Consider the following 107829-nt stretch of genomic DNA (forward strand, 5'->3'; position numbering starts at 1 on the left):
GCCCGCGCCGTGCCGACCACCACCGGGGTGCTGATCCAGTTCCCGCTGTACGGCTCGATCGCCGCCATTCTCACCCAGGTCAAGGGCGCGGACGCCCAGACCCTGGCCCACCATATCTCGCTGTTCTTCACCCAGATCGCCACCCATGACACCTACGCCTTGCTGATGGGTGTGTACTCGGCGGTACTCGGCTTCTTCATCCCGTCTGGCGGTGGCAAGTGGATCATCGAGGCGCCGTACGTGATGCTGGTGGCCAACGACCTGCAATACCACCTGGGCTGGGCGGTGCAGATCTACAACGCCGCCGAGGCGCTGCCGAACCTGATCAACCCGTTCTACATGCTGCCGCTGCTGGGGGTGTTGGGGCTCAAGGCGCGTGACCTGATCGGCTTCTCGTTCGTGCAGTTGCTGGTGCATGTGCCGCTGGTGCTGGTGTTGCTGTGGGCGCTGGGCACCACGTTGCACTATGTCCCGCCTGTAATGCCCTGATCAGGCAGATCCATCAGACGCCTGCCTGGAAGGGAGTCTGATGAGCGCACAAGCGCCATGGATCGGCGCTTGTGCAGCCTCCTACCGGGATATCCGAAAAAGCTGAATGATGGCAAATTGACGTCAATATGCTGGCCACTTACTATGCGCGCCACTTTGCGTTGATCACCAGGGACAGGTATGCCGGTACGTCTTCACTCAGCGCGCAATTATGCGCGCTTCGCATTTGTTGCAACATTGTGCAGCCCGTTGGCCTGGGCCGTTTCACCGGGTGACCAGGACCTGATCCGCGAACGCCAGAACCGCCTGCTGGAAGAGCAGCAACGGCGCCTCGAGGAGCTGCGCAACCTGCCTGGCGAAAGCGTACAACCTACCCAGCAGCAACGGCCCGAAGACACCCGCTGCTTCGATATCCACACCATCGAGCTCAAGGGCGCCGACAGCCTGTCCGCCGCTGACCGCGACAGCCTGCTCAAACCCTTCATCGACCAGTGCCTGGGCGTCACCCAGCTCAATGCCTTGCTCAAGGCCATCACCGACCATTATTTGGGCCGTGGCCTGGTCACCAGCCGCGCCTACCTGCCGCAGCAGGACCTGTCCTCGGGCCACCTGCAGGTGCTGGTGGTGGAAGGGCGCCTGGAAGGGCTGCGCCCGGACCCGGCCAGCGGCCTGAGCGAGCGCGAACTGGCCATGGTGTTCCCCGGCGAAGTCGAGCAGCGCCTGAACCTGCGCGAAGTCGAGCAGATGGTCGACCAGCTCAACCGCCTGCCGTCGAACAAGGCGCAGATGGAGCTGACCCCTGGCAAGGCCGTCGGCGGCAGCGAAGTGCTGGTGCGCAACACCCAGCAGAAACCCTGGCGCGCCTCGCTGTCGCGCAACAACGAAGGCCAGCGCAGCACCGGCGAGCAGATGCTCAACCTCGGCCTGGAATGGGACAGCCCGCTGGGGCTGGCCGACCAGCTGATGCTGCGTGGTGGCCACGATGTGGTCAGTGATCACACCCAGGGCTCGAAGAACGGCGTGCTGTTCTACAACCTGCCGTGGGGCTGGTGGAACTTCACCTACAGCTACAGCGAGAGCGAATACCGCTCCCTGGCCCAGGCCAACGGCTTTGCCTTCAAGCAGACCGGCGACAGCCAGAGCCACCAGCTGCGCGCCGAGCGCGTGGTACATCGCGATGCCACCAGCAAGACCTCGCTGAATGCCGGTGTGGCCCACCTGCGCACCAACAACTACATCGAGGACAGCCGCCTGGAGGGCAGCAGTAACCGCCTGAGCGAGGCGCAGTTCGGCATCAACCACGGCCGCCGCCTGGGCAATGCCTTCGTCAACATCGACCTGGGCACTCAGGAAGGCATCGGTGCCTTCGATGCCCAGGACAATGCCCACCCGCGTCCGGGCCAACCGGTGGCGCGCTACCGCAAGTACAGCGCCACGGTCAGCTATGTGCAGGGCTTCGAACTGTTCGGCGAGCGCCTGAGCTTCACCAGCCTGGCCACCGGCCAGCGCAGCGAAGACGTGCTGTTCAGCCCTCAGCGCATCAGCCTTGGCGGGCTGTCGTCGGTACGCGGCCTGAAGGACCAGTCGCTGTCCGGCGACAGCGGCGGCTACTGGCGCAACGACCTGCGCTGGACCCGCCCGGTGAGCTGGCCGCTGCTGCAGCCGCTGGTGGCCGAGTACGGCCTGGGCCTGGGCTACGACCTGGGCGTGATCCGCAACGACCGCTACAACGGCCAGTACCACGGCCGTGCCAGCAGCCACTCGCTGGAGCTGTTCGCCCGCGGCCAGCATATGGCTGCCAGCGTGACCTTCGCTCACAGCCTGGAACGCCCCGACGTGCTGACCGAAAAGGAACGCCCGGTGTATTTCCGCCTCGACTTCTTCCTCTGACTCACCCGACTCATCCCCGCCTTACCCACGAGATTTCACATGGACGTCCGTCTATTCGCCTTCCTGGCCCGCCAACGCTCGGCCCTAATTCAGCCACGTGAACGCTTTTGCGGCCTGCCCAAGCGCGGCCTGGCGTTCCTGCTGGCCAACGTCATGTTCTGGCAGCCGCTGTGGGCCCAGGCCGCCGAAGGCGTGGTGGTCAGCGCACCAGGCACCAGCCTCGGCCAGGCAGGCAACGGCGTGCCCATCGTCAACATCGCCGCGCCCAACGGCAGCGGCCTGTCGCACAACCAGTTCAGCGACTACAACGTCGGCCAGCAGGGGCTGATCCTCAACAACGCCACCGGGCGCACCCAGGGCACTGAGCTGGGCGGGATCATCCTTGGCAACCCGAACCTGCAGGGCACGGCGGCCCAGGCAGCGGTGGACATATGTGGCCAGGACAGGAAGGGAAGACAGTTTTCCCTGAAAGTTGGTCAGGAGATAAAATAATCGACGCGGTCGGTGATATCACGACATCTCCGAACACTAAGTGGTACGCGCAAACTGGAACCGGGGGTGTTTATACCGCCAAAGGAGATGCTGCTAAATGGGTTGCTTATGAAACTCGTGATGGCGTGCGAGTGCGAGTTGTATATCAGCCGGCTACGGGAAAGGTTGTTACTGCATTTCCTGATGAGGCGCCAATTCCACCTTACAAAGCAATTAAGTAGGATTTATGTTTGCGGATCGCATTATTAAGTTTGGGAAAAAATTTGAAGGTAGATTGAACTCCGATCTTCTTCAAGGGGCCTTGGACTATGTCGCGTACAGTGAAGAGGGTCTAGCCTTTGAGATATTGTGTGATCATATCTGTGAATATGATGTTTCCATAAGCGATGAAGAGTATAGAGAGGCTGTTCTGCTGGTTTTAGATATGGGGCTTGACTTGGGTAAGGGGCCGTTTAAGCATTTGCTGGGGTTGAAGAGATAAAAGAATAGTAAACATAAGCGAAAGAGTAGGGGTAAGTATATTTTTCTACTCTATTTTCCGCAGTTATCACTGGTGAGAGCATGAAGTGGCGTAGGCGGAGCGCGTTGAAGTTAAAGTATGGAAGTTAAATCTGTCAGCTTTCGGTCGATGCCCTGCAGAAAAAGGGGGCAACAGAAAAAGGCAGAAAAAGAGGACAGATTTATTTTCCTACTCTAATTTCTGTCTTTGCATGGCCAAGACGACGTTGAAGCCCGTTGCTTAAGGTGTCTGTGAGGAAAACACGTGCTGGGAACCGGGGCGTCAAAATTAGAGTATGGAAAATAAATCTGTCCCCTTTGATCTTTGACCACACGAACGGTACGCGTTTTTCCCATTTTGTTGTTGTGGACGGTGTTACCACGAGAAACGGTGTTGCGGTGGTAGCCATACGTGACCCGCATGGTGTTCAATAGTTCAGTCCAGTGAGAACGTTCGAGAAGAATTTCTCTGGTGAAGTTGTCGTGCCAAGGAGCGCGTTGAAAAAATGATTTTGACGATTTGTTTTGAGCAAGACCTTATAAGTCAAAGGTTGCTGGAGCTGCGATATCTCCCCTGCCTTTGTAGAGTTTCGGAGACTTTTGAGATCGAGTTTTTCGATCCTTTGCCAGTCGTCAGCGGAACGGTAACGGAGTGGGACAGGACGGCTCTTGAACAGCGGGTTATCCCAGGGACAGGTGGAGAGTACTCTCACTATGCGCTCTCAGAAATCAGCCTGGCGCCGCTGGAGGGAGATCGTTATCTGATAGTCGATCTGAAAATGTTTCATCGGTATTTTGGTTGGTGTGAGGTCCTAAAGGACGGCGCTTATGTAACGCCGGGAAATTTTTGGGATGAAGAATGAGTTGGGTACGGTGCAAATGTACATCAAGTGACATTTAATCGAGGGGGTAAGTCTTGGCCTAAAATATGCACTTGAGGACCTTGGCAGAGGGAGTGAGTATGAGTGAGGTGGCGCTGCCTTATGTTAGTCTGATGGAAGAGTATTTATCGGACAAATGTACCTTGGGCTAGTTTGTTGAGGTGTTTTTGGGCGGTTCAAGAATGAGTCGCGGGTGTTGCCCGAGGATGTCTATCTTGTGCTGGACGAATTGTTCGGCAATCTTGACGCTTTTACAGAAAATGAGGATTTATTGCGCGGCGATCCCGATTATTATCTCAGCACGGAGCAGGTGGATCATTGCATTCGGTGCGCTTGCGAATCTCTTAAGAAGTGAATGTTTTGCAAATACTCCTCGTAGGCCGAAAGAGGGACTGTCGTGTACGAAGTCATGTTGGAACACGTGCCGGATGTGGCGTTGCAAGCTGTCCTCAAGGTGATCGTGGCTTCGGCGAAAACGCATTCTGATCTTTCGCTGTCGGCAGACTCCGAGGTTCAAGGAGGGGAGAGCCTGGAGGCAGTGACGCAGCGATTGCGCGGTAGTGGTGAGTCGGTATGTCTGAGCCTGCGGCTCTGGGAATTCAATGTATCCAATAAGGTGAGCCTGCCGTTGGTGCTGCTACGAGTCATCAAGTGGGAAGATCGCCTCGATATTGAACTCTCCTTCAACAGCACGTCTGCTGACGACTTGAGCGATATCATGCACTCGTTGCATGCATATGCGTCGGGCTTGGCAGGTCGTTTCTCGATACCTGTATTTTATGGCGGGATGGAGCCCGCGATGGATAAGGATACGCGGTACTTTACTAACGAAACGCTTGGCCCGCTTTAAACTGGTCGGGCGGCACAAGGCCGCTCCTTGCAGGCTTATTCTTCTGCCTGGCATGACAGATATACCGGCGGCACCTGGTCTACCAGCCAGACACCGTTGTCCGCTTGATAGAACACTGCTCCCGCTGCGCACATGGCCTGGGTATCGACCGTGAGCAGCACCGGCTGACCATAGCGCTTGCCCACCGTCAACGCAGTCTGCGGATCCTCGCTCAGGTGCACATGGTGTCGGCTGCCCGGTATCAGGCCCTGTGCTTCGATGGAGGCCAGGAAACGGCTGGCGGTGCCGTGATAGAGCAGGACGGGTGGCGCCTTGGCGACGTGTCGCACTTCGACCTGGTTGCTGCTGTGGCCTTGGGCGGCGCGGATGCGGCGGCCATCGTCGGAAAGGGTGAAACGGCGCTTGTCATTGATCTCGACCACTTCACGCAGGGCGTGCAGGTCGAAGGCATGACCTTGCCGGCCGGCGCCGTGGATCAGCGCATCGACATCGGCCCAGCCGTCGCGGTCGAGGGACAGGTCGATAGATTCGGGGGCGTGGCGCAGTACGTAGCTGAGGAACTTGCTGAGGGCGTCGCGTTGTTTCTGGTTCACTGGAAAGGTCCTTTTCCATGGCTTCTGGTCGTTTGGGTTGGGGCATTCTCCGGGTTTGGGGTTGGCTTCTCAAGCGTGTGCAATGACCTGTGGAAGCGTACTCCCACAGGTGCGTTGGTTACATCAGTCCTGACGCAAAGCGTCGAGCAGCGTCTTCAGCTGGTCGCGGCCCCGGGCATCCAGCCCGAACACCGGCCGACGCGGTTCGCCTACCGGTAGCCCGGTCATCTCAAGGCCAGCCTTGATGGTCGCCGGCAAGCCGCCCTTGAGGATGAAATCGAGCAACGGCAGCTGGCGGTAGAACAGCGCCTTGGCCTGTTCCAGCTCACCGCTCTGCACCGCCTGGTACAGCCGCAGGTTCAGTTCGGGAATCAGGTTGGCCGCCGCCGTGCACCAGCCCGTGGCACCGGCAACGAAGGCTTCCAGCGCCAGCGGGTTGCAGCCGTTGTAGAACGGCACCTGGCCCTCGCCGAGCAGTTGCAGCTTGTGCATGCGCTGGATGTCGCCGGTGCTCTCCTTGACCATGGTCACGTTGTCCACCTCGCGCACGATGCGCAGGATCAGCTCCACCGGCATGTCGGTGCCGCTGGTGGCCGGGTTGTTGTAGAGCATGATCGGGATGTCGATGGCCGCGCCGATGGCGCGGTAGTGCTGGAGGATCTCGGCTTCGCTGAGCTTCCAGTACGCGGCCGGCAGCACCATTACCGCGTCGGCGCCGTGCTGCTGGGCGAAGCGGGCGCGGCGCACGGCGCCGGCGGTGGTCAGGTCGGAGACGCTGACGATGCTCGGCACGCGCTTGGCGATGCGCTCCAGGCTGTACTGGGCGACCTGCTGCCATTCGTTGTCGCTCAGATAAGCGCCTTCGCCGGTGCTGCCCAGCGGGGCGATGGCGTGGGCGCCGCCTGCGATCAGGCGGTCGATGGACTGGCCCAGCGCGGGCAGGTTGAGCTGTTCGCCGTCGGCGCTGAACGGGGTGATGGTGTAGCCGATGATGCCGTGGAATTGATTAGTCATTGTGCAAGGCTCCGCAAGCAAGGCGTAAAGGGATCAGTTCAGGCAATCGGCGTGGCTGCGCAGGGCCTGCCGGGCGTAGTAGTTGAAGGCGGCGCCGTGGCGCTTGGGCCGGTCGATCCAGTCGTGGGCGTCGCGGCCCAGCTCCGGGGTGATCGGCTTGATGGTGCCGGCGGCCATCGCCAGCAGTTGCAGGCGTGCGGCGCGTTCGATCAGCTGGGCGTAGACGCAGGCCTGCTCGATGCTGGTGCCGGTGGACAGCTGGCCGTGGTGCGAAAGCAGGATGGCGCGCTTGTCGCCCAGGGCGGCGCTGATGATCTCGCCTTCCTCGTTACCCACCGGCACGCCCGGCCAGGCTTCGAGGAATGCGCAGTCTTCGTACAGCGGGCACAGGTCCATGTGCGAGACCTGCAGCGGCACTTCCAGCATCGACAGCGCGGCGACGTGGGTAGGGTGGGTGTGGATGATGCAGTTGACGTCGGGGCGGGCGCGGTACACCCAGCTGTGGAAGCGGTTGGCTGGGTTGGGCATGCCTTCGCCTTCCAGCACTTCGAGGTCTTCGTTGACCAGCAGCAGGTTGCTGGCGGTGATTTCGTCGAAGCCCAGGCCCAGTTGCTGGGTGTAGAAGGTGCCCGGTTGCGCGCCACGGGCGCTGATCTGTCCGGCCAGGCCCGAGTCGTGGCCGTTATCGAAGAGAATTCGGCAGGTCAGGGCCAGCTTTTCGCGCACAGTCCACGTATTATCGGCAAGCGAGCCTTGCATCTGTGTCAGTGCCTTTTGCACCAGCTGGTCTTTGCTGAGGGTAAGGGTATTGGCCATGGGGAGCTTTCCTCTGTGGCGTGATGACGGATGTCAGGGCTGGCTCGCCCCCGAGCTTTGGACGGTGAGGGGGCGAACCATCAGATGACACAAATAATCCTATATGACACAAAGTGTCATGCGCAAGTGCGTTTGTTCGGGAAACCTGCTTCACATGTCTATCCGACTGAAACTGCTGAGAAAGAAACTGGGCATCACCCTTGAGCAGCTGGCCGAGAAGTCCGGCATGACCAAGAGCTATCTGTCCAAGGTCGAGCGTGGCCTCAACACGCCGTCGATCGCTGCGGCGCTGAAGCTGGCGCGGGCGTTGAACGTCAATGTCGAGGAACTGTTCGACGGCGAGCATGACGGCCAGGCGCGCTACAGCCTGGTGCGCCGCGGCGAGCGCCAGGCGCTGGTGGGCGGTGGCGAGGGGCCGGGCTATGCGGTGCTGACCTCGCAGGTCGGCCAGCGCAGCCTGTTGCCGTTTCTGATCCAGCCGCCGACCGAGTTCAGCGACCCGACCTTCAAGGAACATGAGGGCGAGGAGTTCCTGTTCGTCCACGAGGGGCAGGTGGAGGTCGACTTCATGAGCGAGCGGGTGCTGCTGGAGGCCGGCGACGCCTTGCATTTCAATGCCCAGACCCCGCACCGCCTGCGTTCGGTCGGCGAGCGCCAGGCGCAGTTGCTGGTGGTGGTGCAGGGCGGCGAAGGGTGAGGGCGGGGCGATGATCGAGGTCTCGCGGTTCTGGCGTGATCCGGCATTGCCCTTCGTCGAGGCCCGTCTGGTCGGGGATGGCCGCCAGGTGTGCTACACCGCGCATTCCCACGCGAGCTTTTCCATCGGCGTGATCACCGGCGGGCGCAGCACTTACTTGACCGGTGATGCACGGCATGAGGTGGCCGTGGGGACCACGGTGCTCATGAACCCAGGAGTGGTGCACACCTGCAACCCCATCCTGGGCGAACCTTGGTCCTACCTGATGCTGTTCGTTGATTTGCCGTGGTTGCAGGCCCGAGGGTTCGAACTGCCGGCAGCGACATTGAGCACGTCACCTGCGCTGTACGGGCGGTTGCTCGACCTGTTCGCCGGGCTGCTCGACACCGAGGCGCTGGACAAGGCCGAGCGGCTGGCGACGTTCTTCGCAGAGCTGCCAGGTTATCTCGAGGGCGGCGCGGCGCGTCACCCACAGGCGCATCCACGCCTGGAAATGGCTGCCGCGTTCATTCGCACCCACCGTCTGGATCCGCTGACCCTGGAGGACATCTGTGCTGCGGCAGGTTTGTCACGGGCCTACCTGACCCGCGTATTCGGCAAGCGCTTCGGGCTATCGCCGCACGCCTACCTGCTCGACCAGCGGGTGCAGCATGCCCGGGCGCAGTTGCGCGCAGGCAGGGCCATCGCCGAGGTGGCGCTGGAAGCCGGCTTTGCCGACCAGGCGCATCTGCAGCGGGCTTTCAAGCGGCACCTGGCGACCACGCCGGGGCACTATCGTAATGGCTGAATAGCACGTGGGAGCGGGCTTGCCCCGCGATAGGGCACGAACCGTCAACCTCATACCATCAGGTACACCGCGCTCGCCACCAGCAACCCCGCCAGCACGCGATTGAGCAGACGCATCCGCCACGGCTCGGCCAGGTACTGGCGGATCACGCTGCCGGCCCAGGCCCAACTGGCCACGGAGACGAAACAGATCGGCCCGTAGATCCAGGTGAACAGCCACAACAGCTGTTGCTCGCCGCCGGTATAGGCGCCGATGCCAGCCACGGCCGCCAGCCAGGCCTTGGGGCTCAGCCACTGCATGGCCGCGCCGTGCCAGGCGCTTGGCGCCCGCTGGCCATCCTCGGCGCCCAGCGCGCCGTCGTCGCTGGCCAGCTTCCATGCCATGTACAGCAGGAACAACACCCCGCCCCAATGCAACAGCTGCCCCAGCAACGGCCAGCGCAGCAGCAGCTCATGCACGCCCAGCCCGACCAGCACCAGCAGCAGGCAGAAACCCAGGGTGGCACCGGCCGCATGCCCGATGCTGGCCCGCAGGCCATGGCGCGCGCCGCTGCCGAGGGCGACGATGTTGACCGGGCCGGGGGAGATGGAGGCGGCGAGGGCGAAGGCCGCCATGGACAGTGTCAGGCTCATCGGGCGTTTCCTTGTGGCGAGGATAGTGCGGCTATCCTGCCCGAGGCCGCGGCGCGGGTATTGAACAAAAATGCCCAAGGGGCCTATCAGCTGGAGGGTGTGTTGGCGTTGTCCTGGGTCTGCCGGGCTTGCTGCTGGGCGGGTGACTGGGCGTCACCCTTGGCGATCTGCTCGGCCTGCTGGCGTTGCAGCGCCCATTGGTCGCTGCGTTCCTTGAGGCGGTCGGCGCCGCCTTCGGCAAAGGCCGAGGTGGCCGAGATCGTTGCCAGCAGGGCGAGTGCACAGGTTAGGGTTTTCATCACTGGGGTCTCCATCGATTGACCTAAAAACGGCCGCCAGGCGGCCGGGTTGAGGCAAGGATGGCGTGCGCGGATTTCCCCAGGATTAACACCGCGATCAGTTGGCCAGCAGTTGCTCGTGGACCCAACCTTGTTCCGTGAGCACCATGGCGCGGGTTTCCTCCAGCGGCTTGGCGGCACTGGCGGCTGCCTGGCCGAGGCCTGCGATGCCGGCCTGGACCGCCGCGTCGCTGGCCCAGCTCGGCAGTTCCTTCACCTGGTAGCTGTAGCTCACCTGCGACTGCTTGCGCCCATCATGTTCGGTAGGCTTGCCGACGCTGTTGATGGCGGTGACCTGGGCCTTGCCGAAGCACAGCCCGCCGGTGCTGGCGCCGTTTGCCTTGCGCCCTGCATCGGCCTTGTAGTAGCGGCGGCCCTCGTCGGTGAGGTCGTAGGCGTAGTAGATGTCGGTGCGCGCCGGCTGCCACAGGCGCTCAGGGACTTCGGTACGGGCAACTTCCCGTTCGCTGACCACGCCGACCTGGGCCAGGGCGTGCAGGGCCTGGTTGATTCCTTCGACGTCGAAGTCACGGGTGCGGGTGGGGAAGGCACTGATCACGAAACAGTGCGGGTACTGGCTGTCGAGGTAGGCTTGGGCAGCCTGGCGCAGGTCGGCTTCACGGGGCTGCTGGTTGTCCGAGCAGCCGACCAGGGTCGCCAGCAACGCCAGCGGTATGATCTTCCTGTCCATCGTAAGGCTTCCTTGTATTGCCAATTGCTGGGTGGAGCGCAGGGCAGGATTAGAACCCGCGCGCCAGAGCGGCCGCAATCGTGGCACGACGACATATCGCCCGTGCTGTGCGCTGTTTGGCAAAGCCTGTTCCTGGCAACGACCGGCGGCCAACCGGCAAATGGTGGGTGTTCAGCCATACTCTGCTGGTTCCGCCCCGGCGCCGTCGGGGCGACCTGAAGCGGGCAGAGAGGAGCAGGCAATGGCCAAGGGCAAGCGCAAGGGTGAGGTCGACGAGAAGCTTGGACGCAAGACCTACGAGGCGGAACTCAAGCGCCTGCATGTGGAGCTGGTCAAACTCCAGCAGTGGGTGGTGGAGAAGGGCCTGAAGGTGTGCATCGTCTTCGAAGGCCGCGACGGCGCGGGCAAGGGCGGCACCATCAAGGCCATCACCGAGCGCGTCAGCCCGCGGGTGTTCCGCGTGGTGGCGTTGCCGGCGCCCACCGAGCGCGAGAAGACCCAGATGTACGCCCAGCGCTACCTGACCCACCTGCCGGCGGCCGGCGAGGTGGTGATCTTCGACCGCAGCTGGTACAACCGCGCCGGGGTGGAGCGGGTGATGGGCTTCTGCACCGAAGAGCAGGCGCACAAGTTCCTCACCGTGGTGCCGATGTTCGAGCGGATGATGGTCGAGTCGGGGATCATCCTCATCAAGTACTGGCTCGAGGTCAGTGCCGAGGAACAAACCCGCCGGCTACAGGACCGCATCAGCGACGGGCGCAAGTTGTGGAAGCTGTCGCCGATGGACGTCAAGTCCTACAACCGCTGGGACGCCTACACCCGCGCCCGCGACGACATGTTTGCCGCCTCCGATACTTCCTGGTCGCCGTGGTACATGGCGCGCTCCGAGGACAAGCGCAAGGCGCGGCTGAATATCATCAGCCACCTGTTGCAGCAGATCCCTTACAAGGACCTCAGCCGGGAGCACAAGGTGACGCTGCCCAAGCGCGGCAAGATCGGCAAGTACAAGGCGCAGCCGTATCCGTTCAAGATGGTGGTGGAGCGGTTCTGATGCCAATGCGAAGTCAAATCGGCAGCGTCTAGGGGCCGCAGGTAATGGCCAAGCGCATGGCACAGCGATCGGTCAGGCCGTGGGCCAGCTCGCTGGAGATGATCGTCTGCAGGCGATGATCCAGCTGTCGCACCGCCAGACGTTCGAAGCCGTAGCGCTGATAGAACGGGGCATTCCAGGGGACATCGTCGAAGGTGGTCAGGGTCAGCCAGGCCAGGCCCTTGTGGCGGGCGGCATCAAAGGCCTGGTCCAGCAGACGCCGGCCCAGGCCTTGGCCCTGGGCCTCTTGCCGCACGGACAGCTCATGGATGTGCAAGGCGTCATCGGCAACGCTGGCGCAGAGAAAGCCCAGTGCCTGGTCCTGATCATCCACGGCGACCCAGCTGCAACCTTCGCTCACGAATGCCAGGTGCTGGGTTTCATCCATCACGTCGCTGTCGGCCAGCCAGGCGAGGTGCGGCAATTGCCGGAATGCCTGGGCGGCGGAGCGTTCCAGGGCCGGGAGCAAGGGAACATCCTCGATGCGGGTGAGGCGGACAAGCATGGTGGAGACAAGACCTATGGGCGTGGCGTCGCTGCGCAAGAAGACGCAGTTTGCCAGATCGACGCGGGAAGGTGTTGCAATGTAATTGTTATAACGTAACATTTGCAGTCTTCCTCCAGGCAGGACCTCATCGTGATCCGCAGAAACCCCTCCGGCCATCTCCCGCAAATCGCCGAATCGGCCTATATCGACCACACCGCCATCATCTGCGGCAAGGTGATCATCCACGACAACGTGTTCGTCGGCCCCTACGCGGTGATCCGCGCCGACGAGGTGGACGCCGACGGCGACATGCAGCCGATCGTCATCGGCGCCAATTCCAATATCCAGGATGGCGTGGTGATCCATTCCAAGTCCGGCGCGGCGGTACGCATCGGCCAGTACAGCTCGATCGCCCATCGCTCCATCGTCCACGGCCCGTGCGAAGTCGGCGACCGGGTGTTCATCGGCTTCAACAGCGTGCTGTTCAACTGCAAGGTCGGTGATGGCAGCGTGGTGCGGCACAATTCTGTGGTCGACGGCCGCGACTTGCCGCCACGCTTTTACGTGCCGCCCACCGAGCACATCGGTCCGCATACCGACCTGGAGCGCTACCCGCCGGTCAGCGTGTCGGCCTCGGAGTTTTCCGAGGACGTGGCGCGCACCAATATCGACCTGGTCCAGGGCTACAAGGCCTTGCAGAACGAGTTCTGAGCATGGGCACGCTATTGGTGCGCAATGCGCGGCTGGTCAACGAGGGGCGTGAATTCGAAGCCGATCTGCTGGTGCGCCATGGGCGCATAGAACGGATCGCCGGCAGCCTCGACAACGCCCGGGCGGCACTGGAGATTGATGCCAAGGGCGCCTGGCTGCTGCCGGGGATGATCGACGACCAGGTGCACTTTCGCGAGCCGGGGGCGCCGCACAAGGGCAGCATCGCCAGCGAGTCGCGGGCAGCGGTGGCCGGGGGTATCACCAGTTTCATGGACATGCCCAACACCAACCCGCCCACGTTGACCCTGGAGGCGCTGGCCGACAAGAAGCGCCGGGCGGCGGCGGGCTCACGGGCCAACTATGGCTTTCATTTCGGCGTTAGCCGCGACAACCTCGACACCATTGCCGCCCTCGACCCGCGCGATGTTGCCGGGATCAAGGTGTTCATGGGCGCGTCCACTGGCGACATGCTGGTGGACGATCCGCAGGTGCTGGAAAAACTCTTCGTCTATGCGCCGACCATCGTCCTGGCCCATTGCGAACACACGCCGAGCATTCTGCAGAACGAGGCTTGGTGGCGGGCGCGCCACGGCGAGTTCATCCCCCCGGCCGCGCACCCGCTGATCCGCGATGCCGATGCCTGCTACCGTTCCTCGAGCCTGGCCGTGCAACTGGCCCGGCGTTTTGGCACGCGCCTGCATGTGCTGCATCTGACCACGGTACGCGAGCTGGCGTTGTTCACGCCCGGCCCGGTGAGCGGCAAGCGCATCACTGCTGAGGTGTGCTTGCACCACTTGCTGTTCGACGACAGCGACTACGCCAGCCTCGGCCATCTGATCAAGTGCAACCCGGCGATCAAGACTGGCACCGACCGTGACGCCTTGCGCAAGGCCCTGGCCCGTGACCGTATCGATGTGATCGGTACCGACCACGCGCCGCATACGCTGGAGGAGAAACGGCGGGTGTATGCACGCGCACCGTCAGGCCTGCCGCTGGTGCAGCATGCCCTCCCGGCGGCGCTGGAACTGGTCAGCGAAGGAGTGCTGAGCATGGCCCAGGTGGTGACCAAGACCAGCCACGCGGTGGCCGAGCTGTTCGCCATTCGCGAACGCGGTTTTCTGCGCGAGGGGTACTGGGCAGACTTCGCCATCGTCGAGCGCCTGGCCAGGCCACGGGCCGTGGCGGACGACCCGATCCTGGCGCACTGCGGCTGGACGCCGTTCCAGCAGCGCGCTTTTCACCATGTGGTACGTACCACGGTGGTGTCGGGGCAACTGGCCTGGCACCAGGGCCAGGTGCGCGACCCGTGCCAGGGATTGCCCTTGATGTTCGACCGTTGATTGAGCCAGGGGCCGCTGCGCAGCCCCTGTGGGAGCTGGCTTGCCAGCGAAAGGGGCGCGACGCGCCCCCAGCATTTCGGAACCTTGCCATGACTGAAGAGCAATTGTTGCAACAACCTGCCGCCGCCTACATGAACGAACCGCAGCGGCAATTCTTCCGTAACCTGCTGCTGGCCCAGCGCGGCGAGCTGCAGGGCCGTATCGAACAGGAGTTCCGCGCCCTGCGCGAGCAGGAAGTGCACAGCGACCCCGCCGACATCGGCAGCGCCGAAGAAGAGCGCCACTGGCAACTGCGCTCGCTGGAGCGGGAAAAGAAGCTGCTGGACAAGATCGACCAGGCGCTGGAGCGCCTGGCCCGGGGCGACTACGGCTGGTGCGAGGAAACCGGCGAGCCGATCGGCCTGCGCCGCCTGCTGCTGCGGCCCACCGCGACCTTGTGCGTCGAGGCCAAGGAGCGCCAGGAGCTGCGCGAGCGGCATGTGCGCGACAGCGTCTAGGCCCTGTACGACATGTATCTGCACTCGCCCTACTGCGTTGAAACGGGGCTCGGAATGCTCATGTACTCCAGTACACTGCGCTTCCTCCCCCGTTTCGCCTTGTCTGGCCTTCGCGCAGACACATTTCGTACAGACCCTAATCGATGTTCAGGCCCTGAGCCTGCAACTGCCAGCGCACCGAGCTGACGCCTTTCTCCAGGCTCACCCGGCCGACCAGGCGCTCCAGCTGGGTCGGCGCCTGGGGCGTGCCGAGCAGTTCGGCGCGTACTTCCAGGCGTGCCGGGTCGGCCAGGTCCTCGCTGTGCAGCGACTGCAGGCGCAGGCCCGGGTCGCTGAGGCTGTGCAGCATCAGGCTGCGTACCTGGATTTCGTCCTCGGCGCGGCAGACGATGCGCACCTCGTAGCGCTGCTCGACCTCGCTGGCCGGCAGCACGTCCTGGCGGTCGAGGCGCTGGGCGAGGTCGCGCAGCAGGATGTTGGCGCACAGCACCACCAGGCTCCCCAGCGACGCCTCCAGCAACAACCCGAGGCTGCACAGCACGCCGACCGCGGCGGTGCACCAGAGGGTGGCGGCGGTGTTCAGGCCACGCACGTTGAAGCCGTCGCGCATGATCACGCCGCCGCCGAGAAAGCCGATGCCCGACACCACATAGGCGGCGATGCGCGAGGCATCGGTGGGCGCCATGCCCGGCACTGCCTGGGTCATCAACACGAACAGGCAGGCGCCGGTGCTGACCAGGGCGTTGGTGCGCAGGCCCGTCAGGCGCTGGCGCAGTTGACGCTCGGCGCCGATCAGGGCACCGAGCAGCAGGGCCACGCTGACGCGCAGCAGGAAGATTTTCCAATCCATAGCGAACTCCGTTCTGCGGGCGATGGCCCGCATGGGCGCCGACTTGAGACGGCGCGATTGCAAACGAGGAATGCGCAGGACCACGCGCCATGCCGGGTGGCAGGGCTGGGAAGCAAGGAGGAATGTTCAGCCAGGGAGGGCCGAAGGAAACCACCGTCTACCGAGTACGGCGAGACAGTGGCAGGAACGCTGCCGGACTAGCTCGCCGTGTGGGCCTGTCGCAATCGACTGGGGCTACTGTCCAATGCAGGGGTCTCCTGGGTGAGGGATGCTTGAATGCGCGGCGGACCATACGCCTCGACCCGCGCGGGGTCAAGGCATGAATCATGACAATCCTGTTACGGCAGGCGCTGGCAGACGTAGGCCTGGGTGCGGTAAGGGAAGGCGATGCGCTCACGGCCCCTGAGGTCCGGATGGTTGTCGATCAGGCTTTGCAACTGGCCCATGACCTCGTCTTGTTCGGCCTGGGGCAGGGCGGCGATGAAGCTCACCGAGCGCAGGCGTTCGAGGATCACGGTCTGTGGGTCACCCTCATGGACATGGGGCAGGGTGGTCAGTTGCGGAGTGCTGAAGCGGCTCCCTGCGAGGGCTTCGCGCCAGCGCCCGGTGTGAAAACGTGGCGTGTCGCCCTCGTAGGGGGTGATGATTTCGGTGATCCGCGCCACCCAGTCCACTGTTTCGTCGCGCACGTTCCAGATCAGACCCAGACGGCCGCCGGGGGCCAGCACCCGGTGCATCTCCTCCAGGGCGGCGGCATCGGCGAACCAGTGGAAGGCCTGGGCGCAGACCAGCACCTGCTGGCTGGCCTCGGCCAGCGGGATGTGCTGTGCGGTGCCCTCGAGCACGGGGATGTCGGGCAGCCGTTCGTGCAAGCGTGCGCGCATGGCGGCGACCGGTTCCACTGCCGTCAGGCGCGGTGCCAGCATGCTGAGCAGGCGGGTGAACTTGCCGGTGCCTGCGCCCAGGTCGAGCACCGGGGTGCCGGCGCCGATACCCAGGGTGTCGCGTAACCAGTCCTGCAAGGCGACGGGGTAGTCCGGACGACCTTGCTCGTAGTTGCCCGACTGGCGTGTGTAGCCGGTGCTGGCCGAGGCGTGCACATCCTTCATGGAAAATCCCTCTGAATGACCTGGCGGCAATGGTACGCTTGCGCCTTTCGCTGCCAACCCCCTTCGGACCGATACATGTTGTTCAATCTCGCCGTGCTGTTCGGCACCCTGGTGGCCATGGAGGGCGTCGGCACGCTGGCCCACAAGTACGTCATGCACGGCTGGGGCTGGTGGCTGCACCGCTCGCACCACGAGCCGCAACTGGGCATGCTGGAAACCAACGACCTCTACCTGCTGGCGCTTGGGCTGATCGCCGCTGCTTTGGTGGTGCTGGGCAAGGCCGGGCATGCGCCGCTGCAATGGGTTGGTGGCGGCGTGGCGGGCTATGGGCTGGCCTACGTGCTGGCCCATGACGGATTCTTCCACCGCCATTGGCCACGGGCACCGAAACCGGTCAACCGCTACCTCAAGCGTCTGTACCGGGCCCATCGCCTGCACCATGCGGTGAAGGGCCGCCAGGGCAGCGTGTCGTTCGGGTTCTTCTATGCGCCGCCGTTGCGGGTGTTGAAGCAGCAGCTGAAACGGCGACGGGGTTGATTGCTTGGCGCCTCATTTGCTTGTTGGGCTGGATACGGCTCAACCGTGCCGCTTGAGGGGCTGCGATGGCAACCCTCGGCTGCCGATACTAGCGGACGCGGCTCATTGCACCGGCAGGAAATTCATCAACAGCAGGCTTTGCGCGTAATTCAGGCCGATCCGTCGATAGCGCTCGTCAAGCATCTGCGCCAACAGGTCGAGGCGGGCGACGACCTTGCCGAACTCCACGGCGAAGCTGAGGTTGCTGCCTTGCTCGGAAATTTCGTTGGAAAACAGCAGGAGCACGCCATTGGCATCCTGGCGCTGGCCGAGCATCCAGGTGGCCTTCTCGATGTTGCGCGCGGCATTGTGGATGAACAACGGGTCGAGGGTGTCGGTCATGTAGAACTCGGTGCGCCCGCCGTGGGCGGTGACCAGCATGCTGCCGATGGCGTAGATGAAGGCACCCACCCGGTCGCCGCGAAACTCCGGGCTCAGTGCGTAGCTCAAGGCCGCCAGGTCGCGGCGCTCCCCCAACTGCGCCAGCGGCTGGCGCTGTTCGATGGCGATGCGGATCTGCCGCGCCGCGGTGGTAGCGTCGAGGTAGCCCGATTGCCGCCACTGGTTGGGGTTGCGCAGGTACAGCTTGTTCATCAGCAGGTACAGGCTTTGCAGGTTGTCACGCATGGCCAGGGTGGCCATGCGGTCGACACTGGTCTGGAACAGCTCGTCGGGCTTGCCGTTGCCGAACTGGGTGAGCATGTCGCGCCCCTGCTGCTGGGTACAGGCGACCAGGCACGCGAGGCTGCCGGCCATCAGCAGTAGGAGAGGAAACGGAAAGCGTCTTCGTGCGGCCATCGGCACCGGTTGGAAAAGGCGGTCCCACCGGGGATCGGTGGGACCTGGCCATGCATAGAGCGCACAAACGCGAAAAAGTGCGATAGCGGCCTGCGCCGGCAAGCCGGCCAAGGACGATCAGGCCACATCGACCAGCACGATTTCGCTGTCTTCCAGCGCCGTCACCTTCAGCAGCGTTTCCTGCTCGATCGCCACACCGTCACGGGCCTTGGCTGGCACGCCGTTCACCTCGATCCGTCCCTTGGCCGGTACGAGGTAGCCGCGACGCCCCTCATCGAGGCGGTACTCGGCGCTTTCACCGGCGCGCAGGGTCGCGGCCACCAAGCGGGCGTCGGTGCGGATGCGCAGGCTGTCGTCATCGCCTTCGCGGCCGCTGGCCAGGGTCACGAAGCCTTCGCCACGTTCACCCTTGGGGAACGGGCGGGTACCCCAGGAGGGCGCGTCACCGACCTTTTCCGGGATGATCCAGATCTGGAAGATCCGCGTGTCGACCTTCTCCAGGTTGTACTCGCTGTGGACTATGCCGCTGCCAGCGCTCATGACCTGCACGTCGCCGGCCTCGGTACGGCCCTTGTTGCCCAGGCTGTCCTGATGGGTAATGGCGCCTTCGCGAACGTAGGTGATGATCTCCATGTCACGGTGCGGGTGCGGTGGGAAGCCTGCACCGGCGGCGATCAGGTCATCGTTCCATACGCGCAGGTTGCCCCAGTGCATGCGTGCCGGGTCATGGTACTCGGCGAAGGAGAAGTGATGATGGGCGTCGAGCCAGCCATGGTTGGCGTGACCAAGGCTTTCGAAGGGTCGCAGTTGCAGCATGGTGGTGCTCCTCTGATTCGCTGGAATGGCGCCATGATGCGCGTCGTAAGTATCGATAAAAAGCGTAAATATCGGCTCTTTAATATCTATAAATACGATATTCAATTGTGCTAATCCGCATGCGGTTCATCGCCTAATCCCATGATCCTTAAGCATTCGCTGGCACTTTTACGCGGATGAGGCGAACATGCCGGCTGTTCCGATTTTCAATGGAGTGACCGTGCCGCACGAGCATCCCCGGGCCCCGGCCGACTTGACCCCTCCCGCCCAGTTGCCCTGGCTGCGCCGCCTGGCCGCCCGCCTGTTGGGGCGAGGCTTGTCGCGCCTGCAGGCGCAGCACCGCGACTCCTGGTTCCTCGGCCACGCCACGGGGCAGCGCAACGGCCATGCCGATGGCTTGCGTGAGGGCTACGAGCAGGGCCGGGCCGCTGGTTTCGAGGCCGGGCGCCAGGTCCTGGTAATTCGCGATACACGCCCGGAGAATGCCGGTGTACCAGGCCAGGACGACAACCTGTTCGACGACTGGCGCCTGCCGTTGACCGCCGAGCTGAAAAAGCGCTTCAAGGCTGATGTCGCCAGGCGTCTGCCTGCCGAGGCGCAACCGAGCGCAGCACAATGGAAGCTGATCTTCAGCGACACGCCCTCGACCTGCGTCGTGGCCGGCGCCGGGGCCGGCAAGTCGACCTCGCTGGTGCTGCGCATCCTGCTGCTGCGCCATTACCTGGGCTTCGAACTCGATGCCCTGACCGTGGTGACCTTCACCCGCGAGTCGCGCCGTGACTTCATCCAGCGCATGCTGCAGGTGTTTGCCCTGTGGCAGCTCGAGCTGTCGCCTGCCCAGGGGCGGGAGCTGGTGCGTACATTCCACTCGCGCATCCTGCCGCTGGTGCGCAGCCTGCCGGGTTTTGCCCAGGTGCGGGCGTTCGAGACCCTGGGCAACGAGATGCCCGCAGGCGGCGAAGCGAACGCTGACAGCAACCCGTTCGACCTGCGCCTGAACGATGCCCAGCGTCAGCAGCTCAACCAGTGCTATAGCGACCTGATGGGCCAGAACCCGCGTTTCGCCCAGTTGGTTGGCGCATTGCGTCAGGAGGCGCTGCTGCTCAAGCCGCTGGACCCGGACCACCCGGATGTGCAGAAGCGTGTGCAGGTAACCCAACTGGCCGCCCAGCGCGACGAGGAACTGTGCGATGTGATCGAGGACCTGTGGTTCGCCGCCGGTGCCTGGCCGATCAAGGGTATCGAGCCGTGCCGGGACACGGTGCAGATCCGCGGCAGCCGCTTTCATGTCCATGGCCGCCTGGAAGGGCTGGACGCCTGGGTGGTGCTGGGTTTCGACCCGTCCGAAAGCGCCCAGTACCAGCGCCCGGGAGCCAAGCTGGCGGTGCGCGCGGAATGGGCGGTAAAGCGCACCCTGTTTCAAGCTTTCTGTGATAAGCAATTGATATGGCTTGATAATTACTCTTCGGCAAAACGGCTTGCAACGTCCTTGGCGGGGGATGCCGTGGCCGGCCCGGGCTTCGAGTACAAGGTCAAGGGCGAGCTGGCCCCGGCGCCGTTGCTCGACGCCTTCGTCACTGCTGCGAGCTTCATCGAGAACCTCGGGCTGGACGTCAACAACGCCGTGGCCGCCATGAGCTTCCCTTCTGGCGATAGCGACGCGGCATTCTTCGAGGCCCTGGCGCTGTTCTGGAAGGCACTGGAAGCACACCTGCTGGCGCAGTCGCCGCCGGTGATGACCTACAACCGCATGTTCGCCCTGTTCGGCGAGAACAACCCGGAGAACCTCGGGTTGCTGCCCGACCCCTTGCTGCGCCCATTGGCGCACCTGATGATCGACGAGTTCCAGGATGTCTCGCCGCAGATCGTCAGCTGGCTGCGTGCTTGCCTCGCCGAAATCCGCCGCCGTGGGCCGGCCATGCACAGCGGGCGGGTGGCGCAACATTCATCGCTGATGTGCGTGGGCGACGACTGGCAGTCGATCTACGGTTGGCGCGGCAGTTCGCCGAAATACTTCATGGAGTTCGCCAAGGCCTTCCCGTCGCCGGCCAACACGCGGGTGATGCTGGTGGAGAACTACCGCAGCCAGCAGTACATCATCGAGGCCGCCGAGCATCTGGTCAAAGGCGCGCCGGCCATCACCGGCAAGAAGGCCAGGGCCAGCGGGCTGGCGGCCGAGCTGCCGTTGTCGCCGGTGAAGGTCTTCGACCGGGACGAGGCGGCACTGGCCGAAACCGTGATCGAGCATTATCAACGGGGTGAAACAGTCATGATGCTGTTTCGAAAATCCAGTGATAAGTTATTGATTGAAAAGTATTTACTACCAATAGTTAAAGTTGATTCTAGCTTGCCGCCCGGCCAGCGCCGCCTGCGTCAGCTGACCTATCACAGCGCCAAGGGACTGCAAGCAGATGCGGTGTTCATGCTCGGCGATTGCCACTACCTGACCAGCTCGCCCTACAAGAACCAGGCGTATCGCTTGGCCGGCTTGGGCAAGCCAGGGGACGCCCAGGCGTTCGATACGGCGCAGAAGGAAGAGGTGCAGCGCCTTGCCTACGTGGCGGTGACGCGTGCGGTTCGGCACTGTTACTGGCACGTGGAACGAGCCAGCGGCGAGGCTGCCGCGCAGCCGCGTGCGTCAAGCCAGGTACAGGGGCGGCAGGCCTTCTTCGAAGACCTGCGCGGCCAGTAGGCTCAGTTGTTGGGGTCGCGGCGGCGGGTCAGGCGCAGATAGAGGGCGTCTTCGTCCTGTTCCAGGCCCAGCGCCATGCGGTTCATGCCCGCGACGTAGCGGTCGCTGGAAATGGGCTCGCGCAGGGGCTGGCCATCCTCGGCCAGCGGGCTGCGACCCAGGGCCTGGGTCAGCGCTTCGATCACCGGCGGTTCCAGCGGGCCGTTGAGGTCGCTGCCGTCGAGGTAGTCCATGCCGGTGTCCCAGCGTGTTCTGAGCGTCGCGAAGCGGGCACTGTTCTGCCGGCGCAGCAGGCGTCGCCAGCCCGGTTGCCGGGCGATCCACTGGCGGCGCGCCTCGGCGTCCTGGTCCCGGGCATCGACCTCTTCGAGCACCGCTTCCTCGGTCCTTGGCGAGATTTCAGCCGTGTGCCGGTACAGCATGGCCTGCTGGGGTTCGGGGAAGTCCAGGCGGCTGGCCAGGCCGCTGCGCAGGGCGAGGCGGATCTCGATCAGGTCCAGGCCTTCACCGAGGCCATTGTGCAGCACGTCGTCCGACAATGTGTCGAAGCGATGCAGGGCAGGCAGCACGGGCCTGGCGCCGCGCTCGGCCAGCGGCCGGGCGGCCCAGGCATCCAGTGCGCGCAGGGCATCGCGCCGGGCCACGCGGGCGTTGAACAGGTCCTGGGCCAGCGTATTCACCTGGTCCCGGCGGAACAGGCGCCGAAAGAACTGGAACAGCGGCGGCGTGGCTACCTCTGCGCCTGCGGCCTCATCGTAGGCCATCACTTCGATCTGCAAGGTGCCGAAACCATCGGCGCCAGCATCGCCACAGCTCACCGGGAACTCGCCGGCCACTTCGTCCAGACGCGCGCGCAGGCGGGTGCTGGTGCTCGCACGCTCGAGCAGCGTCCATACTTGACGAGCAAATGCTCGGGGCTGGCGACGGGCACTGGCCGACATACCCGCCTGTTCGACGACCTGGCGCAGGCTGGCATTGCCGTCTGCGTCGAACAGCGCTTCCCAGGTTGCCCGCTGTTGCCGGCTGGCGTTTTGCAACCAGTCGATTCGCGCTGGTGGCGCGCTGGCGTCGATGCCCTCGACACGTTGTTCGACCGACGCGCCGACAATCTGCAGGCTTTCGCGGGTGGCCTCGTCCAACGGGTTGTAGTTGAACCGCCAGCGGTACTGCGCACGCCTGGCCAACAGTTCGCCCAGGTAGGGGGATGACAAGAGCGCGGGCAACCCCGGTACCTGGTCGATGTTGTTCATGCTCAGGTCCACCACCCGCAACATGCAGGGATTGCGTTGCATCAGGCCGCTCAAACCAGTGGGCCACTGGCGCAGTTGGCTGTTGTCCAGGCGCAAGGTGGCGAGGTTGTCCAGGTCAGCCAGGTTGGGGCTGACGGCGAGGGGATTGTTGCTCAGGAGCAGGTTGCGCAGTGTTCGCATCGAACTGAACGTATTCGCCGTGTCGGCGTCCAGCGCAATGCGATTGGCGCGCAGGTCCAGGGTTTCCAACGGCAGGCCGGTGAGCATTCGCAGGTCATGCAAGGTGAGCGTCATCCGATGATGTGGCATTTCCAGGCTACGCAGGTCTCGCAGCGTGGGGAGCACTTCATGGGCCACGGCGGGCAGCTCGCCCAGGTGCGTGCCGCTCAGGCGAAGCTCCTGTAACCGTGGGGCGTTGCGCAGTGCTTGCAGGACCGAGCTGACGCTTAATTGGGGGCTGGTTCGTACATCGAGGCGCCTGAGCGCCGGGAAGGCCTGCAGGAAGTCGGCGGGCATCTCGATCACATTGAGATTCTCCAGCGACAGCGTGGTGATGTGGTCGAAGCGTGCCGTGAGTGTCGGCAGGGCGTCGAGGGCGACATTCGAAAGGCTCAGCATGTCGCCGTCCAGGCGTTGCCACGCCCGGACGAGTTGGTCGGCGGTCCTGGTGTAATAAGCACCGACTTCCTCACCCCAGTCGTGGGCGCCTCTGGTAGCCCAGGCGTGAAGCTGGTCGCGCAGCGAGGACAGTTGGGTGCGCAGTGCCTGTATCTGTTCGGTCACATTTCCCCGGACACGCAGAGTGACCAGCAACTGGCGGACCTCGCGACCGTTCATCCCCGGATACAGGGCATGCAGCTCGCGCTCTGCCCGTGAGGCGAATATACCGGGGCTAAGGGGATATCCGTATCGCCCTTCGCTCAGGCGCAAGGGTGAGCGCCAGCCCGGCCGTACGGGTCGCTGGCCGAGCAGGCGTGCGGTCGCCGTGCGGTTGGCCAGTGCGGCGTGATAGCGCTGTTCGGGCGTCCATTGTGGGTGTGCGGCCAACAGGCTATCGCTGATGAGCCGGCTGTCGTCATTGGCCAGGCTGGGGCGGTACAAGCCCAGAATCGCCCGGTCCAGTCGGAACCGGGCTTGCATCAGTCGCGCCTCTTCGGCCAGTCGCAGAGGAACCCGTCCGCTGTTCAGGGCTTGCCGTTCAGCGCTGTTGGCCGCGCCCACCAGCTCTTCGAGTGCTTGACTGGGCAGGCCGGGGAACGCGCGCCCGATCATCAGCGCCGGAGCGGAAGCTGGCGTGGCTGGATCGAGATGGATGCGGTCGGCCTTGATGCGCCGAATGGCGTCCTCAAGCAGTGCGGGAGGGCGCCTGCCATCGACGTGGACCTGCTCGAGCACACCGCGTTCCAGGTCGGTACTGTCGAGTACTGCAATCAGCTCCTCATCGGTCAAGCCGTTGGCAAGCGGGCCTAGCCGGCGCATCAGCTTGACCCGCCCCCAGGCCTGTGGCCGCTCGTGCGCCATGCGCCAGGCCCCGCTGCCATTGCCGTGCAGCCGTGGCTGATGCGCCCGTGGGTCGGCCGGGTGAACAACCCGCCAGTGTCCCTCGGTGTCTTGACGGATCTCGTGGAGCGTATTGTCCAGGTCGACGAAATGCCGGTTGTCATGGCGAAAGATACCTTGCTCGTCCGGCTGCAGGTCCGCCGGCAACTCGACCGGGCTGCGGTATTGGTCAAGCTGGGGGTGCCATAGCCGCTCTTCGCCATCCAGCCAGAAGCTTTGCATCCCGTCAACGAAGCCGGAGGCCTTGGCCAGCTTGGCGGCACCGGCAATGGTGGCCATGCTGCCCAGGTTGAGCAGCAGTGACTCGACCTGGTTCACCGCTTCGGCGTTGTCACCTTCGGACCAGGCTTCGAAGCCGTGGAAAATGCTGGCCATGACCTGGCCCGCGCCCACGGCCAGCATGGCGACGTCCAGGCCGGGGACGAACATGGCCGCCACCCCGAGCAGGGTCAGGCCACGCTCGCCCCACAACGCCAGGCGCTCACGCCTGGCCTTGGCATCGATGTCCGCCGTTGGCACCGCAATGCAGCGCGCGTCCTCCTGCAGGCGCTGGACATGGTCATTGAACAGCTTGGGCCACATCGGAAAGTCGACAGCCACCTCATGGATCGCCAATGCCGGGAAGCGCGTGGGGCGGGGCGAATCCTGTTCCGGTCGCGAGGTGGTGGTCGGCAACCCTTGCCAGGGGTGTGTGCCAGGTTCGGTTTCGGCGAACGCGGGGGACGGTGTTTCCAGTGGGCGCACGCCGCCCGTGGTGACTTCGAACAGTCTGGCCTTGAGCTTGCTCGCCATTCCAGGGCGGTCCTTAAGGGCGACATGCTCCAGCAAGCGTTCGCGGTAGGCGGGCTCCAGCAAGCGACGGCGCAGGTACCTGCCGAAAGCCAGGCGGTTGTTGAACTCCTGCACCGGTTGCGCGTCGTCGAAAGGCAGGTAGGCGATGCACGATGGCGTGGACTGCCTGGTGGATGTCAGCAGCAACAGATCGTGCAACTGGATATCCAGCATGCGCAAGACCGCTACCTTGGCCGGTGCTCCTCGGTAGCAGGGCGTCGAGCCCGTGCTACAGAGCTGTTGCAGGGCCTGGAGGCCGTCGTCTGTCAGGTGTCCGCGCATTCGCGCGATCAATGCCTGCACCGTGAGTTCATCGCGTCGGGCCTGGCTCCACAGGCCGCGCAACAGCGCTTCACGCTGGCCGCCGTAGATATCCTGCAGGTGCTCCTGATAGCGCCGACCCAGGTCGAGTGCACGGCAGTGGGTGACAAACGCAGTGGTACTCAGGCCGGGTAGTGCGCTGCTGTCGTCGACACTGACTTGCAGGGTGCTGAAAGGGCCGACCTCGGTCATGCCTTCAAAATTGTGCAGGGCCGCCTCGAGCAGGCTGGAGAGACTGGCTGTGCCGGCAGGTTCCTCGATCGAGGCCGGAGTGCGGGGGGCATGATGGGACGCGTCCGGGTCGGGGAATTCGCCGCCCAGGCTCGAAGTGTACGGCTGATGCCTGAACTGGGCCTGTGTCAGCGCCAACTGAATGCCCAGCCGTGCCTGCAGCAGTGGCTCGCAGAACTCGGTGATACCACGCAAATCTTGTAGTGCCTTGGCCAGTGCCTGGTGGCTCGTCGCGCGCTGCTTGAAGGCCTGGCGCAACTCGGCCTGGCGGGCGCTTGAGGCCTGGGCGAACCAGGAGGCTGGCTGCCCGTCCTGCTGGATATGCTCGCGGTGGGCACGCCGCAGCAGTCGACTGGCGTGGTGGGGATGCAGATGCCTGGTCCAGCCTGGCAGGCTGCGCAGGATCTGTTGCTGGTGGTAGGGCGGTTCGCTGTGGTGCATGGTCGCATTCCAAAGGGGGGGGAGCGGCCATTCAAGGGCAGGGGGTGGCGCCTGGGGCGGTACATGATTGTCGCCGCCACCAGGGCAATGGCTGACACGTCAACGGCCGTTTGCCCCACAGCGGCTGCTGTGTACCGGCCGTCGGTCATTGACGCCAACGACCTAGGGTGTCTTCACAGGTCGGCTGCTATGGTCTAGGCAAAGCCTGATCGTGGAGCTTCGCCATGCCAGCTTTCGCCATACTACGCATCGACCATGTCGTCCTGCGCGTCAGCGACCTGACTCGCAGCCTGGCTTTCTATCACGAGCTGCTCGGCTGCCCGGTGCGCAAGCGCCGGGACACGCTGGGGATGATCCACCTCGGCGCCGGTGACGGTCTGATCGACCTGGTGGCAGTCGACGGCCCGCTGGGGCGCCAGGGCGGCGAGGCGCCCGGCCAGTGTGGGCATAATGTCGATCATGTGTGCCTGCGCATCGAGCCGTTCGACGAGCAGACGCTGCGCGTACTGCTGGGCGAGGCCGGGGTAAGGGTAGAGGCTGCCGAAAAACGTTATGGGGCCGAGGGAGAGGGGCTGTCGCTGTATTGCTTCGACCCGGACGGCAACCGGGTCGAGCTCAAGGGGCCGCCATTGCCGGGTTGACCCTTAGTGTGGTGTTTCACAAATAACGACCATAACTCGCGGCGTTTTTTGCGCTCATGCGGCGTTGTCGCTCCTCGCCGTAGCTGGGCTACGACTCGTCGCGACGCCTTGCCTGAGCGCAAAAAACACTCGCGATTTATTGGTCGTATTTGCAAAACACCACACTAGGCGTCGCCCGTCCCCAGCAGCAACCCAACTTGCTGGCGCCTTGGCAAGCGTCGCACCACCAGCTGGTGCGAGCGGCGCAGCAGGTCGCTCAGCTCGTCGCGGCCCATGGGGTAGGGTGGCAGCATGCTGATCCACTTCGCCCGTGCCAGATAGGGGGCCGGGCGCACCCCAGGGCGGTCGCAATAGCCCAGGAACAACTCATCGGCCACCTTGAACGACAGGCCCGCGCCGCCCAGGTCCTGCACGGCGAACATCTTGTTGCCCGCCACCGAGAACACGCGGATACCTCCCCACTTGTAGTCTTCCTGCGCGCCCGGCAGGGCCAGGCACAGCGCGGCCACTTGCTCCTCGGTCATCCTTTTCTCAGACATAACGCTCTCCACAGGCCTCGAACGAGGTCGCCAAGTGATCGATCCATGCGCGTACCGCCGGCAGCAGGCCGCGCCGGTGCGGGTAGACCGCCTGCAGGTAGCCGCCAGGCAGCGACCAGTCTGGCAGCAGGCGCACCAGTTCGCCACGGGCCAGCTCCTCTTCGCAGAACATCGACGGCAGGGCGGTAAAGCCCAGGCCGGCGCGTACCGCGGCATTGCGCACGACGAAGTCATCGATGGCCAGGCGCGGCTCCAGGGCGATTTCCTCCTGCTGGCCGTTGGGGCCATGGAGGCGAAAATGCACCAGCCGGTCGGCCTCGGCCGCGCCCAGCACCGGCAGGGTCGCCAGTTGTGCGGGGTCGCGGATATGGTCGGCAAAACCTGGCGCGGCCACCAGTTGCATCTGCGCCTGGCGCAGGCGTCGGGTGACCAGGGCCGGGTCCTCATCACCCAGGTCACGCACACGCAGGGCCACGTCGATGCCTTCGGAGATCAGGTCTACCCGGCGGTTGAGCAGCACCATGTCCAGTTGCACCAAGGGGTACTGGGCGAGGAAGCGGCTGATGATATCCGGCAGGAATGCATGGGCCAGGGCGACGGGGCACGATACGCGCAGCCGGCCGCGGGGCTCGCTGGACATGCTGGCCACCACTTCGTCGGCCATCTCCGCCTCGAGCAGCATCGCCTGGCAATGGCTCAGGTAGCGCTCGCCCACGGCGGTGAGCTTGAGTTGCCGGGTGGTGCGCTGCAAAAGGCGCGTGCCCAGGCGCTCCTCCAGCTCGGCGATGCGCCGCGACAGGCGCGACTTGGGTATGCCCAGCTGGCGCCCGGCGGCAGCGAAGCCACCGGCTTCGACCACCCGGGCGAAGTAGAAGAGATCGTTGAGGTCTTGCATTTGACAGTCTCATTGTTCCATCAGTGGAACAAACTAACGCGTTTTTGCCGACTTATCAGCTATTCGATGTGCCGATAGGATTCTCTCCATCGTGATCGCCCACCGCCGCGGTCTTCATTCACAGGAGAGACCCATGAAACTGTTGCATATCGATTCGAGCATCCTGGGCGACAATTCCGCCTCCCGTCAGCTGAGCCGCGAAGTGGTCGAGGCCTGGAAGGCCGCCGACCCGAGCATCGAAGTGGTTTACCGCGACCTGGCCAGTGACGCCATCAGTCACTTCTCCGCCGCCACCCTGGTGGCTGCCGGTACCCCCGAGGAAATGCGCGATGCCGCCCAGGCTCATGAAGCCAGCCTCAGTGCCGAGACCCTGGCAGAATTCCTCGCCGCCGACGCGGTGGTAATCGGTGCGCCGATGTACAACTTCACCGTGCCGACCCAGCTCAAGGCCTGGATCGACCGCGTGGCAGTAGCTGGCCAGACCTTCCGCTACACCGAAGCCGGCCCTGAAGGCCTGTGCGGTGACAAGAAAGTGATCCTGGTGTCCACCGCCGGTGGCCTGCACCAAGGCCAGCCGACCGGTGTCGGCCATGAGGACTTCCTCAAGGTGTTCCTCGGCTTCATCGGCATCACCGACCTGGAAATCGTCCGCGCCCACGGCCTGGCCTATGGCCCGGAGCACCGCGCCAAGGCCATCGATGCCGCCCAGGCGCAGATAGCAGGTGAGCTGTTCGCTGCCGCCTGATCTGCCATCGACTGAAAGCCGGCTGTCGCCTCGTGCGCCAGCCGGCTTTTTTCATCCAGTTTTCATGTGCCGCCAGCGCACCGGGTTCTATGCTGGCATCCATACCCGTGTACTGCGCAGTGCCTTGAACCTGGGAGCGCCCTGCGATGAAGCGAACCCGCCTTCTGATGGCGCTATTACTGCTGGGCGGCCTGTTGGCCCGCGCCGATGCAGCACCGTGGATGGCCGGATTGCACCGGCTGACCCTGGTCGACCCGGTGGACGCCAAGCCCATGCAGGCCCTGGCGTTCTACCCCTCCAGCGGCGAGGCGCGGCCGGTACGCATCGAGGGCTACCAGACCCGTGTCGCCGAAGAGGCGCCGGTAGCCATGGGCCAGTTCCCGCTGCTGGTGATCTCCCATGGAAACACTGGCAGCCCGATGGCCCTGCATGACCTGGCCAACGGCCTGGCCCGGCAGGGCTTCGTGGTGGTGGCGGTGGTCCATCCCGGGGACAACAACCGCGACCATAGCCGCCTGGGCACCCTCAGCAACCTTTATGGCCGGCCGCTGCAGATCAGCGCCGCGATCACTGCGGCGCGAAACGACAGGCTGCTCGCGCCGTACCTGAATGATGGCAAGGTCGGGGTGATTGGCTATTCCGCTGGCGGCGAAACCGCGCTGATCCTTTCTGGCGCGCGGCCCGACCTCGATCGCCTGCGCCGCTACTGCGAGCAACGCCCCGGTGACGCCGACGCCTGCAAGACCCATGGCGTGCTGATCGCCGACCACAGTGAACTGGCGCCCCGCGCCGATGCCAGGGTGGGCGCGGTGATGCTGATGGCACCGCTGAGCCTGATGTTCGGTCGCCACGCCCTGGCCGGCGTGCAGGTGCCGGCGCTGATCTACAGCGGCGACAACGACCAATTACTGGCCCTGGAGCACAACGCTGATGCCCTGGCGCGCAAGCTGCCGGTAACACCTGACTACCGCCTGCTGGCCGGTGCCGGGCACTTCGTGTTCATGGCCCCCTGCGACGACGAGCAACACCTGCGCATGCCCGTGCTGTGCAAGGACGCAGACGGCGTCGACCGCCGGCATATCCACCGTTCGCTGCGCAGCGAGACCACGGCCTTCTTCAGCCAGGCACTGGGTGCACCAGAGCCCGCCGAACGTTCAGCCGCGGCGGGCCAGCAACAGGGTCAGGCCCACCCCTGACAGGGCGAGCAGCGCGGCGACGGCGAAGATCGAGGCATACCCCAGGTGTACTGCCACCGCGCCCATCACCGGGCCGGCGATGGCCAGTGCAAGGTCGAAGAACACCGCGTAGGCGCCCAGCCCGGCGCCACGGCTGCTACTGGGCACCTGGCGGATCGCCTCGACCCCCAGGGCCGGGTATACCAGCGACAGGCCGAAGCCGGTCAGCCCGGCACCGAGCATCGCCCACAGCGGCGAGGGTGCAAGCCATAGCATAGTCAAGCCCAGGACCTCGGTGGCCATGCAGACAATGGCCACGTTGTAGCCGCCGAAGCGGTTGACCGCGTTGACGAACAGCAGCCGCGACAGGATGAAGCACAGGCCGAAGGCGCTCAGGCACCAGGCTGCGCCGACCCAGCCACGCTCCAGGTAGTACAAGGTGACGAAGGTGGTCAGGGTGCCGTAGCCGATCGACGCCAGGGTCAGCCCCAGGCCGCAGGGCGCCACCCGCCCGAACGCCGACCAGAACGGCAACCGCTCACCCCGTACCACCACCACGTCAGGTCGCGTGCGCAGCACCAGCAGGGCCAGCAGCGCCAATCCCAGCAGCGCTGGCCCGAGCACGGCGAAGCTCAGGCCATCCACCAGCAGCACGCCAGCGGGCGCGCCGATGGCGATGGCGCCATAGGAGGCGATGCCGTTCCAGGAAATGACCCGGGCGGTATGTTCCGGCCCCACCTGGCCGATCCCCCAGCTCAAGGTCGCGACGCCGATCAGCCCCTGGGCGATCCCCAGCAGCAGTCGGCCGCCCAACAGTAGCGCCAGACTCAGCCAGGGCAGAGTAAGGGCCCAGGCCGACAGCAGGGTCAGCACGCCGCAGCCGGCGATACCGTACAGGCCATAGCGGATAGCGCGCTTACCGCCCAGAGTGTCCGCCACTCGCCCGGCAAAAGGCCGGCTGAGCAGGGTGGCCAGGTACTGCAGGCCGATGGTCAGGCCAGCGATCACCGCGCCGAAGCCCAGCTGATCGTGCACATGGCCAGGCAGCACGGCGATCGGCAGGCCGATGCAGAGGAAGGCGATGAAGGTGTAGAAGACGATCGAGAGGATCTGCAGGGTGACACTGGAAGCGTGAGGGGCTGTCATGGGCTCGTTCGCGGGCGGGCGGTGGGGCTGTGCCCCATCATGGCTGCGGCGCGAGGGAAAAGGAAGCAGGCTAACTAATTAAACGCAGCGCGGGGCAAGCCTGCTCCTGCGAATGCTGCGAAGGCATTGCAGGAGCGGGCTTGCCCCGCGATGAAGATGACTCAGCGTTGGATCAGACCACCACACCCTGGCTGCGCAGGTAGTCGTCATAGGTGCCGCTGAAGTCGACCACGCCCTCGGGCGTCAGCTCGATGATGCGGGTGGCCAGCGACGACACGAACTCACGGTCGTGGCTGACGAACAGCAGGGTGCCCGGGTAGTTTTCCAGCGCCAGGTTCAGCGCCTCGATCGATTCCATGTCCAGGTGGTTGGTCGGTTCGTCCATCACCAGCACGTTGGGCTTTTGCAGGATCAGCTTGCCGAACAGCATGCGGCCCTGTTCACCACCAGAAATCACCTTCACCGACTTGAGGATCTCGTCGTTGGAGAACAGCATGCGCCCCAGGGTGCCGCGGATCACCTGCTCGCCGCTGGTCCACTGGCCCATCCAGTCGAACAGCGTCACGTCGTCCTCGAAATCGTGGGCGTGGTCCTGGGCGTAGTAGCCCACTTCGGCGCTGTCGGTCCACTTCACCGCGCCCGCGTCCGGCTTCATTTCGCCGACCAGGGTGCGCAGCAGGGTGGTCTTGCCGATACCGTTGGGGCCAATGATCGCTACGCGCTCGCCGGCTTCGATGGTGAAGCTGAAGTCCTTGAACAGCACCTTGTCGTCGAAGGCCTTGGCCATTTTCTCGACGATCACCGCCTGGCGGTGCAGCTTTTTCGTCTGCTCGAAGCGGATGAACGGGCTGACACGGCTCGATGGCTTGACCTCGGCCAGCTGGATCTTGTCGATCTGCTTGGCGCGCGAGGTGGCCTGCTTGGCCTTGGAGGCGTTGGCCGAGAAGCGGCTGACGAAGGTCTGCAGCTCGGCGATCTGGGCTTTCTTCTTGGCGTTGTCCGACAGCAGTTGCTCGCGCGATTGAGTGGCCGCGGTCATGTACTCGTCGTAGTTGCCCGGGAACAGGCGCAGCTCACCGTAGTCCAGGTCGGCCATGTGGGTGCAGACGCTGTTGAGGAAGTGACGGTCGTGGGAAATGATGATCATGGTGCTGTTGCGCGCCGTGAGGATCGTTTCCAGCCAGCGGATGGTGTTGATGTCCAGGTGGTTGGTCGGCTCGTCGAGCAGCAGCACGTCCGGGTCGGAGAACAGCGCCTGGGCCAGCAGCACACGCAGTTTCCAGCCGGGCGCCACTTCGCTCATCGGGCCGAAGTGCTGTTCCAGGGGAATGCCCAGGCCCAGCAGCAGCTCGCCGGCGCGGGATTCGGCGGTGTAGCCGTCCATCTCGGCGAACTCGGTTTCCAGCTCGGCGACGGCCATGCCGTCTTCCTCGGTCATTTCCGGCAGCGAGTAGATGCGATCGCGCTCGGCCTTGACCTTCCACAGCTGCTCGTGGCCCATGATCACGGTGTCGATCACGGCGAACTCTTCGTAGGCGAACTGGTCCTGGCGCAGCTTGCCCAGGCGAGTGTTGGGCTCGAGCATCACCTGGCCGCCGGACGGCTCCAGGTCGCCACCGAGGATCTTCATGAAGGTCGACTTGCCGCAACCGTTGGCGCCGATCAGGCCGTAGCGGTTGCCGTTGTTGAATTTGACCGAGACGTTTTCGAACAGGGGCTTGGAGCCGAACTGCATGGTGATATTAGCGGTGGAGATCAAGTGCCTTACCTATCAATAACTTACGTGGAGTCTTCGCAGCTACGGACCAATTTCGGACCAATTTGGAGCTTTTCGAGCTCCTGCCAGTCGCTGGACGAGTTGATCCAGCGTGCATACGTCGATAAGAGCATCTGCACGCTGTGCCCGAGCTGTTGGGCGATAAATGCGGGGTTGAGACCAGACATTAAGCATATTGTCGCATAGGTGTGACGGCAGTTGTATGGCGGCCGGTATCGAATCCCGAGTCGCCGGAGGATCGGTCGCCACTGGTGGTACAGATCAGACGTCTGCTTGACGTATTCCCCATTCTTGCCGGGCGGAAACACATACGGTGACTCCGTGAACCGGCCCTTTCCCTTCCTGCGGCGCTCCGCGTACTGCTTTGCGTACCAGAGCGCGTGCAAGGCCCTTTCGTTGAGCAGGACGAACCGATCCTTGTTGGTCTTGGTTCGCTCCTCAACCACTCCCAATGCAATGGTTCGTCGGACATGCACCGTCTTCTTGGTCATGTCGACCACATCCCAACGCAGTGCCAAACCCTCTGACAGTCGCAGGCCCGAGAAGAACATGAATTCGAAGAACGCTGCGTAGATCACGCTGGGCCATCCTGTCATTCCTGCGCGTGTTGAGGAGTGACTCAAAATAGCCCGGCCACTGCGCCTAATGCCTGTCAGTTAGCGTCATTGGGGCTGCTACGCAGCCCATCGCCGGCAAGCCGGCTCCCACAGGTACAGCGCAGGCCTCACTAATTGCGCGATCCCTGTGGGAGCCGGCTTGCCGGCGATGGGCCGCAGAGCGGCCCCTATTGCTTAACTGACTGGCATTAGCCACTGCGCCGGGTTTTTTGTTGCCCGCTCATCTGCTCGATTGCACCTCGTTTAGCCAGGCAGTCTCCAACCAGTACGGCCCAGAACAACTGGACCTCACTAGTGCGGTGCATATGTCTAACGATTCGAGCTTCCAAAATTAGCCGCAAGGCTCAGACCCGACAACACCCGATCCTATGATTGATGATCCAATCCTGGATCCCGATGACCCAAAAAATACGATCCCCTGAGAAAGCCGGACGCGGATCGTCCAGATGATTGGGAAGATCAAGAAAGGGAGCCACCGGAAGCGGATGAGCAAACCCCGCTGTCTGATGATCGGCGTTGAATGAGCGTGCAGGTGCAATAGTGCCCTGATTCTGGGTTCAACGGAGTAGCGGGCCTTTCTTGTACTTAGGAGGGCCTCAAAAGCCCCGGCGCTTAAGCCGGGGCTTTTGTAGGTCAAACGAGGCGAATGAAACCGGCCGAAACTCCTTGTTGTTTCTGAACGTGCTCAATTTTCCCAGTAGCGACCAGTTCGTCGATGACCTCACGGACTGCCTGCATGGTGTCGGGGTTCTTCGCGTAGCGGGTCCGCAGGAAGTGATCGAGAGATTCTTCCTTGACCTGGCTCAGTACACCAGCAACTGCCCCAACAAGCATCTTCCGGTCAGGGCGCTGCTGCAGTTCATCAATCAGACGGCCAGCGTAGAAGCCTGCTTGGCTACCTCCGTAAGGCAGATTGATCCATTCAGGATCAGCAGTTGCAATGCGGACAGGGGAATTCAATGCGTCCAAGGCCTTCTCCAATTGTTCCATTTTCGATGTGTGAGTGAAGTCAACCAGGCGGTCCCCGGTGGTCTGGGAAACGCCAAGCTGCCTGCATAACTCAGCTTTCTTCATCCCCCGGCGCATCATCTCGTTCCAGAGTGCGATCTTGGTTACGGTGACGGCCGGCAGGTGTACAGAGTGCTCACCGTCTTCTGCTGGCGTAGCTTCAGGGATGGATCGGCGCTGATCGACATACAGCGACAGCACGCTTTCGATGCCATCGATCGCTTCGCGAATTGCGCTTTCTCGGTCGTTACCGTAGCTGTTGAGTTCAGGTAGGTCTCGGCAGAATACCGCCCAGCCTAGGGTGCTTTCGTCTTGCTCGAAGCGAATTGCATAGTCGTACATAGTCACTCCTTGGGGTGATGTGTTCAGCGGTCATAGGCGGAGGGGGCTCTTAGAGCCCCAGTTGCTTGATGAGCGCCTTGCGGGTCGATTCCGGCATTTCCTTGGCTCCGTGGTCCGCGAAGACAGTCTGTTTGCCGTTTGGGGCTGTGATCTTGAAGTGGCTGCCTTTAGCTGCTTCGAAGGTCACCCCGTGGGCCTTCAGCCATCGTCTGAACTCGCTGAGCTTCATCACCTCGGCTCTGGTGTCTGGATGAGTCCAGCATACAACAGATTTGTGGTAATACAACGGTTTTGTGGTGTTTCTCGTTGGGGATTCGCCGGGAGATTCTGGATGGACCCGACCGACCTCGGCCCAGGCACGGCCACCTGGCTGGGCGGAACGGGTACCGTCCTGCTGGGCGGCTTCCTCTGGCTACGCCGCTTCCTGTCCAAGGACGCCGCAGACTGTGCGATGGACAATGCCGACATCGGCACCGTCCACCGGCTGAATGAGCTGCTTGACTCCGAGCGCGAGGCACGCAAGCTGGCCGAAGCCCGGGCTGACCAGTTCCCCAAGGAGCGCAACGACCTTGCCGCGACCGTGGGGCGGCTGGAGGGGAAGATCGAAGCCCTGACCTTCCAGATCGGCCAGCTCACAGAACGCGTTGCCGCGCAGAGCGAGGAAATCGCCCGTCTGCACGGCAAGCTGGGAGGTGTCTCATGATGGACAGATGCGTACTCGAGTACATGGCTCGACGCTGGTGGAGGAGGGCGGAGGTCTGGGTCATCGCTGCCGTACTGATCGCCGGTGGCGCTGTGTTGGGCTGGCAGTCGGCCTACTGGGCCATGGTCAGCACCCAGGCGCACCAGGTGGATGAGATCCGCAAGGCCTATGACACCGCCCTGACCGAGCGCGACAAGCGCATGGATGACCTGACCCGCAAGGCTGAGAGCGCAGCGACCAAAGCGTCAAAGGCTGCGACCACAGCCACCCAGGCTGCTGACAAGGCTGATGAGGCTCTTAATCGGGCGCTACCATAGCTGTCGCCAAAACATATGCGACCTACTGTCCTGCCCATCCTAGCTGGGGGCACTTAGGCCTTGTAAGGTATCGGGTTCCATTGATTTTCGCCTCCCTCATGGAGTACTGCTATCACACTCAATGCGGCCGCATTCAGCTTGTTAACTTTTATTCGGAGGGGATGTTTGGGGGTGATGGCCCCTCCCATCATGCGAAACAAGATGCCATGCAATGTATCTCCAGTCGGTGAGACGAATTTATCCCTGTTGAAGCCTCCGAAATGTGCCTGACCGTTGGCCATCTCGCAGGAGATGTCTTCTTCTGCGTTGCTGGTGATAATCACGAAACTGCCATTAGGCTCCATAAGGTGGGAAGCGTTGATGGTCAGGGCCATTGAGCCGTCTTTATCTTCTACAGCCGAGTAGGAAAGGTTAGAAAACCCTTGGTGCTGAGGGGTGAAAGATGAGCTGCCTTGTGTGACGCTCACAATCTGGGCAATTGCGGCCTCGATGCCCGAAGTGTACATGTCGATGTAGAGGGTCTGGGTTAGCAGTGCAGGCATAGCGCTTTCATCGACCCTGACAGGGATCATTCGAGTATTTCCCCGGGTTGCCGAATGCAACGCGTTTTGCCACTCCAGCTTGACCATCTGGCTGGCCAGGCTGTTTGCGGAAACGAAGAAAAATACGAACTCCGGAGCCTCAAGACCGTTATTCATCTGATCAATAATGCCGTCGCCGGGGCGGATGGACCACGAATCATAGAAGACAGCGGACTCGCCAAATATCTGAGCCAATCTCAACGCAACTGGCTCTACTACTGGTTTGTCGGCATGGTTGTGACTTAAGAAAATCTTATGTGTCATGGAGCGTCCCGTCGTTGAAATGGTGTAGTCGCCACGCTCATATGATGGCGCTGTGATCTCAAATCAACCCTCAAAATAAGTGCTATGACAATCAAGCAACCCGATTGGGAGGCGATCGAACGTGCCTTCCGGGCCGGCGCGCTTTCCATCCGCACCATCGCTGACCGTAACGGAGTGAGCGACACCGCTATCCGGAAGAAGGCCAAGGCCAAGGCCTTGGGCTGGGAGCGGGACCTTTCTGAGCAGGTCCGCAAAGAGGTTCGCAACAAGCTGGTTCGCGGCGAGGTTCGCGAAGACCAATGCGCGAACCCAGAGCGGGACGCCGAGATCATCGAAGAGGCGGCAGAAGAGGGCGCGACGGTTGTTCGCAGCCATCGCCGCGACATTCACAAAGCCGCGAACCTTGCGAAACTGCTGATGGATGACCTGCTCACCACCATCAAGCGCCGCGAAGACATTGAAGACGAGATTGAGCGAGAGACAGCCGACGATGAGAGCGGTTTTCGCCGTAGCTCCATGCTCGCCGCGGTTGCCCTGCCCAGCAACGCCAAGACGCTTTTCCAGCTGTCCTCGGCCATGAAGAGCGTTGGAACAAAGCGCGCGACGCCTGGGCAGAAAGGCCCAGAAGGGTGGTGCGAGCTGGGAGGAGGTCACCGCTGGTGAAATCACCCTGCAGGCCGAGCAGCTTGGCGAGATCATCACCGGCTGGGATCTGGAGGACGAGTTCAGCCAGGAGGCGATCGTCGACCTGGTACGTACCTGCACCGGCGCGCCGAAGGCAGTGACCGACGCCTACCAGGAAGCCTACAACCCGGCCCGCCTGGGAAACTGAGGGCGGCGGCGCGGGCACTGTACGAGCGCGGCCCGTCCGCCGGGCAGCTTGCGGCCATTGGCCTGACCCTGGCCGACATCCCCGAGGAAGAGGTGGAGGTTTGGCCAGATGCCTGGCCGGCCCTTCGAGTATTCGAGGCACTCGGCACGCAGTGGCGCTTGGGGCATGGCGGACCTTCGGGGTTGGACTACACAGCCATCCCCGCGGTCGCGTCGATGCTCGGAATCAAGCGCCGAGAACTCACCGAAATTTTTCCCGATCTCCGCATCATGGAGCACGAAGCCCTGGCCGTAATGGCTGAGGCGGCGGAGTAGGGCGTAGATACCAATCGGGTTAAAAAGTACTAGCCGAAAGTTATCTCGATAGAGGACTTTGCTAGTCCAAGAATATCATTTCCAAGTTCGCCAGAGATCTTCCACTCTTTTATGGTTGTCAGTTTTTGGATTGTGCTCCATACCGCTTTCCAGAGCGCCGATATCCAAGGTTTAAGAGTATTGGTAAACCAGTCTTTGGCATTGGCTAAGATTGGTCCATTTGCGCCGGCTCCTTGGGTTGTATCTAATTCGACCCTAAGGAGTTCAGTTGCAGACTCAACGCTTGCCATGGATGAATATAGTTCGGAGGCCGATTGTTTTGTGGTTGGGATGTTGCCGCTGTTTAAGGCCGAACTTGTGTTGGCCAGCTCTCTCAGCTCATGGATGATCTGATTTATGTAAATGCTCTGAATCTCGCCAGCGTTGACCAAGTCCCAGAGGTAAGGGTTAGCGTCAAGCTGGCCCCAGATCCTCGCAGCTGTGGGAGTTATTATGTCCATTATGGCTATCCCTAATGAGTAGTGGAAATCAATAGATTAGTTGAGCGCTGCGAAATGGATGCCTCAACTCACACCATTCATCGCAATTCGATACTTAAATTGACGCGGCCAAGCCGCAGGAGAGGGTATGCAGCAACACTACGTGCTGACGATCTGGGATCTGTTCACGATGAGCGGAAGTGATGTGTGCGGCGGCGAGGCGGTGATCGCCATCATGGATGGCGACCAGGAAGTTGACCGCGTCACGATAAGCGGCAAGTGCCAAAGCCCAAGTGGCTACCGTCGAAGCTACACAGGCAAGCCAGGCCTGAATTGCTTGGCGTCGACGTCTGAGCAATCCGCCTGACCGCTCGCCCGTCGAGGTGGACGTGCAAGATGGGCGCGCTGAGTACCTGCTCAGTGGCCCGTACAGCATCGGAGAAGGCGGCCGGATTGAGGTTGTCGACGGCAAGCTGCTCTTCACCGGTAGCAACTTCAAAATCAATTGAGTGTTTCCAGGAATACGCTATGAGCAAGCTGGTTGAAATCACGCACTTCCGTACGGAGCAATTCACCCTGACCAAGGATGAACTGGTGGAAGCACTACAGAAGAAATACGGCAATGAGCCTATTTTCACCGAAGGCCAGATCGACATGGTGACTCACCAGCAGCTGTTCCAGCCTGCCGATGAGACCAAGATCTATTTCAGGATCGATCTGACCGAGCAATGATCAGCGGGGTATTTCGATGCTGGCCTCGCGAAGCGCCTGCTCCAATTTCTTCACGCGCTGCTCCAGGTTGTTGAGCACGATCTTGAGGGACTGAGTGACGTCGTAAAGCTCCCGGGGGAGTTTTCCGTTTGGGGTGTTGTTGGCAATGCTCTGCAGATGGCGGCTAAGGTCTGCCCAAGCTTTATCGTCGTTCAATTCGACCTCCTAGGTCATCATGCCCCAGTCCATGGGCTTTCCGGCAACGGCCGGGGCGGCTCATTGGGCCTCTGACCCTACTACGCCCAAAAGTGGCAAGATACTGGTATTTCATCCAGGCTGGATGGATAGATAGTATGTCGAAAGCGACAACGTGTGACAGTATCAGTCGCACCAATAACTTGTGCTAGGGAAAGTAGCTTCATGTCACCGACTCCGAAAAAACAGTGGTTCAGGGCCAAATATCAGCGGAAAAAACCTGGAAGCTTGAGCACCTCAACCGGTGCTAAATCATTTTTTGTCTTTACTCAGCAAGAGGCCATCGACAACTTGCTGTTTGAGCAAAGATCTGCATATCCGGATCATGATATTCTCGTGACGGTAGGTTGATCTTAGTTTCTAGCTTCGTTAGCCCAGCACCATGCTGGGCTTTGGCATTTGGATTAGCCAGGTCCTGAAGTAAAGATCTCGTGCTGCTACTCAACGGAGGCTTGCAATGAAGGTCAAGAGTTGGGCTGGCTGGGAGCGTGACTGGCTGAAGCTAGTAGATCACTATCGTGCAGCTCCAACCGGTCCTGGTGTCTATCTGATCTGCGCTGATCACGCTATCAATCGGGCAGTAGGCGTGGATGAGAATGGCATTCTGACGATCGGGGAAAGTGGAAATCTTCGTGACCGTCTAGGTCGGTTCGTTGGCTGCGTACAAGGCCGCCATGCTAAAGGGCATATGGCTGGTTGGCGGTTTTTTAACTCCGCCCTCAGCAAACCTTTCCCCATTGAGACTTTGTGGGTCAGCTGGTGCGAGATGCCGTCCAAGGAGGACGCATACCGGAAAGAAGGCGAGATGCTAGGGCTGTACCTGAGCCAGCACTACGAATTGCCCCCGTTGAACTACAAGTTCAATTGGTCTGCCCAGGAGCAGTGATTCGTAAGCCCAGCCCCGCGCTGGGCTTTTTGCATCTGGCAGAGAAGTTGATGCTTGGCGCTCGGCAGCACTCTGGTGCTACATTTCTGGATTACCTATCAGGACGCGATGGAAATGCAACCGCAGCCGCAATCGGTTTTAGCCGAAATCTTCGAGGAGCGCCAACGGATTAAGAACAGCCTCTCCGAGAGCTACATCCTGGATGAGCTCGCGAGTGAGCGCCTTAAGAGGCGAGTGTCAAATGAGCTGCGGGATCGCAGCATCAATGACACGCATCGGGCGGCTCTACATCACGAGCTCGCCGCGATCCTCGGTACACAAGGACGTGTTGACGAGGCCTGCGATCACCTTGGGGAGGCCGAGAAATGGGGGTTCGAGCCTATTGCGGTGGCTTTCACCATGGCGTTCATCTACCTGTCTAATGGTCGCGTGCTCGATGCGCGTTCATTGATTGAGAGAGTTTATAAGGATGTACCGGAGAATATCCTTGGGCTTGTCAGGGCTCATCAGGCGCAAGCAGGGATCGTAGGAGTGTTTATGGACATGGCCGAGACTAAACCCCAGTACTTCGTTGACTCCGCAGAGGTGGCGCGCATTCTTGCGAGCCGAGGCATAGCTGACATTGAGCTGACTAAGCGGCTCGATACCGCATGCCGTGTCATTCGTAGCAGTATTAGGCTCTGTACGAAAAGCCTTGATACTTGTTCATGCTGCGTTGAAAACAGCCTCGGAATGCTCATGTACTCCAGTACACTGCGCTTCCTCGGCTGTTTTCGCCTTGCCTGACCTGCGTCTCAAGACTTTTCGTACAGAGCCTAGTCATCCCATCCTTGGCTACAAAGTCTTCGCGCAAGAGGGGGAGGGCATACTCTATCGATATCTGGTTAAAGCACCAATAGAAGAGCTGGCTGAGCTCAACGATAGGGTTCTCGATGCGCTGATGGCGAGCCATGACGGCCCTCTTGATCAAGAGCTTTCGATCTGCGTCACACCATGGGCACCAGAGGATGTAGGTGATGTGCAGGAGGCCTATCGTGTCAGTATCCGCTGATGAGTTTTTGATACAGGGGCGTCGCCTTCTGAATGGGGCGGATGAAATTGACTTTAGATCAGCTGTGAGCCGTGGCTATTACTCCATCTATCACGTTGCACAGGAGGCTGCTGACCGGCTGGGGCTTCCGAATAGCGGGAGGAGGGACGTCGGAGCCCACGAGCAGCTCATATCCAGATTCGAGACCAAAGGGCCTGGCCTGAAAAAGTTGGCCAGACGCCTCCGCAACCAAAAACGTATTCGATGTGTCGCTGACTATCAACTCGACGAAGTTGTCACGAAGGATGAAGCTAGGCTTTTCGTTGCTGAGATCGAGAAGCTTGCGAAAGAAATTGATTCAATCGGACGAAGCCGCCAAGAGCAGGTCGAATAACCGTTATAGGGCTAAGGCTGTATACACATAGACCCCATTCTATAAGTTATAGAATGGGGTCTATGTGTATGTGGAGGGGAGAAAAGCCGGCGCTTGGCCGGGCTATAAGCGCGATGCTAGTCCGATGATCCATGGCCGAGCTGGTTCGCGATGAACGCTTCGGTTCATCCCAGCCATCAGGCACAGGGTTGCGTAGGTGTGGCGGGTGTCGTACTGCCGGCGTTCACGGATGTCCAGCGCCATGAGCGCTGATTTGAATTGGCCGATTGTAACACTTGGTTCGTTGATCCACAGCCCACCTTTGCTCGGCTGGAAAACAAATGGGCTTGGCAAAACAGGTGAGCGATGATGGCGGGTAGCAGGAAGCCGGCTACACGCGAGCTTTGGACATCTGCAGGCTGGCTTCCGACGGGTTCGTAGAGACTGAGTGGCTGATGCCGCTGCGCTGCGACTTTGGGCAACAGAAAGCCCAGGCGTTCGATCCAGGCGTTGGCTACGTCTTCATCATCGTTGGCTTGAAAGGCATGGGAAATACTGGTTGCATATACAGTGTCTTATTGAGACAATCACGTCACTCCTGGAGGGTTCAAGATGCGTATCAATCTCGCGCATGCCTGGCCTGCCCACGTGAAGGCCTTTGAGTCTCGAGTAATCGCCTGTGAGCGACATGGAAGCGCAATTCTCCGCGATTAACTATCCGACTCAATAGGTGACAAAATGACTGTACGAGTACTCGGCAAGCACTTCAAAAATCTTCTCTTCAGCGGTATGGCGGCCAGCGTTGGTACGCTGTTCAAGCCAGAAGAAAATGTTAACGGGATTCTGCTATACGACCTGCGCACCTGGGCCAATAACATCGTAAGTGTTGGCGTACAAGCTCCGACGACGACCTCGTCCAGGGATTTGCCTATCATTTCTCAGGGTGAGCCTGGCTTTCAGCCCATCCTCATTCCTGCCGGACTTGGCGTCTACATGCAACTCACCCAGACCTACAACATTCCGGCTCTTGTTCGCTGGGATTTTCTAAACCCTGATGGAACTGTTGCGTAAGCTCTGCTGGAGCCTGGAATCGTTCATGCAGAATGACTCGCACTGTGCGGCATGCCAGTCATTCTGCAGTTGACAACGGCTGTTGGTGTTACATGTTATTTACTGCGTACAGCGGATTAAGCGTTTGGCCGTGGTCTTTCACAATGTTGTCTTCAACGACTATCTTGCTGGTTTGGGAGATGTAGTAGGTTTTTACCTGGGACTTCATTTTTACCGCCATCAAGTACCCTCTTGCGTCGCTGCGGTCCCAGCTATCAGATTCCCCTTGAGCTATTGAATAGTAGCTGTCATTGCCGTCGTTACGCCATGCACTCACTGCAATGTCAATTGATGTGCTTGCGCCATTGGTGATCGTGAGCTTCATAGTTTAAGTCCCTTTGGTTTTTAGATTCCATGAGTCGGCTCCCTATTAGGAATGTGCAGACTTGCCACTGCTACTTGTGATTAGTAGTTAGGTTAGCTCATGGGCCTGGAAGATAACTCATGTCGCTTTCCAACTTGGGTTGTTGTGCTACGCAGTTAAGACCATGAAATAATTAAAGCAAGTAGTTCAATGGCTTTTTCCAACCCCGGAATTTTATCGATTTGCTCGCACGGGCTGATGCTCAAGCGTGAAGAAGGCTTTCACATTGGCGTGTGCATCTGCGAATTTACAGAGGAGTGCAGGGGGCGGCACGCGGGGATGACAAGGGCTATCAAAGCCAAACTGAAACCGCAAGGCGGGCTTTTCGTCTGAAAGGCATCCATGCAGATCACCGGGCAACACCGCTGCCGGGCGGTCATCTACGCGTACGCATCCATTCATCCGCGACATCACCCATGGTGCAGGGTGCGCCGCTCTTGATCCAGGCCATGAAGGTCCGATCGAACTTGAACGCCGCGCCGCATTCACCGAGCAGGAACTGCCGGACCTTCTGCGTATTGCGGTAGTTCTTGTCGAGCAGGGTTGTGCGGGTGATAGGTCCAGCGTGCCAGTCGAAGCTCATTTCCACTACCTTGGATGGCCAGGTTCGCTTGAGCCTAGCATCACTTGTTGTTGTCTGGCGTCTCTGCGGCGGCCATGCCGCTTTCGCCGCGCGGGGGCCATCGTCATGGCTCAACGTCTCCAATTCGCTGGGCGGCAGGTGCACATGCAACTGCCGACGGCGCTGCTGGATGATTTTCTGGATGCGTCTCATCGGGGCACACCTCGATTGGCATCCTTGCGTAGAGCCGGAGTGAGTGATCAGTAAGCGCCTGTTTGCGCGATACACCCACCACGTCTGACCAATGGACATGTTCCTGAAGCGGGCAGGCTGGAACGGGAGTTGCTTGAGTCAAGCAAACCCACCACGCGGGAGTGCAGACATGTTCCAGGATGACTTCTATTTCATGAGTTTCGTCGTGGCCGTCGTGCTGGCCGTGGATGTGGTGGCGGTTTTCGTGTTCCTGCAGGCCAGCGCCTGATCCCACGCCTGGGGATATGTCCCCTGAACCGGGGCCGGGCGCAGGCGTATTGTTTGGTTCGCTGGCGGTGATAAGCTTCGCCGTTTGCCAGACAGGGAGTGTTGTATGGGCTTGCGTGAACGGCATGCAGCGTTGCTGAAGTGGCTGACGCCCCGGCGCAGATGCCAGATAGGTGGAGGCTTGGCTGCCGTCTGGGTGGCAGGTCTTTTGGTGCACCCAGGGCAGTACCTGACCTATATCGTAATCGTTGCCAGCGTCATCCTGACGGGGGCCTGGTCGCCCGCTTCGCAAGGCAAGCGTTGAGAACCTCGCCCAGCGGGTGATCGCGATTTCAAGGAGAACATCATCAAGGCTTTGTCGATTTACTGGAGCGCGCTGATGGATCGCGTAAAGGCCATCAGTGAGCGTTTCACGGCCCGGCAACGCTGCATTGTCGGTGGGGCCTTCCTGGTTGCCTGGGGCGTTGGCATTGTCGTGTTCCCTGGCGTCGATCTCGTCTTGCTGTATATCGCTTCCATGCTCATGTTCTTCAGCGCGGTGACCGTACGGATCAACACACGGCGCTGAGAGACCTTGCGTTGCATGGCAGCGGCTTTGCCGACACCCGGCCAAATCCGCTTTTGCAGATCCCTGCTCATAGCTGAATCAGTTCATATTGCCGGATGAGTTCCTGATTTTGGCTGTCGCACTCATTTGCGTGCTCCGCTTGTCCGCCAGCAGTGCCGACTTGCCTGGCGCTTGTAGACTCACCAGTGTTGTACGCAAATCCTACTCATAAGGAGCATGAGTCATGACACTGCCGGCGCGGGCACCTTCATGGTTCGCCTGGACTATTCCGGTGGCAGCGACAAGAACCTGCAGTACGTCAGCATCGATGACAGCTACTCCACCCAGGAGACCTTCAACATTCGCAGCGTTTCGATGAGCAACCTGCGCGGTTTGTTCGCCGCGGGCAAGAGCTCGGCCAACCTGAGCTTCTATGTGTTCGGCAAAGCTTGATCGCGATTGATTGACCTGTCCGGGCTCCGGTCGATTGAGGGCCGGAGTTCCGCGGTCATGCGCATGTGCTAGATTCCCATGCCTCGCAGGCATCGCAAGGCGATGCCGGTCCTGCCTGGTAGAAGGGAGCTGCGCCTTACCCATGTTCATCGAGACCCCACGTCTTGTCCTGCGCCCTTGGGCCGAGCGGGATATCGAAACCTTTGCCCTCGTCAACGCCGACCCCGAAGTCAGGCGCTATTACTACCCGGCAATACTGACGCCCGATGAAACCCGCTCGATGCTTGCCGAGTGCGATCGGCACCTGCAAACGCACGGTTTCGGCTTTGTCGCGGTCGAGCGCAAGGCGGATGGCGCGTTGGTCGGTGGGCTTGGCCTGTCCTCGACCGGGGACGAGATACCGGGCGGCCCGCATGTCGAAATCGGCTGGATCCTCGGGCGCAGCCACTGGCGGCAAGGGTATGCATTCGAAGCGGCCAGTGCGTGCCTGGCCTACGCGTGGTCGACCCTTGGGTTGCGCCAAGTCATCGGCTACACCTCCAGCATCAACACACCGTCCAGGGCATTGATGCAGAGGCTGGGGATGCGTTCGGATCCGCAGGAGGACTTCCTAGACGTGACGGTGCCTGAAGGCAATCCGTTGCGCCCGCACGTGCTCTACCGGATCGACAGGCCCACCCAGGCGATATAGCGAACCGGCATACCGCGCCCGCCACCCTGGGGCTAGGCTTGTAGATCGTAAGCAGACTATTAAAAAGGGTGGTAGCTGTGTGACTCTGTCCAGGGCATCCTGCTGGGGTGGTTGGAGTCTGTATGAATCGCTTGATGATGGCATTGGCCGCCAGCCTGCTGCTGGCCGGTTGCGCGCATGATCCCGATATCCGGGCCGGGCGCGACAACACATTCGGCGTGACCGCGAAAGCGCCGCCGGATTACCTGAACTGCGTCAAGGCCGAGCTTCCCGCAAACGCGACGACCTTTATCGTGCAGAACCAGGACGTCGTCGAGCTGTTTGTCGCCAGCCTTGATCCGAACAAGGCCGACGGTCTGGTTAAGGTCCAGGGCTCCCCAGGGCGGCAACAATACTCCGCCTATCAACGCGATGCCTGGTATGACAAGGGGCGCCTGCTCGATGCCGCGCTGATGTGTTCGAGGGTATGATCGCCGCTTCGCGGGACGCTGCCGTTGGCCTCGCCCCGCGAAACGATCTTGTCCTACTTCACCTCGGACGATTCTCATGTTGAACGGATTCAACCATCTCACCCTGGCCGTCTCCAACCTCGCCGACAGCATCGTGTTCTACCAGCAGGTATTGGGTTTCAGACTCAGTGCACGGTGGGAGCGGGGTGCCTACCTGAGCCTGGGCGAGCTGTGGCTGTGCCTGTCGGTCGATCAGGTAGAGGCGGGCGACCTGCAGCGCACGTACACGCACTACGCGTTTTCCATTTGCCAGGGCGACTTCGCGGCCTTCGCCCAGCGCTTGCGCGAGCACGACGTGCGCTTGTGGAAGCAGGACAGCAGCGAAGGAGACTCGCTGTACTTCCTCGACCCGGATGGCCACCAGCTCGAAGCCCATGTCGGCGATCTGCAATCGCGGCTGGCGGCCTGCCGGGCAAAACCTTATGCGGGCATGGTTTTCTACGACTGACGCAACCGCGCCATGCACAGCGCGTCGACAAACATCCCATCGCGCACACCGTAGTCGCGCAACCGGCCTTCGACCTCGAAGCCGAACTTGCGGTACAGCGCCAGTGCCGGTTCGTTGTCGGCGTAGACGGTGAGCTGGACCCGGCGCAGGTTCATCCAGTTATCGGCAATGTCGAGGATGGCCGTCATCAGCCGTGAGCCGACGCCCTTGCCTTGCCAGGCCTGGGCAACGCCCATCAGCAGTTCGCCCAGGTGCGCCTGGCGGATGCGCGTGCTCTGGTCGAGGCCGATATTGCCGATCACCTGGCCTTGGTGCACCGCCACCAGGCGGGTTTGTCGGTCATGGTAGGCGGCCAGGCGCTCGCGCCACACTTCGACGCCCTGGTAGGGCATCTGCAGCACCTGGCGGCACACCGCAGGTTCGTTGTAGAGCGCGGTGATACCGTGCAGGTGCTGCTCGGCAAAGCGTTCGATGATGATGTCGGGCGAGGCGTCGTTCACTGTGTTTCCGTCCTTTGAAAAACGAGTGGCGCCTCAGTGTACGAGGTAGCGCTTCGGGCTGGCCAGTGGCGATGGCTGGGCAAGAAAGCGGATGCGTGGCCGCGCCGCGATGGTTACAGTGCAGCGATCGTCATCCTGCCGGAGCCTGCCATGTCTTGTGCCTTCACCCTCATGCAATCGCCTGTCGGCACCCTGACCCTGGTGGCGCGGGGCGAGCGGCTGGCCGCCGTGCTGTGGGAGCACGAGCGGGAGAACCGGGTGCGCCTGGGCGAGCTGCACCGCGACGACCAGCACGGCGTGCTGCGCGAGACCGCCCGCCAGCTGGGCGAGTACTTCGCCGGGCAACGCCAGCGCTTCGAGCTGGACCTGGACTTTGCCGGGACCGCGTTCCAGCGTGAGGTGTGGGCGGCGCTGTTGAGCATTCCCTTTGGTGAGACCCGCAGCTATGGCGAGATCGCCCGGCAAATCGGCAAGCCCGATGCGGTTCGGGCGGTGGGCGCGGCCAACGGCCGCAACCCAATCTCGATCATCGCGCCCTGCCACCGGGTGATCGGAGCCTCGGGCAGCCTCACCGGTTTCGCCGGTGGCCTGCCGGCCAAGCAGTACCTGCTCGCGTTGGAGGGACGCCAGAGCCTGGCGCTGGATTTCTAGGCGTCAGCTGAGCCAGGCACAAAACACCGTCAACACCAGGGCCAGCACTGTGCCGGCAAACAGGCTGTAGTGGCGGTGGGCACGGCGGGCGTGGGCCTCGACTTCGCGCAGGTACTGCCCCGCAGGCGGGGCGTCCGGGCGATGGCGCAGGCCTTCGGCGATATCGGCCAGGCGTCCGCGAATCAGGGTGCCCACCAGGTACCAGACACTGGCATAGCTGGCCAGGATCACTAGCGCATACTTCATGCGCACAGCTCCAGCGGCCATGCCTGGGCAGTGCCTGTCGCCGTATCGAGCAGTAGAAGGCCTGGTGCTGCATCACCGAGGCAGGCCAGCAGGTTGCCTTCGGCATCCCAGGCTGCGGACTGCCCGGCCCCCACGTACTGGTCTGCGGGGCCGACGCAGTTGCTCATGATCACCGGCATGCGCAGCCGCCGGGCAACCTGCGGGTAGTGCGCAGCCCCTGCGCGGATGCCTTCCTCGGTCTTGACCACGCTGACCAGGTAAAGGTCGGCGCCCTGCGCCTGGGCGTGCGCGGCGTGCTCGAGGAACATCGATTCATAGCAGATGGCCGGCGCCACCTGGTGGCTGCCGGCGGCGAACACCAGCGAGGTGCTGCCGGGCACGAAGTAGTCCAGTTCGTCGTCATGCAGGCGCTGCTTGGCATACACCAGCGGCGCCAGCTTCGGGCGCAGTACCAGCATGCCGATGCGCACGCCGGCCATGGTCGGCATCGGCAGGCCGACCGCCGCCGTCACGCCGAAGCGGTCGCACGCGGCTTGCAGCGGTGCCAGTTGCGGCGAGTCGGCGGGCATGGCCAGTTGCCGGGCCAGCGTTGGTTCGTAGCCGGTCAAGGACAGTTCGGGAAACACCAGCAGTTCGGCGCCCAGGGCCACGGCCTGTTCGATGGCGCGCAGATGGAGCGCGATGTTGGCGGCCACATCGCCTTTGCTCAAAGCCAGCTGTACTGCGCAGATCTTCATGAAGCATCCGTCCTTGGCATGTCGTCGGCTGTCGAGGATACAATCGACGGCCGTTCCCTCCCAGTACCGATGTGTCGATTTCATGGACGAAAACGCAATGACCCACGCCGCCGCCATACCCGCCGACTCGCTGATCGCCACGCATGCCGCGCAGGCGGGTTTTCGCCATTGTCGGGCAATTGAAATTGCGGACGACGGGCGGCCGGCCATGGCGCACTTCCTGCGCCTGATGACAAGCATGCCCGGCTGGATCGACTCACTGATGGTGCTGCGCAACCGCCTGGTCGCGCTGCTCGGCCTCAAGGACCTGGGGCGCCTGACCGCCATCGACCCCACCCGCGCCCCAGGCAGCTACCAGCCCGGAGAGCGGGTGGGGATTTTCACCCTGGTGGCCAACACCGAGGATGAGGTGCTGCTGGTCGACCGCGACCAGCACCTGGACGTGCACATCGCCCTGATGCGACGCCCGACGGCAGCGGGCCGTTGCGAGGTGCTGGTGAGCACCGTGGTGCGCACGCACAATCGGCTGGGCCGCCTGTACATGCTGCCGGTGGCGCCGTTCCATCGGCTGATCGCGCCCATCGCCCTACGCCGCCTGGCGGTGTGACACTCAAGAGGGCGGCTGGGCGAAGCGCTGGCGGAACCAGTCGCCAAGCATGGCCTTCTCCGCATACAGCCGGTCGTTGTTGCCCAGCCGGCCGGGGCGGCTGAGGTACATCTTGTCGCTCAGGTGCTCCTGGGCCTTTAGCGCGGGCTGGCCGGGCTGTTGCAGGGTGTAGTCGAGGTCGATGCTGGGCCAGGTGACTTCGCGCATGAAGCGCACATCGTAGGGCTGGTTGTGCCAGGGCTCGAACTGGCCGGCCAGGTCGATGTCGCGGATGTCGATGACCAGTTGCTGGCCAGGCCGCAGGTAGCGCTGGCCGAGTTTCTGCAGGTGCTGGGTGAGGGCTTTCATCACCTGCGGGTCGGCGCCGCGGGTGTAGGCCCGGTTGTCGAGGCTGGCATCGCGGAATTTCTCGGGGTGGTCGAAACGCACCTCGACCTGCGCGGTCGAGGCGCCCTGTGCCATGCTGTCTAGTGCCAGCACCATCAGCAGGCAACTGGCCAGGGTGGTTCGCATGTTGCACCTCCGGGTTCGGGCGGTTTAGCCGCCTATTTTACGCCGGTGCCGGGCAGAAGCAGAGGAATGATGCAATGAGTGCGTTCAGGCGGATCGCCGCCAACAGCCGTGGCCGTGACTTGGCCGTGGGCGATATCCATGGGCATTTCGAGCGCCTGCGTGACTGTCTGGAGGCCGTTGGTTTCGATCCGGTGGTCGATCGGCTGTTCAGCGTCGGCGACCTGGTCGACCGCGGGCCGGGCAGCGCACAGGCGCTGCAATGGCTGGCCGAGCCCTGGTTCCATGCGGTGCAGGGCAACCATGAGTCGCTGGCGGTCAACCACCTGCGCGGTGGCCGGGTCGACCTGGACATGTACCGGGCTGCCGGCGGCGGATGGTTCCTCGATTTGCCAAAGGCCGAGCAGGTGCGTTTCGTCGAGGTGTTCGAACGCCTGCCGATCGCCTTGCAGGTCGACACGTCGGGCGGACCGGTCGGCTTGCTGCATGCCGACAGCCCATTCGACGACTGGCCCCAGCTGTGTGCGAGCCTGCTGGCCGGGGATGACCTGCAGGTGCGCGAGGTGTGCCAGTGGTCGCGCCGGCGCCTCAAGGAGGGCGACAGCCGCCCGGTCAAGGGCCTGCGCGCCTTGCTGGTCGGCCATACACCGGTGCTGGAGATCAAGGTGCTGGGCAACGTCTGGCACCTGGACACCGGCGGCTGGAGCCGCGGTCACTTCAGCCTGCTCGAACTGGACGGCCTTGAGCCGCTCAGCGCCAGGCCAGGTGCGTGAGAACAGCGCCGGCCAGCAGGATCAACATCAAGCCCGAGGCACGCTCGAGCCAGGGCAGTGCGCGGGCGAAGCGGCGCAGCACCCGCGGGTTGCCGATGGCCACGGCAACCGCCAGGTCCCAGGCCAGGACGATGCCGAACATCCAGATGCCATAGCCCAGCTTGGCCCAGGTACCGCTGCTGGCGATCATGCTCGCCAGGCTTGCATAGAACAGTGCGTTCTTCGGGTTGAGGATGCCCGAGGCGAAGCCCATGCCCAAACTGTTCAGCCAGCCACGGGCAGACGATGCCGCGCCAGGTTCGCCGTGCGTCAGGGTGGCTTGCCCGGCATGGCGCAGGAACAGTTGGCCGAGGTAGAGCAGGTAGCCACAGCCCGCCAGCTGCAGGGTGACGAACAGGGGGCTGCCATCGCGCAAAAAGGATACCCCGGTAAACGCCGCGCTGATGAACACGCCGTTGGCCAGGGCGATCCCGGCACAGGCGCCACTGGCGAGCCGCCAGCCGGCGTTGGCCGAGGTGCGGGCGACCAGGAAAAAGTCCGGGCCGGGGGAGAGCAGGGCGAGGAAGTGGGCGGTGGCGACGAGCATGAACAATTGCATGGGGGCGGGCTTCCTGGTGGAGGTAGCCGCAGTCTGTTGCTCGTGATGGGTGGAGTATTGAAGATTATTGCAGGGGGCCGCTGTGCGGTAATGTCAGTGCTTCAGTGCCGCCCGGTAGGCCCCGGGTGTCACCCCGACATGCGCCTTGAACACCCGCTGGAAGTGGCTCTGATCGGCAAAGCCCAGGTTATAGGCCACCTCTGCCAGCGCCTGCCCCTGGCGCAACAGACTCCGGGCCTTGTTCACCCGCGCGTTGAGCAGGCAGGCGTGAGGGGTCATGCCGGTAGCGACGCTGAACGCCCGTATTAATTGGTAGCGCCCCATGTCGGCCTGGCGCGCCAGGCGCTCCAGGCTCAGTTCGGCCAGGTCCTGCTCCTGGGCGTGGTCCAACAGTTCGCGCAGTGTCGACGGTGGCAAGGGTGGCGCCGGCAGCAAGGCTGGGTGCATGGAGAAATCATGTTCGCCGATGAAGGCTACCAACGCCGCCTCTTTCTCGAAGGTTGCCGCCGGTGAGAACAGCAACCTGTTCAGCGCGCAGAACTGCTGGTACAGCGCTTGCGAGCGAGTGACCCGGGCCACGGCACCGGGCTCGCCTGCGGCAACGCCGGATTCGAGGCGTAGCTTACGCAGCCACTCGGCATCCAGGTGCAGCATCTGGTAGCTCCAGGCCTGTCCAAGGTGCGGGTTGCAGGCATGCACCCTGTGCGCCGGCACGAACACCAAGGTACCCGGCGTCAAACGCTCCTCACCGCTGGCAGCGCCAGTGAAGCGGCTGCTGCCAGCATCCACTGCGCCGATGGAAAAGCTGGGGTGGCTGTGGGCCTTGTAGCAGGCGCGGCTATGGCAGGCGCGCCGGCTCTCGACGTACGGCAAGGCCGGGTCGTACCAGATTTCGCTGCTCGGGCGGGGCATGGCGAGGAACCTGAGGATGGGCGGAAGGCGCCAGTCTAGCGCCTGGCCGCTGTTCCGGCCATTTGCCGCGCCACTGTGCTTGACGGGCCTGCCCGTCAAGCGCGACGCTGCGCCGGTCCCTGCCGGAGAACCTTAATGGACCTGTCAAGCCTGCTGCTGTTCATCCCCGCCTGTTTCGCCCTGAACATGGCGCCGGGCCCCAACAACCTGCTGTCACTGCACAATGCCAGCCGCTACGGCCTGCGTACTGCCTGCGTGGCCGGTGCCGGGCGCCTGCTCGCCTTCAGCGGCATGATCGCCCTGGCCGCGATGGGCCTGGCCGCGGTGCTGCACACCAGCGAGTACCTGTTCCTGGCGATCAAGGTGCTGGGTGCGGGGTATCTGTTCTATATCGCCTGGCAGCTGTGGCGGGCACCGGTCGGCGAGGCGGTGGTGGCCGGCGAGCAGCCTCGCGGCACATGGAAGCTGGCGCGCCAGGAGTTCTGGGTGGCGGCGGGCAATCCCAAGGCCATCCTGATCTTCACCGCCTTCCTGCCGCAGTTCGTCACGGTTGGCAGCGCCACCCCGGTCAGCGAGCAGTTCCTGCGCTTGGGCGTGTTGTTCCTGTTGCTGGAGTGGGCGGCCATCGCCATCTATGCCGGGCTTGGCGCGTACCTGCAGCGCTGGTTCGAACGGCCCGGGCCACGGCGCATGTTCAACCGGGTCAGCGCCTCGCTGCTGGGGTGCGCGGGGCTTGGCCTGCTGGCGGCCCGTCGCTGATCCGCTGTTTTCCCTCGCAGCTGAGTATTGCCGCGCTTTGCGCTTGCTGAGACCTTTCCATGTTTCTGCCCGGAGCTTTTTCGCCGGGTGACAAGCGGTGGGTGTATCCCGGGAGCGTGGTGTGAAGTGGTGGAGCAAGGCAGGTCGGCAAGACCCGCAGATCAAGGAGCTGAACGTCGCCCTGGAGCATTCCCGTTCACAGTTGGCGGCGTTGGAGCAGCGCGCCCGCGAGGCGGAATCGAGGGCTGAGGAACTGGCGCGAGAGAACCAGGTGCTCGGGCACCTGGCCGGCAACCTCTCGGCGTTCTCGCATTCCCTGGAAATGACCCAGACCTCGTTCGCCAGCCTCGCCCACAGCATGGAGCAGGAACGGCAGTACGCCATCCGCATCCAGGGTATCGCCAGCAGCAACCAGGCCAGTATCGACGCGATCGCGACCAATCTCGAGCAACTGGCCGATGCCTCCGGCGAAGCGTCGGAGAAGGTCGGCAGGCTCGATCATCAGGCCCAGCAGGTCGGCGGTGTGCTGGAGATCATCCGCGAGGTAGCGGACCAGACCAATTTGCTCGCGCTGAACGCGGCCATCGAGGCGGCGCGGGCGGGAGATGCCGGGCGCGGCTTTGCCGTGGTGGCCGATGAGGTCAGGACCCTGGCCAGGCGCACGGCCGACGCCACCGCCGAGATCGGCACGCTGGTCTCGGCCATTCGTGCCGACAGCGCGCAAAGCCGTGGGCATATCGCCAGCCTGGCCGAGCATTCGTCGTCATACAGCGGTGTTGGCCAGTCCGCGGCCAGTACCATGCGCCAGTTGCTCGACATGTCGACGGTGGCCGAAGGATCGGCATCGGTGTCGGCGCTGCGCAGCTTCTGCGAGCTGGCCAAGCTCGATCACCTGATCTACAAGTTCCGCGTCTACAAGGTGTTGTTCGGGGTCTCGCAGGAGCGCGGCTCGGACTTTACCGACCATACCCACTGCCGCCTGGGCAAGTGGTACCGCGAGGGAGACGGGGCCCTGCACTATGCGCACCTTGCCGGGTACAAGGAGATCGACGCGCCCCATGCCGCCGTGCACCGCTGTGCATTCGACGCCATCGATGCCCATGCCAGCGGCGATACCGCAGCGATGCTCAAGGCGGTGGCCGAGATGGAGAGTGCCAGCCTTGCCGTGCAGGAGGGTTTGGAGCGCGTGGTCGCCAGTGGCGAGCAATCGCCTTCGTTGTTGCAGAGACGGCGCGAGAGCGAGGCTCAGTCGCGATAGAAAGTCTGCACAAGGTGATAGCCGAACTTGCTCTTGATCGGTCCGTGGACCACGCGCAGGGGCTTCTTGAAGATCACCTGGTCGATGGCGCCGACCATCTGGCCCGGACGGATTTCACCCAGGTCACCGCCGCGCTTGCCGGACGGGCAGGTGGAGAACTTCTTCGCCAGCACGTCGAAAGCCTCGCCGTTGGCGATGCGCTGCTTGAGCTTTTCGGCTTCGTCAGCGGTCTTGACCAGGATGTGGCGGGCTTGGGCTTTCATGGGGTTACCTGTGCTTCGGGGTAAAAGGGCGACATTATGCCTGATGTCGCCATCAGCGTAACTCCGGGCGGTCACGGAACTGCTGCAGCGCCTCGGGGTTGGCCAGGGCGTCGGTGTTCTTCACCGGCCGGCCATGCACCACGTCGCGGATCGCCAGCTCCACCAGCTTGCCGCTGAGGGTGCGCGGGATGTCGCTGACCTGGACGATCACCGCCGGCACATGACGCGGCGTGGCGTACTGGCGAATCACCTGGCGGATACGCAGGCTGAGCGCTTCGTCGAGCTGCAGACCGTCGCGCAGGCGCACGAACAGCACCACGCGCACATCGTCATGCCAGTCCTGGCCGATGGCCACGCTTTCCAGTACCTCCCCGACCTTTTCCACCTGGCGGTAGATCTCGGCGGTGCCGATACGCACGCCGCCGGGATTGAGCACGGCGTCGGAGCGGCCATGGATGATCAGCCCGCTGCCAGGCACCTGCTCGGCGTAGTCGCCCTGGCACCAGACCCCTTCGAACTGGCTGAAGTACGCGTCGTGGTAGCGCTGGCCATCAGCGTCGCCCCAGAAACCGAGCGGCATGGAGGGGAAGGGATGCACGCAGACCAGCTCACCTTTCGCGCCGCTGATCGGCTGGCGCTGTCCGTCCCAGACTTCCACCGCCATGCCCAGGGCCTTGCCAGCGATCTCGCCACGGCGCACCGGCAGTAGCGGGTTACCGGCCACGAAGCAGGCGACGATATCGGTGCCACCGGACATCGAGGCCAGGCATACGTCGGCCTTTACCTTGGCGTAGACATAGTCGTAGCTGTGGGGCGACAGCGGCGAGCCGGTGCAAAGGATCAGGCGCAGGCTGCCCAGGCCATGGGATTTCGCAGGCTCCACAGCGGCCTGCTCCAGGGCGGCGAGGTACTTGGGGCTGGTGCCGAAGGCGCGGATGCCTTCGGCGTCGATCAGGTCGAGCAGGCGCTCGGGCCCGGGGTGAAACGGCGAACCGTCATACAGCACCAGGGTGGCGCCGACCGCCAGCCCGCTGGCCAGCCAGTTCCACATCATCCAGCCACAGGTGGTGTAGTAGAACAGCACATCGTCGGCCTTGAGGTCGTTGTGCAGGCCGTGCTCCTTGAGGTGCTGCAACAGCACGCCGCCAGCGCGGTGGACGATGCACTTGGGCACGCCGGTGGTGCCGCTGGAATACAGGATATAGAGCGGGTGATCGAAGGGCAGCGCGGCGAAGGTCGGCGTACCGCCGGGCGTGAAGTAGTCGGCCCACAGGGTCGTCGGCTTGCCGGTGAACTCATCGGCGCGGGTCTGCGGCCGGGTATGCGGCACCACCAGCAATTGCTCGACGCTCGGTAGCTGGGCCACGACCTGGTTGATCTTCTCGACCTGGTCGATGACCTTGCCGGCATATTGATAACCGGCGCAAACCACCAGCAGCCGGGGGGCGATCTGGCCAAAGCGATCGATGATGCCGTGGCTGCCAAAGTCCGGCGAGCAGCTGGACCAGACCGCGCCGAGGCTGGTGGCGGCGAGCATGGCTACCAGGGTTTCCCAGGAGTTGGGCATGACTGCGGCGATACGATCGCCCGGCGCGATCCCGGCCTGGCGAAAAGCCTGTTGCAAGCCGGCGACCTGCGCAGCCAGTTGATTGTGGGTGAGGCTGTGGCGGCTGCCGTCCTCGCGCACGGCCACCATGGCCGGGCGGTCGTCGTGGCGCTGCAGCAGATGTTCGGCGAAATTCAGGGTGGCGCCGCGGAACCAGCGTGCGTCGGCCATGTGTTCGCCTTCCTCGAGGATGCTTGAAGGCGGCGTGTGCCACTGCACATGGAAGTACTCGGCGAGTGTCTGCCAGAACTGCGGGCGCTGCTCGACGCTCCAGCGGTGCAGGGCGGCGTAGTCGTCGAGCTGAAGGTTGAAGCGCCGGTTGACGCGACGACGGAAGGCATCCATCCGGCTGGCTTCGATCTGGGTGGTGGTGGGGCGCCAGAGTACGTCGTTCATGCCGGGAGTCTCGGTCAGGGATGAGCGTCTTATCGCGGTGCGAGCCCGCTCCTGTACAGGAGCGGGTTTGTCTTGTTCCACTCTAGTCTTTACTGGGCGAGCCAGCCGCCATCGACGTTCCAGGCGGCGCCACGGACCTGGCTGCCGGCCTCGCTGCACAGGAACAGTACCAGTTCGCCCAGGTGCCGGGGCGTGACGAAGGCCAGGGAGGGCTGCTTCTCAGCCAGCAGGTCGTGTTGCGCCTGCTGTGCATCGCCATCGCTGGCGGCGCGGTCATCGATCTGTTTCTGCACCAGCGGTGTCAGTACCCACCCCGGGCAGATGGCGTTGCAGGTGACGTTGCTGGTGGCGGTCTCCAGGCCGATCACCTTGGTCAGGCCGACCACGCCATGCTTGGCGGCCACGTAGGCGGCCTTGCCGGTGGAGCCCACCAGGCCGTGCACCGAGGCGATATTGACGATCCGCCCCCAGCCGCGCGCTCGCATGCCTGGCAACACCAGGCGGCTGCCATGGAACACCGCCGAGAGGTTCAGGGCGATGATCTTGTCCCAGGCCTCCACCGGAAACTGCTCGACCGGCGCCACATGCTGGATGCCGGCATTGTTGACGAGGATGTCGACCGTGCCGAACTCGCGCTCGGCCAGGGCGAACATCTGCTCGATTTGCGCCACCTCGGACAAGTCGGCGGGATGATGGGCGACCTTGACCCCGAACCGCCTGATCTCGGCGATGGCCGCGGCCGGGTCGCCGAAACCGTTGAGCAGGATGTTAGCGCCGGCCTCGGCCAGCACCTGGGCTATTCCCAAGCCGATGCCGCTGGTGGAACCGGTGACCAGTGCGGTCTTGCCTTTGAGCGTCATGCCTTTCTCCTTCATACGATGCCGGTGGCGTAGAACGTGGCGATGACCACGAACACGGCCAGGGTCTTGATCAGGGTAATACCGAAAATGTCCTTGTAGGCTTCGCGGTGGGTCAGCCCGGTGACCGCCAGCAAGGTGATCACCGCGCCATTGTGCGGCAGGGTGTCCATGCCGCCGCTGGCCATGGCGGCGACCCGGTGCAGCACCTCCAGCGGGATGTTGGCGGCGTTGGCGGCTGCGATGAAACTGTCGCTCATGGCGGCCAGGGCGATGCTCATGCCGCCGGAGGCGGAGCCGGTGATGCCGGCCAGCAGGGTGACGGTGATGGCCTCGTTGACCAGCGGGTTGGGGATGCCGCGCAGGGCGTCGGCCAGTACCAGGAAGCCAGGCAGCGAGGCGATCACGGCGCCGAAGCCGTATTCCGAGGCCGTGTTCATCGCCGCCAGCAGGGCGCCGCTGACCGCGCTCTTGGTGCCTTCGGCCAGGCGCTGGCGAATGGTGCCGAAGGCGCAGATCAGCACCATCAGGATGCCCACCAGCAATGCTGCCTGCACCGCCCAGATCGCCGTCAGCTTGGCCACGTCGCTCTGCACCGGCGCGGCCATGCCCGGCAGTTGCAGGGTGTGGCTGGTGCCGTACCACTGCGGGATCCAGTGGGTGAACAGCAGGTTCATCACGCCTACCAGAAGCAGCGGCGCCAAGGCCAGCCAGGGATTGGGCAGGGCGATGTCGTCGGCGGTCTCCGGTTCGTTGCGCAGGTTGCTGCCATAGCCTTCCCCCTTGCGCTGGGCCTTGTTGCGCTGGCGTTGCAGGTAGAGCATGCCGGTGCAGAACACGAACAATGTGCCGATCAGGCCCAGCCAGGGCGCGGCCCACGCGGTGGTGTTGAAGAAAGTGCTGGGGATGATGTTCTGGATCTGTGGAGTGCCGGGCAGGGCGTCCATGGTGAAGGAGAACGCGCCCAGGGCGATGGTCGCCGGGATCAGCCGCTTGGGGATGTCGCTCTGGCGGAACATCTCGGCGGCGAACGGGTACACCGCGAACACCACCACGAACAGCGACACGCCGCCGTAGGTGAGCAGGGCGCAGACCAACACGATCACCAGCATTGCCTGGCGGGTGCCGAGCAAGCGGATGGCGGCGGCGACGATCGAGCGCGAGAAGCCCGACAGCTCGATCAGCTTGCCGAACACCGCGCCGAGCAGGAACACCGGGAAGTAGAGCTTGATGAAGCCGACCATTTTCTCCATGAACACCCCGGTGAAGGCCGGGGCCACGGCGGCGGGGTCGGTGAGCAGCACCGCGCCGAGGGCGGCGATGGGGGCGAAGAGGATCACGCTGTAGCCGCGGTAGGCAGCGAGCATCAGCAGGGCCAGGGCGGCCAGGGCGATGAGCACGGTCATCCTAAGGGGATCTCCAACTGTTGTTTTTATGGTTGGAATGCAGTTAGCGGAAATCGTGCCAAGTTCTTAAGTCATTGAAATTATGGGCTTTTCTTGTTGCTCTGAAATTCAGTGTCTCTGATTTGAGAAAGTGGGACCGCGCCGCGGCCTTCGCCGGCAAGCCGGATCCCACAGTTGATCGCGGTATGCCCCTGTGGGACCCGCTTGCCGGCGATCCAGGGCGAAGCCATGGTGGCCATCTCATAAAAGAGATGAATGTCTCATTATTGAGACTCGATTTCCAGCGCCGCCATCTTCTTGTACAGCGTCGACCGTCCCAGGCCCAATGCCTGCGCCGCCTCCGGCACATTTCCGGCGCTGCGCGCCAAGGCATCGACAATCAATCCGCGCTCGAACTGGGCGCACGCCTGGCGGTAATCCAGCGCTGGTGCGGCCAATGCCACCGGGCTCAACGGCCCCAGCGCGTTCGCCAGGTCATGCACGCCCAGTCGCGGCTGGTCCGCCAGCAGGGTCGCCCGCTCCAGTACGTTGCGCAGCTCACGGATATTCCCCGGCCAGGCATGGCGCCCCAACAACGCCTGGGCCTCGGCCTCCAGCTCGTACTGGCTGCCCAGTTCGACGAGGATCGCCTCGCACAGCGCCGGCAGGTCCTCCAGGCGTTCGCGCAGCGGTGGCACCTGCACCGGCAGCACGTTCAGCCGGTAGTACAGGTCGGCGCGGAACGCACCCCGGGCCATGGCCGCCTGCAGGTCGATGGAGGTGGCGGCGATTATCCGCACGTCGCTGCGCAGCATCTGGTTGCTGCCCACCGGCTCGTATTCCTTCTCCTGCAATACGCGCAGCAGTTTGCTTTGCAGGGTCAGCGGCATGTCGCCGATCTCGTCGAGAAACAGCGTGCCGCCCTCGGCCAGTTGCAGCTTGCCGTTGCGGCCCTTGCGGTCGGCGCCGGTGAAGGCGCCTGGGGCGGTGCCGAAGAACTCGGCCTCGAGCAGTGCCTCGGGGATCGCCGCGCTGTTGATGCTGACGAAGGCTTTGTGCGCGCGGGCCGAGGCGGCATGAATGGCGTGGGCCAGCAGTTCCTTGCCGGTGCCGGTCTCGCCCAGCAATAGCACCGGCGAGTCGCTGCCGGCCCCACGCCGGGCGCGGCGCTTGGCCTCGAGGCAGGCGGGGCTACTGCCGACGAACTGGGCGAAGCTGTAGCGGGCTTGGCGCGCGCGCAGCTGCGAGCGGGTCGAGGCCAGTTCCTGCTGCATGCTGGCGAAGCGCTTGAGCAGCGGCGACAGGCTGCGCAGCTCGTCGAACAGGGCGAAGCCAATGGCGCCGATCAGCGCGCCCTGGTCGTCGTGGATCGGCAGGCGCATCACCACCAGCGGTTCGTTCGGTGTGTCGAGCATGTCCAGCAGGATCGGCTTGCCGTTGCTCACCACCTCACGCATGAGGCTGCCGGGGATCACCGCCTCGCACGGTTTGCCGATGGCGCTGGCGGCGTCCTCCAGGCCGAAGCGGCGGGCATAGCGCTCGTTCATCCAGACGATGCGCGCCTGGCGGTCGACGATCACCGTGCCTTCGCTGGATTGCTCGATGATCTCGAACAGCGAGCGGATGGCCAGTTGGCGGACCTGGGGGTAGTCCTTGAGGTTGTCGTGCATGCATTGGTCCAGCGGTTGGATGTGAGGGCGCTACAGGCGATCACCTGCGAGGATCAAATGCCTCGCGCAGCGCATCGCCGATGAATACCAGCAACGACAGGATCAGCGCCAGGGCAAAGAACGCGGTGAAGCCCAACCATGGCGCCTCGAGGTGCTGCTTGCCCTGGGTCACCAGCTCGCCCAGCGAGGCGCTGCCGGCGGGCATGCCGAAGCCGAGGAAGTCCAGCGCGGTCAGGGTGGTGATCGCCCCGGTAAGCATGAACGGCACGTAGGTCAGGGTCGCGTTGAGGGCGTTGGGCAAGATATGCCGCAGCATCACCTGGGTGTCGGAAAGCCCCAGTGCCCGGGCGGCCTTGACGTATTCCAGGTTGCGCCCACGAAGGAACTCGGCGCGCACCACATCCACCAGGGTCAGCCAGGAGAACAGCGCCATGATCCCCAGCAACCACCAGAAATCCGGCTCGACGAACCCCGACAGGATGATCAGCAGGTACAGCACCGGCAACCCCGACCACACCTCCAGCAGGCGCTGGCCGAGCAGGTCGACCCAGCCGCCGTGGTAACCCTGCAAGGCGCCGGCCGTGACGCCGATCAGCACGCTGAGCAAGGTCAGGGCGAAGGCGAACAGCAGCGAGACCCGCGTGCCGTACAGCACCCGCGCCAGCACGTCGCGGCCCTGGTCGTCGGTGCCCAGCCAATTGCTCGTGCTGGGCGGGCTGGGGGTGGGCACCTGCAGGTCGTAGTTGGGGGTGTCGGCGCTGAACGGGATCGGCGCAAAGAGCATCCAGCCGCCCTGGCCCTCGATCAGCTGGCGCACGTACTGGCTGCGGTAGTCGGGTTGGAACGGCAGTTGCCCGCCGAACTGCTGCTCGGTGTAACGCTTGAGCGCCGGGGTGTACAGCTCGCCCTGGTAGCCGAGCAGCAAGGGCTTGTCATTGGCCACCAGCTCCGCGCCCAGGCTCAGCAGCAACAGCCCGGCGAACAGCCACAGCGAAATCCAGCCGCGGCGGTTGTCACGAAAGCGTCGCAGCCGGCGCCGGGCGATGGGCGAGAACATCAGTGGCCCCTCGCGTCGAAGTCGATGCGCGGGTCGAGCACCGTGTAGCACAGGTCGCCCAGCAGGCGGATCAGCAGCCCGGCCAGGGTAAAGATGAACAGGGTGCCGAACACCACCGGGTAGTCCCGCGACACCGCCGCCTCGTAGCTCATGCGCCCCAGGCCATCGAGGGAGAAGATCACCTCGATCAGCAGGGAACCTGCGAAGAACACCGTGATCAGCGCCTGGGGCAGGCCGGCCACCACCAGCAACATGGCGTTGCGCAGCACATGGCCGTACAACACGCGCCGTTCGCTCAGGCCCTTGGCCCGGGCGGTGACCACGTACTGGCGGGCGATCTCGTCGAGGAAGGCGTTCTTGGTCAGCAGCGTCAGGGTGGCGAAGCCGCCGATCACCAGGGCGCCGACCGGCAGCACCAGGTGCCAGAAGTAGTCGGCGACCTTGCCCAGCAGACTGAGCTGGTCGAAATCGTCGGAGACCAGGCCGCGCACCGGGAACCAGTTAAGCGAGGTGCCGCCGGCGAACAGCACGATCAGCAGCAGGGCGAACAGGAACGAGGGCAGGGCGTAGCCGATCACGATCAGCGCGCTACTCCAGGCATCGAAGCGGCTGCCATGACGCACCGCCTTGCGGATGCCCAGCGGGATCGACACCAGGTAGGTGATCAGCGTGGCCCAAAAACCCAGCGACAGGGTCACCGGCAGTTTCTGCACGATCAGCTCGGTGACCTTGGCACCGCGGAAGAAGCTCTGGCCGAAGTCCAGCCGCGCATATTGGCCGAGCATCAGCCACAGCCGTTCGGGCGCGGACTTGTCGAAGCCGTACTGACGCTTGATTTCTTCGATCAGCTTGGGATCCAGGCCACGGGTGGCGCGGGATTCGCCCTGCACCGCCTCGACCCGTGCACCAGGCGCGCCACCGCCGATACCTTGCAGGCGCGCCACGGCCTGTTCCACTGGCCCGCCGGGCGCGGCCTGGACGATGGCGAAGTTCACCAGCAGGATCGCCAGCAGGGTGGGAATGATCAGCAGCAGGCGGCGCAGGATGTAGGTGGTCATGGCCCTTTCCCCAGTCGCTCGGCCATCTGTTGGGTGGTCAGCGCCCTTGGGCTGACTTCCCACCAGGTGTCCAGGCCTTCGTCATAGGCCGCCTGCACCTTGGGCAGGCCGAAGCGGTTCCACCACACCGTCGAGCTGCCAGGCGGGTAGTAGTTGGGGATCCAGTAGTAGTTCCATTGCAGCACCCGGTCCAGGGCGCGGGCGTGGCGCAGCATGTCGGCCTGGCTGTTGGCGCGTACCAGGCCGTCGAGCAGGCGGTCCACCGCCGGGTCCTTGAGCACCATCAGGTTGTTCGAGCCGGGGTCCTTGGCCGCTGCGGAACCGAAGTAGTTGTACTGCTCGCTGCCCGGCGACAGGGTCACCGGGTAGCCGGTGACGATCATGTCGTAGTCGCGGGCCATCACGCGGTTGACGTACTGGGCGGCGTCGACGTTGCGGATGTTCAGCTCGACGCCGATCTGCGCCAGGTTGCGCTTCCACGGCAGCAGCAGGCGCTCCAGGCCCGACTGGCCATTGAGGAAGGTGAAGCTCAGCGGCTGGCCCTGGGCATTGACCAGGCGATCGCCCTGGGGATGCCAGCCGGCGTCCTGCAGCAAGGCCAGGGCCTGCAGCTGCTGCTGGCGGATGATGCCGGAGCCGTCGGTGACCGGTGCACTGAACACCTGACTGAACACTTCATCCGGCACCTGGCCGCGCAGCGGCTCGAGCAGCTTGAGCTCCCCGGTGTCGGGCAGGGCGCGGGCGGCCAGCGGCGTGTTGGCGTACAGGCTCTGCTGACGGATGTACAGGTTGCGCATCATCTGCCGGTTGCTCCACTCGAAATCCCAGAGCATGGCCAGGGCCTGGCGCACGCGGCGGTCCTTGAACTGCGGCTGGTCCAGGTTGAACACGAAGCCCTGGGCGATCTGCGGCTTGGCCGGGCCCAGGTGGGCGCGGCGCAGGCGCCCGTCATCCAGCGCCGCGCCGTTGTAGCCGAGGGTATAGGCGGTGGCGGAGTACTCGCGGTTGTAGTCGTAGCCACCGCCCTTGAGTACCTGGCGGGCCACTTCGGTATCGCCGAAGAATTCGACGCCAATGCGGGCGAAGTTGTACAGCCCGCGGGCGACCGGCAGGTCCCGCGCCCACCAGTTTGCATCGCGCTCGAAGGTGATACTGCGGCCGTTGTCGATCCGGCCGATGCGATAGGGGCCGCTGCCCACGGGCTTGTCGAAGCCGGCGCCGTTGGCAAAGTCGCGCTGGCGCCAGTCATGCTCGGGCAGCACCGGCAGGCCGGCCAGCTCCAGCGGCAGGGTGCGGCCATGGGGCTGCTTGAAGTCGAAGCGCACCTGGCGCGGGCCTTCGACGGTGACCCCGGCGACATCGGCAAACTGGGTGCGGAACTTGAGGCTGCCCTGGCTCATCAGCACGTCGTAGCTGAAGCGTACGTCTTCGGCGCGCACCGGCTTGCCGTCGGCGAAGGTGGCGCGCGGGTCGAGGTAGAAGCGCAACCAGGCGTCGTCGGGGCCGCGCTCCAGACGTTGGGCGATCAGGCCGTAGACGGTGTAGGGCTCGTCGAGCGAACGCATGGCCAGCGGCGCGTACAGCCAGCCATCGACCTGGCTGACGCCGATGCCTTTGTCGATATAGGGCAGGACATGGTCGAACTGGCCGATCTCGATGGCCGAGCGGCGCAGGCTGCCGCCCTTGGGGGCGTCAGGGTTGACGTAGTCGAAGTGGGGGAAGTTCGCGGGGTAGCGGGGGGCTTCACCGTAGACGGTGAGGGCGTGGGTGGGGGCGGCGTGAGCTGACAAGGACAACATCAGGTACAAGCAACTTGTCAGCACACCGCCAAGTCTGACATGGGAGCGGGTATCGTGGGAGCGGGCTTGCCCCGCGATAGCGTTGCCTGGGCGGACACCATCGCGGGGCAAGCCCGCTCCCACGCAGCTTGCTTCCTGCAGACCTTCTCCTACGGGGAAGACCACGGCAATGCCGGATCAGTCCTGGCGGCTGGTCACTTCCAGCAGGTGGTAGCCGAACTGGGTCTTCACCGGGCCCTGGACGACGTTCAGCGGCGCGCTGAAGACCACGGTATCGAATTCCTTGACCATCTGGCCCGGGCCGAACGAGCCCAGGTCGCCGCCCTGGCGGCTGGATGGGCAGGTGGAGTTGGCTTTGGCGACTTCGGCGAAGTCGGCGCCGCCTTCGATCTGCGCTTTGAGTTCGTTGCACTTGTCTTCGCTGGCAACCAGGATGTGGCGGGCGGTGGCTCGGGCCATGGGTACTGCTCCTTGGGTTCGAAAAGGCAAGCCTAGCGCACTTGTTCGTGCCCTGTCTCGCCAGGCTTGCCGCAGAGACTCACAGGCGCGCTGCGGCGTCGCGTAGCAGCGCCTCGGTCGCGTCCCAGCCCAGGCAGCCGTCGGTGATCGACACGCCGTACTTCAGCGCACCCTTGCCCAGGGCCTGGCAGCCGTCGAACAGGTGGCCCTCGAGCATCACCCCGACCAGCGAGCGGTCACCGCCCAGGCGCTGGGCCAGCACGTCCTCGAACACCGCCGGCTGGCGCGCCGGATCCTTGCCGCTGTTGGCGTGGCTGCAGTCGACCATGATGCGTGGCGCCAGACCTGCCTTGGCCAGGCCCTGGCGCGCCAGGGCGACGCTCTGGGCGTCGTAGTTCGGGCCCTTGTGCCCGCCGCGCAGCACCAGGTGGGTGTCGGGGTTGCCCAGGGTCTCGATGATCGCCGGATGCCCCTGCGTGTCCATGCCGAAGTGACGGTGCGGGTGGGCGGCGCTGCGCATGGCGTCGCAGGCGATGCCGATACCACCGTCGGTACCGTTCTTGAAGCCGACCGGCAGCTCCAGGCCACTGACCATCTCGCGGTGAATCTGCGACTCGGTGGTGCGCGCGCCGATGGCGGCCCAGCCCAGCAGGTCGTCGAAGTAGCCGGCGGCCATCGGCTGCAGCAGCTCGGTGGCGATCGGCAGGCCACGTTCGAGCATGCCCAGCATCAGGCCACGGGACAGAGCAATGCCGGCGTGCATGTCATCGCTGCCATCGAGGTGCGGATCGTAGGCCAGGCCTTTCCAGCCCACGGTGGTGCGCGGTTTTTCCACGTAGGCGCGCATCACCAGCAGCAGCTTGTCGTCGACCTCGCGGCTGAGCGCGGCCAGGCGGTCGGCGTACTCAAGGGCCGAGCGCGGGTCATGGATCGAACAGGGGCCGACCACCACCAGCAGGCGTTCGTCGCGGCCTTCGAGAATGGCGCGGATCGCCTGGCGCTGGGCATGGACTTGCTGGGTGAGTTCGCTGGACAGCGGCATCTGCTGCTTGAGCAGGTGCGGGCTGGGCAGGCGCTGGCTGACGGTGGTGTTGGCAGCGTGCGGCTGGGTCAGGGGCAGGGCGAGATTCGAGGCTTGCATGGCGTTTTTTCCCTGGGCGGACGGCGGGTTCTGGCCCGCGCGGTCGGCCCTATCGAGGTGTTCGACTGATCGTCAAATGGGGTGTCTGTGCGGCATTGCCACCGGAAATCGACCGAACGGAGGCGGCAGGCTGGCCCGAACGGAACTGGCTAAATCGCCATGCATAGGTGCGGTAGTAGGTGGTGTGGTTCATGACGTTGTCCTCAAGGTAATCGGTATGTTTCGTGGGCCCGGAAAAGCAAAACCCCCGGTCGGGGAGCCGACCGGGGGTTTGAGTATTCTCATGTTCGGCGGCCCCTCGAAGGTGGGCGCCGGATGGGTAATCGGCGCCTAGTGGCTAAACCAATACCCAAAATAAAAGCTGGCAACGGCGTTACGACCGGCAACGGCCAGCACGCGGTGCGCGGAGCGACCGGTGTGGTTGGCGTGGTTGCAGGTTTGTTTCGACATGTTGCTCTCCAGTGATTGGGACCGAGCTTACTGCACCTTTGCGTTGGCGTTCAATTACTAAATGCTATCGAGGCGATTGACCCGGCTTCAGCCCTTCAGTCTGCGCTCCCATGCGGCCCCCCAATTAAGGGGGAAAACGCCCAGTTCATCCTTCGCCATCTTGCAAGCATCTGATTAACAACGACTAAATTCATGGCATAAGCCTTGCTCACCTCCTCCGCAGTATCCCTGTGTCCCCGGAGGTGCCCCATGTCGACCCCTCGCAAAGGCCCGGTCCTGTCTACCTTGCTGCTGGCCCTGCTGGGCTGGCAGGTCTCCAGCGAGGCCGCCGTGCAGTGCCAGCGCACGCTAGTGGCCAACGTGGTGGCGCTGGACCAGCCCCTGATGTTCAACCGCCTCGGCGCGCAGAACGCCAACGGCATGATGTTCGCCCTGCGCCAGGACGTGGTGGACGAGCACCACGTGCCCCTGAGCAAGGGCGGCGCTGCGGTGCCGGGCAAGGTCACCCTGCGCCCGGACAAGCGCCCGCGGCCGATCGTGCTGCGGGTGGCGGCGGGTGATTGCCTGACGGTCAACCTGAGCAACCTGCTGGCCTACCAGGCCAACCCCAACAAGCACGGCATCGATCACGACGAGAACGAAGTCGAAGGCGAGGAAGAAGAGGGCGCCGAGGTCGAGAACGAGGGCAACGAGCATTTCGTCGCTGACGAACAGGTCACCGACCGCCATGTGGGCTTCCAGGTCAATGGCCTGCAGGCGGTCAACAGCATCGGCGACATCGCCGCCAACACCGGGCGCAACGGCAACTTCCTGGTCGCCCCGGGCGGCACCCGCAGCTATACCCTGTACGCGGAGCGCGAAGGCGCCTTCGCCGTTACCAGCCAGGGCGCGACCTTCGGCGGGCAGGGCGGCGGCGGCAACGTCGCCAACGGCCTGTTCGGCCAGGTGGTGGTGGTGCCCAAGGCCGGGCGCACCTACCGCAACACCCTGACCGAGGAAGAGATGCGCCTGGCCACCACCGGCCGCACGGCCACCGGTCAGCCGGTGATCGACTACCAGGTACGCTACCCCAATGTCGAGCCGTGGATCGCCGAGGGCAAGGCCGGCAAGCCGATCATTGCCATGGTCGACGGCAACGAGATCCAGAGCAGCGAGACCGACGCCATCGTCATGGGCCCCAACCCCGACGGCAGCTTCCCCGCCAGCACCTACCCGCTGGAAAGCGTCGGCAAGCGCAACCCAGCGCTGCCCAATCGCCTGGAAGCCTTCCGCGACTTCGCCTCGCAGTTCGCCGACGAGGTCGCCGCCACCCAGGCCTTCCCCGGCTACTGGGCCGACCCGGTCATGGGCCACGTGCTGGAGCCAACCCGCGACTCGTTCATGATCAACTACGGCTCCGGCGGCATGGGCGCCGAGGTGGTGGCCAACCGCCTCGGCGTTGGGCCGATGCACGACTGCCTGTCGTGCGCCTACGAGGAATTCTTCCTCAGTGCCCACACTGTCGGCGATATCGGCACCCTGGTGGATATCCCGGCCAACGTCGGGCTGGAGAACATCCGCCCGGGCGAAACGCCGCCGGCCAGCGCCACCGGGGTCAAGGCGACCATGGCCCTGTACCCGGCGGAACCGGCCAACGTGCACCACAGCTACATCGGTGACTTCACCAAGTTCCGCAACACCCACAATGGCCACGAGCAGCACATCTTCCACTTGCACGGGCACCAGTGGCTGTTCAACCCCAACGATGACAACTCCGACTATATCGACGCCCAAGGCATCGGCCCGGGCGTGGGCTACACCTACGAAATCGCCAATGGCGGCTCCGGCAACCGCAACCGGGTAGCCGGCGACGCCATCTACCATTGCCATTTCTATCCGCACTTCGCCCAGGGCATGTGGGCCATGTGGCGGGTACATGATGTGTTCGAGCCAGGCACCCGCCTGGCGGTCAGCGGCGAGGGCGAGAACGGCTTCCACACCACGCCGTTTGCCCTGCGCAATGGCAAGCCCGCCCCGGGTGCCCGGGCGCTGCCCGACGGCGAGATCATCGCCGGCACGCCGATCCCGGCCATCGTGCCGTTGCCGGGCAAGGCCATGGCGCCGATGCCGGGCAAGGTCACGGTAGTGCCCAAGCTGGCCGAGACCCTGGTCGCCGAACATGACGATGACGAAGAAGAGGAGGGCGACGATCACTCCGACGAGCCCGCCACGCCGCGTGCGGTTGGCTCCCTCGCGCTGGTCGACCGCAGCGAGACCAATCGCAACGCCGACGGCAGCCTGAAAAACCCCGGCTATCCGTTCTGGATCGGCGGCATGGAAAGCAGCGTCGGCCAGCGTCCGCCGACTCCGCCGCTGGACATGCTCGACCCGGCCCTGGCCCGGCAGCTCAAGGACAGTGGCAAGGCGCTGTGGGCCAACCTCGACCCCAATCAGGTCGACGGTTGGGACGGCGGCCTTGGCCGGCACACCCTCGACGGCGTGTCTGCCGGTGGCGACGCCGTGACCACCACCACCAAGCTGGACTTCTCCAAGGTGGTGCACAAGGCCAAGCCGATCTACCTGCCCGAAGAGGGCACCGAGGTCGAACAGGCGGCCATGCAGTTCCATGCCAAGGCCGATCATCCCAGCTTCGCCCTGATCCCCGGCAGTGCGCCGGTGGCCAAGGCCTTCCGCACCAACGGCGCCTTGCCGACGGCGGGCGCGCCGTACTATGAGCCGTGCATGGACGATCGTGGCAAGCGCCTGACCCAATCTTCGGGCGTCGGCGAGTTCTTCAGCGGCGAAAACCTCACCGGCATGAGTTTCCGCGGTTCTTCCACCTTCACCGCCGACCGACCGCGTATGTACAAGGCGGCCAACATCCAGTTCGACGCGGTGTACAACAAGGTCGGCTACCACTTCCCGCAGGCGCGCATCCTCGCCCTGTGGGAAGACGCCTGGCCGGTGATCACCAAGCAGCGCCCCCCAGAGCCCTTGGTGATGCGCATGAACACCTTCGACTGCACCCAGTACGTGCACACCAACCTGATCCCGTCGTTCTACGAGATGGACGACTACCAGGTACGCACCCCGACCGACGTGATCGGCCAGCATATCCACCTGCCCAAATGGGACCTGACCGCCGCCGACGGCTCGGCCAACGGCTGGAACTACGAGGACGGCATCCTCTCGCCCGGCAGCGTGGTCGAGCGCGTGCACGCCATTCGCAGCTTCAACAACTGCACCGAAGGCGATACCCGCGACGGCACCGCCGCCTGCCCGAAAGCCAAGCAGCATCCGTACTTCGGACGCTTCGGCCGGGCCGACTGGCTCGGCGCGCGCACTGCGATGCAACGCTGGTTCGCCGACCCCCTGGTGAACGTGCACAACGTCGACCGTGGCCTGGGCACCATCTTCACCCATGATCACCTCGGCCCATCGACCCACCAACAGCTCGGGCTGTATGCGACCGTGCTGGCCGAGCCCGCAGGCTCTACCTGGTACCACGCCGAAACCGGCGAACAGCTGTACAACCCGGCGACCCGCCAGGATGGCGGCCCGACCTCGTGGCAGGCGGTGATCCAGACCGGCGACCACGACGGCGATGGCAAGAACGACAGCTACCGCGAGTTCTTCCTCGAATACAGCGACTTCCAGCACGCCTATGAAGCCGGCGTGTATGTCGGCGCCGGCCCCAACGGCGTGCCGGACGGCCAGGCCTATCCGGCCACCGCCGACAGCTTCCGCTACGCCATCAACCCGCCTGTGCGGCAAAAGGCCTCGACGCTGCTCGAGTCGGTGGTCGAATCCCGTGGCGGGCTGAGCCCGGGCTGCCCGACCCGGCCATGCCCGCAGGCGATCTCGGTGGATGACCCCGGCATGTTCGTCGTCAACTACCGCAACGAACCGCTGGCCCTGCGCGTATTCGACCCGAACAAGGTCGGCCCGGACGGCAAGCGTGGCATGCAGGCCGACGGCCTCGGCGGCGACCTGGCCTACGCCATGCAGAGCCGCACCGACCGCGCCATCCCGGCGATGAACCTGGCGCCTTCGGCGATCACCCAGGCTACCGGCCCCACTGGCGGCACCACGCTGTTCCCGCCGCACGTCAACAAGGGCAGCGAGCCGGGTGACCCGTTCACACCGCTGCTGCGCACCTATTCCGGTGACAACGTGCGCCTGCGCATGCATGCCGGCGGCCACGAAGAGGAACACAACGTCACCCTGCACGGCGTGAAGTGGCTGCAGAACGGCTCAGGCTTCGGCAACAGCTCCAACTCGGGGTGGAAGTCGTCGCAGATGGTGGGCATCTCCGAGCAGCTCGGGTTCATGGCGCCGGTGTCGATGATTTCCAGCTCCGCCGCCACCAACGGCGACTACCTGTACTCGCTTGACGCGGCGCTGGAAGGCTATTGGAACGGCATCTGGGGCATCATGCGCAACTACACCGCGCAGCGCGCCGACCTGTTCGCCCTGCCGAACAATCCGCAGCCGGTGGCCATGCGCAATACCGTCAATTTCGACGGCATCTGTCCGAAGACCACGGCCAACGCCAACGGCATCGGTACCCGGCCGACGGTCAAGCGCAGCTACGAGATCGTCGCGGCCCTGGCCAACGATATTCTCGAGAACCGCCACGGGGTCAGCATCAATGACCCGGCCGGCATCGGCCAGCACGTCGGTGGCGCGCTCAAGGCTAATGGCGGCACCCTGGTGTTCAACAGTCGCAAGGTCGATATCCCCATGGCCACGGTCACTGACGAGGAGGATGGCGCGACCTTCACCGTCGGCGGGCACAGTTCGCCGCTGCACGACCCGACCGCAGTGCTCTACGTGCGCAAGGCCGACCTCGACGCGAGCACCGGCAAGCTCAAGGCCGGCGTGCCGGTCGAGCCGCTGGTGCTGCGCGCCAACGCCGGCGACTGCATCAGCATCACCCTGGAGAACCGCCTGCCGCTGATGATGCCCGACCTGCCCAGCAGCGCGGTGATGCAGAACGTGGTCAAGCGCGACCGCGCCGGCGGCGAGGGCTCCACGGCGTTCAACAACAACTTGATGCGCCCGTCCAGCCATGTCGGCTTGCATGCGCAGCTGCTGGCCTACGACATCACCAAGTCGGACGGCGTCAACGTCGGCCTCAACCCGGTGCAGACCGTGCCGCCACGCACCGGCAACAGCGGCGCCTACCCGAACCGGGTGTACCAGTACTACGCCGGGCACCTGGAGCGTGAAGGCAAGCCGGTGCTGCAACTGGGCCGCACCGTGGACAACATCAACACCACGGCCATCGAGTTCGGCGGCCTCAACCTGACCCCAGCGGATGTCATCAAGCAGCCGCAGAAAGGCCTGGTGGGCGCCATGAGCGTGCTGCCGCAAAGCGCGACCTGGACCGAGGACACCGCCAGCCGCGCCCAGGCCACGGTGAAGGTCAGCGGCCAGCCCGACTACCGCGACTTCGTCACCGTGTGGCAGCGCTCGCTGAACATGCGCTGGGCCGATGGCCGGCCGGTGGAGGGCATCGCCACCGAGGGTAACGGCGTGCCGGGCGATCCGAAGGACAACGGCAACATGGCGATGAACTACAAGACCGAGCCGCTGTGGCTGCGCTTCGGCCTGGCGCCGGACGCGCCGTTCGGCCATGCCGACGGCTTCGGTTTCGCCGATGTGCCCAATGCCCACATGGCCTACAGCAATGCCCTGGTCGGCGGCGATCCACAGACCCCGGTGCTCTGGGCCAAGCCCGGCCAGCCGGCGCGCAGCCATGTACTGATGCCCAGCGGTGGCAGCCGCGGCATCACCTACCAGCTCGATGGGCACCTGTGGCCGCTGCACAACTACCAGGCCGAGAAGAGCGATGTGCAGGGCTACCCCATGGGCCTGCCGGGCATCGGCTCGGTGCGCTACGGCTACAACCCGATGGCGATGTATGTGGGCGCGCAGGAAAGCGTGCTGCCGGCGGCGCACTTCAGCTTCATGCTGCCCAGTGCCGGGGGCGCCAACGCCGTGCCGGGGGACTATCTGTTCCGCGACTATGCGGCGTACGGCAATGCCTCGGGGCTGTGGGGGATCCTGCGGGTGACCAACGAGCCACCGCCGGCGGTGGCGCCTGCGCAGTGAAAGGGGCCTGGCGGCCTGACCGGGAAGTGGGGAGGCCGCCAGGTGTCTGCCGACAGGATTGGAGCGTGATAGCGTGCCGGATTGAGGTAATATCGCCCCTCGCCAACGGCAGCCCAACGCGCCAGACAACGGATTGCATGCCCGCCAACCTGTCCCTGCTGTTTTTCTGTGTCGTGCTCGCTGCGCTCGCCGGCTGCCGGCCTGAGCCCGCACCGCCCCTCGACCAGCAGCTCTATATCTGGCAACGCCAATGGCAACCCGCCCACGAGCAGGCCCTGGCGGACAGCCGCGCCGACTTTTCGACCTTGCGCGTGCTGGCCTTGCAAGCGCAGCCCAAGGCCGGGTGGAGCAGGGCGCTGGTCGACCTGCCACGGCTCAAGGCTGATGGGCGCCCGGTGATCGCGGTGGTACGCCTGGACGGCCAGCTGCCGGCGCTCGACCTGCAGGAGGCAGGCCCACAGGTGGCGCGCCTGCTGGCGGACTGGCAGGCCGGGGGTGTGCCCCTGGATGGGTTGGAGATCGACCATGACAGTGGCAGCGCTCGCCTTGCAGACTATGGCGAATTTCTCCTGCAGCTGCGCGAACAACTGCCACCGGGCCTGAAGCTGAGCATTACCGCATTGCCCGCCTGGCTCGGCAGCCCGCACCTGCCGGCGCTATTGCAGGCGGTGGATAGCAGTGTGTTGCAGGTGCACGCAGTGAGCGACCCGCGTCGCGGCCTGTTCGATCCGGCACAGGCCAGGCAATGGGCCGAACGCTGGAGTCGCGTCGGCGACAAACCGTTCCACCTGGCCTTGCCCGCCTATGGCGTCGCGTTGCTGCCTGATACCGGTGGCGCCCCCGTTGTGGAAAGCGAAACACCGTTGAATCGTGGTGGCGAACGCCGCGAACTGCTGGCCGATCCACAGCAACTGGCGGATCTGGGCAGGCGATTGCGCGACCAGCCACCTGCGCACCTGGTTCCGCCTGCCATTGCCCGGCGACCGCCGTGCCTGGAGCCTGACCACGTTGAAAGCGGTGGCGCGAGGCGATGCGCTCGCCAGCCAATGGCGGGTCGAACTGTCCGGGCAGGCGGGGCTGAGCGACATCACGCTGGTCAACGTCGGCAATCTCGACCTGCCGATACCTGCGCGGGTGGAGCTGGACGTCGCATCCTGTGACGCCGCCGACGGGCTCAACGGCTACCGCTTGCAGCAATCCCCGCGACACCTCACTTTCAACCGCCAGTCCAGCGCGCGTCTCGCCGCTGGCGGCCGGCGCGTCCTCGGCTGGGCGCGCTGCCATGGAATCGATCAAGGAGCATGGAATGTCTACCCGTAACTGGCCCCGGCACCTGCTGTACCTGTCCCTGAGCGTGCCGGCCGTTCCGGCGCTGGCCTGTGGCCCGGACTTCCCGATGCAGTTGCTCGGCGACCGAGCGCACACCCTGGCCGAGTTGCCGGAGGGCAATTTCGGCTTCGAGGTGAATCGCCTCGGCGAGCAGATCGCAGGCCTCAAGCCCGCCACCGATGCGACCCTGACGCCTTACTGGGACAGTGACGACAACGACCGACCTTACCGTGAGCAGCGCAGCCGTATCGAGGCAAGCGAGCTACCGCAATCGCTGCGCGAGAAGGTCGCGCAACTGCGTGCCCTGCCAGATCCGCAACAAGTGCTGGAGCAGGGCGCCGAACTGCCGGGTGAACTGCGCCTGTACATTGCCGGCGCAGTGGCTTTCGACACAGGCGACCACGCCCTGGCGGCGGATTATTTCGCCAAGGTGCTGGCCCTGCCAGCTGAACAACGCAAGCTGCGCAGCACCTGGGCGGCCTACTCGCTGGGGCGGGCCTTGATGGCCCGGAGCTTCGAGGCCAGTGATGATCCGCATCAGGCCCTGCAAGCCCAGGCGCGCCAGGCTTTCCAGCAAGCCCGCGCGCTCAGCGCCGAAGGCTTCAGCGACCCATTGGAACTGGGGGTTGCCAGCCTTGGCGAGGAGGCCCGCCTGGCCAAGCTCGCCGGCGACTGGAACAGCGCCATCCGCTTGTATGCCAGCCAGAGCCGTCTGGGCTCGGGCAGCGGCTACAGCTCGCTCAGGCAGCTTGCCAACGAACTGGTGAGCCTGCCGGATGAACAGCTGAAGACGCAGTTGGCACAACCGATGCCACGCAAGCTGCTCACCGCCTATCTGCTCAGCCATGTCGGTTGGGACTACGACGGCCAGCCGCCAACCCAGGCCCGGCGCCTGCCCGCGTTGCTGCAGGCCAGTGTCGGCGACCAGCTGGAAGACGCCGACCGCTTGGCTGCGTTGACCTATCAGCAAGGCAACTATGCCGCGACCAGGAGCTATCTGCAGCAGGCTGGCGATACCGGCCTTGCCTGGTGGCTGCGCGCCAAGCTGGCCTTGCGCGACGGTGACAAGGCCCAGGCCGCCGCTGCCTATGCCAAGGCCGCCGCCGCGTTCCCCCGCGAAGAGTCGTGGGGCTCGAGACAGACGCCCGACTGGGACTACGAAAGCGTGAAGCCCGGCTGCCGGGTCGAAGGCGAGGGCGCGATACTGGCACTGGAGCGCGGCGACTACCTGCAGGCCTTCGACTTGCTGTACCGCAGCCAGGACATCTACTGGCAGGATACGGCCAACGTGGCCGACCGCGTGCTGACCCTGGACGAGCTCAAGGGCTATGTCGACGCCCATGTGCCGGCGCCACCAGCGCCCAAGGTGGAAGAGGGCGGCTATGCACCGCGGCCGGCGGCGACGCAGCTGCGTGAGTTGCTGGGCCGCCGCCTACTGCGCGAAGGCCGTTACGATGAGGCGCCCGGTTACTTCGCCACGGCCCAGTTGCAGGCCGACGCCAAGGCCTACGGCCAGCACCGCCAGGAGGCCGTCTCGCGCTGGACGCCCACGGGCCGCGCCGAGGCGCTGTTTGCCGCGGCCACCTTGGCACGCGGCGCCGGCATGGAGATCCTCGGCTACGAAATGGCGCCGGACTATGCCTGGCTGGGCGGCAGCTTCAGCCTGGGCAGTGCCACCCTGCAGCCCGGGCCGTTCATCAGTGCCGGCGAGGTGCAGCGCCAGTTGGCGACCGAGGCCAAGCCAGACCAACGCTACCACTATCGTTATGTCGCCGCCGACCTGGCCAACCAGGCTGCGGACCAGTTGCCGCGCAGCAGCCAGGCCTTCGCCGCGGTGCTGTGCACGGCGGCGGGCTGGGTGCCGGGCACCGAACAGGAAAGCGCGCTGTACAAGCGTTACGTCCAGCAGGGGCCGTTTGTGCAGTGGGCAGAGGATTTCGGCAACCAGTGCGAAGCGCCCCGCTTCGACCAGGCCAACAAACGCTACGTGGCAGAGAAGCTGGATGCCGCGCGGGCGGCATTGCGGCCGTACAAGGCGCAGGTGCTACCGGTGGGGTTGGTGGTGTTGGCGGGGGTTGCCTGGATGTGGTTGCGGCGGCGCAGGGCCAAGGTGTGAAACGAAAAGGGGGCGGCCATCAGCCGCCCCTGACCTTCACTTCTGTGCAGTCTTCACCCCTGCATCCTGCTTCACCGTTTCCTCAAGCGTGAAACGGCCCAACGGGTTCTGCAGGAAATTCTGGATATTGCTGCGCGAAATATTGATGTAAGGGCTGTAGTACAGGTCGATCCAGTGCACGTCCTGCTTGGCCAGCTTCTGCAGGTCCTGGTACATCTGCTTGCGCTTGACCGGGTCGGTTTCCACCCGGGCCGCGGCCACCAGCTCCTTGACCTTGTCGTTGTGGTAGCGGGTCATGTAGTTCTGGTTGGTGTCGTGGCCAAGCACGAAGGTGGTCTTCTGGTCCGGGTCGAGCACGTCGTTGGTCCAGTACATCACCGACAGGTCGTAGTCGCCGTCGACCAGCATCTGCCAGCTCTGGGTCGGATCTACTTTCTGCAGGTTGGCGGTAATGCCGACATCGGCCAGCTGCTTTTGCACCAGCACGGCGATCTGCTCGTCGGCCTCGTTGCCGGCGTTGACCACGTAGTTGACCTTGAGCCCCTCGGCACCAGCCTTCTTCAGCAGTTCACGGGCCTTGGCCGGGTCGAACGGGCGTTGCGGGTTGTTGGCATTGTGGTACAGCGCGCCTTTTGGAATGTACGAGTAGGCCGCCTCGCCATGGCCGAAGGTCACGCTTTCCACCAGCGCCTTCTTGTCGATCGCCAGGTCGATGGCCTCGCGCACCTCGACCTTGCCCAGCAGGCCTTTCTCATGGTTGATGAGCAGGTGGTCCTCGCGGGTCGACGGGTCGATGTGGATGGTCAGGTTCTTGTCTTTCTGCAGCGCGTCGACGCGGGAGAACGGTACGAAGATCGCCGAGTCCAGCTCGCCGGCCTGGACCTTGAGCATGCGCGTGTTGTCATCGGGGATGGAGATCCATTCCACGCCGTCCAGGCTGACCTTGTCGGCTTCCCAGAAGTAGGGGTTCTTTTCCAGGATCACACGGTCGCCGCGCAGCCATTCCTTGACCTTGAACGCGCCGGAGGTCACCGGTTCCTGGGCGTAGGCCTCTTCGCCGATGGCGTCCATGGCCTTTTTCGACAGGATCGAAACGTTGGCGGTGGCCAGTTGCGCGAGGAACGGCACCGACTTGTTCTTCAGGGTCACCACCAGGGTGCGGTCATCCGGCGCCTCGGCCTTGTCGATGATCTTGTAGGAGTCGGCCCACAGCGAGCCGGGGTTGTCGCGGATGCGCAGCAGGGAGAACGCCGCATCGCTGGCAGTCAGCGGCGAGCCGTCGGAGAACTTGGCGTCGCGAACCTTGAAGGTGTAGGTCAGGCCGTCGTCGGAGACCTTCCAGCTTTCGGCCAGGCCCGGCAGCAGCTTGGTGCCGCTGTTATCGACACGCACCAGCACGTCGTAGACGTTGGCGAAGACCCAACTGTCGCGGTTCTGCGCGCTCTTGATCGGGTCGAAGGTGGTGCTCTCCTCGCGGCAGCCGATGGTCAGCACGCCGGCGGCCTGGGCCATGCCGCCGGCCAGGGTGCTGGCGGCCAGCACGGCGGCGGTGAGTAACTTCAATGCGGTGGGTTTCATGCTCAAGCTCCGTTTGATGGTCATGTGGGGTGGGTCAGCACGGCAGTCGCGGGTGGACGCAGGCATGGTAGCGGCCACCTTCTGCGTGGCTGGGGGGTATGTCTGCGCCGCACTGGGGCAACGCGTGGCGGCAACGTGGGTGAAAGGCGCAGCCGGACGGCGGCTGCAGTGGGCTCGGCGGCTCGCCGGCCAGCGGGTGCTGCGGCAGGCGCCGGGCCGGGTCGATGTCGGCGATGGACTGTACCAGCGCGGCGGTGTAGGGATGGCGCGGGTCGTCGAAGACCTCGGCCACCGGGCCTTCCTCGACGATCCGCCCCAGGTACATCACCGCCACCCGGTCGCACAGGTGGCGTACCACGCCCAGGTCGTGGGTGATGAACAGCAGGGCCAGGCCCATGCGCTGGCGCAGGTCCAGCAGCAGGTTGATGATCTGCCCCTGGATCGACACGTCGAGCGCGGCAACGCACTCGTCGGCGACGATCAGCCTGGGCTCGACGGCCAGCGCCCGGGCAATGCCGACCCGCTGGCACTGGCCGCCACTGAGCGAGCCGGGCTTGCGCTCGGCGAGTTCCGCGCGCAGGCCGACCAGGCCGAGCAGTTCGGCGAACCGGGCCGGGATCTGTGCGGTGGGCACTCTGCGCTGCACGTGCAGCACCTCGGCGAGGATCTGGCCGATGCGCTGGCGTGGATTGAGCGCGCTGTACGGGTCCTGGAAGATCATCGCGGTCTCGCGGCGCAGGCGCTCGATATCCAGGCGGTTGCCCTGGCGCATGTCGCTGCCGTCGAACAGCACCTGGCCGCTGCTGGCCGGGGTCAGCTGCAGGATGGCCCGGGCCAGGGTGCTCTTGCCGCAGCCCGACTCGCCCACCAGGCCCAGGGCCTGGCCGGCGGCGAGGCTCAGTGAAGCGCCGTTGACGGCGTTGATCTTGCGTGGACGCAGGTTCAACAGGCCGCCGCCCGGGGCGGGGAACTGCACATGCAGGTCGTTGACCTGCAACAGCGTGGTCATGACAGGCCTCCGGCCAGCAGCGGGGTATGGCAGGCCAGACGATGCCCGGGGCCGATCACGCGCAGTTCCGGCAATTGTGCCCGGCAGTCAGGCGTGGCCTGGAGGCAGCGCGGCTCGAATCGGCACCCTGCGGGCAGGGCGTCGAGCAGCGGCGGTTGCCCGGCAATGGTGTTCATCAGCCCTGTGTGCCGCCGCGCCGCGGGGTGGCAGGCCAGCAGCCCGGCGCTGTAGGGATGGCGCGGCTGGCTGAGCAGGGCCTGCTTGGCGCCATGTTCACACAGGCGCCCGGCATACATCACGGCGATGCTGTCGCAGGTCTGCGCCACCACACCCAGGTCATGGCTGATCAGGATCATCGACAGGCCGCGGCGGTCGCGCAGCTCCAGCAGCAGCCGCAGGATCTGCGCCTGCACGGTGACGTCCAGCGCCGTGGTCGGCTCGTCGGCGATCAGCACCTTCGGATTGCAGCCCAGGGCCACGGCGATCATCGCCCGTTGCCGCATGCCGCCGGAGAACTCGTGGGGATAGCTGTCGACCCGGGTTTTCGGGTCGGGGATGCCGACCTGGCGCAGCACCTCGATGGCCTCGGCCCGTGCCTCGCGACGCGAGGCGCCCTGGTGCAGGCGGATGCCTTCGGCGATCTGCGCGCCGATGCGCATGAGTGGGTCGAGGTGGCTGCTGGGGTTCTGGAAGATCATGCCCAGCTCGCGGCCGCGCATACGGCGCATGCCGGCTTCGTCCAGGCGCAGCAGGTCGTTGCTGGCCAGGCGCACGGCCTGGCCTTCGAGGCGCAGGTTCGGTGACGGCAGCAGGCGCATCAGGGCACGACAGGCCAGGGTCTTGCCCGAACCGCTTTCGCCCACCAGGCCGAGGATCTCGCCCTCGCCGAGGTCGAAGGACAGGCGATCGACCAGGGTGATATCGCGTTGGCCGGCGCGGGCGATGACGCTCAGTTCGCGAACCTGAAGCAGGGCAGGGCTCATGTGCGGTCTCCCAGAAGCTCGGCGACGCCGTCGGCCAGCAGGCTGAAGCCCATGGCCAGGGTCACCACCGCCAGGCCCGGGAAGGTGCAGATCCACCAGGCGCTGGTGATGAAACTCTGCCCCTCGGCCACCATGGTGCCCCACTCCGGGGTGGGCGGCTGTACGCCAAGGCCCAGGTAGCTGACGGCCGCGCCATTGAGCAGCACCAGCACGGCGTCCGACATGCAGAACACCACCGAGCCGAACAGGGCGTTGGGCAGCAGGTGGCCGAACAGCACACGTCGGTGGCTGAACCCCAGGCTCCTGGCCGCCAGGGCGAAATCGCCTTGCTTGAGCACCAGGATCTGCGAGCGGATCAACCGCGCATAGGACACCCAGCCGACCAGGGCCATGGCGATGTAGAAGCTGCCCAGGCCCGGGCCGAGGATGGCCATGATCGCCAGCATCAGCACCAGGAACGGGAAGGCCAGGACGATATCGACCAGGCGCATGCAGACGTTGTCCAGCAAACCGCCGACATAGCCGGAAACCGCGCCGATGCAGGTGCCGAGCAGGAACGGGAAGATCACCCCGATCAGCGCCATCTGCAGGTCGATGCGTGCGCCCCAGATCACTCGCGAGAGGATGTCGCGACCAAAGTTGTCGGTGCCGAACGGGTGGGCCAGGCTGGGCGCGGCCAGGCGCAGGTCGGCATCCTGTGCCAGCGGGTCGAAGGGTGCTATCCACGGCGCGCACAGGGCCAGCAGGCACCAGCCGAGGACGATCGCCAGGCCGCAGTACAGCGTCAGGCGGCCATTGTCCAAGTGCCAGGCCAGGCGCCAGCGCAGCGCCAGTGCAGGGCTCTGGCTCATTGGATGTTCACCCGTGGGTCGAGGGCGGTGGTCACCACGTCGGCGATGAAGTTCACCGCCACCGTGGCGCAGGCCAGTACCATGGCCACGCCCTGGACCACCATATAGTCGCGGGTGAAGATGCCGCGCACCAGCAGCTGGCCGACGCCAGGCAGCGAGAACAGGCTCTCGATCACCACGGTGCCGCTGATCAGCCAGCCGATGTTGACCGCCAGCAGGTTGATGGTGGGCAGCATGGCGTTGGGCAGAACGTGTCGGCGCAGAATCGCGCCTTCGCCCAGGCCGCGGGCGCGTGCGGCAGTGACGTGGTCGGCCTGCAGCTCAAGGAGAATGCTCGCGCGCAGGTTGCGCACCAGCACCGCCGAGAGCGCCAGGGCGATGGTCAGGCACGGCAGCACCAGGTGGTGCAGTTTGTCTGGCCAGGTGCGGCCATAGCCGGACACCGGGAACAGTCCCCAGTGCACGCTGAACAGCAGTATCAGCATCAGCCCCAGCCAGAAGGCCGGCAGGCCGAGCCCGGCGGTGGTGAACAGACGGATCAGGTTGTCGGTCCAGCCGCCCTTGTGGCGGGCGGCGAGGGTGGCCAGCGGCACGGCGATCAGCAACGCCAGCAGCACGCTGCCCAGCACCAGCAACAAGGTGGGCTCGATGCGCCCGGCGATCAGGGGCAGGGCATCGACCTTGTACAGCAATGACTTGCCCAGGTCGCCGTTGAGCAGGTTCTTCAGGAAGTACAGGTACTGCACCCAGATCGGCTCATCGAGGCCGAACTGGGCGCGAATCTTCGCGATCGCGTCCGGCGTGCTGCGCGCGCCGAGCAGCACCCGCGCCGGGTCGCCGGGGATCGAGCGCACCAGCACGAAGGTGATGATGCTGATGCCCAGCAGCACCGGCAGCAACTGCAACGGGCGAACAAGGACGAACCGGTAACGTGCCAGGTTCATCGATCAACCCCGGTTGCGCTGCAGGAAGTCCAGCAACACCGGGAAATAGGCCTGGGGTTCTTCGTAGAACGGCATGTGGCTGCTATTAGGGAACACGTGCAGCTCGGCGCGGCCGTGCAGGGCCAGGTTCATGCGCATGGCGCAGGCGGGGGTCAATTCGTCGTGCTGGCCGGTGGTGATCAGCACCGGCATGCGGAACTCGCCCATCTGCTCGAGGCGGTTCCAGTCCTTGAGGTTGCCGATATAAAGGAACTCGTTGGGGCCCTGCATGGTGCTGTACGGGCCCATGTTCCAGTCGCCCAGCGAGCGCTGGATCGGCGCCGGCCACTGCTCGAGGCGGCAGACATGGCGGTAGTTGAGCAGGGTGATGGCCGCCTGGTACTGGGGATGGTCGAGGGTGCCCAGGGCCTCGTGGCGCTGCATCATCGCCACGGTCTCGCTGCCCAGCGCGCCGCGCAGGCGTTCAAGCTCGGTGATCAGGTGCGGGATATCGCCGACGGTGTTTTCGAGAATCAGACTTTTCAGCGACTGCGGGTGATGAATGGCGTACTCGATTGCCAGCCAGCCGCCCCAGGAGTGCCCCAGCATGTGCACGCGACCCAGGTCCAGGGCCTGGCGCACGCGTTCGACCTCGGCCACGTAGCGGGTGATGTTCCACAGGCTGTCGTCATCCGGGCGGTCGGAGGCGCCGGTGCCCAGCTGGTCGAAGGCAACCACGCGGATACCCTTGTCCTTGAGCCAGGCATGGGCGTCGCGCAGGTAGTCGCAGGGCAGCCCCGGCCCGCCATTGAGGCACAGCAGCACCTCGTCCCCTTCGCCAAAGCTGTACACCACGACGTTGTGGCCATCGACCTCTACATCGAACCGCTGGTCAGGTTGCATCTCACGCCACATCGCTACTCTCCTGTTGGCCATGGCTTGGGGCTATAACTAGCGCAGGAGAATTCGTCGCCTACAAGCTAGTGTTTCCTATAGGTTTTGTATGGCAGTCCCGCGCCAAGCCGTGGCATTCTACGTGCCGGACTTCAAGTTGGAAATCCACAAGGAACACAGGGAGTGTCAGGTATGCAGGCCAAGGTGGCTGAACTTAATTCGCGTCTGGCGTCAGGCAGCAGCCTGGATGAACAGATGGACAGCGTCGCCGACCTGGCGGCGCAACTGGGCTTCGACGCCCTGGTGTATGACTACAGCCCGGTACCGCTGGACCACACCGGCGAGCTGATCACCCCGTCCGTGGTCAGGCTGCGCCAGACCCCGAAGGACTGGCAGGACCTGTGGTGCTCCGAAGGCTTTTACCAGATCGACCCGGTGCAGCAGGTGGCCGTGTCCTCCATCGCCCCCTTCGTCTGGTCGTACCTGCCCAAGGGCGAGACAGTCCTGCAGCGCTTGATCGACAGGCGCCATGCCCCGGTGGTCGGCTATTTGCACGATGCGCAACTGACCTGCGGGGTTACCGTACCCATCCACCTGCCGCGCGGCGGCCTGGCGACCCTGACCGGCCTGCGCCCACAGGCCAGCCAGCGCGACCTGGACGACGCCCGGGAACACCTTGCCGATTTCAGCCTGATCGCCCATGCCCTGCAGGAAGCCGCCTATCCCTTGCTGGCCAAGGAATCCGCCACCCGCGCCATCCGCCTGACCCGTCGCGAGGCCGAGTGCCTGCGCTGGGCCGCCGAGGGCCTGACGGCGGGGGAGATCGCCGACAAGCTCAACCGCTCGCTGGCGACGATTTCCCTGCACCTGACCTCGGCCATGCACAAGCTGGGGGCGAAGAACCGCGTCCAGGCGGTCGCCCGGGCGGTGCATTACCGCCTGCTCGACGCGTGAAAGGTGCAAAAAAAACCGAAAACCTAGTGAACTCTCTAGTTATGCCGCGTTGCGCGCAGGGTTATCGTGTGTTCCATGATTCACATGGAGCCGGATGAAATGGAACTCACCCAATCGCGTGAAGGTTTTGCCCCCTTTGGCGACTACCAGACCTGGTACCGCGTCACCGGCGACCTGGCCTGTGGCCGCACCCCGCTGGTCATCCTGCACGGCGGCCCGGGCTGCACCTACGACTATGTCGATGCCTACAAGGATGTCGCCGCCGGTGGCTACCCGGTCATCCACTACGACCAACTGGGCAACGGCCGTTCGACCCACCTGCCGCAGATGCCGCCGTCGTTCTGGACGGTGAAGCTGTTCCTGGATGAGCTCGACAACCTGCTCGAGCACCTGGGCATCAGCGAGCGCTACGCACTGCTGGGCCAGTCCTGGGGCGGCATGCTTGCCAGCGAACACGCGGTGCGTCAGCCCAGGGGCTTGCGCTGCCTGGTGATCGCCAATTCGCCCGCCGACATGCGCACCTGGGTGCGCGAGGCCAACCGCCTGCGCGAGGAACTGCCCGAGGACGTCCAGGAAACCCTGCTGCGCCACGAAGCCGTGGGCGACTACACCGCGGCCGACTACCTCGCCGCCACCCAGGTGTTCTACGACCGCCACGTGTGCCGGCTCAAGCCCTGGCCGGAAGAGGTGGCACGCACCTTTGCCCAGGTGGAGGCCGATCCGACCGTGTACCACGCGATGACCGGGCCTAACGAATTTCACATCATCGGCAGCACCAAGGACTGGACCATCGTCGACCGCCTGCCGCGGATCAACGTGCCGAGCCTGCTGATCTCCGGGCGCTACGACGAGGCGACGCCGCTGGTGGTCAAGCCGTACCTGGACCTGATCCCCGGTATCCGCTGGGCGTTGTTCGAGAACTCCAGCCACATGCCGCATGTGGAAGAACGGGTGGCGTGCATGGGCACGGTGGTCAAGTTCCTCGACGAGAGTCTGTAGCCTTCAACGGCCGCCTGCCGGCCGACAGTTTCCCTTCCTCAGGCCTGTCCGGGTTCAACCTGGCGGGCCTGAGTTTTATCTCCTCCCAGGTGACGAGCACCAGCACGTTCCCACGCGGTGATTAACAACCCAACGCCCCAGCGCTATCCTTAACCCAGTTCCCCAAGGAACCTCACCATGCGCCGGCTGCTACTGCTGTTACTGATCACCGTCATCCCAGGCTGCCAAACCCCACTGCCAGCCGCCAACCCACAGATGGCCTGGGTCGACCTGTCGCTGCCATTCCCCAATGACCGCGTCCTGCTGGCCGAACGCCTGGACAAGCAACGCCTGGATGAAGGCCGTTTCTTCCAGGTCAGCCCCGGCAGCCACGAACTGGTCGTGCGCTTCGACTATGAAACGAACGGTGGGGGCGGCATGAGCATGCTGGGTGGCACCACCGTCCGCCAATGCTACCTCACCCTCGAATACGCCCATTTCCAGGCTGGTCAGCGCTATGTGCTGGAAGCCCGCTCCATGGCCCTGACACCCGAGGCGAGGCTGTACAATGCCGCCCGGGAAATCGTCGCAGAGGTCAGTGAGTTCTACTGCCTGATGTGACCGAGCCCGGTTCATTGACTGTTCGTGAAGGAATTCAACCGTTGGGTGAAGCATGAGTCGTTCGCTGTTCATTTCCTTGGATGGCCCCAAGGGCACCGGCAAGACCACGCTCCTGGAAGCCGTCACGCAAGCGCTGAGGGCGGAAAACAGGAAGGTGATCCGCATCAGCGAGAAGAACAGCGATCCCTACCGGGGCGAAACCATGGTCCTGGTCAACCAGTTCGTCAGGAAACCCTGCCGGGACCTGGAGATGAAGGTTTGTGAGCGCCTGGCGGACAGCCGTGCCTGGATTTCCCGGCACGTGCTGGCCAAGCAGCCGACGGACAGCATCATCCTGATCGATCGCTGGTACCCGTCCGATGCGGCGTTTCGCCGGCTGGTGCCGTTTGCCGAGATCCTGCGGTTGAACATCGAACGCAACGTGCGGGTGCCGGACTTGCATGTGGGCGTTGTCACCGACCCTGAGATTTCGTGGAGGAGGGCAGCGGCGCGGTCACGCGGCTTGAGCAGTACCGTGATGCACGCACTGGAAGAGCATGTCGCGTGCACCCAAGCGTTCGAGCAAGTGGTTGCCGATCAAGGGTGGGTTTTATGTCGTAACGAAGGAACGCTTGAAGAGGCAACGCAGGCGTTGGTATCAGAGATCCGTAGCCTGTTTGATTAACCTGCTCGAAAAGTGCCTTCTTTCGTATGATCGAGCCACTGCTCATAGGTAATGCGGCTGATGTGTTCTGTGCGGTAGTCCTGGAGGAACGGGTTGTACTTGTTCTCTTCAGTATGGTGATGGCGGAAACCACACTTCGACTGCGCGACAAAGGACTGACTGTTGTTGGCAAAGTAACCACACCACAGCGCTTTGAGCTTCAGGGTTTCGAAGGCGTGTCGCATCACTTCCCGCACAGCTTCGGGAATCAGGCCCTGGCCCCAGTACGGTACTCCGATCCAGTAGGCGATTTCGCCTTCCTGCGCACTGATTTCGAAGTTGCTATCGCCACCGATAAGGATACCGACGCATCCTACCGCACGGCGATTTTCCCTCAACTCGACAGCATAGACCTCAGGGTGATTGAAGACCGTGCGAATGATCTCGGCACTGTTTTCCACACTGGTGTGCCGGGGCCAACCGGCGATGGGACCGACTCGCTGGTCCTTGGCGAATTCGTACAGATCCGCAGCGTCGGTGTCTCGCCAAGGGCGCAGCAGCAGTCGGGTTGTTTCCAGGCTCATCTCATGTCCTCAGTTGGCTGATCAGGTGGGGAACAGGGTAGGGAGGAAGACAGGTTCGGTATACATCAGTACCTCGGTGATTTCGGTACTTTTCGAAACTAGATGGCCAATGGGTGATAAGATTCATCCCGTTTCAGGTCCTGGCATCTAGAGGCTATGCAGCATATTCCGCAACTTTTTACTGCTGACGACCCACCGCGCATGGGTGATACCACCCTGACCGAAGGGCTGGGAGTGCCACTCTCCTTCGGCCACACCTATCTGACGCTGCTGGTCTGCCTGTCCGGGAGCGCCCGCTTCACGCTCAACTTCAAGGAACATGTGGTCCGGCGCGGTGATGTGCTGCTGCTGGCCGAAGACACCATTGCCTTGCTCAAACGTCGCTCACGCGGATTCAAGGTGTTTTTTTGCCTGATGCCAAAGGGTTTCGCTGCGGAGGTCGCCTACCAACTGCCCAACCCCCTGTTCATCTTCTTGCATGAACATCCACATTGCGTCCCGGACAGTGACGACAGGCCGTTGATAGAAGGATGGCTGGCGCAGATGCGGGATATCGTGAAGTGCTGCCCGACTTACCGGCACGTCATGCTGCGCAACCAACTGCAGAATCTTTTCCTGAAAATTGCCGAGCAGCTTCCAGCTACATACAAAGGCAGCAGGGCGTTCAGCCGCAAGGAAATGCTCAGTTGGCAATTTTGGGACTTGATCGGCAAGCACTGCACCAGGCACCGGGATGTGAAGTTCTATGCCGACGCGCTGAGCATCACGCCGTTCTACCTGTCACAGCTGACCAAAGCGTTTTTCAACGACACCGCCAAAGGCCTGATAGATCGCCAGGTGACCCAGGAAATCAAGGCGCTGCTTTCCTACAGCAATCTGGCGATCGGCCAGATCGCCGACGAGCTGAACTTTGTCGATGCCTCCTACCTGTGCCGCTACTTCAAGCGGCAAACCGGTGTTTCGCTTTCTCGCTATCGCCTCCAAGGGCAGCAGGAAGCGGGGCAGGCTTGAACCGCTTTTCGATAAACAAAGGCGTCTCGGTAGATTAAAGCCTGATGAGCGCCAGCATGTCTTCGCCGTCTGGGGCCATGCCGACCTCTTCGAAGCCAAAGCTGGAATAAAATCTTTTCGCCACGGGATTACCAGGGTTGTAGCAGATTTCAATTTCTTCCAGGCCAGGGGCTCGCTTGATTTCTTGAAGTGCCAGGCCTAGTGCTATCCTGCCGATGGATTTTTGTTGGTGCTTCTTGTCAACCATAAACCGCCAGATGGATATTTTATGGGGTGACGCCTGAACCCACATGAAAAAGCCAACAGGCTCATCGTTGGCGTAAATGGCCCGTACGGAGTATTCAGGGTTGTACGCAGCCTCCACCAGTGACCAGGTATTGCTGGCCACATAGTCTTCTTGCTCGTCTGTGACTTCCAATTCGCAAACGGCTTCATAGTTGTGCTTTGTTATTGTGGCGAGTGATATTTTCACAAAGGCTCTCTGGATCTCAATGGTTTCGAGGGTACTGAAGTACTGCTAACTTCCCGATTAGAGTATTGGAGGTTAACTGGCCGCTACCCTCAAGAACTTGTTTGTAAAAGATTGTCCGGTCCGGATATACCGCTGCCATACGCAAGGCCAAGCCAGGCCAGCCGCCGGCACTTTAAAGAGGCCTGGCGAACCGACCCGGGCCGAGGACGGCAACCGAAACTACATGTTGTTCGAGCGCAACAATTAGCCCGGGACGTTTTACATGCGTGAAGCGTTCGACCCTCGACAGGCGCTGGACAGCCACCTGGCCACCGAACACTTTCTTCGTTTTGCCGAGCAGGCTGACGCGTTGTTGGTGGAGCCGTTGCAACTGATCTTCCTTGACCCGCTCCACCGCTGACAAGCCTGCGAGTCACCAGGGAATTGGCCTGCCGTCCCAGGCCCAGAAGGTACCGGTCTGTGATGGTCCATGCCGGCCGATGAGTTCGAGGATGCAACGGGCGGCAAACGCTGGCGAGAACAGTTTGTCGATTGGAACATTGCCCTGGAAGGGTCGCGAGAGCTGGGTGTCGGTGGTCCCGGGGTGCAGGGCAAGGACTGTTGAAGCGGGATTGAGCCGCTTGAGTTCGATGCTGGCCGTGCGCAACAGCTGGTTGAGCGCGGCCTTGCTGGCCCGATAGCTGTACCAGCCGCCAAGGTGGTTGTCGCTGATCGAGCCGACCCGGGCGGACAGCGCGGCGAAGGTGGCCGGTTGCTGGCGCAGCCATGGCAGCAGGTGCTTGAGCAGCAGGAGAGGGGCAAAGCAGTTGCTGACGAAGCTGGCCTGCAACCCTGCCATGTCCAGTTGCGCCAGCGACTTTTCGGCGCGTGCCGGAGGCTGGTGGAGCACGCCGAGGGTACTGATGACCAGGTTCAACTGCGCACAGCTGGCCTGGACCTGCACCGCCAGTGCTTGCAACGCCTGTTCATCCCGAGCATCGCAGTCGATGCGCATCAACCTGCGGCCATGGATCAGGGCCAGAGCATCGAGCGGCGTGCTGCAATTTGCCTGGCGCGACACGGCGATTAGCAGGCCCACGTCTTCGCGTGCCAGCAGTTGTTCGCACAGGGCAAGGCCGATGCCTTGGCTGGCGCCGCAGACCAGCACGTTTGCGGGACTGTGGAGGTTGGTGATGAGGCTCATTCGAGGTGCTCCCCAGGCATGAATCGAGCTGCCATAATTTCTATACAGAATTGGAATTTATCTGTACAAAAATCTAATCTTGTACAGAATTTGTTTTCTGTACAGGTTTATCATGACCTTCGCTCTACGATTAGCCTGCTTCTGTCTGCTGTTGACCTCGCTCGCCTCGATCGGCGCGGATTGGCGAGCCACGCTGCCGGCGGCTCAACGGCTGGGTGAAGGCGAGTTCACCTGGTTCGGCCTGCGCCTGTACAGCGCCCGCTTGTGGGCAGAAGGCCCGCTGCTGGACTGGGGCCGACCGTTCGCCCTGGAGCTTGCTTACCACCGGTCGTTGTCCCGGGACACCCTGGTCAAGGCCAGCATTGAGGAGATGCGTCGCCTTGGCGCCGGCAGCGTCACGGCGCAACAACTCGACGCCTGGACCGGGGAAATGCAGGCGGCGTTCGTGGATGTGCGTCCCGGTATGCGCATCACGGGGGTGTACCTCCCGCAAGCAGGTTGCCGCTTCTACGTCGATGGCCGACTGCGCCGTGAAGTGGCCGATGCGGCCTTTGCCAAGGCCTTCTTCGCCATCTGGCTGGATCCGCGCGCCCGGGATCCACAACTGCGCCAGCGCCTGCTCGGCCTGGCCGGCAACGATCGAGGACCCTGAACATGTACAAAGCATTGTTGTTGGTAGGGTGCCTGCTGCTGGGCAGCTGTGGCAATGTCGGCGTCGAGCACTATGCCGACGAGCAACCCAAGCTGGACCTGGCGGCCTTCTTTTCGCGTCCGGTGCAGGCTTGGGGCATGTTCCAGAAGCGTTCCGGCGAGGTAGTGAAGCGTTTCCACGTGCGTATCGACAGCCGCCGCGATGGCGAGCGGTTGATCCTCGACGAGCAGTTTCTCTACAGCGACGGTACCCGACAGCGGCGCACCTGGACGCTGGTGCCCGATGGCCCTGGTCGCTGGCGTGGCACCGCCGGCGACGTGATCGGCGAGGCCCGTGGCGAAGTGGCTGGCAATGCGCTGCGCTGGCGTTACCAGCTGGACCTGCCAGTAGACGGGCGGCACTGGCAGGTAGACCTGGACGACTGGATGTACCTGATGGACGACGACACCCTGATCAACCGCTCGCGCATGAGCAAGCTGGGTGTGGAGATCGGCCAGATCACCCTGTTCTTCCGCCGCCTGCCGGAGGGCACGCGATGAATCTCAATACACTCTTCGAGCAGGTCGGCGCCGGCAAGGTCCGGGCGCTGGAGCTGCTGTCGCTGGAAGGCGGTTTCTACCTGCTGCGGGCCATGGCCGACGCAGGGCCGGTCACGCTGAGCGACGATCACGGGCAGGCCGTTCGCTTTCGCTCCATCACGCAGTTGCGTCAGGTACTGGCCGGGCTGCCGCCGGTGCCGTGCATGCTGGTCCAGCACGTGGTACACGATGAAATGTGCGGGCAAGGCGACGGCCCCGTCGCGCCGCTGCGGGTGCCGGTGACGCTGGACGAGCAGTGGTAGCCTCGGCGATGCGCCTGGGCCTGGTGCTGGGCGACCAGCTGTCGTTCGAATTGGCGAGTCTCGCCGCGCTGGACCCTGCCCGCGATGCGATCCTGATGGCCGAAGTGGAGGGCGAGGCACGCTACGTGCCGCATCATCCGCAGAAGATCGTGCTTATCTTCAGCGCCATGCGTCATTTCGCCCAGGCGCTGAGGGCGCGTGGCTGGCATGTGCACTACGTCAAACTGGACGCCGACGGCAACAGTGCCAGCATTGCCGGCGAACTGCGTCGCTGGCAGCAGGCCCTGGGCGCCAGCGAGATCCACCTGACCGAGTGCGGTGAGTGGCGCCTGGAACAGACGCTACGGGAGGCTGGGCTACCGTTGGTGTGGCACCGCGACACCCGTTTCCTGTGCTCGCGAGAGGCTTTCGCACGCTGGGCCCAGGGCCGCACCCAGCTGCGCATGGAGCATTTCTACCGCGGCATGCGCAAGCGTTGCGGCCTGCTCCTGGAGCCCGACGGCAGCCCGGCGGGGGGCGCATGGAATTTCGATGACGAAAATCGCAAGCCGTTGGCGCGAGGTCTGCGAGGCCCGTTTCCGGCGCATTTCGAACAGGATGCCATCACCCGTGGCGTGGTGGCCTTGGTTCGCCAGCGTTTCAGCGACCATTACGGCGAACTGGATGGTTTCGACTATCCCGTGACTCATGCCGAGGCTCAACAGCTATGGCGTCATTTTCTCGATTTCGGCCTGGCGGCGTTTGGCGACTATCAGGACGCCATGGCTGAAGGCGAGCCCTACCTGTTCCATGCGCGCATCAGCGCGGCGCTGAACATCGGGCTGCTGGACGTGCGCTGCCTGTGCGAGGACGTGGAAGACGCCTGGCGCCAGGGCCGGGTGCCGCTCAACGCCGCAGAGGGCTTCATTCGCCAGTTGATTGGCTGGCGCGAGTATGTGCGCGGTATCTACTGGCTGCGCATGCCCGAATACGCCGGGCTCAACCGCCTGGGCAACACTCGCGACCTGCCGGACTTTTACTGGACCGGGCAGACGCGCATGCGCTGCATGGCGCAGGCCATCGGACAGACCTTGCGCCTCGGTTACGCGCATCACATCCAGCGGCTGATGGTCACCGGCAACTTCGCCCTGCTGGCCGGAATCGTGCCCGCCGCGATCTGCCAATGGTACCTGGCCGTGTACATCGACGCGTTCGACTGGGTAGAACTGCCCAACACCCTGGGCATGGTGATGCACGCCGATGGCGGTTACCTGGGTTCCAAGCCCTATTGCGCCAGTGGTCGCTACACTCAGCGTATGTCCGATCACTGCAAGGCCTGCAGCTTCAGGGTGGACAAGGCGGTCGGTGAAGACGCTTGCCCATTCAATGCGTTGTACTGGCATTTTCTCATTCGCCACCGCGCCCAGCTTTCAGGCAATCCTCGTCTGGCCTTGGTGTATCGCAGCCTGGACGGCATGGCGCCTGCCCGTCGCGAGGGCGTGTGGCAACGCGGCCAGGCGCTGCTGGCGCGGCTCGATGCCGGCCAGGACCTATGAAGAAGCAGCATCTTCCAAGCAAGGTATGCGCGGCATGCGGCCGGCCTTTCACCTGGCGCAAGCGCTGGGCGCGGTGCTGGGCGCAGGTGCGCTACTGTTCTGAACGCTGCCGCCGCTCAGCGCCGCGCGGCGAGGCGCACCAGCAAGGGCAGGGCCAGGGCCCAGACCGGCACCAGCAGCAAGCCCGTGACCACGGGTCCCAGGGGCAAGGCGACATCGGCCAGCCCGGCACCGCTCAGGTACGCCAACGGGCCACCCAGCGCGCCGACTGACGCACCGCGCCAAAACGGCCAACCCGCCCAGGCCAGGCTGTGGCGCAAGCCGCTGGCCAGCACCAGCCACAGCAGCGCCAGCCACAATGGCAGTGGCCATGCCTCGAAACGAAAAAACCCAATTGCCCCCAGCAGACCGTCCAGCATGCAACCGGCCAAGGTCACGCGTAACAGTGCGCCGACTTCGGTGCTGCGGGCCGGGCACAGTTTAAGGTGCACGGCCAGCCCCAGCGGCACCAGGAGCAATAGCCAGGGAACCTTGGCGCCCAGCACGCAGGCCCACCAGCCCACCTGCAGCCATAGCGCATTGGCGATCAGCCAGGCGCGGGGCATCGTCATTGCCCGGGCAACGGCGCCCGCCGCGCCAGGGGCGCCGCCCACAGCAGCTGGGCCACGCCGATGGCCCGTTCCTCGAAGCCGCCTTGGCAGTAGCACAGGTAGAACTCCCACAGGCGCTGAAAGGTCTCGTCGTAGCCCAGTGCCGCCAATGTGCCGCGCGCCTGGCGCAGGTTGTCGCGCCAATGCCCCAGGGTGAGTGCGTAGTCGACGCCGAAATCCTCCAGGTGCACGAGGTTGAGCGCGGTGCGACGGCTGGCGGTGTCCAGCAGCACGCTCAGCGAGGGCAGGGCGCCGCCGGGGAAGATGTAGCGCTGGATGAAATCCACCGAGCGCCGCGCCTGGGCGTAGCGCTGGTCACGGATGGTGATGGCCTGCAGCAACATCAGCCCGTCGGGCTTGAGCAGTGACGCGCACTGACGGAAGTACACCGGCAAGTACCGGTGGCCTACCGCTTCGATCATCTCGATGGAGACCAGTTTGTCGAAAGTCCCCGTCAAGTCGCGGTAGTCGTCGCACAACACGGTCACCCGCTGCTCCAGCCCAAGGTCCTTCACCCGTTGCAGGGTATAGGTGTACTGCGCGTGCGACAGGGTCGTGGTGGTCACCCGGCAGCCGTGGCGGGTGGCGGCGTGGATCGCCAGGCTGCCCCAGCCGCAGCCGATTTCCAGCAGGTGATCCTGCGGGCTCAGCTCGAGCTTCTGGCAGATGCGCTCCAACTTGCGCCGCTGAGCCTGCTCCAGGGATTGTGCGGGGTGCTCGAACTGCGCGGCCGAATACATCATGGTCGGGTCCAGCAGTTGCTCGAACAGGGTATTGCCCAGGTCGTAATGGGCCAGGATGTTGCGACGGGCGCCTTGGCGGTTGTTGCGGTTGAGCCGGTGCAGCAGCCGCAGGGCAGGGCGGCCGAGGCGTGCCAGGCCGCCCTCGAGGGCGTCGAGCACATCGAGGTTGGCCACGAACAGGCGGGTGACCAACGCCAGGTCCGGGCTGCGCCAGTAACCATGGATATAGGCTTCGCCCGCGCCGATCGAGCCATTGCCGGCGATCAGGCTCCAGGCGGTGTCGTCGAGTATCTCTACCTCGGCCTGCAGCGCGCTGCCGGGGTCGCCGAACGTCCACTGGCGACCATGGCAGAGTAGGCGCAGATGGCCATGACGCAGCTTGCCCAGCTGGGCGAGCACGGCCTTGCGCGCCAAGCCGCCGAGCAGTGGCGCCAGGCCCGCGGACTTGCTAACGCTCAGGGTCGGATTGGACATGATCGGGGTCCTCGCAGGAGTGGCCGAGTGCCAGGTTGCCCCGGCTGGCGGTGTGGTCGTGGATGGGCGTGCGCTTGATGAACAGGCGCAGGGCTTGCCAGTAGATGGCCGAGACGGTGCGCAGGCTGATCCAGGGGAAGGCCAGGATGTAGTCGCGCACAGCCTTGCGGTCCAGCGGGCGGCGCTTCAGGGCCAGGTCGGCCTCGAACACTTTCTGGCTGCCTTGCCAGTTCTCCATGTGGATGCGCATCCGTGCCTGGTCCAGGTGAAAGCGCACCCGATAGTCCATGTTCAAGGGCATGAACGGCGACACATGAAAGCGCTTGGCCATGGCGAAGGTTTTCGTCGGGTCGCCTTGCACCGGCAGCACATAGTGGAAACGCTGACGCCACGGGGTGTTGCGCACCTCCAGCAGGATCGCCGCCAGGTGCCCGTCGCGGTCATGGCAGAAATAGAAGCTCACCGGATTGAACGACAGCCCCCAGCAACGCAGCTGGGTCAGCAGGCACACTGGCCCGTCGGGCATTTGCCCCGTGGCTTGGCTCACCAGCAGTCGTGCGGCCTGGGCCAGGGGCTGACCTTGGCGGGTGAGGCTCGGCAGGTAGTCGGTTTCCCGCCAGCACAGCGGGGCCAGGCGCCAGCGCCCCAGCCAGCGCGACAGGGCCATCAGCCAGGCTTGTTCGTCCAGGTCCAGGTAGAACAGGCCGATCCGGTAACGGAAGGCATGGGGCCGCGGACTCAGGCGCCGATGACTGAGCCAGCCTAGGTACAGGCCACTGTTCACAGCTGCTCTCCGAAGTGCCTGGCCACCTGCAACGCACTGACCACGCCATCCTCGTGGAAGCCGTTGCCCCAGTAGGCGCCGCAGAAATAGCTGTGCTGTTGGCCTTGCAGTTGTGTTTGCCGGGCCTGAGCGGCAGATGCCGCCAGGCTGTACTGCGGGTGGGCATAGCTGAAGCGGGCGAGGATCTGCGCGGGGTCGATCAGCGCGGTCTGATTCAGGCTGACGCAGAAGGTCGTCGGTGCCTGGATGCCCTGCAGGATGTTCATGTTGTAAGTCACTGCGGCCGGCGCCAGCTCGGGGCCGCCCAGGCGGTAGTTCCAGCTGGCCCAGGCGTTGCGGCGGCGCGGCAGCAGGCGGGTGTCGGTGTGCAGCACCACGTCGTTGTCGGCATAGCCGATGGCACCCAGCACGGCACGCTCGTGCACGCTCGGCGCCTCCAGCAGCGCCAGGGCCTGGTCGCTGTGGCAGGCGAATACCACGTTGTCGAAGCGCTCGGTGCCGGCGTCGCTGACCAGGGTGACACCGCCTTCGTCGCGGCCGACCCGGTGCACCTTGCAGTCAAGGCGGATGCGTTCGGCGAAGGGGCGGCACAGCGGGGCGACATAACTGCGCGAGCCGCCCGCCACGACACGCCACTGCGGGCGCTGGTTCACCGACAGCAAACCGTGGTTGCGACAGAAGCGCACGAAGAACGCCAGCGGGAAGCCGAGCATATCGGCACGGGACATGGACCAGATGGCCGAGCCCATGGGCACGATGTAATGCTCGATGAAACGCTGGCCGTAACCGCGTTCATGAAGATAAGCGCCCAAGGTGGTGGTGGCGTCGATACGCTGGTGCTCGAGGTCGGCGAGAGCCTGCCGGTTGAAGCGCAGGATATCGCGCAGCATGCCCCAGAAGCCCGGCGACAGCAGGTTGCGGCGCTGGGCAAACAACGTGTTCAGGTCGTGCCCGTTGTATTCCAGACCGCAGAGTGGATCATGCACGGAGAAACTCATCTGCGTCGGCTGCGAAGCGACTCCGAGCTGTTCAAGCAAACGGATGAAATGGGGATAGGTCCAGTCGTTGAAGACGATGAACCCCGTGTCGATGGCATGGCGCTCACCGCGCCACAGCACGTCGACAGTGTGGGTGTGGCCACCGACCCAGCCGGCGGCTTCGAATACCGTTACTTCGTGTTTGCGCGACAGCAGGTAGGCGCAGGTCAGGCCCGCAATACCGCTGCCGATGATGGCTATGCGCATGGTTGCTCAGTCCGTTTCTTGACGTGCCAGGCGCCGGCCCAATGCCAGGCGCGCCCGCGCCGGCAGCGCTCCGAGCAGGCGCAATCCCCAGGTGAACAGGCGCGGGAAGTTTATTTCCAGGGGGCGACGCGGCAGCCGTCTGGCGATGTGCTGGGCGGCGCGCTGGGCCGACCACAGCTGCGGCATCGGGAAATCGTTGCGCCGGGTCAGTGGCGTGTCGACGAAGCCTGGATTGACCAGCGTGACGTCGATGCCGGCTTGCGCCAGATCGATGCGCTGCGACTCCACCAGGTAGCGCACGGCGGCCTTGGACGCGCCATAGGCACCGGCCCGGGGCAAGGCCAGCCAGGTCACCGAGCTGCCCATCACCACCAGGTGAGGACGTGCGCCGGCCCGCAGCAGGGGCAGGGCGGCCGCCAGGCAATGGCTGAGGCTCAGCAGGTTGGTGCGCATCACGCGCTCGACCAGCGCCGGATCGAACCGGCCGGGCTCCAGGTATTCGCAGGTCCCGGCGTTGAAAATTGCCAGGTCCAGTGCGCCCCAGGCCTGGCGAATGCGGGCTGCTATCTGCGTGACCTGCTCCGGATCGTCCAGATCACCGTTGGCCAGCAGCACCTGCCCGGGAAAGCGCTCGGCAAAAGGCACCAGTTGCTCGATCCGGCGACCGCCCAGGGCTACCTGATGGCCTTGCTCCAGCAGGCACTGCGCGAGCGCCGCACCGATGCCGCTGCTGGCACCGGTCAACCAGCAGCGGCTCATGCCAACCGCCCCTTGAGCCAGCGTATCGCCCCGCCCATCAGCGGAATATGCTCGTAGAGCAGGGCGCCTGCGTCGAAGAAATCCTGGTGGAAATGCACCCGATCATGCCATTGCAGGTAGCTGCAGCCTTGCAGGGAAACCGGGCGACCGCCGGCCAGCCGGGGGTGACGAAACTGCAGGGTCCAACGCAGGTACCCTTGCCCGGTCTTCACCTCGTCGACACCAGAGAAGACATAACGGATGTCATGGGCGTTGGCGTACAGCTGGGCGAAATAGGCCCGCAGGTCGCTCAGCCCATCAATCTGATGCAGCGGGTCTCGGAAAGTGACGTTCTCGCTGTACAGGTTTTCCAGCGCTTCGAGATGCTCTCCATCGAGCTGGGCGAAGCGCTCGGCGAAATTCTGCAGGTACGTTGACATGCTCGGCTCCGGGAAATCCTGTACAACCCGGTATTTTTGTACAGGTATAAACGAAGCCTACGTTTAAATCTGTACAAGTCAACGTTCTTGTACAGATATTTTGCTCAGAGACCGGCCGCCGCCAGTTGGCAACGCAGGTCGGCGACCTCGGCTTCCAGCTCGCGCACCCGCTCCTCGGCGGCGATCTGCGCCGAGACATCGTGTTGAATGCCGATGTAGTAAGTCAGCTGGTCCGCCTCGTTACGCACCGGGGTGATGGACAATTCGTTCCAGAACAGGCTGCCGTCCTGGCGATAGTTGCGCAGTACCTGGCGGCAGGGCTGGCCCTTGCGGATCGCCTCGCGGATCGCGGCGATGCCCGGCTGTTGCCGATCCTGGCCCTGAAGAAAGCGGCAGTCCTGGTAGAGAATATCGTCCGCGCAGTAGCCGGTGAGGCGCTCGAAGGCAGGATTGGCGTAGATCAGGATGCTTTCTGGGCCCTCCTGCTCGGCGACGACGATGCCATCGTTGGAGTGCTCGACCATCAGTTGCAGGAGTTTTGCGTTGATCATTGGGGACACCCATGGAAAGCCTAAGCGGTATGGCGGGCGCAACGGTACAAAGCGCCGGCGCGATTCGCTACATAATGGCCTACCTGAGCTCGCCGCAGAAAGAGCGTATGGGTTTAGAATGTGCCATCTTTCCGACGATCCCTCCTGATGACCGAAGCCATCTCACCCGATTTATTGCCCATGCGCGACGTGGTCAGCCTGACCGGCATCAATCCGGTGACCTTGCGCGCCTGGGAGCGCCGCCACGGGCTGATCCGCCCGCAGCGCACCGACGGTGGCCATCGCCTGTACACGCCCGGCGACGTGCAGCGCATCCGCGACATCCTGCACTGGACTGCCAACGGCCTGCCGATCAGCAAGGTCGGCGAAATGCTCGCCGCCCAGCGCCAGGCGCCCGTGCAGCAGGACTCGGCCTTCCACGACTGGCGCGCCACTGTGAAACGGGCGGCGATGGCATTCGATGCACGGGCGCTGGAAGGTGTCCATGGCCAGCTGTTCACGCTCCTGCCCAAGGCTACCGTGCTGCGTGAGGTGCTGCTGCCGGTGTGGCAGGAGATGGTGGCAGGCAGGGCCTTCGGGGAACGCAGCCAATGGTTGTTTCTCGACACCTTCCTGCGCGCCCGCCTGCTGCTGCGCCTGCAGATGAACCAGGCCGATGCGCCAAGGGTGCTGCTGGCCGGTACCGAGGGGCATGCCGAACTACCGTTGCTGTGTACCGGCCTGCTGCTGAGCGCCGAGCAACAGCGCGTCGACGTGCTCGGCTGCGGACAGCCGTTGGAGGAACTTCCGCTGGTGTGCGCGGCAACCCTGCCGGCAGCGCTGGTGATCGCGGTGCAAGGGCCGGTGAACGCCGGCCTGGCCAGGCGGCTGCGCGCATTGCAGATGGAGATTGCCTGCCCGATGGCCCTGACCGGGGTGGCGGGTTCGCAAGCGGTGTTGCAGGGGATTCCGCTGCGTGTGCTGGACGAGCAGGGGGATGATGTGGCGGGGATGCTCAACGCCTTGCTCAGGGGCGCCCTGGATCTCTGAAAGCAGGGCGGCGGTGCCGATTCGGTCAACGCCAAACAGAATTGAATTTTGCCCTGCATGTGCGGTTCTACCACAGCGAGCTCCTCGATTCTTCTTGCCCGGAGCCTGACCGCAGGAGAACCGAGTGCCTAGAATCATCACCCCATCGACCCCCGAACACGAAATCACCGAACATAACGCCAGGATGTTCGGCTCGCCCAAGGAGCGCCTGGACTTCTACCGGCGTGAGATCCAGTACGAAACCAGCATCCTGGCCAACCGCACGGACGCCTATCTGGCAGCCCAGTCGTTTCTGGTCATCGCGTTCGTCTCATCCATGGGCAACCTCAATCAAGGGTGGGGCGAGATGTTCACCCTGATCGTGCCCGCGTTCCTTGCCCTGCTCGGGGTACTGAGTTCGCTCAATGCCTGGCCAGGCATTCGCGCGGCTTACAACATCATCGATCACTGGCAACTCAAGCAGAGCCACTTGCTGCGCAGCGAGCCTTTGATGGGGCTGGCCTACGACGAGTCCCCCCTGTTCTGCGAGGCCGAAACCTCACGTGCGGGGCATCGCAAGTCATTGCTCTTTTCACTGCGTACCCCGTGGATCTTCCTGGTGTTCTGGGTGCTGCTGGGTAGTTATTCGGTGTATATCCAGCTGGCGTGAACAACCCAAAGCATGGCCCCGGCTCGATGCAGGCGTGGGACGAGGGGGCCATGCGCCAATGTCAGCGGCCCAGCGCTGCGATCAACTGCTCGTTGAAGGCCGGGATATCGTCCGGTTGGCGACTGGTGATCAGGTTGCCGTCCACCACCACCGGTTCATCGACCCAGGTGCCGCCGGCGTTGCGGATGTCATCCTGCAACGTCTTGTAGCTGGTCATCCGCTTGCCCTTGGCCAGGCCGGTTGAGACCAGCAACCACCCACCGTGGCAGATAACCGCCAGCGGCTTGCCCGCAGCATCATGGCTTTTCACCAGTTTCTGCGCGCCGGGTATCAGCCGGATGGTGTCGGAGTTCTGCACGCCGCCAGGCAACACGAGGGCATCGTACAAATCGAGTTGGGCAGCCTCGAATGTTGCATCCACGGCAAATTCGTCGGCGGGCTTGTCGTGATTCCAGCCGCGCACAGACCCTTCTTTTTCGCTCAGGATGTCGACCACCGCGCCATGCTTTTCCAGGGCGTTACGAGGGCCAGTCAACTCCACCTGTTCGAACCCGTCGGTGACCAGAAAGGCCACGCGCTTGCCGTTCAGTTGTGCACTCATCGTCGTGTCTCCTTTTTTGATAGGTCTGAAAGGGCAGGCCTCGGGCCTGCGGCGAAGTTCCAACGGATTGCCGTAAGGCCGGAACATCAATGCTTGCCAGGCAGAATCGTCCCCAGCACCTGCTTGGCCGTCTGCACGATCACCCCAACCTCGTCAGGGTCGCCCTTGAGCAGGGTGCTGGCGAATTTCTTCGCCTGCTCCAGCTTGATGTGCGGCGGTAGCGGGGGCACGTTGGGGTCGGTCTTGAATTCGATCAGCACCGGACGGTCAGCGGCCAGGGCCCGTTCCCAGGCGCTGGCGACTTCGTCCTCGCGCTCGACGAAGATGCCCTGCAGCCCGATGGAAATGGCAAACAGGTGGTAGGGCACGTCGGGTATGGACTGGGAGGCCTCGAACTTCGGGTCACCTTCCATGACACGTTGCTCCCAGGTGACCTGGTTGAGATCCTCGTTGTTGAACACCGCGCAGATCCACTTGGGGTTTTCCCATTGCTGCCAGTACTTGGCCACGGTAATCAGCTCGGCCAGGTTGTTCATCTGCATGGCACCGTCGCCCACCAGGGCAATCACCGGGCGTTGCGGGTAGGCGAACTTGGCGGCGATCGCATAGGGCACGGCGGCGCCCATGCACGCCAGGCCACCGGACAACGAACACTGCATGCCTTGGCGGATCATCAGGTCACGCGCGAACCAGTTGGCGCAGGAACCGGAGTCGCTGGTGACGATGGCCGTATCCGGCAGGCGCGGGGAAAGTTCGTGCACCACCCGCTGCGGGTTGATCGGGTCGGCCTTGGCCAGGGCGCGTTTTTCCAGGGTCTTGTCCCAGCGCGCGCGCCAGCCTTCGATCTTCTTGCGCCAGCGCCTGTCGGGCTTGTGTTCGAGCAATGGCAGCAGCGCCTGCAGGGTTTCGCCGGCGTCACCGACCAGGTTCACCTCCATCGGGTAGCGCAGGCCGAGCATGTCGGGCTGCAGGTCGATCTGCACGCCGCGGGCCTGGCCTTCCTTGGGCAGGAACTCGGAATAGGGAAAGCCGGATCCGATCATCAGCAAGGTGTCGCATTCAGTCATCAGCTTGTAGCTGGGCTCGGTGCCAAGCAGGCCGATGGAACCGGTGACCCAGGGCAGGGTGTCCGGCAGCACGGCCTTGCCCAGCAGCGCCTTGGCCACGCCCGCCCCAAGCTTTTCGGCCACCGCCTCCACCTGTTCGCTCGCCTGCAGGGCGCCGGCACCGACCAGGATGGCCACCTTGCGCCCGGCATTGAGTACGTCGGCGGCCTGCTGCAGGTCAGCCGTGTAGGGCAGTACCCTCGGCTTGCTGTAGCCGACGCCGGAGTGTACGGTGCCATGGGCCCTGGCAGGCGCTTCATAGGGCAGGTCCTGCAGGTCATTGGGCAGGATGATCGCGGTTACCCGGCGCTCGCCCACGGCCGTGCGCACCGCGCGGTCGAGCAGGTGGCGTACCTGGGCAGGGGTGGACGCCTGCTGCACGAACGCCCCGGCCACATCCTTGAACATCGACAGCAAGTCCAGCTCCTGCTGATAGTGCCCGCCCAGCGCCGCCCGTGCCTGCTGGCCGACAATGGCCAGCACCGGCTGGTGGTCCATGCGCGCATCGTACAGCCCGGTGAGCAGGTGCGAGGCACCGGGGCCCGAGGTGGCGATACATACGCCCAGCTCACCGGTGAACTTGGCGTGGGCGCTGGCCATGAACGCGGCCATTTCCTCATGGCGGGCCTGAATGAACGCGATCTTGCCGTTGGCCCGGTTCAACGCGCCGAACACACCGTTGATGCCGTCGCCCGGGTAACCGTAGATACGCCGCACGCCCCACTGGTACAAACGCTCGACCAAGAAGTCACCTACCGTCGTTGTCATCGTCGTGTCCCTGTCAGTGATGGATAGGGTCTGGACGGGGCCGCGAAGGGGAAAGTTTCACTGGATGTACCTGGTCGCCCGGCAGGAACCTCGACGCTGGCAGCGGATTCTCAAGGGTATCGCCCAACCTCATCGCGAGGCCCTCATGCTTGCCCTCGACAGCACCACCCAGCCGCAGAAGACGCTGCATTTCGCCGATGACGGCGCGACGCCGAACAGCCGCTTCGCCGTGTTGCTCTACCGCCTGCGCCTTGCACCGGCCGAGGACAACGCCGGCGCCTTCGAGGCGTTGTTCGCCGCTCACCAATGGACGCCGTTGTGGCGCGACGGCATTTTCTACTACCAGCATTTCCACCCCAATGCCCATGAGGTGCTGGGGGTGGCCTGCGGGCAGGCGCGGGTAACACTGGGCGGCGAGGGCGGGCAGACGTTGACCGTGAAAGCAGGCAATGTCCTGGTCCTGCCGGCCGGCACCGGCCATTGCTGTGTCGAGCACAGCGAGGACTTCCTGGTGGTGGGGGCTTATCCGCTTGGGCAGGAGAAGTACGATATTCAGCGGCCCGAGGACGGCGCGCACGACCAGGCGCTGGCGCGCATCGCCGCCGTGCCCCGGCCAGCGCAAGATCCGGTGACCGGCGCACGAGGCGCCCTGATGACGCTATGGCGCTGATCACCGGCCAAAGGCGTTCAGGCCTCTTTGAAGCGCAGCATGTCTTCCTGGGGTAAAGCGGTGACCTTGATCGCCCGCACCGGCACGGCAAACTTGGCGCCGATCCTGGAGAAACGCTCCAGCAGGTGGAAATTGATGGCCTGCTGGATATCCATGTACAGGTTGTAGCCGGGGTCCTTGACGATATACACGCACTCGAATTCCAGCGCCTCCTTGCCGAAGCCACGCAGGTGCGCGCGGTCGAAGCGCGCCTGGCCCTGCGCCTTGATCGCTTCCTCGATGATGACAGGAGCCTTTTTCACCGCATCGGTGGGGGTGTCATAGGACAAACCGAACTCGAAGACGATGCGTCGCTCCTGCAAGCGCTTGTAGTTCTGGATGGTGCTGCTGATCATGCTGGCATTGGCCATGACGATCTGCTCGCCACCCAGGCTGCGGATCCGCGTCGTCTTCAGCCCGACATGCTCTACCGTGCCGGCCAGGGGGCCGACGACGATGAAGTCGCCCACCTCGAAGGGCTTGTCCACGGCGATCGACAGCGAGGCGAACAGGTCGCCGAGGATGTTCTGCACCGCCAGCGCCACGGCGATGCCACCCACGCCAAGGCTGGCGACGAAGGCAGTGATGTTCACCCCCAGGTTGGACAGCATGGCCAGCACCACCACCGACCACAGCAGTACCCGCGCGCCCCAGGCCGAAAGGGTGGCCAGCGCGCTGCCTTGGTTCAGCCCCTCGTTGCCGTGCCGGGCGAAATAGCGGCGCAGGCCCAGGGCGATGGCGCGGTTGGCCCATAGACCGATCTGCATCGCCGCCACCACGAACCACAGGCTGCCCACCCGGGCCAGCCAGCGCTCAGGCAGGTCGAGCATACCCAGGCCCACCAGCAGGGAGGCGAGCAACAGCAGGGCATTGCTGGTGCCGCCGAGCACCTTGGCCAGCACCTGGCTGAACGCGCCGTCGTGTTCGGACCAGCGGCGCACCCGCCGCTGCACGAAGCTGATCGCCGCCCGCGCCGCGACAAAGGTCAGGGTGGCGACACCCAACGCCAGCAGCAGGTTGAGGATGGAGATACCGAATAGCGTGGTATCGGTGAACAGTTCAATGATGCGGTCATTCATGAGTGGCTCGCCTCCTGGTTGCCCTCGGGGATGTGCAGCGTCCTTTCATGGGACGTCGAGGTGCGGCCAGAGGTCGATCGGATTTTCACGGCTGGGTTTATGGAACGTCTTGACCCTGCCAGCGCTCCACCGCGTTACAGCAGCTGCCATTCGTCCGACACTTGCGACTTGGCCTGAACGCCCGGGGGGTAAAGCGCCCTTATTCAAGTCGAACACGCGCTGTTTACCTTCCAATAAAAATTTTGCCCGAGGCCTTTGTAAAATGGTGACCACCCCGACCGATCTGGAAGTGGCAATGGAAATCGGCATCAGCGAAACCGAGGTCAAGCGCTATCGGGGCGATACCTTCCTGTTGGGTGACGGCGCATGGCTTGTCCACTTCGGATACACCATGCCCAAGGAATTGCGTGCGCGCCTGACCGGCAGCTTTACGCTGATCTTCAAGCCTCACATGGCAGTGAGTGACAGACGCAGACCAGGGTAGGGCGCACGTGTGCCTGGTCCGCCTACTGGCGCTTGCGTTCAAGTGCCGCCAGCACCCAGCCCGCCACGAATCCCAGGGCCAAGGCGGTTGCCAGGATGGCTGCGGGGTGGCGTTGCAGGCGCTCGACACCCGCCAGCAGACGCCGCCCCTGCACCGCTGCGAAGGCTGGGGCTTCAGGTGTCGATGGCCGCTGCCCGGGCTGTTCGACTTCACCGGCCCCCTCGTCAGGGGGCCAATGCTTGAGGCGCGACACTGCCAGGGGAGTGCCGTCCGCCAGGGTCAATACCAGGTCCTTGATCTCGCCGGCGATGCGGTTCGCGAACACCGGCTCGCCCGTGGCATCTAGGTTGTCATAGATGAATCGCCGCCCCTCCAGCCACCCCACGGCGGTCAGCAGTTCCGGCCCCAGGTAGTACTTGCCGTCGAGGAAGAAGCCGGTGAACGGATGCACTCGCTCGAGGTTGTCCACGGCATAGCGTTCTCCCGGCTTCATGCCGGTGGCGGGATCGATCATGGCTGCACCCTCCGTGTGGCTGTAGCGCGAAAAACACGGCCGTCCTTATCCAGGTCGACCGGACCCGGAAGCCTATCGATACGGACATCGCGGGTACCGCGACAGATCAAAGCTCTCATGGGTTGGATCTCCTGCGCACTGTGGTGACGGGTCTATGCAGGGGAATCCAGGGAGCGCGGTAAAGTTCAGGCGCAGATCACCAGTGGCATTGCGTTGTGGTGACCATCCAGGCGGCTGGACGGAACCTCGTACGGCGCGCAGCCATCTTCCGTAAAAGAAAGCAGGGCGGCCCGCGATGAATGCCTTCAGCGACCCGATGACCCCGGCGCAATGCCGGCTGGCAGCAGTCAACCGCTGGTTCGACACCTACGACAACCACGCCCTGCGTCGGCATTGTCCAAGCACCTACCACGACGAACTGTTGCGCCAGGCCGATGAGATGGATCGGCAGCGATTGATCGACTGGACCGAGTGGCGCGACCTGCGCCGGCTTGCCGATCGTGCGTTCGTGAAGGCGGTGGCAGGTGCGGACTATCACGTTGAATAGAACCTGCTGTGGCCGACCATTCGTCCTGTCGATCGCACTTCGGGCGTGGCAATCATTTCAACCGTTCAGCCAAACTCACTCAGGAGTGAACGACATGCCCCGTGGAGACAAAGGCAAGTACACCGAGAAACAGAAGCGCAAGGCCGAACACATCGAGCAAAGCTACGAGCACAAGGGCCTGTCCAAGGACGAGGCCGAGGCTCGCGCCTGGGCTACCGTCAACAAGCAGTCCGGCGGCGGTGACAAGGCCGGTGGGTCGGGCAGCAAGACATCGCCGAGCGAAAAGAAGACAGCACGCGCCGATTCGGCCAAGCGGGCGGCGCAAACGCGTCAGGGCCAGGCGCGTGAGTCAGGTGCGTCGCTGGGTACGCAAACCAAGGAAAGCCTCATGAAAGAGGCGCGAAGCAAAGATATCAAGGGGCGTTCGAGCATGACCAAGGCGCAACTGGTCGAGGCACTGCGCAATAAAGGCTGAGGCGGTACTGATCGGCCGATAACGGTTCCAGGCTTGGAGGAGGGCGGCCATGCGCTGCGAGGCGAGGTGCCTAGCCGCCCGGATGCTTCAGTCCTTGCTGGCGTTGAGCTTGCGCAGCTCTTCGTAAGTGGCGGACTGGACGAACCAGAAGCCGGAGACGATGCACCATCCGAGGCTGCCGGCCACGAAGACACCCAGGGCTGGCAGGAATCCGCCGGTGAACAGGGTGATGAGCGCGAACAGCCAGATAACGGCCAGGGAGATGTAGAGAACGATGTTGTTGACGCTGATGACGAAGTCTTTCACGAAGCGTATTCCTTGCGGGATATCAAAAAATTGCCCCTCCAGGGGCGCGCAGATGCTATCACATTGCTGCTATTGAGGGCTTGACCCGCGACTGATACCTGCTGTTGAATATGCGCCCTCGAATCCCCGCAACCTTTCCCCAAAGTGGTGAAGCCAGTGCCCTGCGCCATCAAACACGCCTGATACCGACGACGGTCCATCGTGCCTGATGGCTGCCCGTGCCTGCGCGCGGCGGCGCTTCACTCTCGTACCTGCCTGATCCTGTCGTCGGTTTTTCCCTGTTTCCAAGGAGAAACCCATGACTATGGATTTTCGTGCCGACGCACATTCCCTCGAACTGCTCAAATACCCCCGCACAGCGCATCTGCAAGGCTCGCGTCTGCAGGACGGCGACAGCGATACCGGCCAGGTGGCCTATGGCTCGTTGGTTGGCCAATGGCTGGTGGTGGAAGAGAAACTCGACGGCGCCAACGCCGGCATCAGCTTTACCAACGGCGGTGAGCTACGCCTGCAATCGCGTGGCCATTACCTCAGCGGCGGAGGCCGCGAGCGCCAGTTCAACCTGTTCAAGCAATGGGCCGTGGCCCACGAGCACTGGTTGCTGGAGCGTCTTGAAGACCGCTTCGTGCTGTATGGCGAGTGGCTGCACAAGAAGCACTCGGTGTTCTACGACCACCTGCCGCATTTCTTCTGCGAGTTCGACGTGTGGGACCGCGCCACAGGCCAGTTCCTGTCCACCGCGGCGCGCCGACATCTGCTCGCGGACGGCCCGGTGCTGTCGGTACCGGTGCTGTACGAAGGCCCGGCACCGCGCCGCTACGCCGAGCTGATGGCATTGCTCGGCGACTCGCTGGCCAAGACCGCGCGCTGGCGCGATGTGTTCGAGCAGGTGGTACGCCGCGAAGGCCTCGACCTGGCCCGCGCCTGGCGCCAATGCGACCGCTCGAGCCGCATGGAGGGGCTGTACCTGAAGCTCGAAGACGAGCGCCAGACCCTGGGCCGGCTCAAGTGGGTGCGCCAGGACTTTGTCCAGGCCATCCTCGACGCCGACCAGCACCATGCCAACCAACCGTTCATACCCAATCAACTGGCCGCAGGCGTCGATCTCTACGCACCGCGCCTGTCCCTGGACTGGCACGGCGAACGCCGCGGCTACTGAAGGAGCTTCCCGAAATGGATATTCGCCAACTGCAACAACTGGTGCCCGACCCCGGGCACGACATGGACTGCGCCGCTTGCCTTGCGGCCATCCCGGCCCTGGCACGCCTGGCCGACACTCCGCAGGATCCGACCTATCATGCCGAGGGCGATGTGTGGGTCCATACCCGCCTGGTGGTCGAGGCGTTGCTGGCGCAGAGCGCCTACCGCGACGCCAGCGCCGAGCAGCGCTTCGTGCTGTTCTTTGCAGCCCTGTTGCATGATATCGCCAAGCCCGACACCACGGTGATCGACCCGCAGACCGGGCGCATCGGCCAACCCGGCCACTCGCGCCGGGGCACGGTGGATGCACGCCTGCTGCTGTGGCGTGCTGGCGTGCCGTTCGCGCTGCGCGAACAGATCTGCCGGATCATCAGCGTGCATCAACTGCCGTTCTTCGCCCTGCAGGGCGACCGCAGCGGACGCAGCGCGGAGTTTCTGCTGCACAAGCTGTCGTGGGAGCTGCCGGTGTGGATGCTCTGCGCCATGGCCGAGGCCGACATGCAGGGCCGCCACTATGCTGGCAAGGCCGATGTGCTGACCGCCATCGAACTGTGGCGCGAACTGGCGGCAGAGGAGGGGTGTTTGTACGGCCCACGGCCGTTTGCCGACGACTACACGCGTATTCAGTACCTGCGTGGCGCCCGCGTGCACCCGGACTACGCGCTGCACGAACCCCAGGGCTCCCCGGTGGTGATGCTCTCCGGGCTGCCGGCCAGCGGCAAGGACACCTG

117 protein-coding genes and 9 pseudogenes (2 of these 126 running past the window's edge) are annotated in these 107829 nt (G+C 63.8%); 64 read left to right on the forward strand and 62 right to left on the reverse strand.

Going from position 1 to position 107829, the window contains the following annotated elements:
• From DFS21_RS18315 to DFS21_RS18345, 7 genes and pseudogenes are all read left to right on the forward strand, one after another.
• Positions 1 to 489, forward strand: partial view of a short-chain fatty acid transporter gene (locus DFS21_RS18315; RefSeq protein ID WP_110701344.1) — the end only. Its footprint begins 930 nt before the window's first position; only the last 489 of its 1419 coding nucleotides appear in the window; the start codon falls outside the window, past its left edge; it ends in the stop codon at positions 487 to 489.
• Positions 490 to 669: 180 nt separating this feature from the next.
• A complete protein-coding gene (locus DFS21_RS18320) occupies positions 670 to 2379 on the forward strand; it encodes a ShlB/FhaC/HecB family hemolysin secretion/activation protein (RefSeq protein ID WP_111532776.1) in 1710 nt (569 codons plus the stop codon).
• Between the two features lie 39 nt (positions 2380 to 2418).
• Positions 2419 to 2800, forward strand: a pseudogene (locus DFS21_RS18325) (hypothetical protein); the annotation flags it as partial.
• Positions 2793 to 3092, forward strand: a pseudogene (locus tag DFS21_RS27330) (EndoU domain-containing protein); the annotation flags it as partial. The pseudogenes DFS21_RS18325 and DFS21_RS27330, both read left to right, overlap by 8 nt.
• Before the next feature lie 5 nt (positions 3093 to 3097).
• Positions 3098 to 3352 (forward strand): MafI family immunity protein, encoded by a 255-nt coding sequence (locus DFS21_RS18335; protein ID WP_111532778.1) that lies wholly within the window; start codon positions 3098 to 3100, stop codon positions 3350 to 3352.
• A 523-nt stretch (positions 3353 to 3875) separates the two neighbouring features.
• Positions 3876 to 4232 (forward strand): hypothetical protein, encoded by a 357-nt coding sequence (locus DFS21_RS18340; protein WP_111532779.1) that lies wholly within the window; start codon positions 3876 to 3878, stop codon positions 4230 to 4232.
• Positions 4233 to 4647: 415 nt separating this feature from the next.
• Positions 4648 to 5100 carry a hypothetical protein gene (locus DFS21_RS18345; RefSeq protein WP_111532780.1) on the forward strand — a complete coding sequence of 151 codons (453 nt, stop codon included), beginning with the start codon at positions 4648 to 4650 and terminating at the stop codon, positions 5098 to 5100.
• A 35-nt stretch (positions 5101 to 5135) separates the two neighbouring features.
• Here DFS21_RS18345 and DFS21_RS18350 read toward each other — a convergent pair whose 3' ends face one another.
• From DFS21_RS18350 to DFS21_RS18360, 3 genes are all read right to left on the reverse strand, one after another.
• Entirely contained in the window at positions 5136 to 5693 is a 558-nt protein-coding gene (locus DFS21_RS18350; RefSeq protein WP_111532781.1) for an RNA 2'-phosphotransferase, read from the reverse strand.
• A 123-nt stretch (positions 5694 to 5816) separates the two neighbouring features.
• Positions 5817 to 6707, reverse strand: a complete 891-nt coding sequence (locus DFS21_RS18355; RefSeq protein ID WP_111532782.1) for a dihydrodipicolinate synthase family protein — start codon at positions 6705 to 6707, stop codon at positions 5817 to 5819.
• A gap of 33 nt (positions 6708 to 6740) precedes the next feature.
• Complete coding sequence (locus tag DFS21_RS18360; RefSeq protein ID WP_111532783.1) at positions 6741 to 7523, reverse strand: aldolase; 783 nt, start codon at positions 7521 to 7523, stop codon at positions 6741 to 6743.
• A 154-nt stretch (positions 7524 to 7677) separates the two neighbouring features.
• Between DFS21_RS18360 and DFS21_RS18365 the strand changes: the two genes are divergently transcribed.
• Both DFS21_RS18365 and DFS21_RS18370 read left to right on the forward strand, forming a co-directional pair.
• Positions 7678 to 8220 (forward strand): helix-turn-helix domain-containing protein, encoded by a 543-nt coding sequence (locus DFS21_RS18365; RefSeq protein WP_038706211.1) that lies wholly within the window; start codon positions 7678 to 7680, stop codon positions 8218 to 8220.
• Between the two features lie 10 nt (positions 8221 to 8230).
• A complete protein-coding gene (locus DFS21_RS18370) occupies positions 8231 to 9007 on the forward strand; it encodes an AraC family transcriptional regulator (protein WP_110701325.1) in 777 nt (258 codons plus the stop codon).
• A 50-nt stretch (positions 9008 to 9057) separates the two neighbouring features.
• Here the strand turns inward: DFS21_RS18370 and DFS21_RS18375 are convergent, their stop codons facing one another.
• The 3 genes from DFS21_RS18375 to DFS21_RS18385 all read right to left on the reverse strand — a co-directional run bounded on the left by DFS21_RS18375 (position 9058) and on the right by DFS21_RS18385 (position 10668).
• Complete coding sequence (locus tag DFS21_RS18375) at positions 9058 to 9639, reverse strand: LysE family translocator (RefSeq protein WP_111532784.1); 582 nt, start codon at positions 9637 to 9639, stop codon at positions 9058 to 9060.
• An 86-nt stretch (positions 9640 to 9725) separates the two neighbouring features.
• The gene (locus DFS21_RS18380) at positions 9726 to 9938 is read right to left on the reverse strand and encodes a hypothetical protein (protein WP_094010005.1); all 213 of its coding nucleotides are present in this window, start codon (positions 9936 to 9938) and stop codon (positions 9726 to 9728) included.
• Positions 9939 to 10035: 97 nt separating this feature from the next.
• Positions 10036 to 10668, reverse strand: a complete 633-nt coding sequence (locus DFS21_RS18385; protein WP_110701321.1) for a hypothetical protein — start codon at positions 10666 to 10668, stop codon at positions 10036 to 10038.
• A 241-nt stretch (positions 10669 to 10909) separates the two neighbouring features.
• On the opposite strand from DFS21_RS18385, the gene ppk2 reads away from it, so the two are divergent.
• Positions 10910 to 11719 carry a polyphosphate kinase 2 gene (ppk2, locus tag DFS21_RS18390; RefSeq protein WP_111532785.1) on the forward strand — a complete coding sequence of 270 codons (810 nt, stop codon included), beginning with the start codon at positions 10910 to 10912 and terminating at the stop codon, positions 11717 to 11719.
• Between the two features lie 28 nt (positions 11720 to 11747).
• Here the strand turns inward: ppk2 and DFS21_RS18395 are convergent, their stop codons facing one another.
• The gene (locus DFS21_RS18395; protein WP_110701317.1) at positions 11748 to 12263 is read right to left on the reverse strand and encodes a GNAT family N-acetyltransferase; all 516 of its coding nucleotides are present in this window, start codon (positions 12261 to 12263) and stop codon (positions 11748 to 11750) included.
• Between the two features lie 132 nt (positions 12264 to 12395).
• Here DFS21_RS18395 and DFS21_RS18400 point away from each other — a divergent pair, with 132 nt between their 5' ends.
• The 3 genes from DFS21_RS18400 to dksA all read left to right on the forward strand — a co-directional run bounded on the left by DFS21_RS18400 (position 12396) and on the right by dksA (position 14793).
• The gene (locus tag DFS21_RS18400) at positions 12396 to 12956 is read left to right on the forward strand and encodes a carbonate dehydratase (protein WP_102684245.1); all 561 of its coding nucleotides are present in this window, start codon (positions 12396 to 12398) and stop codon (positions 12954 to 12956) included.
• A gap of 2 nt (positions 12957 to 12958) precedes the next feature.
• The gene (locus DFS21_RS18405; protein ID WP_111532786.1) at positions 12959 to 14296 is read left to right on the forward strand and encodes a dihydroorotase; all 1338 of its coding nucleotides are present in this window, start codon (positions 12959 to 12961) and stop codon (positions 14294 to 14296) included.
• 89 nt (positions 14297 to 14385) lie between these two features.
• On the forward strand, positions 14386 to 14793 hold the full coding sequence (gene dksA, locus DFS21_RS18410) for an RNA polymerase-binding protein DksA (RefSeq protein WP_102684247.1): 408 nt from the start codon (positions 14386 to 14388) through the stop codon (positions 14791 to 14793).
• Positions 14794 to 14929: 136 nt separating this feature from the next.
• Here dksA and DFS21_RS18415 read toward each other — a convergent pair whose 3' ends face one another.
• Positions 14930 to 15643 (reverse strand): MgtC/SapB family protein, encoded by a 714-nt coding sequence (locus tag DFS21_RS18415; protein WP_110701311.1) that lies wholly within the window; start codon positions 15641 to 15643, stop codon positions 14930 to 14932.
• A 338-nt stretch (positions 15644 to 15981) separates the two neighbouring features.
• Positions 15982 to 16752 carry a class I SAM-dependent methyltransferase gene (locus tag DFS21_RS18420; protein WP_110701309.1) on the reverse strand — a complete coding sequence of 257 codons (771 nt, stop codon included), beginning with the start codon at positions 16750 to 16752 and terminating at the stop codon, positions 15982 to 15984.
• A gap of 75 nt (positions 16753 to 16827) precedes the next feature.
• Here DFS21_RS18420 and DFS21_RS18425 point away from each other — a divergent pair, with 75 nt between their 5' ends.
• On the forward strand, positions 16828 to 17289 hold the full coding sequence (locus tag DFS21_RS18425) for a sterol desaturase family protein (RefSeq protein ID WP_110701307.1): 462 nt from the start codon (positions 16828 to 16830) through the stop codon (positions 17287 to 17289).
• Positions 17290 to 17391: 102 nt separating this feature from the next.
• Here DFS21_RS18425 and DFS21_RS18430 read toward each other — a convergent pair whose 3' ends face one another.
• Both DFS21_RS18430 and DFS21_RS18435 read right to left on the reverse strand, forming a co-directional pair.
• On the reverse strand, positions 17392 to 18084 hold the full coding sequence (locus tag DFS21_RS18430; RefSeq protein ID WP_023631093.1) for a hypothetical protein: 693 nt from the start codon (positions 18082 to 18084) through the stop codon (positions 17392 to 17394).
• A gap of 159 nt (positions 18085 to 18243) precedes the next feature.
• Positions 18244 to 18942, reverse strand: coding sequence for a pirin family protein (locus DFS21_RS18435; protein ID WP_111532787.1), 699 nt, complete (start codon positions 18940 to 18942; stop codon positions 18244 to 18246).
• Positions 18943 to 19129: 187 nt separating this feature from the next.
• Here DFS21_RS18435 and DFS21_RS18440 point away from each other — a divergent pair, with 187 nt between their 5' ends.
• The gene (locus DFS21_RS18440; RefSeq protein ID WP_111532788.1) at positions 19130 to 21634 is read left to right on the forward strand and encodes a UvrD-helicase domain-containing protein; all 2505 of its coding nucleotides are present in this window, start codon (positions 19130 to 19132) and stop codon (positions 21632 to 21634) included.
• Between the two features lie 2 nt (positions 21635 to 21636).
• Here DFS21_RS18440 and DFS21_RS18445 read toward each other — a convergent pair whose 3' ends face one another.
• Entirely contained in the window at positions 21637 to 26268 is a 4632-nt protein-coding gene (locus tag DFS21_RS18445) for a dermonecrotic toxin domain-containing protein (RefSeq protein WP_111532789.1), read from the reverse strand.
• Positions 26269 to 26492: 224 nt separating this feature from the next.
• On the opposite strand from DFS21_RS18445, the gene DFS21_RS18450 reads away from it, so the two are divergent.
• A complete protein-coding gene (locus DFS21_RS18450) occupies positions 26493 to 26909 on the forward strand; it encodes a VOC family protein (protein ID WP_110701297.1) in 417 nt (138 codons plus the stop codon).
• Positions 26910 to 27073: 164 nt separating this feature from the next.
• Here DFS21_RS18450 and DFS21_RS18455 read toward each other — a convergent pair whose 3' ends face one another.
• Complete coding sequence (locus DFS21_RS18455; RefSeq protein ID WP_110701295.1) at positions 27074 to 27448, reverse strand: MmcQ/YjbR family DNA-binding protein; 375 nt, start codon at positions 27446 to 27448, stop codon at positions 27074 to 27076.
• Positions 27441 to 28343 (reverse strand): LysR substrate-binding domain-containing protein, encoded by a 903-nt coding sequence (locus DFS21_RS18460; protein ID WP_110701293.1) that lies wholly within the window; start codon positions 28341 to 28343, stop codon positions 27441 to 27443. The genes DFS21_RS18455 and DFS21_RS18460 overlap by 8 nt, the downstream gene beginning before the upstream one ends.
• Positions 28344 to 28476: 133 nt before the next feature.
• Here DFS21_RS18460 and DFS21_RS18465 point away from each other — a divergent pair, with 133 nt between their 5' ends.
• A complete protein-coding gene (locus tag DFS21_RS18465) occupies positions 28477 to 29088 on the forward strand; it encodes an FMN-dependent NADH-azoreductase (protein WP_110701291.1) in 612 nt (203 codons plus the stop codon).
• Positions 29089 to 29234: 146 nt separating this feature from the next.
• Positions 29235 to 30284 carry a dienelactone hydrolase gene (locus tag DFS21_RS18470; RefSeq protein ID WP_111532790.1) on the forward strand — a complete coding sequence of 350 codons (1050 nt, stop codon included), beginning with the start codon at positions 29235 to 29237 and terminating at the stop codon, positions 30282 to 30284.
• Here DFS21_RS18470 and DFS21_RS18475 read toward each other — a convergent pair.
• The 5 genes and pseudogenes from DFS21_RS18475 to DFS21_RS18505 all read right to left on the reverse strand — a co-directional run bounded on the left by DFS21_RS18475 (position 30243) and on the right by DFS21_RS18505 (position 35382).
• Complete coding sequence (locus DFS21_RS18475; RefSeq protein ID WP_111532791.1) at positions 30243 to 31409, reverse strand: MFS transporter; 1167 nt, start codon at positions 31407 to 31409, stop codon at positions 30243 to 30245. The two genes, DFS21_RS18470 and DFS21_RS18475, sit on opposite strands and share 42 nt — an antisense overlap.
• Before the next feature lie 172 nt (positions 31410 to 31581).
• Positions 31582 to 33168, reverse strand: a complete 1587-nt coding sequence (locus DFS21_RS18480) for an ABC-F family ATPase (protein WP_046855494.1) — start codon at positions 33166 to 33168, stop codon at positions 31582 to 31584.
• 20 nt (positions 33169 to 33188) lie between these two features.
• A pseudogene (locus DFS21_RS18485) lies at positions 33189 to 33773 on the reverse strand (site-specific integrase); the annotation flags it as partial.
• A gap of 663 nt (positions 33774 to 34436) precedes the next feature.
• Positions 34437 to 35153 carry a type II toxin-antitoxin system HicB family antitoxin gene (locus DFS21_RS27335; protein ID WP_111532792.1) on the reverse strand — a complete coding sequence of 239 codons (717 nt, stop codon included), beginning with the start codon at positions 35151 to 35153 and terminating at the stop codon, positions 34437 to 34439.
• A gap of 49 nt (positions 35154 to 35202) precedes the next feature.
• The gene (locus tag DFS21_RS18505; RefSeq protein WP_111532793.1) at positions 35203 to 35382 is read right to left on the reverse strand and encodes a type II toxin-antitoxin system HicA family toxin; all 180 of its coding nucleotides are present in this window, start codon (positions 35380 to 35382) and stop codon (positions 35203 to 35205) included.
• 102 nt (positions 35383 to 35484) lie between these two features.
• Here DFS21_RS18505 and DFS21_RS18510 point away from each other — a divergent pair, with 102 nt between their 5' ends.
• Together DFS21_RS18510 and DFS21_RS18515 are read left to right on the forward strand one after the other, a co-directional pair.
• Positions 35485 to 35856 (forward strand): chemotaxis protein, encoded by a 372-nt coding sequence (locus tag DFS21_RS18510; protein WP_111532794.1) that lies wholly within the window; start codon positions 35485 to 35487, stop codon positions 35854 to 35856.
• Positions 35856 to 36173, forward strand: a complete 318-nt coding sequence (locus DFS21_RS18515; protein WP_111532795.1) for a hypothetical protein — start codon at positions 35856 to 35858, stop codon at positions 36171 to 36173. Before DFS21_RS18510 ends, DFS21_RS18515 begins: the two co-directional genes overlap by 1 nt.
• A gap of 53 nt (positions 36174 to 36226) precedes the next feature.
• Here the strand turns inward: DFS21_RS18515 and DFS21_RS18520 are convergent, their stop codons facing one another.
• The gene (locus DFS21_RS18520) at positions 36227 to 37018 is read right to left on the reverse strand and encodes a toll/interleukin-1 receptor domain-containing protein (protein ID WP_111532796.1); all 792 of its coding nucleotides are present in this window, start codon (positions 37016 to 37018) and stop codon (positions 36227 to 36229) included.
• A gap of 84 nt (positions 37019 to 37102) precedes the next feature.
• Here DFS21_RS18520 and DFS21_RS18525 point away from each other — a divergent pair, with 84 nt between their 5' ends.
• The 3 genes from DFS21_RS18525 (at position 37103) to DFS21_RS18535 (ending at position 38164) form a co-directional block, all read left to right on the forward strand.
• Complete coding sequence (locus DFS21_RS18525; RefSeq protein WP_111532797.1) at positions 37103 to 37681, forward strand: hypothetical protein; 579 nt, start codon at positions 37103 to 37105, stop codon at positions 37679 to 37681.
• On the forward strand, positions 37605 to 37850 hold the full coding sequence (locus DFS21_RS18530) for a phage tail assembly chaperone (protein ID WP_256591441.1): 246 nt from the start codon (positions 37605 to 37607) through the stop codon (positions 37848 to 37850). Before DFS21_RS18525 ends, DFS21_RS18530 begins: the two co-directional genes overlap by 77 nt.
• Before the next feature lie 68 nt (positions 37851 to 37918).
• Positions 37919 to 38164 (forward strand): DUF1799 domain-containing protein, encoded by a 246-nt coding sequence (locus DFS21_RS18535; protein WP_371926888.1) that lies wholly within the window; start codon positions 37919 to 37921, stop codon positions 38162 to 38164.
• A gap of 29 nt (positions 38165 to 38193) precedes the next feature.
• Here the strand turns inward: DFS21_RS18535 and DFS21_RS26515 are convergent, their stop codons facing one another.
• Entirely contained in the window at positions 38194 to 38664 is a 471-nt protein-coding gene (locus DFS21_RS26515; RefSeq protein WP_146603153.1) for a hypothetical protein, read from the reverse strand.
• 127 nt (positions 38665 to 38791) lie between these two features.
• On the opposite strand from DFS21_RS26515, the gene DFS21_RS18540 reads away from it, so the two are divergent.
• The gene (locus tag DFS21_RS18540; protein ID WP_111532799.1) at positions 38792 to 39010 is read left to right on the forward strand and encodes a hypothetical protein; all 219 of its coding nucleotides are present in this window, start codon (positions 38792 to 38794) and stop codon (positions 39008 to 39010) included.
• Between the two features lie 161 nt (positions 39011 to 39171).
• The gene (locus tag DFS21_RS18545; protein ID WP_111532800.1) at positions 39172 to 39375 is read left to right on the forward strand and encodes a hypothetical protein; all 204 of its coding nucleotides are present in this window, start codon (positions 39172 to 39174) and stop codon (positions 39373 to 39375) included.
• Here the strand turns inward: DFS21_RS18545 and DFS21_RS18550 are convergent, their stop codons facing one another.
• Complete coding sequence (locus DFS21_RS18550) at positions 39376 to 39570, reverse strand: hypothetical protein (protein WP_111532801.1); 195 nt, start codon at positions 39568 to 39570, stop codon at positions 39376 to 39378.
• A 204-nt stretch (positions 39571 to 39774) separates the two neighbouring features.
• On the opposite strand from DFS21_RS18550, the gene DFS21_RS26520 reads away from it, so the two are divergent.
• The 5 genes from DFS21_RS26520 to DFS21_RS18560 all read left to right on the forward strand — a co-directional run bounded on the left by DFS21_RS26520 (position 39775) and on the right by DFS21_RS18560 (position 41919).
• Entirely contained in the window at positions 39775 to 39960 is a 186-nt protein-coding gene (locus tag DFS21_RS26520; protein WP_146603154.1) for a hypothetical protein, read from the forward strand.
• A gap of 106 nt (positions 39961 to 40066) precedes the next feature.
• Positions 40067 to 40495, forward strand: a complete 429-nt coding sequence (locus DFS21_RS18555) for a hypothetical protein (protein ID WP_111532802.1) — start codon at positions 40067 to 40069, stop codon at positions 40493 to 40495.
• A 54-nt stretch (positions 40496 to 40549) separates the two neighbouring features.
• Positions 40550 to 41281 (forward strand): hypothetical protein, encoded by a 732-nt coding sequence (locus DFS21_RS26635; protein ID WP_158539557.1) that lies wholly within the window; start codon positions 40550 to 40552, stop codon positions 41279 to 41281.
• Entirely contained in the window at positions 41274 to 41546 is a 273-nt protein-coding gene (locus DFS21_RS26640) for a hypothetical protein (RefSeq protein WP_158539558.1), read from the forward strand. The genes DFS21_RS26635 and DFS21_RS26640 overlap by 8 nt, the downstream gene beginning before the upstream one ends.
• A complete protein-coding gene (locus DFS21_RS18560) occupies positions 41530 to 41919 on the forward strand; it encodes a hypothetical protein (RefSeq protein WP_146603155.1) in 390 nt (129 codons plus the stop codon). Before DFS21_RS26640 ends, DFS21_RS18560 begins: the two co-directional genes overlap by 17 nt.
• Before the next feature lie 131 nt (positions 41920 to 42050).
• On the opposite strand, the pseudogene DFS21_RS27340 reads toward DFS21_RS18560, so the two are convergent.
• Positions 42051 to 42252: pseudogene (locus DFS21_RS27340) on the reverse strand (integrase); the annotation flags it as partial.
• A gap of 384 nt (positions 42253 to 42636) precedes the next feature.
• Between DFS21_RS27340 and DFS21_RS18570 the strand changes: the two are divergent.
• Complete coding sequence (locus DFS21_RS18570; RefSeq protein ID WP_111532805.1) at positions 42637 to 42969, forward strand: 3-methyladenine DNA glycosylase; 333 nt, start codon at positions 42637 to 42639, stop codon at positions 42967 to 42969.
• A gap of 88 nt (positions 42970 to 43057) precedes the next feature.
• Here DFS21_RS18570 and DFS21_RS18575 read toward each other — a convergent pair whose 3' ends face one another.
• Positions 43058 to 43333, reverse strand: a complete 276-nt coding sequence (locus DFS21_RS18575; protein ID WP_111532806.1) for a hypothetical protein — start codon at positions 43331 to 43333, stop codon at positions 43058 to 43060.
• A 415-nt stretch (positions 43334 to 43748) separates the two neighbouring features.
• Entirely contained in the window at positions 43749 to 43955 is a 207-nt protein-coding gene (locus tag DFS21_RS18580; protein WP_111532883.1) for a DUF6434 domain-containing protein, read from the reverse strand.
• A gap of 838 nt (positions 43956 to 44793) precedes the next feature.
• Between DFS21_RS18580 and DFS21_RS18590 the strand changes: the two genes are divergently transcribed.
• The 5 genes from DFS21_RS18590 (at position 44794) to fos (ending at position 47062) form a co-directional block, all read left to right on the forward strand.
• Positions 44794 to 44982: a hypothetical protein gene (locus DFS21_RS18590; RefSeq protein WP_111532807.1), complete on the forward strand. Its 189-nt coding sequence runs from the start codon at positions 44794 to 44796 to the stop codon at positions 44980 to 44982.
• 216 nt (positions 44983 to 45198) lie between these two features.
• Positions 45199 to 45414, forward strand: coding sequence for a hypothetical protein (locus DFS21_RS18595; RefSeq protein WP_111532808.1), 216 nt, complete (start codon positions 45199 to 45201; stop codon positions 45412 to 45414).
• A 142-nt stretch (positions 45415 to 45556) separates the two neighbouring features.
• Positions 45557 to 46105: a GNAT family N-acetyltransferase gene (locus tag DFS21_RS18600; RefSeq protein ID WP_110701273.1), complete on the forward strand. Its 549-nt coding sequence runs from the start codon at positions 45557 to 45559 to the stop codon at positions 46103 to 46105.
• A 122-nt stretch (positions 46106 to 46227) separates the two neighbouring features.
• The gene (locus DFS21_RS18605) at positions 46228 to 46575 is read left to right on the forward strand and encodes a hypothetical protein (RefSeq protein ID WP_250888436.1); all 348 of its coding nucleotides are present in this window, start codon (positions 46228 to 46230) and stop codon (positions 46573 to 46575) included.
• Positions 46576 to 46651: 76 nt separating this feature from the next.
• A complete protein-coding gene (gene fos, locus DFS21_RS18610; RefSeq protein WP_111532809.1) occupies positions 46652 to 47062 on the forward strand; it encodes a fosfomycin resistance glutathione transferase in 411 nt (136 codons plus the stop codon).
• Here fos and DFS21_RS18615 read toward each other — a convergent pair.
• Positions 47053 to 47562: a GNAT family N-acetyltransferase gene (locus tag DFS21_RS18615; protein WP_111532810.1), complete on the reverse strand. Its 510-nt coding sequence runs from the start codon at positions 47560 to 47562 to the stop codon at positions 47053 to 47055. The genes fos and DFS21_RS18615 overlap by 10 nt on opposite strands.
• Before the next feature lie 150 nt (positions 47563 to 47712).
• Here DFS21_RS18615 and DFS21_RS18620 point away from each other — a divergent pair, with 150 nt between their 5' ends.
• Positions 47713 to 48213: a methylated-DNA--[protein]-cysteine S-methyltransferase gene (locus tag DFS21_RS18620; protein WP_110701461.1), complete on the forward strand. Its 501-nt coding sequence runs from the start codon at positions 47713 to 47715 to the stop codon at positions 48211 to 48213.
• 3 nt (positions 48214 to 48216) lie between these two features.
• Here DFS21_RS18620 and DFS21_RS18625 read toward each other — a convergent pair whose 3' ends face one another.
• Together DFS21_RS18625 and DFS21_RS18630 are read right to left on the reverse strand one after the other, a co-directional pair.
• Positions 48217 to 48459, reverse strand: coding sequence for a hypothetical protein (locus DFS21_RS18625; RefSeq protein ID WP_038706186.1), 243 nt, complete (start codon positions 48457 to 48459; stop codon positions 48217 to 48219).
• Positions 48456 to 49196: a carbon-nitrogen hydrolase family protein gene (locus DFS21_RS18630; RefSeq protein WP_111532811.1), complete on the reverse strand. Its 741-nt coding sequence runs from the start codon at positions 49194 to 49196 to the stop codon at positions 48456 to 48458. Before DFS21_RS18630 ends, DFS21_RS18625 begins: the two co-directional genes overlap by 4 nt.
• An 82-nt stretch (positions 49197 to 49278) precedes the next feature.
• Here DFS21_RS18630 and DFS21_RS18635 point away from each other — a divergent pair, with 82 nt between their 5' ends.
• Positions 49279 to 49803 (forward strand): DUF2867 domain-containing protein, encoded by a 525-nt coding sequence (locus DFS21_RS18635; protein WP_256591424.1) that lies wholly within the window; start codon positions 49279 to 49281, stop codon positions 49801 to 49803.
• A gap of 3 nt (positions 49804 to 49806) precedes the next feature.
• Here the strand turns inward: DFS21_RS18635 and DFS21_RS18640 are convergent, their stop codons facing one another.
• Positions 49807 to 50316 carry a DUF3016 domain-containing protein gene (locus tag DFS21_RS18640; protein WP_110701262.1) on the reverse strand — a complete coding sequence of 170 codons (510 nt, stop codon included), beginning with the start codon at positions 50314 to 50316 and terminating at the stop codon, positions 49807 to 49809.
• Between the two features lie 74 nt (positions 50317 to 50390).
• Here DFS21_RS18640 and DFS21_RS18645 point away from each other — a divergent pair, with 74 nt between their 5' ends.
• A complete protein-coding gene (locus tag DFS21_RS18645) occupies positions 50391 to 51086 on the forward strand; it encodes a metallophosphoesterase (RefSeq protein ID WP_111532813.1) in 696 nt (231 codons plus the stop codon).
• Here the strand turns inward: DFS21_RS18645 and DFS21_RS18650 are convergent.
• Both DFS21_RS18650 and DFS21_RS18655 read right to left on the reverse strand, forming a co-directional pair.
• Positions 51064 to 51684: a LysE family translocator gene (locus DFS21_RS18650; protein WP_111532814.1), complete on the reverse strand. Its 621-nt coding sequence runs from the start codon at positions 51682 to 51684 to the stop codon at positions 51064 to 51066. The genes DFS21_RS18645 and DFS21_RS18650 overlap by 23 nt on opposite strands.
• A 93-nt stretch (positions 51685 to 51777) precedes the next feature.
• The gene (locus DFS21_RS18655; protein WP_111532815.1) at positions 51778 to 52596 is read right to left on the reverse strand and encodes an AraC family transcriptional regulator; all 819 of its coding nucleotides are present in this window, start codon (positions 52594 to 52596) and stop codon (positions 51778 to 51780) included.
• Between the two features lie 135 nt (positions 52597 to 52731).
• On the opposite strand from DFS21_RS18655, the gene DFS21_RS18660 reads away from it, so the two are divergent.
• The 3 genes and pseudogenes from DFS21_RS18660 to DFS21_RS27350 all read left to right on the forward strand — a co-directional run bounded on the left by DFS21_RS18660 (position 52732) and on the right by DFS21_RS27350 (position 54613).
• Positions 52732 to 53355 (forward strand): LysE family translocator, encoded by a 624-nt coding sequence (locus DFS21_RS18660; RefSeq protein WP_111532816.1) that lies wholly within the window; start codon positions 52732 to 52734, stop codon positions 53353 to 53355.
• 523 nt (positions 53356 to 53878) lie between these two features.
• A pseudogene (locus DFS21_RS27345) lies at positions 53879 to 54118 on the forward strand (methyl-accepting chemotaxis protein); the annotation flags it as partial.
• 54 nt (positions 54119 to 54172) lie between these two features.
• Complete coding sequence (locus tag DFS21_RS27350; RefSeq protein ID WP_256591442.1) at positions 54173 to 54613, forward strand: CZB domain-containing protein; 441 nt, start codon at positions 54173 to 54175, stop codon at positions 54611 to 54613.
• Here DFS21_RS27350 and DFS21_RS18670 read toward each other — a convergent pair.
• The 10 genes from DFS21_RS18670 to DFS21_RS18715 all read right to left on the reverse strand — a co-directional run bounded on the left by DFS21_RS18670 (position 54601) and on the right by DFS21_RS18715 (position 66304).
• The gene (locus DFS21_RS18670; RefSeq protein ID WP_013972552.1) at positions 54601 to 54876 is read right to left on the reverse strand and encodes a peptidylprolyl isomerase; all 276 of its coding nucleotides are present in this window, start codon (positions 54874 to 54876) and stop codon (positions 54601 to 54603) included. The two genes, DFS21_RS27350 and DFS21_RS18670, sit on opposite strands and share 13 nt — an antisense overlap.
• A 52-nt stretch (positions 54877 to 54928) precedes the next feature.
• Positions 54929 to 56878 carry an acetoacetate--CoA ligase gene (locus tag DFS21_RS18675; protein WP_111532818.1) on the reverse strand — a complete coding sequence of 650 codons (1950 nt, stop codon included), beginning with the start codon at positions 56876 to 56878 and terminating at the stop codon, positions 54929 to 54931.
• An 89-nt stretch (positions 56879 to 56967) separates the two neighbouring features.
• Positions 56968 to 57738, reverse strand: coding sequence for a 3-hydroxybutyrate dehydrogenase (gene hbdH / locus DFS21_RS18680; RefSeq protein WP_111532819.1), 771 nt, complete (start codon positions 57736 to 57738; stop codon positions 56968 to 56970).
• An 11-nt stretch (positions 57739 to 57749) separates the two neighbouring features.
• Positions 57750 to 59141 (reverse strand): GntP family permease, encoded by a 1392-nt coding sequence (locus DFS21_RS18685; protein WP_111532820.1) that lies wholly within the window; start codon positions 59139 to 59141, stop codon positions 57750 to 57752.
• Positions 59142 to 59404: 263 nt separating this feature from the next.
• Entirely contained in the window at positions 59405 to 60790 is a 1386-nt protein-coding gene (locus DFS21_RS18690; RefSeq protein WP_110701240.1) for a sigma-54-dependent Fis family transcriptional regulator, read from the reverse strand.
• A 40-nt stretch (positions 60791 to 60830) separates the two neighbouring features.
• Positions 60831 to 61847, reverse strand: a complete 1017-nt coding sequence (locus tag DFS21_RS18695) for an ABC transporter permease (RefSeq protein ID WP_094009978.1) — start codon at positions 61845 to 61847, stop codon at positions 60831 to 60833.
• Complete coding sequence (locus DFS21_RS18700; RefSeq protein ID WP_111532821.1) at positions 61847 to 62905, reverse strand: microcin C ABC transporter permease YejB; 1059 nt, start codon at positions 62903 to 62905, stop codon at positions 61847 to 61849. The genes DFS21_RS18695 and DFS21_RS18700 overlap by 1 nt, the downstream gene beginning before the upstream one ends.
• Positions 62902 to 64704, reverse strand: a complete 1803-nt coding sequence (locus tag DFS21_RS18705; protein WP_111532885.1) for an extracellular solute-binding protein — start codon at positions 64702 to 64704, stop codon at positions 62902 to 62904. Before DFS21_RS18705 ends, DFS21_RS18700 begins: the two co-directional genes overlap by 4 nt.
• Before the next feature lie 177 nt (positions 64705 to 64881).
• Positions 64882 to 65163: a peptidylprolyl isomerase gene (locus tag DFS21_RS18710; RefSeq protein ID WP_110604628.1), complete on the reverse strand. Its 282-nt coding sequence runs from the start codon at positions 65161 to 65163 to the stop codon at positions 64882 to 64884.
• Positions 65164 to 65242: 79 nt separating this feature from the next.
• Positions 65243 to 66304 carry a 3-deoxy-7-phosphoheptulonate synthase gene (locus tag DFS21_RS18715; protein WP_111532822.1) on the reverse strand — a complete coding sequence of 354 codons (1062 nt, stop codon included), beginning with the start codon at positions 66302 to 66304 and terminating at the stop codon, positions 65243 to 65245.
• Positions 66305 to 67003: 699 nt separating this feature from the next.
• On the opposite strand from DFS21_RS18715, the gene mnxG reads away from it, so the two are divergent.
• From mnxG to DFS21_RS18730, 3 genes and pseudogenes are all read left to right on the forward strand, one after another.
• A complete protein-coding gene (gene mnxG, locus DFS21_RS18720; protein WP_111532823.1) occupies positions 67004 to 72850 on the forward strand; it encodes a manganese-oxidizing multicopper oxidase MnxG in 5847 nt (1948 codons plus the stop codon).
• Between the two features lie 137 nt (positions 72851 to 72987).
• A pseudogene (locus tag DFS21_RS18725) lies at positions 72988 to 74170 on the forward strand (DUF3142 domain-containing protein).
• Positions 74157 to 76295: a hypothetical protein gene (locus DFS21_RS18730; protein WP_111532824.1), complete on the forward strand. Its 2139-nt coding sequence runs from the start codon at positions 74157 to 74159 to the stop codon at positions 76293 to 76295. Before DFS21_RS18725 ends, DFS21_RS18730 begins: the two are co-directional and overlap by 14 nt.
• Positions 76296 to 76331: 36 nt before the next feature.
• Here the strand turns inward: DFS21_RS18730 and DFS21_RS18735 are convergent, their stop codons facing one another.
• From DFS21_RS18735 to DFS21_RS18760, 6 genes are read right to left on the reverse strand one after another with little or no spacing between them, the layout of a single operon-like run.
• Positions 76332 to 77873 (reverse strand): ABC transporter substrate-binding protein, encoded by a 1542-nt coding sequence (locus DFS21_RS18735; RefSeq protein ID WP_111532825.1) that lies wholly within the window; start codon positions 77871 to 77873, stop codon positions 76332 to 76334.
• Between the two features lie 34 nt (positions 77874 to 77907).
• Positions 77908 to 78882: an ABC transporter ATP-binding protein gene (locus DFS21_RS18740; RefSeq protein ID WP_111532826.1), complete on the reverse strand. Its 975-nt coding sequence runs from the start codon at positions 78880 to 78882 to the stop codon at positions 77908 to 77910.
• Positions 78879 to 79865, reverse strand: a complete 987-nt coding sequence (locus DFS21_RS18745) for an ABC transporter ATP-binding protein (RefSeq protein ID WP_111532827.1) — start codon at positions 79863 to 79865, stop codon at positions 78879 to 78881. Before DFS21_RS18745 ends, DFS21_RS18740 begins: the two co-directional genes overlap by 4 nt.
• Positions 79862 to 80716: an ABC transporter permease gene (locus DFS21_RS18750; RefSeq protein WP_111532828.1), complete on the reverse strand. Its 855-nt coding sequence runs from the start codon at positions 80714 to 80716 to the stop codon at positions 79862 to 79864. The genes DFS21_RS18745 and DFS21_RS18750 overlap by 4 nt, the downstream gene beginning before the upstream one ends.
• Positions 80713 to 81660, reverse strand: coding sequence for an ABC transporter permease (locus DFS21_RS18755; RefSeq protein ID WP_111532829.1), 948 nt, complete (start codon positions 81658 to 81660; stop codon positions 80713 to 80715). The genes DFS21_RS18750 and DFS21_RS18755 overlap by 4 nt, the downstream gene beginning before the upstream one ends.
• Before the next feature lie 3 nt (positions 81661 to 81663).
• Positions 81664 to 82554, reverse strand: a complete 891-nt coding sequence (locus DFS21_RS18760) for a proline iminopeptidase-family hydrolase (RefSeq protein ID WP_023631947.1) — start codon at positions 82552 to 82554, stop codon at positions 81664 to 81666.
• 171 nt (positions 82555 to 82725) lie between these two features.
• On the opposite strand from DFS21_RS18760, the gene DFS21_RS18765 reads away from it, so the two are divergent.
• From DFS21_RS18765 to DFS21_RS18780, 4 genes are all read left to right on the forward strand, one after another.
• The gene (locus DFS21_RS18765) at positions 82726 to 83487 is read left to right on the forward strand and encodes a LuxR family transcriptional regulator (protein WP_111532830.1); all 762 of its coding nucleotides are present in this window, start codon (positions 82726 to 82728) and stop codon (positions 83485 to 83487) included.
• Positions 83488 to 83586: 99 nt separating this feature from the next.
• Entirely contained in the window at positions 83587 to 84486 is a 900-nt protein-coding gene (locus DFS21_RS18770) for a proline iminopeptidase-family hydrolase (RefSeq protein WP_110704322.1), read from the forward strand.
• 177 nt (positions 84487 to 84663) lie between these two features.
• On the forward strand, positions 84664 to 85086 hold the full coding sequence (locus DFS21_RS18775; protein WP_111532831.1) for a hypothetical protein: 423 nt from the start codon (positions 84664 to 84666) through the stop codon (positions 85084 to 85086).
• A 52-nt stretch (positions 85087 to 85138) separates the two neighbouring features.
• Positions 85139 to 85750 carry a dTMP kinase gene (locus DFS21_RS18780; protein WP_102681953.1) on the forward strand — a complete coding sequence of 204 codons (612 nt, stop codon included), beginning with the start codon at positions 85139 to 85141 and terminating at the stop codon, positions 85748 to 85750.
• On the opposite strand, the gene DFS21_RS18785 is transcribed toward DFS21_RS18780, so the two are convergent.
• Complete coding sequence (locus DFS21_RS18785; protein WP_111532832.1) at positions 85747 to 86313, reverse strand: GNAT family N-acetyltransferase; 567 nt, start codon at positions 86311 to 86313, stop codon at positions 85747 to 85749. The two genes, DFS21_RS18780 and DFS21_RS18785, sit on opposite strands and share 4 nt — an antisense overlap.
• A gap of 156 nt (positions 86314 to 86469) precedes the next feature.
• Between DFS21_RS18785 and DFS21_RS18790 the strand changes: the two genes are divergently transcribed.
• Complete coding sequence (locus tag DFS21_RS18790; protein WP_102681955.1) at positions 86470 to 87324, forward strand: helix-turn-helix transcriptional regulator; 855 nt, start codon at positions 86470 to 86472, stop codon at positions 87322 to 87324.
• Positions 87325 to 87358: 34 nt separating this feature from the next.
• Here the strand turns inward: DFS21_RS18790 and DFS21_RS18795 are convergent, their stop codons facing one another.
• Positions 87359 to 87796 (reverse strand): GNAT family N-acetyltransferase, encoded by a 438-nt coding sequence (locus DFS21_RS18795; RefSeq protein WP_111532833.1) that lies wholly within the window; start codon positions 87794 to 87796, stop codon positions 87359 to 87361.
• A gap of 137 nt (positions 87797 to 87933) precedes the next feature.
• Between DFS21_RS18795 and DFS21_RS18800 the strand changes: the two are divergent.
• Positions 87934 to 88196: pseudogene (locus DFS21_RS18800) on the forward strand (putative quinol monooxygenase).
• A 12-nt stretch (positions 88197 to 88208) separates the two neighbouring features.
• Here the strand turns inward: DFS21_RS18800 and DFS21_RS18805 are convergent.
• Positions 88209 to 88979 carry an SDR family NAD(P)-dependent oxidoreductase gene (locus tag DFS21_RS18805; RefSeq protein WP_111532834.1) on the reverse strand — a complete coding sequence of 257 codons (771 nt, stop codon included), beginning with the start codon at positions 88977 to 88979 and terminating at the stop codon, positions 88209 to 88211.
• A 112-nt stretch (positions 88980 to 89091) separates the two neighbouring features.
• On the opposite strand from DFS21_RS18805, the gene DFS21_RS18810 reads away from it, so the two are divergent.
• From DFS21_RS18810 to DFS21_RS27355, 5 genes and pseudogenes are all read left to right on the forward strand, one after another.
• A complete protein-coding gene (locus DFS21_RS18810) occupies positions 89092 to 89631 on the forward strand; it encodes a chalcone isomerase family protein (RefSeq protein ID WP_110704332.1) in 540 nt (179 codons plus the stop codon).
• A 2-nt stretch (positions 89632 to 89633) separates the two neighbouring features.
• A complete protein-coding gene (locus tag DFS21_RS18815; protein WP_111532835.1) occupies positions 89634 to 90170 on the forward strand; it encodes a DUF3833 domain-containing protein in 537 nt (178 codons plus the stop codon).
• Positions 90167 to 90472, forward strand: a complete 306-nt coding sequence (locus DFS21_RS18820) for a DUF6482 family protein (protein WP_110704336.1) — start codon at positions 90167 to 90169, stop codon at positions 90470 to 90472. Before DFS21_RS18815 ends, DFS21_RS18820 begins: the two co-directional genes overlap by 4 nt.
• Before the next feature lie 8 nt (positions 90473 to 90480).
• Complete coding sequence (locus tag DFS21_RS18825) at positions 90481 to 92007, forward strand: cryptochrome/photolyase family protein (RefSeq protein WP_111532886.1); 1527 nt, start codon at positions 90481 to 90483, stop codon at positions 92005 to 92007.
• A pseudogene (locus tag DFS21_RS27355) lies at positions 92004 to 92183 on the forward strand (DUF2256 domain-containing protein); the annotation flags it as partial. The gene DFS21_RS18825 and the pseudogene DFS21_RS27355, both read left to right, overlap by 4 nt.
• On the opposite strand, the gene DFS21_RS18835 reads toward DFS21_RS27355, so the two are convergent.
• From DFS21_RS18835 to DFS21_RS18865, 7 genes are all read right to left on the reverse strand, one after another.
• Positions 92124 to 92612, reverse strand: a complete 489-nt coding sequence (locus DFS21_RS18835) for a DUF2878 domain-containing protein (protein WP_158539559.1) — start codon at positions 92610 to 92612, stop codon at positions 92124 to 92126. The pseudogene DFS21_RS27355 and the gene DFS21_RS18835 overlap by 60 nt on opposite strands.
• 2 nt (positions 92613 to 92614) lie before the next feature.
• Positions 92615 to 93874 carry a cyclopropane-fatty-acyl-phospholipid synthase family protein gene (locus tag DFS21_RS18840; protein ID WP_110704345.1) on the reverse strand — a complete coding sequence of 420 codons (1260 nt, stop codon included), beginning with the start codon at positions 93872 to 93874 and terminating at the stop codon, positions 92615 to 92617.
• On the reverse strand, positions 93849 to 94658 hold the full coding sequence (locus DFS21_RS18845; protein WP_110704347.1) for a DUF1365 domain-containing protein: 810 nt from the start codon (positions 94656 to 94658) through the stop codon (positions 93849 to 93851). Before DFS21_RS18845 ends, DFS21_RS18840 begins: the two co-directional genes overlap by 26 nt.
• Positions 94655 to 95902: an NAD(P)/FAD-dependent oxidoreductase gene (locus tag DFS21_RS18850; RefSeq protein ID WP_110704349.1), complete on the reverse strand. Its 1248-nt coding sequence runs from the start codon at positions 95900 to 95902 to the stop codon at positions 94655 to 94657. The genes DFS21_RS18845 and DFS21_RS18850 overlap by 4 nt, the downstream gene beginning before the upstream one ends.
• Before the next feature lie 6 nt (positions 95903 to 95908).
• Complete coding sequence (locus DFS21_RS18855; RefSeq protein WP_110704351.1) at positions 95909 to 96661, reverse strand: SDR family oxidoreductase; 753 nt, start codon at positions 96659 to 96661, stop codon at positions 95909 to 95911.
• Positions 96658 to 97080 (reverse strand): nuclear transport factor 2 family protein, encoded by a 423-nt coding sequence (locus DFS21_RS18860; protein WP_102681967.1) that lies wholly within the window; start codon positions 97078 to 97080, stop codon positions 96658 to 96660. The genes DFS21_RS18855 and DFS21_RS18860 overlap by 4 nt, the downstream gene beginning before the upstream one ends.
• A 104-nt stretch (positions 97081 to 97184) precedes the next feature.
• Complete coding sequence (locus DFS21_RS18865) at positions 97185 to 97631, reverse strand: PAS domain-containing protein (RefSeq protein ID WP_111532837.1); 447 nt, start codon at positions 97629 to 97631, stop codon at positions 97185 to 97187.
• Positions 97632 to 97778: 147 nt separating this feature from the next.
• Here DFS21_RS18865 and DFS21_RS18870 point away from each other — a divergent pair, with 147 nt between their 5' ends.
• Positions 97779 to 98660: a MerR family transcriptional regulator gene (locus DFS21_RS18870; RefSeq protein ID WP_111532838.1), complete on the forward strand. Its 882-nt coding sequence runs from the start codon at positions 97779 to 97781 to the stop codon at positions 98658 to 98660.
• Between the two features lie 124 nt (positions 98661 to 98784).
• Positions 98785 to 99309, forward strand: a complete 525-nt coding sequence (locus DFS21_RS18875) for a hypothetical protein (RefSeq protein WP_023630687.1) — start codon at positions 98785 to 98787, stop codon at positions 99307 to 99309.
• 61 nt (positions 99310 to 99370) lie between these two features.
• Here the strand turns inward: DFS21_RS18875 and DFS21_RS18880 are convergent, their stop codons facing one another.
• Positions 99371 to 99910, reverse strand: coding sequence for a type 1 glutamine amidotransferase domain-containing protein (locus tag DFS21_RS18880; RefSeq protein WP_110704357.1), 540 nt, complete (start codon positions 99908 to 99910; stop codon positions 99371 to 99373).
• A gap of 86 nt (positions 99911 to 99996) precedes the next feature.
• Positions 99997 to 101784: a thiamine pyrophosphate-requiring protein gene (locus DFS21_RS18885; RefSeq protein ID WP_111532839.1), complete on the reverse strand. Its 1788-nt coding sequence runs from the start codon at positions 101782 to 101784 to the stop codon at positions 99997 to 99999.
• Positions 101785 to 101929: 145 nt separating this feature from the next.
• Between DFS21_RS18885 and DFS21_RS18890 the strand changes: the two genes are divergently transcribed.
• Positions 101930 to 102454 (forward strand): cupin domain-containing protein, encoded by a 525-nt coding sequence (locus DFS21_RS18890; protein WP_111532887.1) that lies wholly within the window; start codon positions 101930 to 101932, stop codon positions 102452 to 102454.
• 17 nt (positions 102455 to 102471) lie between these two features.
• Here DFS21_RS18890 and DFS21_RS18895 read toward each other — a convergent pair whose 3' ends face one another.
• On the reverse strand, positions 102472 to 103572 hold the full coding sequence (locus DFS21_RS18895) for a mechanosensitive ion channel family protein (RefSeq protein ID WP_111532840.1): 1101 nt from the start codon (positions 103570 to 103572) through the stop codon (positions 102472 to 102474).
• A 262-nt stretch (positions 103573 to 103834) separates the two neighbouring features.
• On the opposite strand from DFS21_RS18895, the gene DFS21_RS18900 reads away from it, so the two are divergent.
• A complete protein-coding gene (locus tag DFS21_RS18900) occupies positions 103835 to 104056 on the forward strand; it encodes a hypothetical protein (protein WP_110704363.1) in 222 nt (73 codons plus the stop codon).
• A gap of 243 nt (positions 104057 to 104299) precedes the next feature.
• On the opposite strand, the pseudogene DFS21_RS26990 reads toward DFS21_RS18900, so the two are convergent.
• Positions 104300 to 104570 (reverse strand): annotated as a pseudogene (locus DFS21_RS26990) (short chain dehydrogenase); the annotation flags it as partial.
• Positions 104571 to 104865: 295 nt separating this feature from the next.
• Between DFS21_RS26990 and DFS21_RS18910 the strand changes: the two are divergent.
• A complete protein-coding gene (locus DFS21_RS18910) occupies positions 104866 to 105117 on the forward strand; it encodes a hypothetical protein (protein WP_102681973.1) in 252 nt (83 codons plus the stop codon).
• A gap of 94 nt (positions 105118 to 105211) precedes the next feature.
• A complete protein-coding gene (locus DFS21_RS18915) occupies positions 105212 to 105592 on the forward strand; it encodes a termination factor Rho (RefSeq protein ID WP_111532841.1) in 381 nt (126 codons plus the stop codon).
• 87 nt (positions 105593 to 105679) lie between these two features.
• Here DFS21_RS18915 and DFS21_RS18920 read toward each other — a convergent pair whose 3' ends face one another.
• Positions 105680 to 105898 (reverse strand): hypothetical protein, encoded by a 219-nt coding sequence (locus DFS21_RS18920; RefSeq protein WP_050705559.1) that lies wholly within the window; start codon positions 105896 to 105898, stop codon positions 105680 to 105682.
• A 298-nt stretch (positions 105899 to 106196) separates the two neighbouring features.
• Here DFS21_RS18920 and DFS21_RS18925 point away from each other — a divergent pair, with 298 nt between their 5' ends.
• Positions 106197 to 107057, forward strand: a complete 861-nt coding sequence (locus tag DFS21_RS18925) for an RNA ligase family protein (RefSeq protein ID WP_110704367.1) — start codon at positions 106197 to 106199, stop codon at positions 107055 to 107057.
• Positions 107058 to 107071: 14 nt separating this feature from the next.
• Positions 107072 to 107829, forward strand: partial view of an AAA family ATPase gene (locus DFS21_RS18930; RefSeq protein WP_110704369.1) — the 5' portion only. Its footprint extends 388 nt past the window's final position; the window shows 758 of its 1146 coding nt (coding positions 1-758); it begins with the start codon at positions 107072 to 107074; its stop codon lies beyond the right edge, outside the window.

The sequence above is a fragment of the Pseudomonas sp. 2848 genome, from assembly GCF_003253945.1.
Taxonomy (GTDB): Bacteria; Pseudomonadota; Gammaproteobacteria; order Pseudomonadales; family Pseudomonadaceae; genus Aquipseudomonas.

Excerpts from the sequence above, each read along its gene's own strand:
- DFS21_RS18320 (WP_111532776.1), top strand. The coding sequence starts at position 670 with ATGCCGGTACGTCTTCACTCAGCGCGCAATTATGCGCGCTTCGCATTT.
- DFS21_RS18335 (WP_111532778.1), top strand. The coding sequence starts at position 3,098 with ATGTTTGCGGATCGCATTATTAAGTTTGGGAAAAAATTTGAAGGTAGA.
- DFS21_RS18340 (WP_111532779.1), top strand. The coding sequence starts at position 3,876 with ATGATTTTGACGATTTGTTTTGAGCAAGACCTTATAAGTCAAAGGTTG.
- DFS21_RS18355 (WP_111532782.1), bottom strand. The coding sequence starts at position 6,707 with ATGACTAATCAATTCCACGGCATCATCGGCTACACCATCACCCCGTTC.
- DFS21_RS18360 (WP_111532783.1), bottom strand. The coding sequence starts at position 7,523 with ATGGCCAATACCCTTACCCTCAGCAAAGACCAGCTGGTGCAAAAGGCA.
- DFS21_RS18365 (WP_038706211.1), top strand. The coding sequence starts at position 7,678 with ATGTCTATCCGACTGAAACTGCTGAGAAAGAAACTGGGCATCACCCTT.
- DFS21_RS18370 (WP_110701325.1), top strand. The coding sequence starts at position 8,231 with ATGATCGAGGTCTCGCGGTTCTGGCGTGATCCGGCATTGCCCTTCGTC.
- DFS21_RS18375 (WP_111532784.1), bottom strand. The coding sequence starts at position 9,639 with ATGAGCCTGACACTGTCCATGGCGGCCTTCGCCCTCGCCGCCTCCATC.
- DFS21_RS18380 (WP_094010005.1), bottom strand. The coding sequence starts at position 9,938 with ATGAAAACCCTAACCTGTGCACTCGCCCTGCTGGCAACGATCTCGGCC.
- DFS21_RS18385 (WP_110701321.1), bottom strand. The coding sequence starts at position 10,668 with ATGGACAGGAAGATCATACCGCTGGCGTTGCTGGCGACCCTGGTCGGC.
- ppk2 (WP_111532785.1), top strand. The coding sequence starts at position 10,910 with ATGGCCAAGGGCAAGCGCAAGGGTGAGGTCGACGAGAAGCTTGGACGC.
- DFS21_RS18395 (WP_110701317.1), bottom strand. The coding sequence starts at position 12,263 with ATGCTTGTCCGCCTCACCCGCATCGAGGATGTTCCCTTGCTCCCGGCC.
- DFS21_RS18405 (WP_111532786.1), top strand. The coding sequence starts at position 12,959 with ATGGGCACGCTATTGGTGCGCAATGCGCGGCTGGTCAACGAGGGGCGT.
- dksA (WP_102684247.1), top strand. The coding sequence starts at position 14,386 with ATGACTGAAGAGCAATTGTTGCAACAACCTGCCGCCGCCTACATGAAC.
- DFS21_RS18415 (WP_110701311.1), bottom strand. The coding sequence starts at position 15,643 with ATGGATTGGAAAATCTTCCTGCTGCGCGTCAGCGTGGCCCTGCTGCTC.
- DFS21_RS18420 (WP_110701309.1), bottom strand. The coding sequence starts at position 16,752 with ATGAAGGATGTGCACGCCTCGGCCAGCACCGGCTACACACGCCAGTCG.
- DFS21_RS18425 (WP_110701307.1), top strand. The coding sequence starts at position 16,828 with ATGTTGTTCAATCTCGCCGTGCTGTTCGGCACCCTGGTGGCCATGGAG.
- DFS21_RS18430 (WP_023631093.1), bottom strand. The coding sequence starts at position 18,084 with ATGGCCGGCAGCCTCGCGTGCCTGGTCGCCTGTACCCAGCAGCAGGGG.
- DFS21_RS18435 (WP_111532787.1), bottom strand. The coding sequence starts at position 18,942 with ATGCTGCAACTGCGACCCTTCGAAAGCCTTGGTCACGCCAACCATGGC.
- DFS21_RS18440 (WP_111532788.1), top strand. The coding sequence starts at position 19,130 with ATGCCGGCTGTTCCGATTTTCAATGGAGTGACCGTGCCGCACGAGCAT.
- DFS21_RS18445 (WP_111532789.1), bottom strand. The coding sequence starts at position 26,268 with ATGCACCACAGCGAACCGCCCTACCACCAGCAACAGATCCTGCGCAGC.
- DFS21_RS18450 (WP_110701297.1), top strand. The coding sequence starts at position 26,493 with ATGCCAGCTTTCGCCATACTACGCATCGACCATGTCGTCCTGCGCGTC.
- DFS21_RS18455 (WP_110701295.1), bottom strand. The coding sequence starts at position 27,448 with ATGTCTGAGAAAAGGATGACCGAGGAGCAAGTGGCCGCGCTGTGCCTG.
- DFS21_RS18460 (WP_110701293.1), bottom strand. The coding sequence starts at position 28,343 with ATGCAAGACCTCAACGATCTCTTCTACTTCGCCCGGGTGGTCGAAGCC.
- DFS21_RS18465 (WP_110701291.1), top strand. The coding sequence starts at position 28,477 with ATGAAACTGTTGCATATCGATTCGAGCATCCTGGGCGACAATTCCGCC.
- DFS21_RS18470 (WP_111532790.1), top strand. The coding sequence starts at position 29,235 with ATGAAGCGAACCCGCCTTCTGATGGCGCTATTACTGCTGGGCGGCCTG.
- DFS21_RS18475 (WP_111532791.1), bottom strand. The coding sequence starts at position 31,409 with ATGACAGCCCCTCACGCTTCCAGTGTCACCCTGCAGATCCTCTCGATC.
- DFS21_RS27335 (WP_111532792.1), bottom strand. The coding sequence starts at position 35,153 with ATGTACGACTATGCAATTCGCTTCGAGCAAGACGAAAGCACCCTAGGC.
- DFS21_RS18505 (WP_111532793.1), bottom strand. The coding sequence starts at position 35,382 with ATGAAGCTCAGCGAGTTCAGACGATGGCTGAAGGCCCACGGGGTGACC.
- DFS21_RS18510 (WP_111532794.1), top strand. The coding sequence starts at position 35,485 with ATGGACCCGACCGACCTCGGCCCAGGCACGGCCACCTGGCTGGGCGGA.
- DFS21_RS18515 (WP_111532795.1), top strand. The coding sequence starts at position 35,856 with ATGGACAGATGCGTACTCGAGTACATGGCTCGACGCTGGTGGAGGAGG.
- DFS21_RS18520 (WP_111532796.1), bottom strand. The coding sequence starts at position 37,018 with ATGACACATAAGATTTTCTTAAGTCACAACCATGCCGACAAACCAGTA.
- DFS21_RS18525 (WP_111532797.1), top strand. The coding sequence starts at position 37,103 with ATGACAATCAAGCAACCCGATTGGGAGGCGATCGAACGTGCCTTCCGG.
- DFS21_RS26515 (WP_146603153.1), bottom strand. The coding sequence starts at position 38,664 with ATGGACATAATAACTCCCACAGCTGCGAGGATCTGGGGCCAGCTTGAC.
- DFS21_RS18540 (WP_111532799.1), top strand. The coding sequence starts at position 38,792 with ATGCAGCAACACTACGTGCTGACGATCTGGGATCTGTTCACGATGAGC.
- DFS21_RS18545 (WP_111532800.1), top strand. The coding sequence starts at position 39,172 with ATGAGCAAGCTGGTTGAAATCACGCACTTCCGTACGGAGCAATTCACC.
- DFS21_RS26520 (WP_146603154.1), top strand. The coding sequence starts at position 39,775 with ATGTCACCGACTCCGAAAAAACAGTGGTTCAGGGCCAAATATCAGCGG.
- DFS21_RS18555 (WP_111532802.1), top strand. The coding sequence starts at position 40,067 with ATGAAGGTCAAGAGTTGGGCTGGCTGGGAGCGTGACTGGCTGAAGCTA.
- DFS21_RS18570 (WP_111532805.1), top strand. The coding sequence starts at position 42,637 with ATGACTGTACGAGTACTCGGCAAGCACTTCAAAAATCTTCTCTTCAGC.
- DFS21_RS18575 (WP_111532806.1), bottom strand. The coding sequence starts at position 43,333 with ATGAAGCTCACGATCACCAATGGCGCAAGCACATCAATTGACATTGCA.
- DFS21_RS18580 (WP_111532883.1), bottom strand. The coding sequence starts at position 43,955 with ATGAGCTTCGACTGGCACGCTGGACCTATCACCCGCACAACCCTGCTC.
- DFS21_RS18590 (WP_111532807.1), top strand. The coding sequence starts at position 44,794 with ATGGATCGCGTAAAGGCCATCAGTGAGCGTTTCACGGCCCGGCAACGC.
- DFS21_RS18595 (WP_111532808.1), top strand. The coding sequence starts at position 45,199 with ATGAGTCATGACACTGCCGGCGCGGGCACCTTCATGGTTCGCCTGGAC.
- DFS21_RS18600 (WP_110701273.1), top strand. The coding sequence starts at position 45,557 with ATGTTCATCGAGACCCCACGTCTTGTCCTGCGCCCTTGGGCCGAGCGG.
- DFS21_RS18605 (WP_250888436.1), top strand. The coding sequence starts at position 46,228 with ATGAATCGCTTGATGATGGCATTGGCCGCCAGCCTGCTGCTGGCCGGT.
- fos (WP_111532809.1), top strand. The coding sequence starts at position 46,652 with ATGTTGAACGGATTCAACCATCTCACCCTGGCCGTCTCCAACCTCGCC.
- DFS21_RS18620 (WP_110701461.1), top strand. The coding sequence starts at position 47,713 with ATGTCTTGTGCCTTCACCCTCATGCAATCGCCTGTCGGCACCCTGACC.
- DFS21_RS18625 (WP_038706186.1), bottom strand. The coding sequence starts at position 48,459 with ATGAAGTATGCGCTAGTGATCCTGGCCAGCTATGCCAGTGTCTGGTAC.
- DFS21_RS18630 (WP_111532811.1), bottom strand. The coding sequence starts at position 49,196 with ATGAAGATCTGCGCAGTACAGCTGGCTTTGAGCAAAGGCGATGTGGCC.
- DFS21_RS18635 (WP_256591424.1), top strand. The coding sequence starts at position 49,279 with ATGGACGAAAACGCAATGACCCACGCCGCCGCCATACCCGCCGACTCG.
- DFS21_RS18640 (WP_110701262.1), bottom strand. The coding sequence starts at position 50,316 with ATGCGAACCACCCTGGCCAGTTGCCTGCTGATGGTGCTGGCACTAGAC.
- DFS21_RS18645 (WP_111532813.1), top strand. The coding sequence starts at position 50,391 with ATGAGTGCGTTCAGGCGGATCGCCGCCAACAGCCGTGGCCGTGACTTG.
- DFS21_RS18650 (WP_111532814.1), bottom strand. The coding sequence starts at position 51,684 with ATGCAATTGTTCATGCTCGTCGCCACCGCCCACTTCCTCGCCCTGCTC.
- DFS21_RS18655 (WP_111532815.1), bottom strand. The coding sequence starts at position 52,596 with ATGCCCCGCCCGAGCAGCGAAATCTGGTACGACCCGGCCTTGCCGTAC.
- DFS21_RS18660 (WP_111532816.1), top strand. The coding sequence starts at position 52,732 with ATGGACCTGTCAAGCCTGCTGCTGTTCATCCCCGCCTGTTTCGCCCTG.
- DFS21_RS27350 (WP_256591442.1), top strand. The coding sequence starts at position 54,173 with ATGTCGACGGTGGCCGAAGGATCGGCATCGGTGTCGGCGCTGCGCAGC.
- DFS21_RS18670 (WP_013972552.1), bottom strand. The coding sequence starts at position 54,876 with ATGAAAGCCCAAGCCCGCCACATCCTGGTCAAGACCGCTGACGAAGCC.
- DFS21_RS18675 (WP_111532818.1), bottom strand. The coding sequence starts at position 56,878 with ATGAACGACGTACTCTGGCGCCCCACCACCACCCAGATCGAAGCCAGC.
- hbdH (WP_111532819.1), bottom strand. The coding sequence starts at position 57,738 with ATGACGCTCAAAGGCAAGACCGCACTGGTCACCGGTTCCACCAGCGGC.
- DFS21_RS18685 (WP_111532820.1), bottom strand. The coding sequence starts at position 59,141 with ATGACCGTGCTCATCGCCCTGGCCGCCCTGGCCCTGCTGATGCTCGCT.
- DFS21_RS18690 (WP_110701240.1), bottom strand. The coding sequence starts at position 60,790 with ATGCACGACAACCTCAAGGACTACCCCCAGGTCCGCCAACTGGCCATC.
- DFS21_RS18695 (WP_094009978.1), bottom strand. The coding sequence starts at position 61,847 with ATGTTCTCGCCCATCGCCCGGCGCCGGCTGCGACGCTTTCGTGACAAC.
- DFS21_RS18700 (WP_111532821.1), bottom strand. The coding sequence starts at position 62,905 with ATGACCACCTACATCCTGCGCCGCCTGCTGCTGATCATTCCCACCCTG.
- DFS21_RS18705 (WP_111532885.1), bottom strand. The coding sequence starts at position 64,704 with ATGTTGTCCTTGTCAGCTCACGCCGCCCCCACCCACGCCCTCACCGTC.
- DFS21_RS18710 (WP_110604628.1), bottom strand. The coding sequence starts at position 65,163 with ATGGCCCGAGCCACCGCCCGCCACATCCTGGTTGCCAGCGAAGACAAG.
- DFS21_RS18715 (WP_111532822.1), bottom strand. The coding sequence starts at position 66,304 with ATGCAAGCCTCGAATCTCGCCCTGCCCCTGACCCAGCCGCACGCTGCC.
- mnxG (WP_111532823.1), top strand. The coding sequence starts at position 67,004 with ATGTCGACCCCTCGCAAAGGCCCGGTCCTGTCTACCTTGCTGCTGGCC.
- DFS21_RS18730 (WP_111532824.1), top strand. The coding sequence starts at position 74,157 with ATGTCTACCCGTAACTGGCCCCGGCACCTGCTGTACCTGTCCCTGAGC.
- DFS21_RS18735 (WP_111532825.1), bottom strand. The coding sequence starts at position 77,873 with ATGAAACCCACCGCATTGAAGTTACTCACCGCCGCCGTGCTGGCCGCC.
- DFS21_RS18740 (WP_111532826.1), bottom strand. The coding sequence starts at position 78,882 with ATGACCACGCTGTTGCAGGTCAACGACCTGCATGTGCAGTTCCCCGCC.
- DFS21_RS18745 (WP_111532827.1), bottom strand. The coding sequence starts at position 79,865 with ATGAGCCCTGCCCTGCTTCAGGTTCGCGAACTGAGCGTCATCGCCCGC.
- DFS21_RS18750 (WP_111532828.1), bottom strand. The coding sequence starts at position 80,716 with ATGAGCCAGAGCCCTGCACTGGCGCTGCGCTGGCGCCTGGCCTGGCAC.
- DFS21_RS18755 (WP_111532829.1), bottom strand. The coding sequence starts at position 81,660 with ATGAACCTGGCACGTTACCGGTTCGTCCTTGTTCGCCCGTTGCAGTTG.
- DFS21_RS18760 (WP_023631947.1), bottom strand. The coding sequence starts at position 82,554 with ATGTGGCGTGAGATGCAACCTGACCAGCGGTTCGATGTAGAGGTCGAT.
- DFS21_RS18765 (WP_111532830.1), top strand. The coding sequence starts at position 82,726 with ATGCAGGCCAAGGTGGCTGAACTTAATTCGCGTCTGGCGTCAGGCAGC.
- DFS21_RS18770 (WP_110704322.1), top strand. The coding sequence starts at position 83,587 with ATGGAACTCACCCAATCGCGTGAAGGTTTTGCCCCCTTTGGCGACTAC.
- DFS21_RS18775 (WP_111532831.1), top strand. The coding sequence starts at position 84,664 with ATGCGCCGGCTGCTACTGCTGTTACTGATCACCGTCATCCCAGGCTGC.
- DFS21_RS18780 (WP_102681953.1), top strand. The coding sequence starts at position 85,139 with ATGAGTCGTTCGCTGTTCATTTCCTTGGATGGCCCCAAGGGCACCGGC.
- DFS21_RS18785 (WP_111532832.1), bottom strand. The coding sequence starts at position 86,313 with ATGAGCCTGGAAACAACCCGACTGCTGCTGCGCCCTTGGCGAGACACC.
- DFS21_RS18790 (WP_102681955.1), top strand. The coding sequence starts at position 86,470 with ATGCAGCATATTCCGCAACTTTTTACTGCTGACGACCCACCGCGCATG.
- DFS21_RS18805 (WP_111532834.1), bottom strand. The coding sequence starts at position 88,979 with ATGAGCCTCATCACCAACCTCCACAGTCCCGCAAACGTGCTGGTCTGC.
- DFS21_RS18810 (WP_110704332.1), top strand. The coding sequence starts at position 89,092 with ATGACCTTCGCTCTACGATTAGCCTGCTTCTGTCTGCTGTTGACCTCG.
- DFS21_RS18815 (WP_111532835.1), top strand. The coding sequence starts at position 89,634 with ATGTACAAAGCATTGTTGTTGGTAGGGTGCCTGCTGCTGGGCAGCTGT.
- DFS21_RS18820 (WP_110704336.1), top strand. The coding sequence starts at position 90,167 with ATGAATCTCAATACACTCTTCGAGCAGGTCGGCGCCGGCAAGGTCCGG.
- DFS21_RS18825 (WP_111532886.1), top strand. The coding sequence starts at position 90,481 with ATGCGCCTGGGCCTGGTGCTGGGCGACCAGCTGTCGTTCGAATTGGCG.
- DFS21_RS18835 (WP_158539559.1), bottom strand. The coding sequence starts at position 92,612 with ATGCCCCGCGCCTGGCTGATCGCCAATGCGCTATGGCTGCAGGTGGGC.
- DFS21_RS18840 (WP_110704345.1), bottom strand. The coding sequence starts at position 93,874 with ATGTCCAATCCGACCCTGAGCGTTAGCAAGTCCGCGGGCCTGGCGCCA.
- DFS21_RS18850 (WP_110704349.1), bottom strand. The coding sequence starts at position 95,902 with ATGCGCATAGCCATCATCGGCAGCGGTATTGCGGGCCTGACCTGCGCC.
- DFS21_RS18855 (WP_110704351.1), bottom strand. The coding sequence starts at position 96,661 with ATGAGCCGCTGCTGGTTGACCGGTGCCAGCAGCGGCATCGGTGCGGCG.
- DFS21_RS18860 (WP_102681967.1), bottom strand. The coding sequence starts at position 97,080 with ATGTCAACGTACCTGCAGAATTTCGCCGAGCGCTTCGCCCAGCTCGAT.
- DFS21_RS18865 (WP_111532837.1), bottom strand. The coding sequence starts at position 97,631 with ATGATCAACGCAAAACTCCTGCAACTGATGGTCGAGCACTCCAACGAT.
- DFS21_RS18870 (WP_111532838.1), top strand. The coding sequence starts at position 97,779 with ATGACCGAAGCCATCTCACCCGATTTATTGCCCATGCGCGACGTGGTC.
- DFS21_RS18880 (WP_110704357.1), bottom strand. The coding sequence starts at position 99,910 with ATGAGTGCACAACTGAACGGCAAGCGCGTGGCCTTTCTGGTCACCGAC.
- DFS21_RS18885 (WP_111532839.1), bottom strand. The coding sequence starts at position 101,784 with ATGACAACGACGGTAGGTGACTTCTTGGTCGAGCGTTTGTACCAGTGG.
- DFS21_RS18890 (WP_111532887.1), top strand. The coding sequence starts at position 101,930 with ATGCTTGCCCTCGACAGCACCACCCAGCCGCAGAAGACGCTGCATTTC.
- DFS21_RS18895 (WP_111532840.1), bottom strand. The coding sequence starts at position 103,572 with ATGAATGACCGCATCATTGAACTGTTCACCGATACCACGCTATTCGGT.
- DFS21_RS18900 (WP_110704363.1), top strand. The coding sequence starts at position 103,835 with ATGGTGACCACCCCGACCGATCTGGAAGTGGCAATGGAAATCGGCATC.
- DFS21_RS18910 (WP_102681973.1), top strand. The coding sequence starts at position 104,866 with ATGAATGCCTTCAGCGACCCGATGACCCCGGCGCAATGCCGGCTGGCA.
- DFS21_RS18915 (WP_111532841.1), top strand. The coding sequence starts at position 105,212 with ATGCCCCGTGGAGACAAAGGCAAGTACACCGAGAAACAGAAGCGCAAG.
- DFS21_RS18925 (WP_110704367.1), top strand. The coding sequence starts at position 106,197 with ATGACTATGGATTTTCGTGCCGACGCACATTCCCTCGAACTGCTCAAA.